Genomic DNA, 110,997 nt, shown 5'->3' with positions numbered 1-110,997 from the left:
AACCCGCTGCGCGACGCGATCTCAATCCTCTATCGCGCGATCTTCCGGATGGAAGTCAAGGGACTGGAAAATCTGGAAAAAGCCGGCGAAGCCCCGATCCTGGCGCTCAACCACGTCAGCTTGCTGGATGCCGGCCTGGCACTGACCCTGACCGAAAAGAAACCGTCCTTCGCGATCGACTATGACATCGCCCGGCGCTGGTGGGTAAAACCCTTCCTGCACCTTGCAAATGCGATACCTGTCAATCCGACAAAGCCCATGGCCGCCCGTGCGTTGATCAAGGTGGTGAACTCCGGTGAGCCCATGGTGATCTTCCCGGAAGGCCGGCTGACAGTGACCGGCAGTCTGATGAAGGTCTACGACGGTGCCGCCATGGTGGCCGACAAGACTGGCGCCATGATCGTCCCCATCCGTATCGACGGCCTTGAAAAAACGCCGTTTTCCTATCTGAACCCCAGTCAGATCCGCAAACGACTTTTCCCGAAGGTAAAGGTAACGATCATGGAACCGACCCGCCTGGACATCAATGACGACCTGCGAGGCCGTCAGCGGCGCGCGGCCGCCGGTGCCAAGCTCTATGGCGTCATGTCCGAGTTGATGTTTGAAACCAGCCTGATGGAAGACGTCACCATCCTGGAAAAAATCATCGCCACAGGCGCAGAACACGGCCACGGCAAACTGGCACTTGAAGATCCGGTGACTGGCAAGCTGAGTGTGGGCAAGTTGCTGACGGGCGTTTCCGTGCTTGGCCGCAAGCTGATACAGCACACCAAGGGGGAAGAGACCCTCGGGATCATGCTGCCCAATGCCAATGGCGCTGCCGTGACCGTTCTTGCGACCATGTCCGCCGGCAAGGTGCCCGCCATGATCAATTTCACGGCCGGCCAGGAGAACATTCTCGCTGCGTGCCGGGCTGCAGAGGTTCGAACGCTGTTGTCCTCTCGTGCCTTCGTCAAACAGGCCCGCCTGGAGCAACTGGCGTCAAACCTTGAAAACCACGTTCGCATCATCTGGATGGAAGACCTGCGGTCTGAAATCGGCTTTACAGACAAGATCCGCGGTCTACTGACCAAAAGCCGCCCCCTGGTGCGCCGACAGGCGGACGATACGGCCGTTATCCTGTTCACCTCGGGCTCGGAAGGAACACCGAAGGGCGTTGTTCTGACACACCGAAATATCCTGTCGAATGCCACACAGGCAGCCGCAAGGGTTGATTTCACGCCGAACGACAAGGTGTTCAACGTCCTGCCGATGTTCCATTCCTTCGGTCTGACGGCAGGAACCATTCTGCCGTTGATTTCAGGTGTACCGGTCTACCTTTATCCGTCGCCCCTGCACTACCGGATCGTTCCGGAGCTGATCTACACCTCCAATGCAACGATCCTGTTTGGCACCGACACCTTCCTGAACGGGTATGCCCGCGTCGCCCATGCCTATGACTTCCGCTCCCTGCGCTACTGTTTTGCTGGCGCGGAACCGGTGAAACCGTCGACCCGTCAGATCTATCAGGAACGGTTCGGCTTGCGGGTTCTGGAAGGCTATGGCGTGACCGAAACCGCGCCGGTCATCGCGCTCAACACGCCGATGTACAACCGCCCGGGCACGGTCGGCAAACTTATGCCCGGAATGAAGGCCCGCCTTGAACCTGTGCCAGGCGTGGAAGATGGCGGCAGACTGCATGTCTCTGGGCCAAACGTCATGGTCGGCTATCTGAAGGCGGACAATCCGGGTGTGGTCGAACCGCTGGTCGATGGCTGGCACGACACCGGCGACATCGTCGAGATCGATGCTGACGGCTACATCATCATCAAGGGCCGCGCCAAGCGCTTTGCCAAGATTGCCGGTGAGATGGTGTCTCTGTCCGCCGTGGAAGCGCTGGCAGGTCAGATCTGGCCGCAACACCTTTCAGCCGTTGCCGCCATCAAGGATCCGCGCAAGGGCGAGAAGCTGGTGCTCGTTACGGAAAATCCGGATGCGGATCGCACAACCTTCATTGAAGGCGCAAAAGCCCGCGGCGCACAGGACCTGATGATACCGGCAGAAGTTCGTGTGGTGTCGAAGGTTCCCGTTCTGGGCTCCGGCAAGCTGGATTTCGCGGCGGTTGCAAAACTGGTCAAGGACGGTTCTGAACTGGGGGAAGCTGCCTGACGCTTCACCCACGTCGAAGATCGTTTACACCATCGATCCGGCACTGTTGGCCACTTTTGGCCTGGTGCCGGCGAAGGCCGGAGCGAAATCTCCGGCCTTCGCCTTTGGAACACCGGCAATCACCGACGCGGTATCTAAGATCTGACGCGACCTCTTTAACGCGTCGGCAGAACCATCTGTAATCATTCTGAAGCCGGTCGCTCGTTCCATAGCCACTCAAACAGATTGTGTTTTCTCACAGCCCCGTCACAACATCACCTCAAGGCAACCGGCTTTCTCAGAGTCCACACCCAGGGTGTGAAATCCGGCAGCAATCGATTGAACCACCATTGATCGGTCTCACGTCTTGGGGCAACTTGCCTCGTGCCAACGCTTCGCGAAATTCTTTTGCCTATCAGACAGGAAATACCCCATGTCCGCACCCGCTTATGACGACCAGAATGTCTTCGCCAAGATCCTGCGCGGCGAACTGCCGAGCCACAAGGTTTACGAAGACGACAAGACACTGGTGATCATGGACATCATGCCACGCGGCGACGGTCATGTTCTGGTGGTCCCGAAGGCCCCTTCCCGCAACATTCTGGACATCGCCCAGGAGGATCTCAACGCAGTGATGGCAACGGCCCAGACGATGGCCAGAGCAGTGATCAAGGCCTTTGATGCAGACGGCACCACCATCCAGCAATTCTCCGAGCCTGCTGGCGGTCAAGTGGTGTTCCACACTCACGTCCATGTCATTCCGCGCTTCGAGGGCGTCTCACTGAAACCCCACACAGGCACGATGGCCGATAACGACCTTCTGGCGGAACACGCTGAAAAAATTCGCGCTGCGCTGTCCTGAACCGGGCTCGGCCCGACCGCCGACAGGAACGAACAAACAACGCCCGCCCGGCCCCAAGCCGAGCGGGCGTTTTTCGAAGTTTGGGAACACAAACGCAGCGTTTCTTGGAGAGTCCACGGCGGAGGTTTGCCTGTCAGGATCACCGTTAGTTTTCCGCCAACTGCCGACAGCGCAGCGCGTGACAGGGCAAATGTTGGCTGGAAAACCCCTAGGCGACACCGGCCTGAACAGCCGCGTCGTCCTGTTCCTTGGCCATGTTCTGATCTTCCTGAAGCACCTTCACCACAGAAGGCCGCTCGGAGAACCGCTCGACATATCTCGTGAATTCCTCGAATTCCGGCACGATGCCGAACATCATGCCCCACCGAAGCCCCACACCCCAAAGAACGTCAACGGCCGTCATCCGCTCTCCTAGAACAAACGGTCCCTTGGAAAGCTGGATACGCATGTTTTCCATCACGGTGTCGAAAGACCCATAGGCAGACATGGAAGGCGGCGGTTCTTCCCGATTCAGAGCGCGGTCAATCAGTGCGGGCTCAAAACAGGACGCCATGTGCACGAACCAGCGCAGGTATGGCCCGCGTAACGGATCGTCGAGCGCGGGAGTCAGTCCTTTTTCCGGAAAAAGATCGGCCAGATAGACATAGATCGCGACCTGTTCGGTAATGACCGCTTCGCCGACATGCAACGCCGGAACTTTTCCGGCAGGATTGACCGCAAGATAGCGGGGCGTCCGATTTTCACCCAGCTTCAGGTTGAGCACGTTCAACTTGTAAGGCGCTCCCAGTTCTTCCAGGAGAATGCGCACGCCTGTGGCCCGTGTTTGCGGTGCGTAAAAGAGTTCGACCTGGTCCGCCATTTTCCTCTCCTTGACCGAATGCAATCACCCCCTCTTCAACCTACCCCATCTATCCGGCAAGTGAACATGGCAAATCGCTACGTGTCAGGAGGCCATTCGGTCGAGGAGCAACCAGCCCGCGACAAGGAAAACTTCTGCCGCGAGCACGCCCACAAAAACCCGCTGGCGGGCCACAAAAAACGAGGCAAACCCGAAACCGGCGGCAGCCACACGCAGCCAGAGCGGTGTTTCCGCCAGCACGCCTTGCGGAAACAGGATCAGCTTTGAAATGACACCGGCGACCAGCGCGGTCGCGACACAGCGCACCCAGATCAGCAGTTCGCCATCTTCGCGCAGCTTGCCGCCTGCAAAAACACCCAGCCACCGCCAGACGTCGGTTGCAAACCAGCCGGCAACGAGGATCATCGCCAGGGGCCACCAGGTTTCGGAAATCAATCCGCCCGCAGTTGATCCGTCCATCACGACAGCCCCCTGCGCATGATCCGTGTCCCGAGATAGGCAATCGTACCGCCCACAAGACCGGTCCAAAGAAGATCCAGCCCAGGCAGATAGATGAAGAAGACCGGGCCGAGCACCAGCCCGGCAACCATCGCGGCTCGGTCCGCATTCAGCCGTGAAGCGCCCCAGAGCGAACACAGGAAATAGACCGGCGTCAGGAGAAACAAGGCCCCCGCTACCATGCCCGGCATGGTCTCCACCAGCAGATAGGAGACACCGGTCATGCAGAACACAAAACTGGTCACCGCCCCGCCGAAACCGAGGAAAAACGGCAGGCGTCCTTCCCTCGGCATATCCGGCAGGTGCTTCATCGCGAACACCCAGGCCGTCACCGCCACGAAATGGGAGGCGATCAGCAATTGCCAGGTGCGGGTCTTGCCGGGCACCTTGATCAAAGGCATCAACGCCATGGTCATCGGCATCAAGCGAACAGAGGCAAGAGCGACAGCAATACCCGCAGGAAGCATTCCCATACCGGAAGAAATCGCGCCGGTCAGAACCACGATGGACGGCAGCGCCCAGACGAAACCGGTCATCGCCAGCGTTTCGACAAGCGTCAGTCCGGACTCCCGGGCAAGCCCGGCATAGCCGACAAAAGCCGCAGTCAGAATAAACGCTGGAATAGACACCGCAGCCCTCGCCCCACGCGCCATCCAGACCCGGGCATGTTCTGGCGGATCTTGCGGGTTTGGTGCGTTTTCTGGCTGATCAGGAGCCGTCATAAAGCTGACTCACCTCTGGACAGTTGGTAAGGTAGCCTTACCTTTCTGGGAAATTTCTGTCTAGAGGACCAAAGGGGGAAAGCGTTCGGATCTTTTGATGCGGCAACTCCACCCATTCAGAGATCCTCACACCGACCGTGTCAGACCGCCGTCGATGCGGATGTTCTGCCCCGTGATATAGGCTGCCGCGTCGCTGGCAAGGTAGGAAACCAGGCTGGAAATCTCGTCGGCGCGGCCGTAGCGGCCCATGGGGATGCGGGCAAGGCGGTCTTCTTTTTCCGGCAGGCTGTCGATGAAGCCCGGCAGAATATTGTTCATGCGCACGTTCTCGGCCGCAAACTTGTCTGCAAACAGTTTTGTGAAGCTGGCAAGCCCTGCCCGGAACACACCGGATGTCGGAAACATCGGGTCCGGCTCGAAGGTGGCGAAGGTGGAGATGTTGATCACCGTTCCGCCGCCCTGTGCCGCCATGACCGGAGCGACGAGGCGCGCCGGGCGAATGACGTTCATCAGGTAATAATCCATGCCGAGGTGCCAGTCCTCGTCAGAGATTTCCAGAATATCACCTTTCGGGCCATGGCCGGACGAATTGACCAGAACATCAATGCTGCCAAAGGAGTCCAGAGTTTTTTTGACAAAGGCGGTCAGGTGGTCCGCAACAAGATTGGAGCCGGTGAACCCCACGCCGCCCAATTCCTCCGCAAGCGCCTCCCCCTTGCCGGATGACGACAGGATAGCAACCCGGAACCCGTCCGCAGCCAGCCGTCTTGCGGCGTCAGCGCCCATGCCGGAGCCACCTGCGGTAATCATGGCAACCTTGTTATCGCTCATATCCGTTCTCCCGAAAATATCTGCTTCTTAGCTAGGCGGGTGGCCGGACGTCTGCAAATGATTTTCCTGAATGGTTTCAATTCCAAACATGAATGAGAAATGGCACAGCCTGCTTCGTCGACGACACGCCCGAAGCATTGACCCAGCCCGACCCTGTCCTCTTCCAGCATCATCGTTTGTCTTTGCAGACTAAAACGAAAAAAGCCCCGGATCTCTCCGGTGCCTTTCCAGTCTTATAATGCAGTGCCTCAGTCGGCCAACGGCACCTTGGGCACAAGGCTTTTCTTGGACGGGCCGCTTTTGCCTGCAGGCGGCTTTTTGTCCTTGGTGGCTGCAGCCTTGGCGGCGGGCTTGCGCCGGCGCTTTGGCTTGGCCTTGGTTTCGGTCTTGGCCTTGGCTTTGGGCGGTGTTGCCCGCTCCTCGATGCTTTCCAGAAGCAGACCCTTGCCGTCTTCGGACACGGAGACCTTGACCATCCCGCCTTTCTTCAGCTTGCCGAACAGCACCTCGTCGGCCAGTGGCCGCTTGATGTGCTCCTGGATGATCCGGCCAAGCGGGCGAGCGCCCATCTGGCTGTCATAGCCCTTGTCGGCGAGCCATTTGACGGCATCCTCGGTCAGCTCGAAGGTCACGCCACGATCAGCCAGCTGGACTTCCAGCTGCATGACGAACTTCTCGACCACCTTGTAGACAACTTCCATCGGCAGATTGCCGAACGGAATGATCGCATCAAGACGGTTGCGGAATTCCGGCGTGAACAGCTTGTTGATCGCTTCCGCGTCGTCGCCTTCCCGCTTCATGCGGTTGAAGCCAACCGGCATCTTGGCCATATCCGCGGCACCGGCGTTGGTCGTCATGATCAGGATCACATTGCGGAAGTCGACCTGCTTGCCGTTGTGGTCGGTCAGCTTGCCGTGGTCCATCACCTGCAACAGGATGTTGAACAGGTCCGGATGGGCCTTTTCGATCTCGTCCAGCAGCAACACGCAGTGCGGATGCTGGTCAACACCATCGGTCAAGAGACCGCCCTGATCAAAGCCGACGTAGCCAGGAGGCGCACCGATCAGGCGCGACACGGTGTGCCGCTCCATGTATTCGGACATGTCGAAGCGGATCAGTTCGACACCCAGCGAAGACGCCAGCTGCCGGGCAACTTCCGTCTTGCCGACGCCTGTCGGGCCGGAGAACAGATAGCTGCCGATCGGCTTGTCCGGCTCACGCAGGCCGGCACGTGCCAGCTTGATGGCCGACGCCAGCGTTCCGATGGCCTCATCCTGACCGTAGACAACCCGCTTCAGATCCTTGCCAAGGTTTTCCAGAACCTCCGCATCATCCTTGGAAACGGACTTCGGCGGAATCCTTGCCATGGTGGCAATCGTATTCTCGATTTCCTTCACGCCGATGGTCTTGCGGCGACGGGTTTCGGGAACAAGCATCTGCGAAGCACCGGTTTCATCCAGCACGTCGATCGCCTTGTCCGGCAACTTGCGGTCTGAAATGTATTTCGCTGACAGTTCCACAGCCACCTTGATCGCGTCGTTGGTGTAACGAACCTTGTGGAAGTCCTCGAAATACGGCTTCAGCCCTTTCAGGATATCGATTGCATCCGGGATCGAAGGCTCATTGACATCGATCTTCTGGAAACGGCGGACAAGTGCCCGGTCCTTTTCGAAGAACTGGCGATATTCCTTGTAGGTGGTCGAACCGATGCAGCGGATCGCTCCGGAGGCAAGCGCCGGTTTCAGCAGGTTCGAGGCATCCATCGCCCCACCCGATGTTGCGCCGGCACCGATCACCGTGTGGATCTCATCGATGAACATCACGGCGCCCGGATAATCCTCGATTTCCTTGACCACCTGCTTCAGACGCTCTTCGAAATCGCCGCGGTAGCGGGTACCCGCCAGCAGCGAGCCCATATCGAGCGAAAAGATGGTGGCGTCCTTCAGAACGTCCGGCACATCGCCATTGACGATTCGATGCGCAAGGCCTTCCGCGATGGCGGTCTTGCCGACACCCGGGTCACCGACGAAGAGCGGATTGTTCTTCGACCTGCGGCACAGGATCTGGATGGTTCGCGAAATTTCGGTATCGCGTCCGATCAGCGGATCGATCTTGCCGTTGGTAGCCTTGGTGTTGAGATTGACACAGTAAGCTTCAAGAGCGTCCGTCTTCTGACTGGACTTCTTCTCGGTTTCAGCGCCTGGCATCACATCTTCTTCATCCGCCCCTTCGACAGGACGGGCCTCGGACATACCGGGACGTTTGGCTATGCCGTGCGAGATATAATTGACCGCGTCGTAACGGGTCATGTCCTGATCCTGCAGGAAGTAGGCCGCATGGCTTTCGCGCTCGGCGAAGATCGCAACGAGCACGTTGGCGCCGGTGACTTCTTCCCGCCCGGAGGACTGGACGTGGATAACCGCTCGCTGAATAACGCGCTGGAAGCCGGCGGTCGGCTTGGAATCCTCGTCACTGTCGGTGACAAGATTGTCCAGCTCGGTTTCGACATATTCAACCAGGTTGCGGCGGATCGTATCCAGATCGACGTTGCAAGCCCGCATGACTGCAGCCGCGTCCTGGTCGTCAAGCAAGGCCAGCAGAAGATGCTCTAGTGTCGCATACTCTTGCTGTCGCTCGTTGGCGAACGCCAGAGCCTGGTGGAGTGCTTTTTCTAGACTGCGTGAGAAGGAAGGCACGTGCGTTTGTCCTCACTTTTTTTCCATGACGCATTGCAACGGATGCTGATGCTTGCGCGCGAAATCCATCACCTGGGTGACTTTCGTCTCCGCGACTTCGTAGGAAAATATTCCACATTCCCCGACGCCGTGATGGTGAACATGCAGCATAATGCGGGTCGCTTCTTCGCGGTTTTTTTGGAAGAAGTTCTCCACAACGTGAATAACGAACTCCATCGGAGTGTAGTCATCGTTCAATAGCAGCACTCGATAGAGATTTGGCCGCTTGGTTACTGTTTTGGTCCGGGTGACAACAACCGTTCCGGCGTCGCCACCGTCATTGTCATAATCAGAGCCCGCCGACATTGCCGTTTCTTTTGCCTCTATCACTCCGGCCATCACCAAATTTCGAATCCTGAACTCACTGCCCTGCGCAGCTGGTCCAGAGCTTTCCGCAGCACGGACTGCGCCGCGAATACGCATTCTCAGTGGTAATCCTGCCGCGCAAGCCGCGCTCGCGCAATGGTCGATTTCATCAACATAAAGGTCAACAGCGCATTTGTGGTCCCAGCGCTGCCGGTCAAGAGGAATGTAGGTTGCCTGAAACTGAATAAAAGGAGGCAATAGAACGCATTTCAAAATGCGGCTGCAAATGGCAGGCCGCGCCGTAAAAAGCCAGTAAACCTGTGCATATACGAAAAAACCCGGCTCAAACGAACCGGGTTTCAGTCTTCGGGCCGTCTCGCGACGGCTAGAAGGAAAACTTATTTCGCAAGCTTGCCCATCACGCCTTCGTAAGGCTTGTAGGCATCCTTGGACATGTCGGTGACCATTTCACCGATTTTCGTCATTTCGCCAACAAAACCTTCGTAAGCGGTTTTGACGTAGTCCGCCTGTGCTTCGAATGCCTTGTCGAGGGACTTGGAAGAAACGAGCTTCTCAACAGCTGCGGAACCTTCCTCAAAGGACTTCTTCTGGTAGTCGGCCATTTCAGCTGCGATTGCCTGGAAGCCCTTGCTGACGGAGCCGAAAGACGCCATCGCCATGTCCATGTTGTCTTTGCTCATTTTCTGCAGATCGTCCAAATTGTTCATCATTTTTCTGCCCTTCTCCGGCGAACCGGTTTCCCATCCCAAGCATCGGCCTTATGGGGCGGCCCGGCGCGCATACAGCGTTACCTTACGAGACTTTGTAGATAATGCACTGCACAATAAGTGTCAAGGCGATTTTGCACTGCAAAACAACCTTTACGCGAAACTACCTATCGTTTCATCACGTAAACCGCCCCACCACTGCAAGAGAAACGACTCCCCCGGATGCGGGCTTGCGCCAGCAACTGCAAGTAGGAGGCAATCAACAAACATCAAGAGATCGGGCAAATGCTTGAATGTGATCAAATCTGAAACAAAAGATCACGAAGATAAACGAAACATTAACCCGATTATAAAATGAACTTATGTATTGAAATAATTTATTCTTTATAAGACGAATGATCACGACCTTAACTAAAGATTAACTCTACCAAAAAACTATTTTTTTAAGTGGTTTTTCGGTCATTCATTTACTCATTCGTAACCGTGATTCCATCAAATGACATGGAGAACGACGGGGCAGCCGTTCTGAATCGCTGGGGGTTAAGATCCAGAGCGCGCCGCTCCAGAGACAGACCACGTGACCCGGAATGGGATAGTAATTGTGTTTGGGAAGCGTATTTTTCGCAAAGGGCGAGCTCTCGCCCGCACCGCAAAGTTCTTGACCCTCGGCCTTGTGCTTCTGGGGTTGCCTGCAACGGCCATGGCAAACCCGAAATATTCGGGGATCGTTGTCGACGCCAAAACCGGCAAGACACTTTATTCCTCATCGGCTGATTCCTACAGGTACCCCGCCTCTCTCACCAAGATCATGACCCTTTATCTGGTGTTTGAGGAACTGGAAGCCGGACGGCTGTCGCTGAGCTCCAATCTGAGTGTTTCCAGCTACGCTTCCGCGCGCCCGCCCTCCAAGCTGGGCCTCAAGCCTGGTGGCACCATCAAGGTCAAGGACGCAATCCTTGCGCTGGTCACCAAGTCAGCCAACGACGTTGCCTCCGTCATTGCAGAGAACCTCGCCGGCTCCGAAACGAAATTCGCCGAACGCATGACACGCACCGCGCGTCAGATCGGCATGTCGAAAACCACTTTCCGCAACCCGCACGGTCTGCCGAACAGCAGGCAACGCACCACTGCACGGGATATGGCAACGCTTGGCCGCGCCATTCAGGAACGGTTTCCGCAGTATTACGGTTATTTCAAAACCCGGGCCTACAAGTACAAGGGCCGCACCTATGGCAACCACAACAAGCTGCTTGGCCGCGTGAAGGGTGTTGACGGGATCAAGACCGGTTATATCCGCGCCTCCGGCTTCAACCTTGTCACCTCGGTCAACCGGGATGGCAGGCACATTGTCGCCGTTGTCATGGGCGGCAGGACCGGCGCGTCGCGCAACGCCCAGATGACAAAGCTCATCAACACCTATTTGCCAAAGGCGAGCCGGGGCCCGAAAACAGCTCCGCTGATCGTCCAGAAGTCTTCTACACCGACGTTTGTTGCCGCCGCGCTCAAGAACCCGCCCTTGCCGAACATCAAACCCGGCAGCGAACCAGTGCCGGCTTCAGGCGATCCGATGGTGTTGGCGTTTACCGCACCGGCCAAGGCCGCAGCCATCCCGACACCGGCTCCCGCCCCTGTCCTGGTGACTGCGTCGAATGCGCCTGTCACGGCGTCTGTCGAGACACCCGCTCCGGTTCCCGGTTTCGGCAACGACGTACCTTTGCCGCCGAAACTCGTGAAGCAACGGTTTGACAGCACATTTGCGGTTGCGACCGCCCTGCCGCCGATCCCTCCTGCAAGCCCGGATGAGCCGCTGAACACCAATTCGATTTCCAGAGCTGCCCTGGCCGCTGCCGCGAAGTCCGAAGGTACGAAGGCAGGTAGCGGGCAGCGCTCCGTCGGTTCCGCGCAGCCTGTGAAAACGGTCTCCGTTCAGACCATCGCAATCAACAACACACCTGTTGAGACCCAGGCTGCACCGGAAACCGTAGCCAACGACAACAGCAGCGATGACGACAGTGTCACGGTTGCGACAAGTGATACCCGCGATGTCGAGCCAGGCTGGCAGGTCCAGATCGCCGCGACAGAATCCGAAGGCCAGGCCATCACAATGCTGAAGAATGCCAAGGCCAGGACCGGAGCCGCCCTTCGGGGACGGGTCCCCTACACCGAACCCGTCGACACCAACGGACAGACGCTCTACCGGGCCCGGTTCGTCGGCTTCGACACCAAAACAGCTGCGTGGAATGCCTGCAAAAGCTTGAAAAAGGCAAAATACGCTTGCTTCGCCATCTACCAGTAACCGCGTAACGGATGCCGTCAATGTCTTCTGAGAAGCGTGTCTTTAGCCTCGTTGATTTTCGCCGCGAGGAAACCGGAGCCTCCCTGGTCGGGATGGACTCGCATCATAAGCCTGCGGTGCGCGGCTCGAATTTCCGCGTCCCCGGCATCGGGCGAAAGCCCCAGGATCTGGTAGGCCTCCTCATCTGTCATGGGGCCCGAGCTCGCCGCGCTTCCCTGCCGATGTGCTCCATCCGCCTGGAAGTGTTCGCGCCATCCGGCAAGCCTGCGGTCGAGATAAGCTTCGACTAGTTTCTGGCTCTGACCGTCCTGGGCCGTTTCCTGCCAGAAGGCTTCAAGGTCCGGTTCGGTCAGATCATCCAGCTCGCGCCCCTGAAAGGCGCCTGCAAGCACGGTTCCGGTCATGGCACCGGTATCGTGATCAAGTTCCATCTCGACCATCGCGGTCCGCACACGCGAACGTTGTCCGGAGGTTTTCTGAGGCTTGTAGCCTGACGAAAGCCAATTGAGACCAGACAACCCCAGAACGGACAAGCCAAGGCCGAAGAGAGGGACGGCGAAGATGAACCGTCCCGTCAGCGCAAAGATCAGCGCCAGCACCATGAGCAAGCCGCCTGCGAACAGGCGCAGACCTTTCGCAAGATCCGCCGGATTGGCATTGACGAACTTGTTGCCGAGGGTCAGTAGGGCGGTCAGCAATATCAAGCCGATAATCAGATAAATCATATGGCGGTGGGGTCCCCGTTCGCCGGCCCAGGCCCGCTCCATTTGGATGCAGCGGCCCTATTCCACACGTGTTGAATCTTTCCGGTTATGTAAACCTGTGGCAGCGACCACAGCAAGGTTGTGCAACTCTTGTCCGTCAGGGCCTAGCGGGCACCTGGCAACTGCTGCAGCAAAAGCTTTGCTCCCTTGCCACCCTGCTTTTCCAGCTGCTGCAACGCCGACCGGCCGCCACTGGCAAAAACCGCAACCGCCTTCAAGAGATCCGCCAGTTGCTGAGCGGACCCGGAATCAAATCGGCAAAACACTCCGTTGGTAAGCCTGGCCATCTCGCGAAACGCACGCTCCGCAACCCCGTCATGCCCCTCCTGAAACAGGAACATGGGCACGCCGAGCAGGCCAAGCTGGCCAGCCTTGTCACATAGGGCGTCGACGTCTTCTTCCATGCAGTCGCCAACATAAACCAGGGCGGCGATCTTTTCGGAATTGGCGGCCTGGAGCGCGGCCGAAAGCACTTTGCGGATCTGTGTGCGCCCGCCCTGGCAAGAAATACGGCTCATGGCGTGAGCAAGCTCAGCCCCACTGGCAAACCAACGTGAGGCCCGGCACTCTCCAAATCCACGAAAATAGACAAGTTTGATACTGAGACCCGAAATTTTGCCCGCTTCCTGAAACATCTCGGCCTGAATCTGACAGGCCTGGTCCCAGGTCGGTTGACGGCTCATCGTGGCATCCAGGGCGAACACGAGGCGCCCTCCACTGCCGGGTTGCGGCACGATTTCCTCGGCCTTGCGAAGGAAGGCTGAGACCTCGGAAGCGGCTGAAGGCACTCCAGTTTCCTGACGGACCATCGGGTCTGCCGTGCCTTTGCCGGTCTTGACGTTCACGGCCGCCTCCTTCTGCCTGTTCATGACAGTCAAATTGGGACCGGGAAACCGTTTTGGCAAGTCTCAGCCGAGCGGATGCGACAGGATGCAATCGTTCGCGGCCTCAGGCGGTCGCGGAGGCCAACCGCGAGCGTTCGGGACGAACGAACTGAAGATACACTTCCATGACAATGGCATTCGGTACCCAGCACAGCCAGGCAATAAGCGGATAGGCAATTGCAAAGTCGAGACCGGCCGCCATGCTGCTTCCCAGATAGACCCTCAACGTGACAGCAGCAAAGGTAAGCGCGGCTGAACGCAGCATCCAGGCGCGGTGACGCTCGATTTGCCGCTGCAAGACAAATACAACCGCAATACCGGTTGTCAGCATCCACAAGACCGCCAGAAGCGCAAAGCCTGTTGCTGCGAAAGGTCCTGCTGTCGTGTGAAAGGCAAGCTGCAGTCCGGCAAGACCAGAAACCAGGATCGCGGCAACATAACACCTGCCCATCCAGCGGTGCAGTTTCGGCCTGCACGCTCGCAGCCGGGTCATGAACTGAAACGGCATCAAGGCAAGCGCCAACGGCGCAATCCCAATATGCATGTAAAGCATCAGCGCATTTCCACTGAGATTATGCGCCACGAAATCCATCGATGCGGATACCCCCAGCGCCAGAAACCTCAAGGACGCAATCGCGATCAAGGCGGCGCTAACCGCCATTGTCCAGAATGCCAAGCTTGCTGCAAACCTTGAAACCATCGTCATTCCGCCTCCTCACGCTAACTTGACACTGTCAAGGTAAAGCGTAACTTGACAGTGTCAAGCAGATCGTTGATGAAGATCCCATGACAGCTTCTCCCCCTTCCCGCCGCAAACGAGACGGCAGTCTGCGAATTGCTCTGGTTGATGCTGGTGTGGCGCTGTTGCGGGAACGCGGTCCGGACAAGCTTTCCTTGCGCGAGTGCGCCGCCAAGGCAGGCGTTTCACACGCTGCGCCGGGTTATCACTTCAAGAATATCACCGGCCTGTCGACAGCGATTGCAGCGCGCGGGTTTTCCCTGTTTTGCCAGGCAATGGAACAACGGCTGGCGACATCCGCTCCAGACGCTGCCGAAAGGCTGAGCGCCATTTGTCAGGGGTATCTGGATTTCGCGACGGGACACCCGGACCTGTTCCTGTTCATTTTTTCGGGACAGAAGTTCAGGGAAGACGATGAGGAATTTGCCCACTACGCCTCAAGATCCTATGCGATCCTGCGCGAGACATGTGCACTGCTGATCCCTGAGGGAACCGATCCGGAGGAAATCGAGATCCTCGTCTGGTCGCTGGTGCATGGCTATGCGCATCTTGCCATGACGCGCAAGAAGGAAAATCCGGGCCTTGGGCGTGGCTGGCCGGACTTCAGCACACTCATGGGGCATCTTCACAAGGCTTTGCAGGCCTCGGGCTGATGTCGGCCGATCAAAGCAGGCAGAGTTCCGTCAGATCGCGCCGCATATCCTCGGGCATGGCCTGCGCCGCTCCACCGGCCTTCAGATCTGCCGGAGCGTCCTCCACCTTCAGATACCGCCAGCCCTGAAATGGACGCTTTGGCTGGAACTGCGTCAGGATCAGCCTCGGCTCCATGACCAGATCGCAGCGTTTGACGCCCGCCTGGTCCGTGAACGGCCGGATATCGATAAGGTGCTGGCGCACCTGAATTTTGCCCTTGATCACCCAATACAGGGAGCCGCCGTCCAGCAGCTCCTCCTTGCGGGTTGGCACCATGCGCGTCGTATGGATCGTTTCCGCCGGAAGCCCGGTTTTGCGGGCATTGTCCATGCGAAAATCTATCCAGGCCTGAAGGGACTCGACGCTGTCCGCGCCGACGCACAGTTTTACCAGATGCAAGGTCATGCTTCTCACCTAGCAGGCTTCCGGCCAAGGTCAAGATTGTGGCAGAAAACGGCGGTGGATTGTCGCCCCTCCCTGTTAGCTTCAGCTTGCGCCGCCAGCGCGAAAAGGGTTCTCTTTGCCCATGGAAGTATTTGTAACGGGTGGAACCGGCGAGATCGGTTCTGCCGTCGTAAAACGGCTGGTTCAGGACGGTGCCAGGGTAATCGGTCTGGCCCGCTCTGATGCGTCTTCAGCCAAGTTGCGTGCATCTGGCGCAAGTGCGTATCCCGGTGATCTGCGCACGCCGGAAAGCTGGGTCTCCAGAGCAGCTTCATGTGATGCCGTCATCCATCTCGGTGCGACATTTTCTGAGGATATGGGGCGGGTCGACCGGCAGAGCATGCTTGCCCTGAAGCAGGCCGCCAAACACCGCAAACAGCCGCTCAAGATAATCTACACCGGAGGCATCTGGCTCTATCCAGCAACGACGGGAACGCACTTGCTGAGCGAGAAAACCCAGTTCGCTCCCCTGCCCGCGTTTCGCTTCATGACCGAGACGATCAGAACCCTGTCGCATGGCACGGATCTCAATCTGACGGTCATTCATCCGGCGCTCGCCTGCAGCCAGACAACCGGGCCAATTGCCCTGATGACAGCCGCGCTCAAGGAAGGCAGACCGTTTGAAACCCGAGCGACTGCCGAGACAAAGTGGCCTCTGGTGGAAATTCAGGACCTTGCCGCGCTCTATGCGCTCGCTCTCAAGAACGCCCGGTTCCGCATGTCCCTGATTGCGAGCTGCATTGAAGGCATTTCGGTCGGCCACCTGGCATCGCATATTTCGGCTCGCCACGGCTTGCCGCTTGAAATCGAGACGGTACCAGCCTCCCAAGGCGCCGAGCCACTCACCGACTGGTCCGCCGGCTACGCCCTGTCGCAATCGGTTGACGTCAGCCATGCTCAAAGAGCCACCGGCTGGCAACCGGAACATTCGACAATAGAAGACCTTGTGGTATCCCTGTCAAAATAGAATGTAACCTTGAGTTGTTGCAGATTTACAGCGCGAGTCCGGTATTGGACAAAGACTTTCTAAAGTTTTGAAGGTGTATGATCGGGTCATGTTTCAATACAGGGTCCGGGCGTGTTTCGAACACTCATCTCTTTGCTGCTCCTTCTCGCCTCCTTCGTGCCGCTTCAGGCCGAAGTTGAGGTTCCGCTTGGCATTTTCAAAGTAGTCAACACGGAAGGCTTCATCGAGACGAATGGTGAGCGCGTTGCCCTCGAAACGGATATGAATGAAGGCAGCGCACTGATCGAAAGAGATGCTGCGAACCGCTTGAGTGTCGAGATTAACGGCGCCCAGTTCAATCTGTTTCCTCTGGACCGCGGCCTGGCCGCGCTCACGTGGGATGCCACTGGCACCGCCCTGCTCCACGACATCGATGTCCGTGCGCTATTCGGAAAAGACAATCCGGCAGATGTTCCGGCCTGGGGCGCGGAGCTTGACTGGCCCGGCTCCGGCACTGTCCAACTTGTGCTCATGCCTCTGGGCGAGCGTGCCTATACCGCATTCCTCATCAGCCACCCCAGGGACATGACCGTGGTACGGCAAATGGAATTCAGGCAATCCTACGGACCGTCGAACAGACCCGGGATTTCATTTTCATCCAGCCTGTCGCCGCCAAATTAATACCGAACAGGCGTCGGCCAAGGGCTCTTTGGAACAATGCTTCGGTGCAACAAAAGAGCCTTCAAAACGACAAAAGGCGCAGCATCACGCTGCGCCTTTGTTTTCCTTGCGTCCCGCTGGCTTATTTAGCGGCGGCGACGGCTTGTTGTGCACTTTCAACATCGTTGAACAGAAGAACCATCGACAATGCCAAGCCAACTGCAGCGACAGTCCAGAGAGTGACGCTCCAACAAGATTTCTGCACGTTTTCGTCCATAAAAACCCTACATATTGTTGAGTGACACCAGGTCCCACCGACCTTTAAATATGGCGCCATTGAGGCGAGGAGGTAAACGATCCCTTACCATTTCGCAAGCGCAAAAAGAGAGCAGCTGATCCCGCATTTTTGCAGACCTTTCCCGGATGCTGGGAATTCAGTCACTTAGTGCCTTCAAGTCTGTCTGTCAGGCCTACAGAAAAGTCTGGTAAGACAGGGCATGGCCGGATTCGGCCGCAAGAGAATCAGAAGGGATCACGATGCACGCGCTCTCGACTCTGGACCTGGTAGCCGCGGCCTGGTTTCTGTTCGCCTGGCTCGGTTTTAATGTTCTGATCGACCTCAGCCCGCTACGTAAGAAAACCTTGTCCAGCGCAATGGAAAACTACCGGCGCAGATGGATGCAAGTCATGAGCCTGCGCGAGGTTCGTATCATGGACACCTCAATCATGTCCGGGCTGCAACAGGGCACGGCCTTCTTCGCCTCAACGTCCCTTCTGGCGATTGGAGGCGGCTTTGCGCTTCTGGATGCCACGGAACGCATCTTTCAGGTTGCCGGAGACCTTTCCATCCCCGTGGCCGACAGCCGCGCGCTCTGGGAGATCAAGGTGCTCGCCCTGATGGTGATCTTTGCCTATGGCTTCTTCAAGTTTGGCTGGGCGTACCGGCTGTTCAACTATGCCAGCATCGTCATGGGCGCGGTTCCCCACAGGGGGCAGGTACCAGACGAAGAGATCAACAAGATGGCCGCACAGGCAGGAGAACTGGGCGTTCTCGCTGGCCGCCACTTCAATCGCGGCCAGCGTGCTCTGTTTTTTTCAATCGGCTTTCTGGGCTGGTTCGCCGGGCCTTATGTCTTTGCGGCAACCACCCTGGCCGTTCTCCTGGTCCTGATCCGGCGTCAGTTCGTTTCCAAAGCCAGGGAGGCTGTGCTTTTGGGGCAATATCCCGATTGGGGATCGGCCGACAAATCGGGCGAATACACTGAAACGGGGTCATCGAACCCCTTCACCTGATAGCGGCCGAACAGACCCGACCGGCAGCCCATGATATCGGCCAACGCATCGGACACCAGAAGCTGGCGCTGCAGGTCCTTGGCAAGTTCGGCAATTCGGGCAGCCAGATTGACCGCGGGACCGACGACAGTGAAATCCAGACGGGTTTCACTGCCCACATTGCCGTAGAACACATCGCCCGCGTGCAGCGCTATTCCGACACTCATGTCAGGCGTGACGGGACATGTCCGGGCTGTGTTGATGGCCTCGATCCGCGTCAGCGTCTCACGGGCAGCCATCAGGGCACGCATGGCGGCATCCCTGGCCTGCTCTTCGGTCTCATATGGGAAGATCGCCATCACTTCGTCGCCGATGAATTTCAGCACTTCACCGCCGTGGGCTTCAACAGCCGCCGTCATCGCCCCGAAATACTTGTTGAGGAACATTACGATCCTGTCGGCGGGCAGCGTATTGGAAAGGCGGGTAAACCCGCGGATGTCGGCAAAGCTGACAACCGCCTTGATCCACTCGCCATCCCCGCGTCCGGTAGTCCCATCCAGAACCTTCAGCCCGGCGCGACGACCAACATAGGTTTCCAGCACCGTTTCGGCCGTACGGCGCAGCGTCTTCAATTCACACACGAGGGCGAGCGGCTGGATCAGCGATTCAAACACACCGATGTGCGAGCCCGAGAACCCACCCGGCGCCTTGGTTGCGAAACTGGCAACCTTGACCGTCCCGTCCGAAAACCGCATCGGCAGCGCGATATAGTCCGTATAGCCTTCCCGGGCCAGTTCGGCGGTAATCGGAAATTCGTCGGCAGCGCCTGGTGACTTGCTGATTTCGACACGAATCGGTGTCTGCTCTTCATGGACGTGTTTGATCGGGCTATTCTGGTATTCGTCCTGCGATGTGTTGTCCGCAGTATGAAGACGCAATTGCGGCGCCTCTCCGTTGATCCAGATCGAGCTTTCCGCGCGCACGTTCGGATGCACCACCCAGATGCCGGTGATGACACGGTCGACCGGAACTTTTCCAGCCCGCAGACGTTTAGCCATCTCAGTGACGACTTCCAGCGTCCCTTTCAGTTGGGGCGCATCGCTATACAGCCATTGTACGACGTCTGCCGCAACGATCGGCGCTTCGAGGACCATCAGCCCACGTCCTTTCGAATCTCTGAATTGCACCATTATATGGGAACACGCTTCATGCAGTAAAAGAGGTTTGATTTCAAAAGTCAGCGCCAACCGAAAGTGTTTTGCAGGCTCAGGGTCCAGGGAAGAATTCAGTGCTCCGCCCAAGCAGTTTGTAGACGGCGAGGCCAACCCACTCCCGGAAGGCGATATCGAAGCGCCTCAGGCCCTTGGAGGCCCCGTCAAAGCCCAGCATCCTGTCCTGCGGTCCCCGGGTACGGAAATCAACCGGATAAGCTGTCACGCCCGTCCAGCCGGCTTTTTCGAAAACGCCCATTGAACGCGGCATGTGATACGCCGACGTGACGAGCAACCAGCGCTGGCCGGGTTGCGGCTGCACGATCTTCTTGGCGTAGACCGCGTTCTGCCAAGTGTTCTGGGACTGATCTTCCAGAATGACTCGATCAGACGAAATGCCGAAGTCCCGAAACAGTCTTGCCGCGCCTTCCGCCTCCGTTGCCTGCGACGACACAATCATGCCCTGCCCTCCGGTATGGATGATTTTTGCTTCCGGCAGCGCTTTGGCAAGACGTGCGGCGATGGTAACCCTTTCCGCGGACATCGTCAGAGCTGTATCGCCCCTGACACCGGTGACGACAGTGTCCACTGCACCACCCAAGATGATGATGCCGTCATAGTTCTCCAGCGTGGCAGGCCGTTGAAAACGGTCCTCAAGCGGCACAATCAACCAGTTTGCCGCCGGCGAGAAAGCGCAGATCACAAGACCGGCAAACCCGGCAAAGGTCAAAAGCCGGCCTCCTCTGCGCCACTTGGCCGACAGACTGAGCAACAGACCGACAGCGATCAGAACAACAAGAAAGTTAGATGGCAGAATCAGAAAGCCGCCGATCTTGGAAAGGAAAACATACATTTGAAATACCCGAGTCGTTACGGCCCCTGCCCGTGACAAGCAATACAACCGTTCTGCCCACTACGGCCATGCCTTCTGCATCTCCCAGGTCGGTCTGTCCCCGCCAAGTGGATCAAAGATGCATATGCTCTTCGCCGTTTTGCAGAAATCCCGATGGGACCTCATAACTAAATCACTGTTTTTTATGAAGAAACCTGTTGCCCTCAGCCTCAGCCGGTCGGGAAATCGCATGGATCACTGCGAGTGACCACTGCGACTCACCGCAATATCCATCCGCTTTGAGCGCCTTATACGGAATCCGAGACCAATGCCCTATCGTCACTTGACCGTGACAAGGTGAGACAGCTCACTTTTCGGCCTGCGCCGGTGCTCCGAACGGTCCTTCTTGGCTCTCTGTCCAGCGAAAAGAGTGAATTTGCGGCGGACCTTGGCCATCGGAAGGCACTGGTTATTTTGACAAAGGTTTTATCCGTGATCAGAGTCACACGGCTGGCACGCCTAACGACTTACATTGTTGTCATCGTATCGAAGGCTCAAATGAGGGTTTACCAGATGACACTCTATATGAAACTCGGCGGTCGCGAAGCGATCATACAGGCAATGCCGCACCTGAAGGCACGACTGGAACAGGATCCCTGCTTCGACGTTGCCAGCTTTCTGCCGGAATTCGAACACTCGGACGATCTGACCGAGTTCCTGGTCTTTCTTGCAGGAGGTGCTCCCATCTACGACGGAAAGCCTGTCAGAGATCTGCTCGCACCGATCTGCACCTGCAACAACATCTATGAGCGATTCGTCGACCATTTGGTCGCAGTCATCTTCAACGGCGCTCCGGCTACCGAAGACGAGGCAGACCTGCGGGACCTCATGGATCGGCTTCGCCCGCATGTGCTCGCCCGCAAACCGGTTCCTCGGGCAAGGGTTTACGCCGTTCAAGCCGAAGCGGTCTGCATCTGACCGTTCTCAGAAAAAAAAACGCCGGCAAAGCCGGCGTTTCTGTTTCTTCGTGAAGACGCTTGGAGGTCAACCCAGTTCGTCGACGCTGGTGACGACCTTGCCAACCAGTCCGTAGTCGATCCCTTCTTCCGGGCTCATCCAGTAGTCGCGGTCGGTATCCTTTTCGATCCGCTCGATCGGTTGACCGGTCGCGTCTGAAAAAATCTTGTTCAGACGATCACGCATCTTGATGATTTCCTTGGCCTGGATTTCGATATCCGTCGCCATGCCACCAGCGCCACCGGACGGTTGGTGAAGCAGGAAGCGCGTGTTCGGCGTGCAGAAACGCTTGTCCTTCGGAACCGACACGTAAATCAACGCACCAGCGCTGGCGACCCAGCCCATTCCGAGGATACGGACCTCAGGAGCGACGAACTTGATGGTGTCGTGAATCATGTCGCCGGATTCGACATGACCGCCCGGGGACGAAACGATGACCGTGATCGGGTCGTTGGAAACCTGCGCCAGCGCCAGAAGCCGGGCGCAAACGTCGCGCGCCATGTCCTGTGTCACCGGACCGGTGATCAGAACTGTGCGCGCTTCGAACAGATGCTTGTCGACCTGGATCGACGGCTGGCTCTTGGGTTTGTCCTCGTCTTCATCGTCGAGGCGTGCAGGCACCGTGGTCGAATAGTTTTTCATGCGCAGGATTAAGCTCCCTTTGCTGTTGGGCCGGCCGGGCCGGCAGTTTCGATGGGCTGACGGAAGGTTCCATCGCCCTGCGTTGGTCCATGTGTAAGCGAAGTCAGTTGCACTCGCAAATCATCAGACCCTGATTAGCGTGAAAAGAGTTATCAGATCGGCAACAGGCACGGCCTCACGTCCTCAATCGCCCGTTCCTGTCGTCCCGCCAAGACGTTTTTCCTCACGGCCAATAACAAGTTGCCAGAACAGCATGACGACAAACGGCAACGAAGGCCAGATAAACCACAAGGTGGACAAGCCTGACGTCAGAACATTGAGCAGGAAAAAGAAGCTGATCATGAACAAGCAGCCGCGTACGCGTTTCGGCTGAGCCCTCAACCAGCGGCGCGCCTGTTCGAAACCCGAGGCGACTGCCTGGGTATCCCGTTCCCATTCGGGCCCTGAAACACCGTCCTGGTGCGCACCGGTGTGGGGCGTCTCCTGTCTGGCACTGGTTTCATCGGGCGAATTACGCCCCCCGATGCGCACCGAGTAGGTTTCAACAGGGTCGGTAACATTCTTGACGTGCTGTGGGCCAAGCGGATCGAAGCCCAGCGCCATTTTTGATTTCACCTGATCATAGACCGACTGAGACAACATGATGCCGCCCCGCGGCGCGATTTCCTGCAATCGGGCGGCAACATTCACGCCGTCGCCATAGATGTCATCGCCTTCGACCATGATGTCGCCGAGATTTATGCCGATGCGAAACTCCATGCGGGTCATGTCCGGCAGGTCCGCGTTGCGAACCGAAAGCTCGTTCTGGATATCAACAGCACATTGCACGGCTTCTGTCACCGATGCGAACTCGATGATGACTGCATCACCCCAGGTGTTCACGATGCGCCCGTTATGACGTTCTGTCAGCGCGGACATCACCAACCGGTAGGCTTTGAGCCGATCCAGAGTTCCGTCTTCATCCCGCTCCATGAGCTTGGAATATTGCGCAACGTCCGCGCACATAACTGCCGCCAGACGCCGCTTCACCCGTTGCATGCTCTTACCCCGCTTGCTCCCGTTTAGGAATGGGAAGGCAAACCGTAAATTGCAAGGGAGAATCCACCGAATTCACTATCTTCGCGAAAGTCCGGTCCAGCTGGACAACCGGGGATCAGCTGTCTCCGGCAAGTTTGCGCAGTGCTGCCAGAGCGTCCTCGGCGCGTTCTGCGGGTACAAAAACATGATCGTGAAAAAAGGCTGCAACCACATTTGCCGAAATTCCTTCGGCGGTCAGAGCAGCGGAAATCGATGCTGTCAGTCCGACGGCCGCCAGGGAGGAATGCACTGTCAGCGTTATACGCCGGAACCACTCCGCCTCTGCCAACCCCAGTTCACGCGCTCGCTCAACCGGCAGAATGGCCGTCAGGCCTTCGCTTTCCGCGAAAAGGCCAATAGGTTCGTACTCCGCGAGATCCGTCATCGATTTCGATGCGAATGTGCAGAACACATAAGGCTGCGGATCCAGCATCGGACGCATCTGCGATATCAAGGTGGCAAGGTCAGTTTCGCCGGTCATCTGGAAGTTCCGTTCATAGTGTCTTGCGCATGAGTGGCCGCTTGGGGCTCCGGCGGGCGACTTCGATGAAACCGGCGCGCTGGAAGACGTCTACAATGCCTACGAAGCCCTCGCCCCATTGAAGAGGTTTGTCCGTTTCCATGGGACAGGCATCCAGCTGACGAGCCCCTTGGGATCGCGCATGGGTAATCCCTGCCTCTAGCAAGAGGGACATCAAACCGGTTCCGCGGTGCCCTTTGCGGATATAGAAACAGGTGACCGCATATGTTGTCTCCATCGCCTCCTCGCCATCTTCCGCTAGTGGCTGGCTGTTTTTACCAAGCTGGAAGCGTTGATACTGTCCGCGCGGACCGAGAGCCATCCAACCGACAGCAAGACCGCCGCGATACGCCAGAAGCCCGGGAGCCGGACCAGCATCCACCTTCTGCTGAAACGCATCGCGCCGTTCCTCACGGGTCATCGCATTCCAGTCCTTCCCCCTCAGGAAAGGCCACATACACCAGCAACCACCAGACGCCCCCCGTTCCGGGCCGAAAAGATCCACCAGATCGGCCCAGCGCGCAGGTGTTGCAAGTTGAATGTGGACGGGATCGTTATTTGTCATATCCACTCCTTCCGATTTCAAGGTTGCACGGAAAGAACAGGGACAGCAATCCCGGTGAAAGGGTCCGTTACACGAAAGCAAAACGCCGCTCAATGTATGGCGTTTTGTCTTTTCAATCTTCGCTCAAGCTCTGTGTTGGCTAACGAACATCGGCTGGCACTCGCAAAGCGCCCAACATCGCCCCCTGACTTATGCCTACCAGGGAATGGGCTTGCCGCGCTGATCGAAAAATCCACCGGTATCGGCGGGCTTGAGACTGGTCAAAACGTCGACAAGACGCTCGGCTGCAACTACCGGCTCCTGAACGTCGAGCCCGGTCTTGGTAAAACTCTCGGTCAAGGGCGTTCTCACCGTACCGGGATGAAGCGCAACACAGATCGCTTCAGGATTTTTTCGTGCCACCTCAATCGACGCCGTACGGACCAATTGATTAAGCGCGGCTTTCGCGGCCCGGTAAGCATACCATCCGCCCAGTCCGTTATCCCCGATCGAACCGACCCGGGCCGAAAGGGTTGCAAAGACACTTCGCCCTTCTTTTGGCAGCAGCGGCAAAAAGTGTTTCATGAGCAGTGCCGGACCAATGGCATTGATTGCAAAAGACCTGGCAAGAACCTCTGGATCAAGTTCCCGCAGGCTTTTTTCAGGACGTGCTGTCCCGAGCGTGAGAGCACCGGTCGCATCAAAGAGCAAACGCAGCTCACCACCAGCCTTCCGAACCTCTTCGGCACACGCCTGGATCTTGCCCTCATCGAGCAAATCGAGAGGTGGTGTCGACTTGCGATGAAGCGCGAGGACCCTGTCATATCCGCCGTGGCTTTCGAGGTGCGTCCTCATGGCCGAACCAATTCCGCCACTGGCACCGAAGATCACTGCAACTGTCGTCATTCACTGCCCCTCTTTCGTAGTGAAAGCGATACGCAGGAAAAACCGGATCGGTTCGGCAATAGGATCGGTCTTAGCTTTCGCCCACCGTCGCCTTCCAGGGGCCATCGACAAATTCGGCTTCATCATCTCCCGGCCAGGGAGGCATGGAAATACAAATGAACTGGAGCACACTCTCACCGGTGTTTCGGTACTGGAAGGCCGTTCCGGACGGGATATCAATCGAGACCCCGGCCTCCAGATCGACAATGGCCTGGCTGGCATCGTCGGACCTCCAGATCTGTCCGCTGCCGGCTAGCACATGCCAGAATTCATGCACCGTCTTGTGCCGTGTTGCGCGGTTGGTCTGGCCGACAGGAACGGTCGAATGGATCATGTTTCCTGTCGGGCCATCCATGATGAAACGGATATCGGCTCCCGCTGGAGACTTCGCATCAGGTTTGTCGGGAAGCCGTGTCTGTTTCATTCCGTTCTCTGGGTTCGAGGCTCACGCCGTCTTGTTGAAGATCTCCCGGCCAATCAGCATCCGCCGGATCTCCGATGTGCCCGCGCCGATTTCATAAAGCTTTGCGTCACGCAGCAGGCGACCGGTCGGATATTCGTTGATATAGCCGTTGCCGCCAAGGAGCTGGATCGCATCAAGCGCCAGCTTGGTCGCGTTCTCAGCTGCATAGAGGATCGCACCCGCGGCGTCTTCACGGGTTGTCTCGCCCCTGTCGCAGGCCTTGGCAACCGCATAGACGTAAGACTTGGTGGCGTTCATGGCGACATACATGTCGGCGACCTTGCCCTGCACAAGCTGGAACGTGCCGATGGGCTGACCGAATTGCTCGCGCTCATGAACATATGGGATAACCACATCCATGGCCGCCTGCATGATGCCGACAGCCCCTGCCGCCAGCACGGCGCGCTCGTAGTCGAGACCCGACATCAGAACATTGACACCCTTGCCAACCTGACCAAGGACGTTTTCTTCCGGAACCTCACAATCCTGGAACACCAGCTCACCGGTTTCGGACCCGCGCATGCCGAGCTTGTCCAGCTTCTGCGCCACGGAAAATCCGGCAAAGCCCTTCTCGACCAGAAAGGCCGTGATGCCCTTCGGACCGGCTTCGGGATCGGTCTTGGCGTAGATGATCATCGTATCGGCGGACGGGCCGTTGGTGATCCACATCTTGGATCCGTTGAGGACGTAGCGGTCGCCCTTTTTCTCCGCCCTCAGCTTCATGGATACGACGTCAGACCCGGCGCCCGGTTCCGACATGGCCAATGCGCCAAGGTGTTCGCCGGTCACGAGCTTGTTCAGATAGCGTTTTTTCTGGTCGTCACTCCCCCAGCGACGCAACTGGTTGACGCAGAGATTCGAATGAGCGCCGTAACTGAGGCCGATGGAGGCAGAGGCCCGGCTGACCTCTTCCATGGCGATGCAGTGCTCCAGATAGCCAAGCCCCGAACCGCCCCACTCTTCTTCAACAGTGATCCCGTGAAGTCCAAGTTCCCCCATTTCGGGCCAGAGCTCGCGCGGGAACCAGTCTTCGCGGTCGATCTTTTCCGCCAATGGCGCGATACGGTCCTGGCTGTAGGAGCGAACGGTATCGCGCAGCATGTCTGCAGTTTCGCCGAGATCGAAATTGAAACCCGGAAAATCGTTACGGATCATTTTGAATACCTCCCAGAATTCTTAAGGCCTGTCGTATCGGACAAAATCGCTCAAGACGCCGATCCGGTCGTAAAGCTGCCGGGCGCGCGTATTGTGATCATGGGTGTGCCAGTAGACCGCGCCGCTGGCGGTCGGCTCATCAGTTGCGGCCTGATAGACTGCTTCGATCAACTTGCGGCCAGCTCCTCCGCCGCGCAGTTTTTCGCTTACAAACAGATCTTCCAGGTAGCAGGTCGACGACAGGGCCCAGGTACTTTCGTGAAACAGGTAATGAACCAGACCGACCAGCTCATCGCCCTGCAGCGCTACGAAAGCCCGGTGGCCCGTATCGGAAAGCAGACGCTCAAACAGCTTCTCGGTAACCTCCGGTGCCAGGTCCTGCTTGTAAAACGCAAGATAGGCGGCCCAAAGCTCGAGCCAGCCTTGCTTGTCTGACCGCTTGAGTGGCCGGGTGGTGATATCAGTCATTCGTCAGTCCTTAACGCCTGAGACGCTCATGAGCGTGAACAGGCCCGTTGCGACATGCACCTGCATGCCATCGTCCAGTCCGTAAACATCCGCCTTTGCGATTGTCAGTGTGCGGCCGGGTTTGACCACACGTCCCCTTGCCAGAAGCACAGGTTGCCTCGCCGGGTTCAGGAGGTTGATCTTGTACTCGCTCGTCAGCACGCCGAAGCCGGCGGCAAACAAGGTCAATGCCGCGTATCCCGCCGCGCTGTCCGCAATGGATGAGGTCGCGCCGGCATGAAAGAAACCGTGTTGCTGTGTCAGCTCCGGCCGCATCGTCAATTCCAGATCGACGGCACCAGGCGAAGCGTGAACCATCTGCGCGCCCAGATGGGTCATGAATTTCTGCGCAGCAAAACTCGCTCGCACGCGAGGTTCCCAATTGTCATCACGAGGAAAAAGATCCATCAGCCTTTCCTTGATGCCACATCGGCGTCGGACATGTTTTCCGAACCTGTGTCGAGCACGGCCATACGCGCTTTAGCGCCCGCCTCGACATCATCGAGTTCTCCAAGCGTCAATTCGATATCGCGCTGTTTTTCCAGAAGTTCTGCCCGGCGGGCAGCGATCCTGTCGAGGAGCAGCCGCAACTGGCCAGTCTCCCCTGGCGCACTGCCGTACATCTCGATCATTTCCTTGATTTCGTTCAGGGAAAACCCGAGGCGTTTGCCGCGCAGGATCAGCTTGATGCGGGTCCGGTCGCCAGGTGTGTAGAGGCGTTGGCGGCCACGGCGTGTGGGGGACACCAGACCCTGCGCTTCATAGAACCGCAGGGTTCTGGTCGTTATGTCGAACTCCTGCGTCAGCTGGGTAATGGTGAAATAACGCTGCATGCCCGCTCCTTGTTGGAGCGCACAGTTCCGCCTTTTTACGTTAAAGTCAACACACCAATTTTAAAGCTTATATTTCATAAGCTTGCGCGATCAGGACTTGAGTTTATCCAGGCTCTTCTCCGGATGCAGAACATTCAGATCCACATCCCCCGAAATGCCTTTGATCGTTCCCCTGTCGTGGTACTGCCAGAGCGTCCAGTCTGACACATAATTGGGCGAATGCCAGATGGACCGAGTCCAGAGCCGGCGGTTCAGGCCTTTGCCCTTCAGATAGTCCAGATAGAAGTCCTCCGGCACGTAGAGAATGACCTGTTTGCCACGCCCCTGCTCAACCAGTGCCGCAAAATCACTGATCTCCTGCAGCACTTCCTCGGCCGGTGGGCGGCGCGCGCAGTTTCCGGTGAATTCCAGATCCACCACCGGGGCGAGCATATCGCTGTCCTGCGGCAGGACGGACAGGAAGTTTTCAGCCTGCTCCCGGCCCGACTTGCACAGACTGAAGAAATGATACGCACCCCGTGCCAGACCGGCACCACCGGCTCCGGCCCAATTGCGGGCAAAGGCGCGATCCTTGAAGTCGCCGCCTTCAGTGGCTTTCATATAGACAAAGTCAACGTCGTCCGCTGCCACTTGAGCCCAGTCGACATCCCCCTGATGGTGCGAGATGTCGATGCCGCGTATGCTGTACTGGTTTCGGTCAGGCTCCCAGTTCATGAAGAAAAACGCAGCTCCGACAATCGAAATCACCCCGCCGACGACAACGTAGAACAATGTCCGCAGGACTGCTTGCAAGAAATTCATTGCACTACCCGATATGACCTTCAAACACTGTCATCCTGCAGCAAAACGCTCAAAGTTTAAGACTGATAATTTGGCCAAAGCGGCGCAGTTACCAGTTCGAGCACATTGCCGTCCGGATCATTAAGATACAGGCTTTGACCACCTGCTGGCCACGTGACCTCGCTGATAATCTCTATCTGCATCTCGTTCAGATAGTCCCTCCAGGGCGCAAGCTGATCCGGGCTGATGCGAAACGCGAAATGGCTGTGCCCCGTCGTATCGTGCCCCGGCACCACACCGCCTGCCGTTTTGACGTCTTCGCCGGTATGGCCGCGATGAAACACAAGGAGAGTCTGGGCTGGTCCGGCATCATACGCAGAGAGCCTTTCTCCTGCGACCATGCGCTTCAACCCCAAAATGTCGGCATAAAACGAGTGCGCCGCCTGCATGTCATCGACATAAACAGCGGTTTCCAGAATGCCATCAAGCTTCGGCCGCATAATATTTTTTTCTCCGTATGGAACCAGGCGCCCTTCTTATCACTCAACCGACAGGGATTGCAGGGCACGCGGCAAGGTTTCCTGTTGAGCATCCCTTCATGAGGGAGGTTTTCAAGACCGGTCAATGGCGGAAAAGAAATCTCGGAAGACTTAAGCCTCTGGCGCGGAGCTCACCGAGCCTGGCGATCTCGGCAGCTTCGGAAAGGTCAAAAAAAGGGAAACCCTCCGGAGTTTGAGCCTGGTGAAAAGAAGTCCGGTTCTGCCGTGGGCGACCGAACCGGACTTTCAGCATCAGGCAACCGACAGTTTGACGTCGATATTGTTTCGGGTTGCGTTGGAATAGGGGCAAACCTCGTGGGCCTTCGCAACAAGGTCTTCAGCCACGGTCTTGTCCACGCCCGGAATAGACACTTCCAGTGCAACTGCCAGACCAAAACCGCCCTCGGAACGCGGACCGATACCAACCGTCGAGGTGATTGACGTATCTGCCGGGATCGAGACTTTGTGCTGACCGCCCACCAATTTCAACGCACCGATAAAGCAGGCGGCATAGCCAATTGCGAACAGCTCTTCCGGATTGTTACCCTCACCGCCTGCGCCACCGAGCTCCTTGGGTGTCGTCAGATTGAGCTTGAGGGATCCATTCAGGGTTTCCGCCGTTCCATCGCGGCCACCGGTTGCCTTTGCACTGGTTTCATATTTCACGTCGACAGCCATTTAAAGGCTCCTTCTCTACCTGTAGGGTCAGTTTACATTCTCATATCGTACAAGCTTTTATCGTACACGATATAAATTACCCACATATACGCACACCGGCAGATCGTCAACATGTTGCGACCATATCGCGCGCGATTTATAAGGAGCAAATGAACGAGACCACTGACCAGATGTCCCTGCTGGACGCGATTGGATTTTCCTCGCAGGAAGCGAAGGAAAAACCAAAAAAGGACAAGCCGGCAAAAGCCGGAAAGTATGAGAAAAAACAGCGCAAAAAGGCCTCTGCCAAGCCCAAGACTGCGGCAGAGACAGCCTCCGGCGCTGAGGATGATGCTGCGCGCGAAGCAGAAATTGTTGCTGCTGTCGTTGAGATGCCGATTGCCCAAGGGGTGTCAGATACCAACGATAATCCGGACGATGTGCTGGAAGGCGTAGCTGCGGAAGACACCGGCACCGAGCAGCCTGCCTCCATCTCAGGGGAAAAAAGCCTGGATGACGACAGCCCGCACGCCCCGGAAGACGAACCGACGCTCGACCGCTTCCTGTGCTTTGCGCTTTATTCCGCCAACCATGCGATGCACGGCGTCTACAAGGCCTTGCTCAAGGACGTCGGCCTCACCTACCCGCAGTTCCTGGCCATGAGCGTGCTCTGGGAAACAAACAACATTCCGGTCGGTGCAATCACGTCCAAACTGCAGCTCGACACCAACACGCTGACACCGCTCCTGAAGCGGCTTGAGGCGATGGGGCTGGTCACGCGTACGCGCAATATCAAGGACGAACGCCAGGTAATCCTGAAACTGACCCGCAAGGGCCGCGCTCTTCAGAAGAAGACGGAGCATTTCGGCTCCTGCATTCTGTCGTCCACGGGCCTGCAGCTGGAAGAGGTTATGGATCTTCAGCAAAAGGTCATGCGCCTGCGCGACAATTTGCGTGGAGCAGGCCTAGAGTAGCGTCTGGAAGTATGTGCCGGGTGAGATGAGTTGCTACAAGACTGGATCCAGGATGTCGCTGTCTCCAGCAAATATCTCGAACCCGTCTCCTTTGGCTATGACCAGGAGATTTGCCTGATTTTCTGAATTGCACCCACGCGTGTTTTTCGGTCGGCGTTTGCAACACGGGCAGTTGCTCTATTTCTGTCCGGTGTTTGCATCCGGACAGGTTTCAAAAAGTGGCTCGCAGCTTGTGAACATTCGCTCAAAACGTATGGTCTACGGCAAACCGGATGGGAGCAAGACACGCTTCCTTCTTTGAAAAATCCGGTTGCCTCCGGGTCTGTGTCGACGGCACCGTTTCCCAAAAGAACACTGCCCCTTCCACGGCGCCGTGTTTGTCGAACTCGACGATAAAAATGTTCGATCGGAGGCAGCCTTGGTTCAGGAATGTCCTCATCCCAAGCTCGCCAGGCAAGAAGCGCTAGGGCGATAAGGTCGCGATTTCACAAGAGCGTTTAAAACGGCAGGCCGAACCAAAGCGCCGCGATGCCGAGAAAAGCGAAGAACCCGACCACATCAGTCACGGTCGTCACGAAGACGCTGGAGGCGATTGCCGGATCAACGTTCAACTTGTCGAGCGCGATTGGGATAAGCAGGCCGGAAAGCCCCGCGAACAGAAGATTGATCACGATTGCACCGCCAATCACCACGCCGAGCCCGGGATTGCCAAACCACAGCCAGGCGGTCACGCCGATGAGGATTGCCAGGGCTACGCCGTTGAAGACACTCACCATGATTTCGCGGTTGAGAATGCGCAAAAGGTTGCGTGCCCCCAGTTCCTGCGTCGCGATACCACGCACGGCCACTGTCATGGTCTGCGTGCCGGCATTGCCACCCATGGAAGCGACGATCGGCATCAACACCGCAAGCGCCACCATGGCCTCGATCGTGTCCTCGAAAAATGCAATCACTACAGAAGCAAGCACGGCGGTGAAAAGGTTGACCACCAGCCATGTCAGGCGCGAGCGGGCGATGGTCATGACGTTATCGGAGATCTCTTCGTCACCGACACCGGCAAGGGCGCGCAAGTCTTCTTCCGCTTCTTCCTGGATGACGTCAACGATGTCATCGACGGTCAGAACACCGACCAGACGGTCGTTCTCATCGACCACAGCGGACGAAACAAGGTTGTAGCGCTCGAACCGGCGGGCAACCTCTTCCTGATCTTCCGTTGCAAGCACCGCCTGTCGGGTCTCTTCCATGATGGAAGTGACCTTCTCGTCCCGCTTGGTCCGCAGGATCTTGTCCAGATGCACCGATCCCAGCAGCTTGAAGGTCGGATCGACCACATAGATTTCGTAAAAACTGTCGGGAAGGTCACGCGCCTCACGCATGTAGTCGATGGTCTGGCCTATGGTCCAGAAGGGGGCCACCGCGATAAACTCGGTCTGCATGCGCCGGCCGGCGCTTTCTTCCGGATAGTCCAGGGCCTTCTGCAGCTGCGCCCTGTCCGCGTACGGCAGTTCACCCAGAATGGCGGCCTGGTCGTCCTCATTGAGGTCTTCCAGAATGTAGACCGCATCATCCGAATCGAGGTCGCCCAGGCCTTCGGCGATAACCTCCATCGGCAGGTCTTCCAGAACCTGCAGACGCACCGCCTCATCGATCTCGGTCAGGGCGGTATAGTCGAAATCTTCGCCCAGAAGCCGAATGAAAGACGCCCGGTCCTCGGCTTGCAGTGTCTCGAGGAGGTCGCCCGTGTCCGCTTCGTGAAGATCGGCGGCAAGGTGCCTCAGGGCTTCCTGATCGCCAGCCTCGATCGCCGCTTCAACGGCCGCAATGAAATCGCGATTGAGATGCTCGTCCTCGTCGCGTACCGGAATCTCCGTAACGGGAGAGGTGGCAACATCAAGCTCAGATGCTTCACTCATCAAGCGCCTCCCCTCACAACGCGCAGAAACTGCCGGTAAAACGCACCGGACACTCATCACAAGATCTAGCGTTTGCCGTAGCAAAGCGCCACCGGAAAAACGAAACCGGTCCACAGACTTAACCTGGCAAGGCGAAATTGCTCAGTGTGTCAGCTCACGGGCCACAAAGTCCCTCAGCGCAGATTGGGGCCATCACAGCCCTTGTCTTTGGCGACGCTTCGCAAGTGGTCAAGATAATCACGCGTATCTTGCGGAAGTATCGCCTCGTCGTCGGAAATACACCGCTCCGCACGGCGGAAGGCCCGGCGGGCCCGCTCGCTGGCAAGGCACACCCGACCTGCTGCCAGCACTTCCTGTTCGACATACCAAAGCTGCTGGCATGTCATCGCGCCGAACCGTCCCGGATTAACCGCCGGATTGACCAAAAGCGACTGCGCCAGCGCGGCAGCCGGCAGGCAGGCAAGGGTCAGTGCAATGAGACCAGCCCGGCACAAGCGTGCCCGTGACCAGCAGCCGGTGCTTTGCCTCAGGGTCTTATGCATCGGCGGAACATTCCCTCGACAAAGGCGCGTCAAACAACGCGAACACAGAGGGCAACGTCAACGCGCCCCAAAAGCGTACCGACGAATGGTGACAGCAGGTCCCAACCATGGGCACTGAGCCCTTCGGCACAGGGGTAACGGTCATACCGTAACCTCCATTTTCTCCCACACCCGGAAACCGGCAGCCACAAGCCCCCCTCTAGACAAAGGCGAAACCGGCATCACGATCACGGTGGCTGCTGGCTCCCACCACGACGTCCGGATCATTCCACCTCGCACTCCGGCGGTTTTGTTTCCATCGTCCAGTCCTGGACCGGCATGGCCTTCAGAGACGTCTTGAAGGTCTTGTCATTCAGAACCCCCTTTCCCGTCAGAAGGTTGACGTCGCATTGCCCGTTGGCATCGGGGTCTATCGTATCGTAGTAGGAATAAGTGTAACCAGCGACCTGAAAGACACCTTTGCGATACGCGATGGTCAGGACCTGTTCCCACCGGTTGCGTCCGACAACCGAATTCTCCGAATAGATTTTCAGTGACCCGTGTTCTGTCGCCTCCATCCATGCTTCCTGACCATACATGGCACCGCGCCAAACCATGTCCTTTGCATGGGCAACTTGTTTCCAGCCCTCTCCGGCGTCGGCGAAGACGTAGAGATCCCCGCCCTCCTCCGTCTCGACGAGGACTGCACGGAAGCGATTGATGTCACCGTCGACGGGAGACGTCACCACTCCGGCAATCGCGCCAGCCGGGACCATTGCCTCCCCCTGCTGATCCTGTGCCTGGACCGAAACGGACAGGGCAATCGAAGACAGCAAGGCGGCACTGGCAAGGCTGAAAATGGAACGGAACTTGGACACGGCGGCTTCCTTCGATTTCGCGTGGATGTGCCAGCCATTTTTTTGCCGGCGGACCCCTGAGGCCTGTTTCGTGCAGAAAAGCACATCGCACCAAGCCCCAAAAGTCGATATCTGAATTTTCCCAGAGCAATCAGGTATTTTGCAGGCAAGGGCTCAAAAGCAAAAAGGCCGCCCTGAGGGGCAGCCTTTTGAGGAAGCATCGGTAGGAATGCTTCGAATATGGTGCGGTCGAGAAGACTCGAACTTCCACGGGTTTTACCCCACAGCGACCTCAACGCTGCGCGTCTACCAATTCCGCCACGACCGCATATTCGATTGTTCCCGGCGCCTGTCAGCGTCGAGGCGCTCCATGTAGCAAAAGGAATTTAGGGGCGCAAGAGGCCTTTTTGCAATAATTCACAGGCACGCGATTTTTCTTATGCAGAAATGCTTTAGCCGCTCAAAGAGGGCCATCGGTGCGCATGGGACGGATGTCCGGCGGACGCATCAGAACTTCCGTGATCGAAATGCCGATCCGTTCCCCCAGAAGAACCACCTGCCCTTTGGCGACAAGGGTGTTGTTGGCATAGATCTTTACGTCGTCGTCTTCAGACACATCCAGGTCGATCACGGCGCCACGGCCCATGCGCAGCAACTGGTGGACAGGCATCTCGTTTTCGCCGAGAACGACGGAAATATCGACTTTGATTTCATCGAAGGTAGTCATCGGACGCCTTGATCCTTAAATAGGGCTACTGACCCGCCAGCGCTTAACCATATCACGTCATGGCAAGCCAGCTCAAAAAACAATGAAGTGTCATCCACATGTCACCCGCTGATAGAGACGCCCTTTCCCTAAGTTTTCTGCCAGTTTCCGGCTCCCGGCCGGTCGAATGGCGGATTTCCGACGAACTGGTCGATTACGAAACCGCCCTGCGGGAAATGGATGAAAGGGTGCAGAGAATCATTGCCGGCGAAGCGGACGAACAGGTCTGGCTGCTGGAACACCCCCCGCTTTACACTGCAGGTACCAGCGCGAAGGACAGCGATTTGGTCGCTCCCGACCGGTTTCCGGTCCATCGGACCGGGCGCGGCGGACAACACACGTATCACGGCCCCGGCCAGCGGGTTGCCTATGTCATGCTTGACCTGAAGCGTCGTCAGCAGGATGTGCGTGCTTTTGTGTCTGCTCTTGAAGCCTGGCTCATCAGCACGCTCTGGCACTATCACATCCGCGGAGAACGCCGGGAAGACCGTGTCGGCGTCTGGGTGCGCCGGCCGGACCGCGGGGCAACGGTTGAGGACAAGATCGCCGCCATCGGCATTCGGCTGCGCAAATGGGTCACCTTCCACGGCATCAGCTTCAACGTGGAGCCGGAACTGGATCATTTTGACGGGATCGTTCCTTGCGGCATTACCGAACATGGCGTGACCAGCCTCGTCGATCTTGGCCTGCCTGTTACCATGGCCGAAAACGACAGCGTTCTCCGCGCAGAATTCGAGAAGATATTCGGCCCAACAGTGTCGGTCTGAGTCGCCCTGCCATAGCCACAGCCGCAGACGGCGCCTGACCAGCAGTCGCAGAGGGTCAGGTGACCGCTTCGCCCCGTCTTGCGAGCGAATGTACAAAGGCCTTCAACCTGTCCCGACCACCAGGTGCCCAGCCGAGCGCGCGCAGCCTGTCTGTCGTCATTTCGCCGGGCGTTGCCGCTGACGCCGCCGGACCGTCAAAGCTCAAGCCTGCTTCCGCTGCATAAAGCGCAAGCAACTCCTGCCGGTCGAGTAGGAGATCGGAGACATTATAGACCTGGAACGGCGTCCCCAAAACTCCCGTTTTCTCCAGAACAAGAGCGACGGCGGAAGCCAGGTCTTCGCCGTGAACTTCCGTCGCCTTGCGCGGTCCAATCGGAACACCCGCCGCAAAGTCCTGGAAGAGGCCAGACCATTTGTGGTCTGCGAGACCCGGGCTAAGGCCGTAAACACCGGTTGCCCGCAAGACGGTGCCTGTCATGTCCGGGCCACACAGCGCCTCAAGCGCCTTTTCCCCCGCCAGCTTCACTTCGCCGTATAGCGTATCGGGTGCCGGTACATCGGCTTCTGCCAACGTCTCACCACGACGATGATCGCCATAAACGGCCCGGGTGGACAGGAACACGATGGCGCGGCATCCGGCTTTCCCGGCGGCCTCAAAAAGACGCCGGGTTCCATCTACATTCAATTTGGTGAACAGCTCCGGGTCATCACCCTCACCGCCCCGGAACTTTCCCGGCGCATGGACAAGCGCACAATGAACAAGCGCGTCGGCGGGCGGAAACCGAGGATCCTCATCAGCCAGATCAAAAGCGCAAAAGCCTGTCCGAAAGCCCTCAACCGCGCGCCTTCCCAGAACCGTGACCCTGCATCCACCGTCAAGCAACCGCTTGAGCACGAACCTGCCGACCACTCCGCTGGCGCCTGTCAGAAGAACATGCATCAGGAGGCCTGCTTCGCAGCCCACTCCTGCGGACCGGGAAGGCCTGCAATATCGGCCGGTATGCCGTCACCGGTCGCAAAAGCCTGCCAGAGATCGATCAGCGGGCGCAGCCTTGCGGCCTTTTCATGGCCCGTCTGCCAGGGCTTTTCATACTGGTAGTGCAGCACATGGATCTGCTTCCAGTTCCATAGGTCCGGCAGGTTGAACCAGACATACTGGAGCGTGTTGAAAACCACCGGCAAGCCATGCCAATCGGGAAAATAATGTTCCAGAAATGTCTGGTCCGTGCGCCGCCAGAATGCGTCAGGCTCGTCAAGACGCGTCAGCATGGCCTCGAAGGTCCGGGTATCAGGGCGCGCGGTAAAGACACCGCTGTTCAACCGGTGAAAGTCCTGCAGGCTCTCGTAAACATTGGGCGCTGCACAGAATTCCGGATACCCGAACAGCTTGTCGCAGTTCTGAAGCACAAGGGCATCGGCATCGATGAAGACGACCCGTTCATAGTCCGCGAGTTGCCACAGCCGTAGCTTGACGAAATTGTCCAGCGGTGTGTGAAAGACCGGCTTGCCGCCTTTCGTGAACGGAGCCGCCTTGTGCAGGCGGCCGCGCTCATGGCGCTCGTTGAAAGCATCGCTTGTCGGCAGTCGTTCACACCGGCCGAGCCGGGGACCGAAAACCGCAAGCGCGGCTAGATCCTCCTCACGAACCCCGGGCGTATAGAGAACCACGAGATCGGCGTCGGTTCCCGAATGCCGGAGCGAGCGCAGCAGCGCTGTCGCCCCAAGCACATAGTCCGGGTTGGTCACTAGCGTTACATAGGCGCACGTACTGCCGGGCGCACGGTCGAACTGAGGAGCATCTTGCATCACTGGCCTCAGGAGACGGACTTCAACCGAGGATGTTCGGGGTCCCGTTCAATCCCGTCAGCAATTTCCCTGGTCCAAGCAGATACTGCCGGTACACGGCTTCGGTCGACCCGGTAGGCATAATTCTTGGCGACATCCACGACTTCGCTCAACAGCCCCTCTTCCAGCGTGATCGGGTTGAGGCCCAGTTCCAGGAATTGCGTGTTCTCGACTACCAGATCGTTTTCGGCTGCTTCCTTGCGCGGGTTCGGCAGATAGGCAACCTTTGCGCCGGTCAGTCGGGAAATAAGCTCCGCCAGATCCCGCACCCTGTGGGTCTCGGTCATCTGGTTGAACACTTTGACCCGATCACCTTTTTGGGGCGGGTTCTTCAGCGCCAGTTCAATGCAGCGGACCGAATCCTGAATGTGAATGAAGGCCCGTGTCTGCCCGCCAGTGCCATGCACCGTCAGCGGATAGCCGATGGCTGCCTGGATCAGGAAGCGGTTCAGGACGGTGCCATAGTCGCCGTCGTAATCGAATCGGTTGATGAGCTGTTTGTGGCGCAGGGTCTGTTCCGTGTGCGTCCCCCACACGATCCCCTGGTGCAGATCTGTGACCCGAAGCCCGTCGTTCTTGGCATAGAACTGGAACAGCAGTTGATCCAGGCACTTGGTCATATGGTAGATCGAACCGGGATTGGCCGGATACAGGATTTCCTGGGACGCCTTGGAGCCGCTGAGGGTTTCCACATCAACCGAAAGATAGCCTTCCGGAATGGCTGCGCCGACGCTCGAATAGCCATAGACGCCCATGGTGCCGAGGTGGACCAGATGCGCGTCAAGATCGAGTTCCACCATCGCGTTGAGCAAATGGTGCGTCGCATTGACGTTGTTATTGACCGTGTAATTCTTGTGCTGATCCGATTTCATCGAATACGGCGCGGCCCGCTGTTCGGCGAAATGGATGATCGCGTCCGGGCGGTTTTCGGCCAGCCAGGCTTTGAACACCTCGTAGTCACGGGCAATGTCGATCAGGTGGAAGCGAATGGTGTTACCGGTTTCCTGCTTCCAGATCCGCGTGCGCTCCTGGATCGAATCCATGGGCGTCAGCGATTGCACGCCAAGCTCGGCATCGATCCAGCGGCGGCTCAGATTGTCGATGATATGAACTTCATGGCCCTGATCCGAAAGATGCAAGGATGTGGGCCAGCCGACAAAACCATCACCACCAAGTATCGCAATCTTCACTGAAAATCTCCCCGTTTACACTTTTCGGACCATCTGCACGGCACCGATTGCTGCATCTGAAAAATCAGAACATTGCGATATTTCCGTGACAACTCAACTGCCAATGTGACGATTGATATATAAAAGACGATTGGCCACAGGTGTTTAAGCCGTGTCGCGCACTTCAAAGGTGCCTGAGCAGGGCTCTACCGGTTCCAGGTCTTTCACCAGGTTCACTCTTGCAAGCGACGGCCCCTGCCAAAGCGCATCAAGCATGTCGACCACAATATCGGAAGGGCCGGAAAACACGGCCTCAACTCCGCCAGACCCGAGATTGCGCACCCAACCGGCCAGCGCCCTGTCTTCAGCTTCGCCCGCACACCATGCCCGATAGCCAACACCCTGGACTCGGCCCTCAATCAGCACATGAACGGTCAATGGATCTGCGGTCATTCAGGTCTCCGAGGGTCGCGTGGCTAGAAAGCCTAGAGCAAATACGCCTGTTCGCAAATGCTTAGGCGCTTCAGGCTGTGGACACCTGCGTACCACGCTTCTGCTCGTCCAGCATCACCAGCAGCGACGCGCCGACAATCACCAGTGCACCCGGCCAGAAGGCTCCATTCGGGGCAAACCCGAAAGCGAAGAAACCGACGGCAATATTCAGCGGCAGCTTCAGATGATCAAATGGCTGGACAAAGGCGGCATCGGCTTTTTGATAGGCAAGCGTCAACAGATAATTCGCCAGCACCGTCAACACTCCCGCACCAACAAGCAGCCAAAGCGCTGGCCCGGTCGGCACGATGCCGCCCTCGCCCAGTGCCAGCAAAGCATTTACGGGCGTCAGAAGAAGTAGCAGATAAACGGTGATGGAATCGGCGTTTTCAGTTGCGGTCAGTTTCTTGGTGACCAGAGAAGTTCCGGCCCAGAAAGCTGCAGCCCCAACCGGCAGAAGCGCAGCCAGGCTGAAAGCCTCCGTCCAGGGTTCCAGGATCACCATGCCTCCGGAAAAACCCGCGAGTGTCGCAAGCCACCGAACCATCCCGACCCGTTCCCTGAAGAAGACCTTGGCACCGACGGTCACGAAAAACGGTGAGGTCATCACCAGAGCAATTGCCTGCCAGATCTCAACCCTTGCAAGGCCAGCAACCCACATCTGAATGCCGATGACAGCCAAACCGCCACGGATCAGATGCCAGCCAATCTGCCTCGTCTTCAATGCCGACAGACCGCGCCGCAGGACAAATGGCAGCGCCACCAGCAGGCCCAGCGCATATTGCCAGAAGGCAGCGGATGTCGAAGGCACTCCCAGCCGCATGGTGGAGGCCTGAAGAGCACCGTTCACAAGCGCAAAGCAGGCCCCTGCACCGACCATGGCAAGCGCGGCGAAAATGGGTTTCTTGAAGGTGGTTGGCATGGGCGTCCTATCCGCGATCCGTTCTGTCAACTTTCAGAACAGTCTCAAAAGACACACGCCCACCGGCCTTCATCTGAAGGCAGCGGTCAAGTTCTCTCTCATCCGGACTTTCAGGCGGCGTCGCCAGACACCACCTCAACCGTCGGCTCCGGCCTCTCACCGGATCTGCTGACCTTCGGACTGTCCGTCCGAAGCGCTCGCGGGCTCCGGGTTACCCCGATACCGCCGGTGGGGAATTTCACCCCGCCCCGAGAACTGCTCTCTAACAGTTTCAGTATCCCTGAAATGATCCGGATGCAACAAAGGAAGAAAGCCGCCCGCTACAGCGAAGGCTCATCAGGCCATGCAGACCCGGTTCCTGCCAGCCTGTTTGGCGCAGTAGAGCGCCCCATCGGCCCTTGCAATGGCCTGGTTGATTTTCTCACCATCAGCAACGCTTGCCCCCCCTATGCTGACACGCATCGGGATGAGCTGTTGTCCGTGCTTGTGGGGCGTCGTGTTCACGGCCTCGCGAATGCGCTCGGCAATGTTAAAGGCCTCATCGAGGCCGCACCCTTCCAGCAGGCAGTAAAATTCTTCGCCACCCGCTCTTGCAAAAATGTGAGGTGCTTGAAGAACGCTTTTCAGCAGCCCGACAATATGATTGAGCGCATCATCACCGCAGGCGTGCCCATACTGGTCATTGATCTGTTTGAAATGGTCGACGTCCAGGACGAGGATGGAGAGACTTGTCGACGTTTTCTTCGCCCTCTCCTCAGCCAATGCCGCCAGTTCAAAAAAACGCCGGCGATTATAGGCATCGGTCAGAGCATCGCGTTCAGCTGCCCGCTTAAGCTGATCTTCCAGACGCTTGCGCTCGGTAATATCGAGCATGGAACCGGCAAGTCCATTCACCTCGCCGGAAACCGAATCCAGCGTCACAGCCTTGTGGAAAGTCACCGTACGGTATTCGCCGTCCGCGTAACACACCTCAGCTTCGTAGATCTGAACGCCGCCCTGCTGCATCAACTCTTCGTCGGCGACTTCGTAGATTTTTGCCAATTCAGACGGTGCCACGTCGTGAACACTGGAACCGCGCACCTTGCTGGCCGGTAATCCGATAAATGCCTCGAAGGCCTTGTTGCAGCCCCTGTAGATGCCAGCCCGGTCTTTGAAAAAGATAGGCGACGGCAGGTTGTCGATCGCGGATTGAAGGTTATCCCTTTCAATTGCAAGGTCCCGGCACTTGCGGAACAAGGCCGTTTGCCGTGCAATCACGAGTTCGGCACGCCTGAGCGAAAGCAGCAAAAGGTCTGCATCACTGGTGTCAACCACCTCATCAACGCCGCTATCCAGCAAGTGCAGTTGATCGGCTACGGGGAGTTTCCGGTCTGCACAGGCAATGATGAACGTCGACTCGCGAATTCGGCGCAGGTCGCAGTCTGGTAATTCGCCCGTAGCACCGACATCCAGAAGGCAAATCTGGAACGGACAAGCAGTCAGAGGCCGGACCGTCACCTGATGCAGGGCATAGCCGGCCGGGACTGGTGGCGGGGGCCTGTTTGCAGGTGAGTAATACCCGACATCAACCACCGTTTCAGGCGGCACCGCCGTATCTTTGGTATCCGTTGCATGAATCCGTTTTGCCAAGGCCCGCTCCTCTTGAACCTAACTTACGGAAAATCGTTAAAATCCGTATTAATAAAGTATTTTTCTCAGCAACACGCCACTCGCGCTGCAACGTCTTGAACGCAAAGGCTTTATCAGGCGCCAAAATGCGCGGCTATGTCCCCCGGAACCTCGGCAATCAGTACCGGATGCTCGGCGGCCAGTTCTTCCCGGCTGCCATAGCCCCACAGGACACCAATTCCTGCCACGTCATTGGCATTAGCCCCGACAAGGTCATGCTTGCGGTCACCCACCATGACCGCTTCCGAAGATGCAATGTTTTCCTCGCGTAGAATGTGGGCAATCAGCTCAGCCTTCGCGGACCGGGTGCCGTCCAATTCAGAGCCATAGACCTTGCCGAAAAATTCGATGAGGCCAAAGTGCTCAACAATGCGGCGCGCGTAGCTGTGAGGTTTGGACGTGCAAACATGCAAGGCCATCCCGTTCTTGCGCAGTGTTGTCAGCAGTTCGGGGATACCCTCGATCAACGAATTTTCGAAGAGGCCTGAAACCGTATAGCGTTCCCGGTAATACGCCACCGCCCGGTCCAGCTCTGCCTTGTCCTCTGTCTCAAGCAGAACCTTGAAGCTGTCCCAGAGTGGCGGCCCGATACACCAGCGCAGGTCTGTCGTGTCCTGTGCCTGCCCACCCATCTTTTCAACCGCATACTGGATCGAACGCGTAATACCTTCGAAGGGATCCGTCAGGGTTCCGTCGAGGTCGAAAAGAATGGTGGAAATTGTCAAAATGCCTCGTAACCCATTGAAAAAGAAAGCGGCCCGGACCGGGAGGTCGCAGGCCGCTAAGTATCGGCAGCGTCAGATAACTGTCAATCAGACTTTGACAGAGATCAGGAAAACTCCATGATCACGGCATCTACGGCAAGACTATCGCCGGGGGTTGCCTTGATTGCAGTCACCATACAGTCGCGCTCCGCCCGCAGGACGTTTTCCATCTTCATGGCTTCGACGACGGCAAGCTGCTCGCCCGCCTTGACTTCCTGGCCTTCTGCCACCGCGATGGACACCACGAGACCCGGCATCGGACACAGCAACATCTTGGACGTATCCGGCGGCAGCTTTTCCGGCATCAAGGCATCCAGTTCGGCAATCCGCGGCGTCATCACCTTGGCGATCACCGAATAGCCCTGCCAGTCCAGACGGTACCCCCCGCGCAGAGTCCGCACCTGCACGGTCACCTCCTGGTCGCCAACCTTGCCTGACCAAAGCGGATCGCCCGGAGCCCAATCGGATTCCACGTTGACCACCGGACCATCGCCTATTGCGACGTCAATTTCGACGGGCGTGCCGGGATATCCGGCCACAAGGCGGATCGGAACGTAGGTCTTGTCGAGCTTGATCACCCAGTCTTCGCGGATAGCGCCGGAATGGGCCCGAAGTCGGTCGGGCAGATGATCCAGACGCTCACGCTGCAGTGCGCCCATCGACAGAGCAACGGCGGCGAGAATCGAATAGGCCCCGTCATCGGGAACCGCCGGTGCGAACCCATCGGGATACTCATCAGCGATAAAACTGGTCGACAACTCGCCGGAGCGCCAGCGCGGATGGTTCATGAGCGCGGTCAGGAACGGTACGTTGTGCTGGATCCCGTCGACGTAAAAAGCGTCCAGCGCCGAGCTCATCGCATCGATCGCTTCCGCACGGGTCGGCGCATGGGTGATCAGCTTCGCGATCATCGGATCGTAGAACATGGAGATTTCCGAGCCCTCGACGACACCGGTGTCGTTGCGAATGGTAATCCCGTTGCTGACCTCCTCCTGAGGCGGCCGGTAACGCACAAGCCGCCCTATGGACGGCAGGAAATTGCGGTAGGGATCTTCCGCATAAATACGGCTTTCGACTGCCCAGCCGTTCAGCTTTACGTCTTCCTGGGCGAGTTCCAGCTTCTCGCCGGCAGCAACGCGGATCATCTGCTCCACCAGATCGACACCGGTGATGAGTTCTGTCACCGGATGCTCCACCTGCAGACGGGTGTTCATCTCAAGGAAGAAGAAGCTCTTGTCCTGCCCGGCAACGAACTCAACCGTCCCGGCACTGTCGTAGTCGACGGCCTTGGCAAGCGCGACGGCCTGCTCACCCATCTTGCGGCGCGTTTCCTCGTCAAGCAAAGGCGATGGCGCTTCCTCGATGACCTTCTGGTTTCGCCGCTGGATCGAACATTCACGCTCGCCCAGATAAATCGCATTACCGTGTTTGTCGCCCAGCACCTGGATTTCGATATGGCGCGGATTTTCAATGAACTTCTCGATGAAAACCCGGTCATCCCCAAAGGAAGATGCGGCTTCGGATTTCGAGCGGGTGTAACCGTCCCGCACCTCGTCCGCATTCCAAGCGATGCGCATGCCCTTGCCGCCACCGCCGGCTGACGCCTTGATCATGACCGGATAGCCAATATCCTCGGCAATCTGAACAGCCTGCTCCGGGCTTTCGATGACGCCGAGATAGCCCGGAACCGTGCTGACCCTGGCGTCGTTGGCAAATTTCTTGGACTCGATCTTGTCGCCCATCGCCATGATGGCGCGCGGGTTCGGACCGATCCAGACAATGCCCTCTTTTGCCAGTGCCTCGGGAAAACTGGCCCGTTCGGACAGGAAGCCATAACCCGGATGCACGGCTTCGGCACCGGTCTGCTTGCAGGCCGCGATGATCTTGTCAGCAATCAGATAGGATTCCGATGCGGCTGCCGGTCCGATGTGAACCGCCTCGTCTGCCATTTCCACATGCAACGCATCACGATCGGCGTCGGAGTAAACCGCCACCGTCTTTATGCCCATGCGGCGGGCCGTCTTGATAACACGACAGGCGATCTCACCACGGTTAGCGACTAGTATTTTGGAGAACATGAATTTCCACCCAGCTGGACGATTTTCCATTTTGTAGGCTGCACCACAGTGGCACGCAACTTATCCAAAGGACGAGGCGTGATTTTGCGGATAGGTCACACCAGCAGTCATCACCGGCACTTTTATTACTTCTAGGCAGGAAATGCGCCCATTGAAGAACAAAAGCTTATCCGAATTTTAAGAAAATTATTGCAGAAAATACCTAGGCAATGGGGAAATAAATATATGCAACGCATCCTTTCGGCAGCAGTGATTGCAAGTGTTTTACTGCCAACCTCCGTGTTGGCGGACACTGCAGGAAAATGGAAGAGCGGCGAGATCAACGGTTTTATGCGTTACTGGACCACAAATAGCGATGGTGCGAATTTCGTCGTCTGGTGTCACCCGAAACGCAGCATCAACGGCACACTGCTTCATATAGACATCGACGGGAAAATGCCCCCTGCCCACACCAAGGTCAAAGTGATCCTGGATCGGGAAGTCATGGAACTGCCGATCAACGAGCAGGGATATGTCGAGACCAGCTGCGCCGCCTGTTCCGACAGTTTTGGCTATGTCTGGCACAGATTGCGATCTTCCCATTCCCTGGTGGTCAAATTCCAGGACGACCGCTACGCGGGTTTTTCCCTTCGCGGTGCCCAGAAGATCATCCCCGGCGATGTCTGCCCCACGGACTGGCAGAAACTGCACCCAAGGTGAAAACACAAGCTTCCGGGGTGACCCCACCCCGGCCAGCGAGACATTGAACGTATTCCCGACCAAACGGTTTTTTGACTGACACCTGTAATTTTCGTCGGTGACAAATTACGGAAACAGCTCGATGCGGATCGCCTTCCCGTTTTTCGTATTCCTGACCCTGGCCGCGCCTTTGCACGCAGTCGCCGCCGATCACGGCAAATGGCACACAGACACCGCCCACGGTTACGAGCGCTACTGGATCGAAAGTTCGACAGGAGCACGGTTCACGATCTGGTGTCCTCCCAGCCATGCCATTAAGAACACCCTCATCGACATCCGCATCAAAGGCCGCCGACCGGCCCCCGGCACCACGGTTCTGGTCGAGCTGGATCACAAACTTGTAAAGTTCAGAGCCGCAGACGACGGCTTCATCTACAACGACTGTCCCGCCTGTTCGGACAACATGACCTATTTCTGGCACCGGCTTCGTTCCGCGGTCAAATTTGCCGTCCAACTGGAAGACAGACGCTACTCAGGCTTCTCGCTGAACGGAGCCCGGGAAGCCTTGGCGGGGTCAGTCTGCTCCAGACAGATAGCCCAAAACCGCCGGTAAGCCCGGGCGAATGTGTCTCAGATGTGTTTTTTGTGCTCGCAATCACAATTGCTTCCCGCAGCATGATGCACACTGCTGCCATCACCCAACTTCCGGACGGTTCTGCTAAGCTGAGAACGCAAAGCGTCCCCTCCCGGAGGCGATGGCACGTCAGGAGACCCTCATGCGGAAACTGTTTCTTTGCGCTGCAGCGCTTGCCCTTCCCGGCCTGGTTATTTCGACCGCGGCCGAGGCTCGTCCGGATCTTCGCAAGATGACCTGTGCCCAGGCGCAGAACATGGTGCGTCAGCACGGTGCCGTGGTCTTCACCACGGGCCAGTACACCTATTCGATGTTTGTTTCGAACCTCAGTTACTGCGATCGCAATCAGGTGTTGTTCACGCAGTACGGCCCAACCCGGGACACGCCACGCTGCCCGGTGGCGTTCGAATGCAAGGAACCATTGTTTCCTCGCGGTCTGTCCCGCTGGGATTGACCCCGGAGACATGACACAGGCCGGAAAATCCGGCCTGTCGCATTCTCGCATATCATAGCCTCGACCCAGCATTCACCCATCCGGAACCAAAGCGAATGAATGCCAACCGGCTCTATTTGTCAGAGCGGAATATTGTCATGCTTTTTCCATGGCATATCCGCCTGCTTGGATCTGAGCAGCGCCAACGCCTTGGACACACGCCTGCGTGTGGAATGCGGACGAATGACATCGTCGATATACCCGCGCTCAGCGGCAACGAACGGATTGGCGAAGCGGTCTTCGTAGTCTTTGGTTCGCTTCGCGATCTTGTCCTTGTCGGCCAGCTCGGACCTGTAAAGGATTTCGACGGCCCCCTTGGCGCCCATGACCGCAATTTCCGCGGACGGCCAGGCGTAGTTGATGTCGCCGCGAATATGTTTCGAGCTCATCACGTCATACGCACCGCCATAGGCCTTGCGGGTGATCACGGTGATCTTCGGCACGGTTGCTTCCGCATAGGCAAACAGAAGCTTGGCCCCATGCTTGATCAGACCGCCGTATTCCTGCGACGTGCCAGGCAGAAACCCTGGAACATCGACAAAGGTCACGATCGGGATGCCGAAACAATCACAGAAGCGGACAAACCGTGCCGCCTTGCGGCTCGCATCGGAATCGAGCACGCCCGCCAGCACCATCGGCTGGTTGGCAACGATGCCGACAGTCCGGCCCTCGATCCGGCCAAAACCGGTAAGGATATTGCCGGCGAAGCTGCCCTGTATCTCGAAGAAGTCACCCTCGTCCAGCGTCTTCAGGACAAGCTCCTTCATGTCGTAGGGCTTGTTCGGATTGTCTGGAATAAGCGTATCGAGACTGGTGTCGATCCGGTCCGGATCGTCGTAGTTCGTCAGCTCCGGCAAGTCTGCGCGATTGTTCATCGGCAGGTAATCGATCAGCCTTCGCATTTCCTGCAGGGCTTCGACATCATTGTCGAACGCTCCGTCCGCAATGGAGGACTTGGTGGTGTGGATCGACGCCCCGCCCAGTTCCTCGGCCGTAACCGTTTCATTGGTCACCGTCTTCACAACGTCCGGTCCGGTCACGAACATGTACGAGGTGTCACGCACCATGAAAATGAAGTCCGTCATGGCAGGCGAATAAACGTCACCGCCCGCGCAAGGCCCCATGATCAGCGATATCTGCGGAATGACGCCCGACGCAAGAACATTGCGCTGAAACACTTCGCCATATCCACCAAGCGCCGCGACCCCTTCCTGAATTCGGGCACCGCCCGCATCGAACAGACCGATGATCGGTGCGCGGTTCTGCAGGGCCATGTCCTGAAGCTTGGTGATCTTTTCCGCATGCGTTTCCGAAAGAGACCCGCCGAAGACCGTGAAGTCCTTGGAGAACACGTAAACGGTCCGTCCATTGACCGTTCCCCAGCCGGTGATCACACCATCGCCGGGGATATGCTGTTCTTCCATGCCGAAGTCGGTGCAACGATGCTGCTTGAACATGTCGAACTCTTCGAAGGACCCTTCGTCCAGCAAAATTTCGATCCGTTCGCGTGCAGTGAGTTTGCCCTTGGCATGCTGTGCATCGATCCGGCGTTGTCCGCCGCCCAGCCTTGCCGTTTCGCGGCGTTGTTCCAATTCGGCCAGAACTTCTTTCATCCGGTCCTCCAAAAACTTGAGCTTGGATCACGCCGTAGCATGATCCCCCGACAGAGCCTAGTCAGCACATGGGCTTATGGGGAAACTACGCGCCGTAATCCTTCCCGGCAAATCGGGCTGGCAGACCAGAGGCTGTGTTTGGCAAGACGGGCGGTCAAGCCTTCCACAATCAGCTTTGCCCGCCGACCTCTTTCGCCAAAACTCACCTTACGGCAGTATAGACTTGTATCGCTACGGCGCATGCCTTATGCCGCCCCCCGGAATTCATCGACCCGATTTAACGTTTCAGTTTCAGAACACTTTTTATGATGGAGTTTATTGATGTCAGGAAATTTCGTTGTTGATCACCGTGATGGCGTCATCACGCTCGCCCGCCTGCAATATTTCGATGTCAGCCAGGCAAACCTCAAGGAAGAGCACAAGAACTGGCTGCGACGGAACGTTGTTCCGCTGCTGAAGGGCAACGGCAGCATCAGTATCGTTGGACTTTCCAGCCGAAGCGGCAAGGCGGCTTTCAACAAGGCCTTGTCGATGAAACGGGCCAACGCCGTAAGATCGTTCCTGGAAGAATGCCTCCTCTCCTGCTTCCCTTTCGACCTGGTCGACGGGCTTGGCGAATCCCTGGCGGAGGAAATGGGCCAGGAAGATGGTGTTGAGGACGGACAGTTCCGCGCTGTCATGATTTACGTGCACTCTCTGCCGACACCGCCCAACCCGAAGGTCATCAAAACGCCCAAGAAGATGAAGCCCAAACCAAAGAAGGCGTCCACCTTGTGGGTTGGCATCGGCGAAAGCCATTCGGGCGATCTGGTCGCCGTCGGACGATACAACTGGAATGGGCGCCTCTACCGTGCCAGCGCCGACGACAACGGCTATGTGGACTATGTCGACCTCATGGCCGATGGCTGGAAACTCGGCGGCGGACTGGGCGGCAGCGTCGGTGGCATCGTCATCGTGGCCCATGGCGTCAAAACGGCCAGCGAACTCAACAAGAAGGGCGAATGGTCCGATTGGGATCTCGACCTCGCGATTGCAGGCAAGCTCGGAGACGTTCTCAAAGGGATCAAAGGCATCGGCAAGATCATCAACACGATGGAGAAATACGAGGAATTGAGTCATGCCGCGATCGAACTCACCAAAAACAAGGGGTTCGTCAAGAAAGGTCTCTACACAATTCCCATGCTTGGTGTTGGCGCAGGCCTGCATGTCTGGACGGGACGAAAATACGGCGACGTTTCGGTGATGTCCGTTGGCCGAACCTTGATGCGGTAACGCTCGCTTCCCTGCCTCCCTATCGCTCCGTTGCCGCATAGCAAACCGGGCAGCCGCCGCGATGGGCCAAACTGCACACTGTCTGTGCGGGGCGGGCCGGGAAACACAACAAAGCGGGCCGGACTGAGCGAAATAGCTGCTCCGGCCTGCTTGATTGCCGGAGGCAGAACGGCTGCGAACCAGTGTCAAAAGCCACCTGAATTCGCAGGCCTTCACGACCTCAAACCGTGCATTTCAGCCTGTAATTTCGTAGAAGTGTGCTGTCGTGAACGCCCCGAAACACCTACGTTACTGTGCTTACAATTAGACAGAAAAAATATATTCTACTTGAGGGAACCCAAGGATATTTCGACGGATTTCAGCCTCTTGCCTAATTTGTAGGCAGTGACGCCGCGACATTGAACTTTGACACCTTTCAGAATTTTGCCATGATTGCCCAAGAACGAAGCACCGGTAAAAGGGGAGGCAATGTCGGACGAACGCACTTTCTTCAATGAAATGCTCGACGAGGCTAACACGCCGCGACAGCCATATGCCCGGCTCGCCAAATGGCTGGAAGACAAACCAGCCAACTTTCTGACAAAGAAGGGCCGCGACGCCGAAACCATTTTCCGCAGACTTGGCATCACATTCGCCGTCTATGGGACGGAAGAGGCAACCGAACGGCTGATACCGTTCGACCCTATCCCACGCATCATCTCTGCACCGGAATGGCGGCGCCTGTCCGCCGGCATCGACCAGCGCGTTCGCGCCCTGAATGCCTTCCTGCACGACATCTACCATCGTCAGGAAATCCTGCGCGCCGGCAGGATACCGGCTGACCTCGTGTTGCAGAACGAGGCGTTCCTGCCGGAGATGGCCGGGTTCACACCTGCCCGCAAGGTCTATGCCCATATCATCGGGACCGATCTGGTAAGGGTGTCGGAAAACGAATTCTACGTGCTGGAAGACAACACTCGTACCCCTTCAGGCGTCTCCTACATGATGGAGAACCGGGAGACGATGATGCGGCTCTTCCCCGACCTCTTCCAGAGTCACCGGGTCGCCGCCGTCGAACAGTACCCAGAGAATCTGTTGCAAACGCTGGAAAGCGTCGCTCCGGATCCCTCCAAGTCTTCCCAGACAATCGTGGTCCTGACACCCGGCATCTACAATTCCGCCTATTTCGAACATGCCTTCCTGGCCGATTCCATGGGCGTTGAACTGGTGGAAGGCCGGGATCTGTTCGTCGATGCCGGCCATGTGTTCATGCGTACCACGCGGGAGCCGAAGCAGGTCGACGTCATTTACCGGCGGATCGATGATGCCTTCCTGGATCCGCTCACCTTCAATCCTGGCAGCATGCTCGGGGTACCGGGCCTGTTCGACGCCTATCGCGCCGGCAATGTCACCATCTGCAACGCGCCGGGAACGGGTATTGCCGATGACAAGGCGATCTACGCCTATGTTCCGGACATCATCGAGTTCTATACAGGCCAGAAGCCGATATTGAACAACGTTCCCACCTGGAACTGCTCACGGCCGGATGACCTTGCCTATGTGCTGGACAATCTTGAGGAAATCGTCGTCAAGGAAGTCCACGGATCGGGCGGCTACGGCATGTTGATCGGACCAACCGCGTCCAAACGCGAGATAGCCGAATTCCGGAAAGTGCTGGAAACCAATCCTTCCAACTATATTGCCCAGCCGACCCTCGCGCTGTCTGCCTGTCCGACGCATGTCGCTTCGGGTGTTGCCCCGCGTCATGTCGATCTTCGCCCCTATGTGCTGATCGGTGACCAGGTCCGCATCACTCCCGGTGGTCTTACACGGGTTGCCCTCAAGAAAGGCTCGCTCGTCGTCAATTCCAGTCAGGGTGGCGGCACAAAAGACACCTGGGTACTTGAGGACTGAGAGAACCAGATGCTCGGAAGAACTGCCTCTTCGCTGTTTTGGATGTCGCGCTACCACGAGCGTGCCCAGAATGTTTCCCGTCTCCTGGAGGTCGCTTGTCGCGGCGCCATTATTTCCCATTCCGGTCAGGAGGACGGCACTCACTGGACCTTTGCCCTCGCCTGTTCGGACTGTGAAACCGGGTTCAAGCAGAAATACGAGGAATTGAACGCCCGCAATGTCGCGGCGCATATGATCTTCTCGAAGGAAAACACCTCCAGTATCCGCAGCAGTCTTGAGCTTGCCAGGAACAATGCGCGTGCCGTTCGCACCGGCATCACGGCGGAACTCTGGGAAGCCATCAATACGACGTGGATCGAATTCACGGATGTGAGCCCGCAATCCGTGACCTTGGAAAAACTGCCTGATTTTCTTTCCTGGGTGAATCAGCGCGCGCATCTGTTCCGTGGCGCATTGCTCAACACAATTCTCCGCGACGATGGCTATTTCTTCAGCCAGATGGGCAACTTCGTGGAGAGGTCGGACAACACGGCCCGCATCCTCGATACCTATTACTGGACCTTGCTGCCGGATAGCGACATCATCGATGATGGATCTCTGGAACACTATCAGTGGTCCGCGATGCTTCGGGCACTGTCAGGACGGCGAAGCTATCGGTTTGCCTATCCAAATGCGCGGCTGAAGGCTTTCAACATCGCTGAATTCCTGATCTTGAGAACGGAAATGCCCCGGTCCCTTGCCCATTGTTATGACTGGATAGCCGACACCGCGGAAGACCTGGCCCAGTTCTACGGCTCACGCGAACCGAGCCTGGACATGGCGGCTGAGATGGCAAGAGATCTGGCGGAAAAACAGATGCACGAGATCTATCAGCAGGGGCTACACGACTTCCTCTCTGACTTTATCAGCAAAAACAATCTTTTCGCTCATCAGCTTGGTGAAGACTATAATTTCGCCTGACCCTGGAACCCCGCAGAATCGGTGCAGCATGCGACTGACAGTCAGACACACGACCCGATACCGCTACGAGGCGCCGCTTGCCAATGCCATGCAGCAGCTGCGGCTGACGCCCGAGAATGGCCCGAGCCAAAGAGTTGTCGAATGGTCCATTGACGCGCCCGGCATCGAACGAGCGACGACCTACAAAGACGCTTTCGGCAATCAGGTTCACATGGTCTCGCGCAGCGAGCCGATCGAGGATGTCGAAATCACGGCCAGCGGCATTGTCGAGACGACCGACACCAACGGGATCCTCGGTCACGAACCCGATGCAGGCATCCCTCCGCGCATTTACACCCGGATTACTCCGCTCACCCAATCGAACCAGGCAATCCGCAGACTGGCAGCCCATGCCGAAGCGGATGACAAGATCGCTGGCTTTCACGCCCTCATGCATGCCATCCGGGACAAGGTCGACTACAAGGTCGGCGTCACCGAAACCCACGCGACGGCCACCTCGGTTCTGGCTGCGGGGGAAGGCGTCTGTCAGGATCACGCGCATATTTTCATCGCTGCCGCGCGCGCGATTGGCGTGCCTGCGCGATACGTTTCCGGCTATCTGCGGCTGGAAGACGAGCAGGAATCCGAAGCCCATCATGCCTGGGCGGAAGTGATGATTAACGGTCTCGGCTGGACCGGATTCGACATATCCAACGCAATGTGTCCGACTGATCGCTATATCCGCTTGACGGTGGGCCTGGATTCCCGTTCTGCTGCCCCTATCAGGGGGATCCGGTTTGGCGGCCTTGAGGAAAATCTGCATGTCGAGGTCGACGTGGCGCAGGCCGCGCTTCAGCAACAACAGCAGCAGTAACCGTCCTCTCCAGACGCCCGGACCGGCTCACCCAGGACGACGACGTTTAAGGGCACACTGCGGCCCGCCGATGGGTGTCTTCACCACGAAGGCGTCTGTGACAGGTCAAAGTGCAGTCTGAGGACTTGGGAATGACTTATTGCGTTGGGTTGAAACTGGATCGCGGACTGGTCTTTGCCGCGGACACACGCACCAATGCTGGTGTCGACAACATTTCCACCTTTAAAAAACTCCACGTGTGGGAAGAACCTGGCGAGCGGGTGATTACCTTGCTTTCTGCCGGCAACCTTGCCGTCACCCAGGCTGTGGTCTCCCTGCTGAGCGAACACATCACATCGGCGGAAAACGACCGGGCAACGCTGATGACAGCAAAGACCATGTTCCAGGTCGCCCGGCTGGTCGGCAGCGCGGTTCGCGAAGTCAAGGCGATCGATGGCGAGGCACTCGCAACCAGCGCGGAAAATTTCTTCGTCACCTTCATTCTGGGCGGCCAGATCAAGGGCGAAGCACCGCGCATGTTCCAGGTCTATGCAGCCGGCAACTTCATCGAGGTCGGCGAAGACACGCCCTATCTGCAAATCGGTGAGCACAAATACGGCAAACCGATCCTCGACCGGGTGACACGGGCAGACATGCGCCTCGGCGAAGCAGCCAAGCTGGTGCTTCTGTCTTTCGACAGCACCGTCAGATCGAACCTGTCCGTCGGCATGCCGATCGATATGCTGCTCTACAACACCGACACCTTTTCGACCGATCGCCAGGTGCGCATTGAGCAGGACGACGAGTATTTCCAGAAGCTGTCGCGGGGGTGGTCCGACAAGTTACGGCAGGCCTTTGCCGATATTGAGGAATTTGAGGTCTGAACCGGCAGTCAACTGTCAGGCTGACGTCACAAAACATCCGTAAAAGCGGTCCGGCCCTTTCCGGAAAGTGAGTATCCATGAGCAATTCCAGCGATGTCGCAGAGCTTGCCCCAACCGCATGGACCAGGGAGCCGGCCAACGAACCGCTGGAAGTCAACGACGATGCGCAGAAGGCCGTCCGCGAGATGATCAAGGCGGGGCAGCGCACGCAACTGGTTGAGCTGCTCAAACGCTGGGACCCGGTCGACGTCATGCAACTGCTGACGCGGATGCGGTTGAAACATGCCCGCAAACTGTTTCAATGGCTGCCGGCCAACCCATCCATCAAGGTGATTGCCGAGCTGCGCCCGGAATTCCGGTCCATCCTGATGGAAGAATCCACGCTGGAGCAGTTCCGCGACATTCTCGCCGGCCTCGACCCGGAAGACGCGACCGAAATTCTCAACGAATTTCCAGACGATGTCGCGGACGAACTGATCGCACGCCTGCCCGACGTGGAAGACATTGCCACGCGCGGTTCCTACGCAGACGACACGGCCGGCCGCGTCATGGCGCGCAAGTTCGTTGCCCTGCCCGAAACCTGCACCGCGGGCGAGGCTGTCACGCAGATGCGTGCGGAAGCCAGCCGTATCCGCAAGGTCTTTACCGTTTATGTGACCGATGCCGAAGGCAAGCTGACCGGCACCGTGGAAGTGGGCAAACTTCTGCTTGCCCCGGCAGATGCCCCCTTGTCGAGCTTCATGAACCGGGACGTGCTGGCGGTTTCCACCGACACCGATCAGGAAGAAGTGCTGCGGATCGCCCGAAAACGCGATATGCGCACGGTGCCGGTGGTCAGTGGCGAAGGCCACCTGATCGGCCGGATCACGCCGAAGCAACTGACCCGCATTGCCTCGGACGAGGCGAATGAGGACATGCTGCTGATGAGCGGCGTTTCGGCAGAATCCCGGTCGGATGACACGGTATTGCGCATCGTCCGCCGCCGCCTGCCGTGGCTGCTGGCCGGTCTTGGAGGCGCCAGCGTCGCAGCAACAGTGGTCGGTTCTTACGAGGATCAGCTCGCCGAAGCCGCCATTCTGGCCGCATTCATTCCCGTCACCATGTCCATGGCGGGAAATGCCGGCCTGCAGGCATCTGCTGTGGCTGTTCAAGGCATAGCGACCGGCGCCCTCTGGTCGGGCGACATCTTCTATCGCCTGCTGAAGGAACTCATGGCGGCTCTCTTCAACGGCGCAATCGCCGGCACCATCCTCGGCTGTCTTGTACTGGCGGCGTCTCTGGTCGTACCGCTGGAAGCCCCCCTTCATCTCGCGCTTGCCACTTCGCTGTCACTGCTCTGCGTCACCACCCTCGCCGCCATGGTCGGCGCTACCGTGCCCATCGTTCTCGACAAGATCGGCATCGACCCCGCCATGGCCATAGGCGTCTTTATCACCTCATCCAACGACGTCCTCGGCGTTCTCATCTTCTTCCTGATGGCAACAACGTTCTATCTGGGGTGAAGTCTCTTCCTTGGAAAAGCACACCGAATTGCATAGCTCAAGCGGCCTCCCAAGTCTCTGACCATGATGGTTACTGGGCCCCTGCCTCCGCAGGGGCGGCCACTTCGGGAAAATGTGGTTCTGAAAACAAGCTTAGGAAGCCCGATGAGGCAGAGGAACCCGTTTGCCGTATACATTCTCGCCAGCAAGACCGGTGGAACTCTGTACGTCGGCATGACCAACGACCTGCTCAGGAGGACTTGGGAACACCGAAACGGCCTCGGCAGCAGTTTCACCAAGGCATACACCGTCAACCGCTTGGTTTATTTCGAACTCTTCGAACGTCCAGAAGAAGCATATCAGCGGGAGCGCAATATCAAACGCTGGAAGCGGGCCTGGAAAATCAGGATGATCGAAGAAGCAAATCCTGACTGGATCGATCTCTTCCCCGGCCTAGCTGCAACCTGACCCGAGCCGCCCCTGCGAGGGCAGGGGCCTAGTAGCCACCGCGTTCAGTCGTACTTTCCGCACAAAGTATACGTTGCTTCCTTTTGCGAAAAGTCAGAACTCACCCTTCCCTAACGATCAGCACCGCCGCGTCGAATTCCTTGCGTTTGTACGCTCTGACGAGGGCAGCTTCCAAGTCTTCGCCCCAGCGTTCGATGTTGAAGTCTTCTTCCACATGCGCGGCTGTCCAGGCCGCATCAGCGTCGAGGTAGTCTTCCAGGAGGCTGAGCGCCAGAAGGGCTGATCCGGTCAAACTGGTGATCGTGTGGAGCGCGGCGAGGCGCATCGGGGTCAGGTTTGAAAGCCTGGCCCGGTAAGCGGCCAGCAACGGGTCAGGCTGGGCGGCGTGAATGACGCCTTCGATCAGAACGAAACGACCGCCAAGCAGCCCTCCTGCCCAATCCACCACAGGGTCCCACAAGCGCCTTTGGCTTTCGACCAGGCTCTGAGGATGGTCGGCCCGGTAACACAGCGCATCGTTACCGGCAAACCGGGTAATGTCGTCAGCCACTTCATCGAACCGGACACTCACTGCATCGAGCGCCGAATTGGAAATCCGCGTCAGCGGCATGCTGGCCGGGTTGATTTCCTTCTCCTGCGCCTGCCACTCGGCTGCGACAGCTTTCGCCAGAACTTCGCTCGGCAGCAGCAAGGCCGCCTTGCCCGGGGTCTTGACGGGTCTGCCGTCCAGGTGAATTGCAAATCCGCCGTCTGTGGCAACATGTGTTGCTTCCGTGTAGAAACGCTTCGGCAATTCACGGCGCGAAAGCTCGCGTGCCCGCAGTTCCGGATCCTTGGATTCATCTTCCTGCGAAGTTTCAAGAAAATCGCGCATCACATTGTTTCCTTGTCGAAATCCAGAAGTTCGCCAAGCGCATTATCCAGCTCGGCATAGGACTGAACGATCCTGTCCGCACCATCGGCCGTCAGCCGATCGTGGTCATGATAGCCCCAGGAGACACCCAGAGCATGCGTCCCGGCAGCCTTGGCCATCGCCATGTCAAACCCCGTATCACCAATCATGAGTGTGCGGGATTTGTCCGCCCCCGTCTCCGCCATCGCCCGCAGCACCATATCCGGATGCGGTTTGGAAGGTGATGTGTCCGCAGTCTGAATTGTCACGAAGCGACCATGCAGATCCTGGGTATCCATCATATGCTTGACGCCGCGCATCGCCTTGCCGGTGGCAATTCCAAGCAGGACGTCATCGCGCAGAGACAGTCTGTCGATAGCTTCGCGTGCGCCCGGATAAAGCGGATCAAGGTCCAGCCCTTCCCGCCTGCGAGACCACTTCGCCTGCCTGTATGCCTCTGACATGACCGGGATCTTGTCGCTGTGTTCAGGTCCGACGAGATCCAGAAAGGCTTCGTCCAGCGATCGTCCGACAATCGACAAAGCCGTTTCGCGGTCCGGCATGGGCAGACCCGCGGCTTCGAAGCCGACTTGCAGCCCCTGCAAAATGGTTTGCTGACTGTCGACCAGCGTGCCGTCGACGTCGAAGATGATCAGATACATGGGCATCCTGTGCCAAGGGAACGGAAGTCAGCCCGCATGTGCCGGGTTTTCACCCGTTGGTCAAGAGCACATTTGACACCGCCCCATCTTGCAAGATCTGGCGACATTTACGTTATTGATTGGTAATTTCAACAATAGGCAAAGACTTCCACACTCTGCGGCAAATTGACGTTCAATCTTTGGATATCGCTCATTTTGGAAAACTGCCCGAAAATTGCCTCTTTAAAGTGGTTAGCGATCTCATTGTCGTTTGCATATTCGTCGTAAAGGTCTTGGTTACCATGTTCGATGATACTGCTGCAGGCGGGTGGGCATGAACGTTTGGGGCAAATTTGTCACCAAAGGATACAGATTTGGAGCGCGGTTGAACACGACCGGCGCAAAAGAGTGGTTTTGTCTGAATGCTTCAGAAGAAACAAAAGTCCGGCCTGAAGGGTCACACAGCGCCCCGGAAGACCAACCGGACTTTTTACACGATCCTCGCAGGGGCAACTTTGGTGATATCCGGCCTGGTCGGAACCGCCACCTATCTGGGAACCTCAATCGCCCCGTCTCATCTCGTCGCGAACGGCACCGAGCCAGAGAATAAGCTGACGCTTACGCAGGTCCCCCCTGCTGCAGCTTCTCTGGGGCTGGCACCGACTGCGCTGATGCCGAAAAAGCAACAAGCTTCCGAAGCGCTGGCAATGGAAAAGGCCGCCACTGAGGCCGAGGAAATTGCCGCTAAAGCAGAGGCCGCTCTGGAGGCGGAAGCCGCAGGCCTTGAAGCCGAAGCCAAAAAGGCAGCGAAAGTCGCGCTTGCCGCCAAGCTCGCTCGGCTGAAACTCACCCAAACGCTTATGGCCCGCCAGGCAGCCGCCAAAACGACAAGCGTCGCGGCGCTTGGTGACGCAGCAACAGAGAGCGCTGCTCCCGATGTTGCAATGGCTGGTTTACAGGGCGCTGGCACTGGCGCCGAGGCAGAGACGAGTGTCGCCGCGACACCCGACCAGACAGCCGTGACCGTTGCCCTTGCAGCGGACGAGACAGCGAACCCCGGCGCTGTTCCGCCACCGACTCCGGGCATGAAACCCGAACCGCCGCGCCACAGCGCACCGGTGGTCGCGCAAAACCGTCCTGAAGGCAGGGAAAAGCCTGAACAAGCCTCGCCTGTTCTGGCCTACGCAACACCTGGAAATCCCGAAGACGATGAAAACGGCGTCTTCGGCGGCCTGGGCAAGCTTTTCGGCAGCACCAAGCCCGGCCTTCCCGGCAAAGGCAGCAAGGTCGCCGTATATGACATCAGCTCGGCAACCGTTCATATGCCGGACGGCACCAAGCTGGAGGCCCACTCCGGCATCGGTCACCGGATGGACAATCCGAAGTTTTCTCACGTGAAGATGCTCGGCCCGACACCGCCCAACGTCTATACCTTGAGAATGCGCGAGCGTCGTTTCCATGGTGTGGAGGCCATTCGCATGCTGCCGCAAGACCGTGCAGCCATGAAAGGCCGTGATGGCATGCTGACACACACGCGCCTGCTGCGCCGGTCAATCGGATCCCATGGCTGTGTGGCTTTCAAGAACTACGACAAGTTCCTGACTGCGTTCAAACGCGGTCACGTCAAGACGCTGATCGTCGTTCCGTCGATGGAAAAGCTGCCGACCTACATGGCAAAACTTCAGCGAAGCACCGGCGCCTGACCTTGCAGGCTTCCGCCGGATTGGCTATGCCCTTGAGACATTCCGTTTTCAGTCGAAAGCGGGATGTTTCAACGTTTTGGAGCCGCTGTCACAATCGTGTCTGACGGAGCCACTCAGGCACCTGCCGACCCTGCATAGCGCGCCCTGCCCGCCCGGAGCTTTTCTTGACCAAGATCATCCTGTTGCTGCTGTTACTGGTTGCCGCGATCCAGGTGATCAAACCGCTTGGCTGGCCCGGCCTCAAGAAGCGCAAGGACGCCTGGAAGCTGGTGGCGGGTGTCATATGCGTCACATTTGCCTCGGTGATCCTGAGCGCCCTGTTTCAGGGCGTTTGAAGGACGTCCTCAAGACAGCAAACATCTGACAGCGAGCTGATCTTCGAATGTTACCGCCTGACGCCGCCCCTACTCTGCACCTGTTTTGCGGCAAACCTGCCTCGGGCAAGTCTACGTTGGCAGACGGCTTTGCTGAACGTCCGGGCAGCATTCTCCTTCGCGAAGACGCCTGGCTGTCCGGCCTCTTCGGCGATCAGATGTCCACCCTCGCCGATTTTGTGCGCTGCTCTTCACTCTTGAGAAAAACGATAGCGCCGCATGCCGTCACCCTGCTTCAAAGCGGCCTGTCAGTCGTGCTGGACTTTCACGCCAACACAAAAGAAAGCCGACAATGGATGCTGACCATTGCCGAGACGGCGCAATGTGCGCACCAACTGCATTTTTTTGACGTGTCGGATGAGGTCTGCAAGGCAAGGCTGCGACAGCGCAATCTGTCCGGCAAGCACGAATTCTCGGTATCGGAGGCCGAGTTCGATCGCATCGCAAGCCATTTTCAGCCGCCCGCGGAAGATGAACTCCTCAATCTGAAGATCCATTCCGCAGGCCATTAGGCTTTAGCTAAAAAAAGACCGCTTTTAGCGCTTGTTGAGCGCGTCGTCCGGATCATCCACTTCCGGATCATAGTCCGTTGCGTCAAATCCAAGCAGGTTCCAGGTCTGCTGCATATGCGGCGGCAGCGGGGCCGACACATCAATCGTGCCATGGCCCGAGGGATGCGGGATCACGATCCGGCGTGCCAGCAGATGCAGGCGGTTCTGGATGCCGCCCGGCAATTCCCAGTTCTCGATGTTGAAATACTTGTCATCACCGATAATCGGATGGCCGATATGGGCCGCATGGGCACGCAGCTGATGCGTCCGGCCCGTAACCGGCTTCATCGTGACCCAGGAAAGCTTCTGGCCGGATTTTTCAAAAACCGAATAGAGCGAGACCGCGTGCTGGGCTTCGTCTTCACCCTGACGGACGACCTGCATCCGCTCTTCGCCTTCGTTCCGGGCAAGGAAGGTGGAAATACGGCCCTGGAACGGCTTCGGAACCCCCGCCAGGATTGCCCAGTAGATCTTGCGGGTATTGCGATGGCGGAATGCCTTGGTCAGCTCCTGCGCGGCCTGGCGCGTGCGTGCCACCAGAATGATACCGGAGGTCTCGCGGTCGAGACGATGCACCAGACGCGGCTTGTTGCCTTTCCTGTCGGTGTAAGCGTCCAGCATGCCGTCCAGATGACGCTTCAGCCCCGAACCACCCTGCACGGCAAGACCGGCCGGCTTGTTCAGCACCATCACCTGGCTGTCTTCAAACAGCAGCATGTCTTCGATGGCCTTGCGGTCGTCGGCAATCAGCTTGCTGGACTTCGGCTTTGCATTTTTCTTGTCGTCCGCCGGCAGCTCCACCCCGAGTGGCGGGATACGGATCATCTGCCCCTTGGCGATGCGGGTGTTGGTCTCGGCGCGTTTGCCATCGACACGGACCTGCCCGGTGCGCAGGAGTTTCTGCAGATGACCAAAGCCAAGCCCTGGGAAATGGGACTTGAACCAACGGTCGAGGCGCATGCCCGCCTCATCGGCGGTCACTTGTTTCTGTTCAATCGCGGACATGTTTTTCTCAAATTGGGCGTCGGGCCAGCCGCCGTGACGCGCATCCACCGCCCCTACATCGAGGCGTCGGGAAAATTCGTTCCGCTGCGTATAGGCGGAATCGGCAGCAAAGGGAAGGAATTCTTAGGTTGCAACCTGACGCATCAGCATCAGTCCGGCAAAAACCGCAAGAATGGACAAGGTGACAGAAACGAGCACGTATATCAGCGCCAGATGCGTATCGCCACGCTCCCACAGAACCGAGGTGTCCAGTGAAAACGCGGAGAACGTTGTAAAGCCGCCAAGAAACCCGGTAGCCACGAAATAGCGCAACGTCTGCAAGTTGCTGGTTTCATGATGCACCAGCCAGCCGACGAAAAGCCCCATGATCAGCGATCCAACGACGTTGACCGTCAGGGTGCCGATCGGAAAACCGAAACCAAACAGGCGGAGTGACAAGAGAGACACGAGATGCCGCCCCCCCGCGCCCAACCCGCCGCCGAGCATCACCAGAAATAGATGTTTCAATCCAAAGCCCCGTTACTCATTCCACCTTGGCATTTCAGCAGACACGGGACACCGGTTTAAACGGACAATCCTTGTTTTTGCTGAAACACCGCAAGCAATTGGTCCCGCGGTCAGATTGCAGTGCATCCGGCAGGACCTGAAAACCACCTTCTTCGCCTTACTCGCCAGGAGCTGCCGGCTTTGCAGCCGCTTTGTCATCCATCTGTTCGAACACCTTGACCTGGTCGTCATATTTCGGATCGATGGTGCCACACACCCGATCCCAAAACGAAAAGAAATTGGCAAAGTTGTAGCGGAAGCGCGAGTGGTGCTGATCGTGGAAGGTCACGCAGACCATTGGCGAGGGCATGCGAGACATGGGCGACGCCCAGAACTCGAACCCAGAGTGGCCGATGGTGCCGTTGAAATGGTCCCACAGCCTGTGAACGATGAGCACAGGGATCGGGATCGGCAGAATGATGACCGCCCAAAGGTAATAGCTCTGCATGACAAAGGCATCGACCAGATCATCGGAATAGGTGCTCCAGACGGTCGGCGCGACGGAGCGATGATGCTCCGCGTGAAAGCGGTACATCGCCTTCGTATGCATGAACCGGTGGCCCCAGTAGAACCAGGTATCAAAGGCCAGGATGGATACGACGAACATCAGGATCGCCGACCACCAGGTCAGTTCCAGCGGAGCGACCAGCGTCCAGCCCTTCATTGACAGGAAGATGCCACCGGCAAGACAGCCTGCGGTGACGGTCAGCGAATAGACGCTGGCGCGGATTTCCTTCCACATGCGCTTTTCGCCGCGACGGTTCTGCTGGATACGCCGTTCGGGATGACGGTCCTGTATTTTCACGAGCACCCAGCCGGTGGCAAAATACAGAAACACGTTCACAGCGTAGCACGCTGCATAAATTGGCAGAAATTCAAGCAATGTCGTCAGCGCCTGATCGAGCATATCTCTTCACACATCCAATTGGTCGGTTGGCTGACACACGTAAGAACGGTGCGGGCTTACCCGGTTGCCTTGACTTTGGTTTCTTCTGAATCCGGAATTTCCCCGGTCTCTTCCATGGAACGCACCAGAACATCGTACTTCGGATGCACGGTTCCGCAGATCCGGTCCCAGAACGAGAAGAAGTTACCGTAATTATAGTGAAACTGCGAATGATGCAGATCATGGAACGTCGTACAAATCAGCGGCGACGGGAATCGCGACGACTTCGAGGCGAAATATTCAAAGCCCGAGTGACCGACCATGCCTGAAATCTGGTCGAACAGCCGCAGCGCAAAAACGCTCAACGCAGGCACCGGCAGTACGAACCAGACCAGAAAATAGAAGAAATGCTCGATCAAGGTGTCAACGGTGGTCGAGCTGTCGTTGCTCCAGACGGTCGGTGCAATCGAGCGGTGATGCGGCACATGGAACTTGTAGAGCGAAGGCCAGTGCAGGATCCGGTGTCCCCAGTAGAACCAGGCATCGAACAGAACGAAGCAGACGGCGAACATCAGCGGAAACGACCACCAGCTCAACTCCAATGGCGCGACCAGGGTCCAGCCCTGGGTCTGTGCGAAATAGCCGGAAGACAGCAGCAGGGAGGATGTCGCCAGCGCCTTCATGGAGGCGCGGATTTCCTCCGCCTGGCGCTTCATGCCATCGCGGTGTTTCTGGATCCGCCGATCAGGATGGCGAGCATTGATCGCGATGACTGTGAAGCCGGTCGCGAAATAGACCGCCACCATGGCCGCATATGTCAGTGCCAGAACGATGAGGTAATCGACGAGAAGCCCCATCATGACTTTTCCTGCTTGCCGGTGCCCGCATAAATCGCCTCAAAGCCTTCCACCCGTTCGTCATAAGTCGGGTGAATGGTGCCGCAGAACCGGTCCCAGAACGAAAAGTAGTTGGCATAATTGTAGACGAAGTACTGGTGATGCTGGTCGTGGTAGAGCGTACACAGCAAAGGCCAGGGCTTGCGTGCACTCGGGCTCGCGAAATGCTCATAGCCGCAATGACCAATCGCCGCCGACACCTGATCGAACAGCCGGTGACCCAGGAATACCAACGGTGGAATGGGCACGAAAAACAGCACCAGTGCATAATAGGAATGGGCGAACAGCGTATCGACGCTGGAGCCTGCATCGTTGGACCAGACTGTCGGCGTCACCGTCATGTGATGCGGTTTGTGGAACCGGTAAAACATTTTGGTGTGCAGGATCCGGTGTCCCCAATAAAACCAGGTGTCGTGCAACGCGAGCGAGATCACGAAGAACAGCGGTACGGACCACCAGGACAAGGCCACAGGTTCGAACAGCGTCCAGCCACGCAACTGGCAGTAAAGGCCGATGGAAAGACAGCAGCTCGTTATCGCAAGCTGGCGCATGGAAGATTTGATATCGCGCAGGGCGTCATGCGTCGGCTGGCGTTTCTGGATCTTGCGGTCGGGATGGCGACTGTTCATCGCCGTCATGATCAGACCGGTCGTGAACAGCACGATCAAGCTGGCAGCATAAAGCACCAGAATGAACCCCAGAAAAACCTCTGGTCCGGTTCCAAATCGTTCGGCAACGAAAGTCATCAACTCAAAATTCCACGCGCATTTCCTCGGCCACTTTTGTGCGTAGCGAAAGAGCAGTCCTCACGTCAAGGAATCACTTGCCAAATAATGACCTTCAGCCGCTCAAACGCTCGCCACCACATGGGCGAAGTCGGGATAGATCGACCGGATCAGCTTGTCGATGCGCTCAATTTCCTCAGGTATTTCAGAAAGTTTGCCGCGCTCTTCTTCCAGAACCGCCAGAAAGATCCGCGCACGCGCCTGATTGATCTGAATCTGCGGCAAAGTGCCCTCACCCGCTGCAGACAACACGATACTGACCAGCCTGTCCGCCGCGTTGAGGCGTCCCCACAGATAGTCATGTTCCCGCCACCCCCGATTGAAGAAGGCGCCGAAGGTGTTCAGGGCTTTGCCCTTGAGGTCGAAGCCCTCCGTGTAAAGGCTGGCGGCGTCCGTAGGGCTGATCCGGTCAACCAGAATTTCGGTGACCTCTGAAAAGTCGTTCCGCTGCAACACCGGAAAGGTGATCAGATCGAAAAACCCGAACCCGATATAGGTGCCCATCAGGGAGGTGTGCCGCTTTTTGTCGAGCAGATTGCGGGCCGTATCGGCGAAAAGCTCGTCCTGCAAGCGGTCCAGGTCGGCAAGCCCCATCATCTGCGTCAGCGATGCAAGCATGGGCCCCACATGCTCGGCAACGTTCGAGCTGCCCGCCTCAACCGCACGCACGAAGGCCTCTGCCAACTCACGACTGCGGCCGCCGAAGAACCCGTCGGTCCAGCGCCACCCAAGGTGGTCGATCTGCTCGTAGAGCAGCCCCTTCATCTGATCGAGCGCCTCAAAATCGGGAGGCGGCAGGTCGGAGCCAGAGCGATAGCTGTAGAATCCGTTGAGCTTGCGGACTGCAAAGCGCAGCCGGCGTATCCGGTAATCGACATCAAGTCCACGCAGGAAGGCAACCACATGCGGATCGGTACGGCCCAGCACATCCTTGCTCTCGGTGGTCAAACGGCTGATGTGACGAGAATAGAGCCCCAAGATTGCCTCTTCCTGGTCCCGCACCTTTGGCAATCCGCTGAGCCGCGCCGTTAGACCGGCCAGTCGCTCTGCCAGGGAATACAGCTTCAGGGACTGATAATTGAGAAAGGCGAATCCTGCCTGCTCGAACGCCGCCACTGTCGCCCGCTTGCGGCAGTTTGACAGAATGTCCGGCGTTACGCGCCGCCGCTTGGGCAAAATGCCGGAGACGGCTTTTTCGACCATCGGGCCGGCGTCATCGATCAACTGCGACAGCCAGCGGCTGCGCCGGTTATTCTGTTCCAGCTCTTTCAGATCATCGCCGATGGGCTCGTTGCGTGGAATATGGGCGAGCGAAGCCAGGATCACCCGAAAGAAGCCCGGCAATTCGGAAATGGTGCTGTCCGTTTCCACCGGAACAACGGGCGACGGATCCACGTAGATGAGCCGCCGGGCCACTTCCCGCGCAGCCGGACGATCCTGAATAACGTCGATCACGGGAGCAAACGGCTTGTTCATCACCACACTGCCGTCGACAAAACAGTGGTGTCCGGCCGTCTCGGCTGTCAGATTCAGCCGTCTTGCGAGAAACAAATCACGGTTGCGCCACGTCAGATCATGATCGGCCAGCACCCGTTCCATTTCCGCAACCGTCGCAGGTGGAAACGCCCCCGGAAAAGACGACGTCGCGCGGGCAGCGAACACAATTTCGGGAATGCTGTCCGTGTCGAACTGGCTTTCGACATACCCCGGCATCCTGTGGGCGGCGTGGAACTTCAGGATGCGCCGATGATCCCACTCCTCGACATAGTCCGGATCATCAAGATGAATGCGCCGCTTGATGCCGTTGTAATCGGTGATGGTGACAAACAGATCCAATGTCTGCCCGCGTGGGATAAGGCTGCGACCCGGCACCGCGTCAGCCTCCATCTTCTTGCAGGCGTCCAGCATCCAGCTGATGAACCGTTCGCCGGAAAAGGGCGGCGTGAACCACCTCGCCTGCATGAACAGCCGCAGCTTTTCGCGCGTTTCCGCACTTTCGATCTGTTTCGTCAAACGGGTTGAAATGAGCTGATCCAGAACGGGCGAAATGGAGATCTTCAAATATCGGGACAGACCGGGCTGCGGCCGCGCCAGACGCGTGACGTCGGCATTTTTCAGCCACAGCTCGCTGTGGCTGTCGAGTGGCAGGTCATGAGTGATGGCCCGTGCCAGCATGATGCCGTTGACACCGCCCGCGGACGCCCCGGCAATTGCGTCGACCACCACACGAATATCGGCAACAGACGACAACAGATCGAGAAGATCCTTGTAGGCGCTTTGAACGGGTGGCAGATCCTGATCCGGCGCTTTCTGCGCAGCCCCGTTCGATTTGCGGTCAAGACGGCAGCTCGACGCCCGTACGAGATTGAGGATCTCCCGGCTGACGCCATGCATATAGATGGCAAGCGAAACCCCGCCATAAAACACCAGCGCCAATCTGAGTTCGATTTCCTTCATGAGGTCACCGCGGAGATCATGTTGAAAGTCCTAGCACAAAAGAGTGGCTACATTCTTTATCTGGCCGTGCTTTCCATACGCCAATCAAGACATGGCGGAACTATGCTCTCGCCCGTTCACTTCCGTGCAAACATAATTTGACAACAGAGCCTTCCGGGAAACCTGAGCCGGGCAACCGGGAGCACTTTTCCCCCGCCTGCCCTGTGTATTTCGCTAAGATGGTCCACAGTTCCAAGTGTGATTCTCAAAAGTTCAGCGCTATAACCCTCTGACTGTGACCCGACCTTTCGACGCGGAATAAAATGGCCAAAAGTGTAGATGAAGCTGCCCAGAGTTCAGATGAAACCGGGCAAGCTGACAAGACAAACTCCCTGCAATCCTTGCAGGAAGAAAACGACTATCTGCGCTCCGAGCTTGAAGATCTGAAACTGCTCTATGAGGCCACCATCGAGCATGGCGAAGCGGTCGAGGACCAGCTTGCGGACCAGTCCAACAAACTTGAGGCTCTGTCCCGTCAGCTCGCCAAATACCTGTCTCCACAGGTTTACAAGTCCATTTTCGAGGGTCGTCAAGAAGTCAAGATCGAGTCTTCCCGCAAAAAGCTGACGGTGTTCTTTTCCGATATTGCCGATTTCACTGAAACGGCGGACCGGCTTGAATCGGAAGAACTCACAGCGATCCTGAACCAGTATCTGACGGAGATGTCGAACATCGCCCTGCGCTACGGCGCAACCATCGACAAATACGTCGGCGACGCCATTCTGATCTTCTTTGGAGATCCGGAAACACGCGGCGTCACCGAAGATGCGCTCGCCTGTGTGCGTATGGCCATCGATATGCAGGAGCGCATGAAAGCGCTGCAAGGCGCCTGGCGGGAAGCGGGTATTTCGAAGCCGATGAAATGCCGGATGGGCATCCACACGGACTATTGCACCGTGGGCAATTTCGGCAGCGAGGACCGGCTTGACTACACCATCATCGGCCGTGGTGTGAACACCGCGTCCCGGCTGGAAAGCCTTGCCACTCCGGGCTCGGTCCTGATCTCCTTCGAAACCTATTCCCAGGTTAAGGAGCACATCAAATGCGCGGAAAATGGTGAGGTAAACGTCAAGGGTATCGCCTATCCGGTTACCACCTATGAAGTGATCGGGCTGAAAGACCCCGCACCGGTCAAGGATGAACTGGACCTGGTGTCACACCAGCTGGAGAAAATATCCGCGTCACTGCTTCCGGAGGACCGGGAGAAGCTGATCGCCACTCTCAAGAGTGCGCTCGACCGTCTGACGTCTACTAAAACCACCTGAGGCACCCGCAGCGGAAAGGTTCAGCTACGCTCCTTGCGCCGCTTGTCCCAGAATTCCAGGCGCTTTCTCAATTCCCGTTCGAAGCCTCTTTGCGGCGGATCGTAGTAGGTCTTGCGCCCCATCTGCTCCGGAAAATAATCCTGACCGGAAAAGCCATCGGGCGCGTCGTGATCGTACTGGTAGCCGTCGCCGTAACCTTCCTGCTTCATCAGTTTGGTGGGTGCATTGAGGATATGCTTGGGCGGCAGCAGTGAGCCGCTGGATTTTGCATCCCGCATCGCGGCCTTGTAGGCCACATAGGCGCCGTTCGATTTTGGCGCGGTTGCCAGATAGATCACCGACTGCGCAAGCGCCAGCTCCCCTTCCGGCGACCCGAGCATCTGATAGGCATCGCGTGCGGCATTGGCCTGCACGAGCGCATTGGGGTCGGCAAGCCCGATGTCCTCAACCGCCATGCGGATCAGGCGGCGCGCCAGATAGAGCGGATCTTCTCCGCCGTCCAGCATGCGGCAGAACCAGTAAAGCGCGGCATCAGGATCCGAACCGCGCACGGACTTGTGCAACGCGGAGATCAGATTGTAGTGCCCATCGGCACTCTTGTCGTAGATCGGCGCCCGTCTCTGGACAATTTCCTGAAGGCGTTCAGCATCGAACACTTCTTCCTCACCGGCGGCACGCCAGACATCCTCGGCCAGGGTCAAGGAAGACCGGCCGTCACCGTCGGCCATACGGATCAGCACTCTGCGCGCTTCTTCATCAAGCGGCAGTTTGCGCTCTTCCAACTCCTCGGCTCTGGCCAGAAGCTTCTCGATTGCCATCGCCGACAGGGAGTGAAATGTCATCACGTGCGATCGGGACAACAATGCCGCATTGAGCTCAAACGACGGATTTTCCGTGGTCGCACCGACCAGCGTGATTGTGCCGTCCTCCATCACGGGCAGAAAGCTGTCCTGCTGTGCCCGGTTGAATCGGTGGATCTCGTCGACGAACAGCAGTGTGGCCCGGCCGCTCAAACGCCGCGCCCGCGCCGCTTCAAACACCTTCTTCAGATCCGAAACGCCGGAAAAGATCGCGGAGATCTGCTCGAACGCGAGGTCCGTTTCGTTGGCCAGCAACCGGGCAATGGTTGTTTTACCGGTGCCGGGAGGCCCCCAGAAGATCAACGAGCCGAGCGTCCGGGTCTTGAGCATCCGCGACAGCGTGCCTTCCGGCCCGAGCAGATGATCCTGCCCGACAACATCGGTCAGCCTGGTCGGGCGCATCCGGTCCGCAAGTGGCCGCGGACCAGACTGGCTCAATCCGGAAGCTTCAAACAGATCGCTCACACCAGCCCCTAACCGCGCAGGATGATCTGCGAGACCTTGCCGTCCCGCTCGATATCGATCTGCCACAGACGTGGCGGCTTCTTCGTGACGTTTTCCAGCATCCGGGTGGTCTCAATCGCCTTCTGATTGATGCCCCGGATGATGTCACCAGGGCGAAGCCCCACCCGGTCCGCCGTGCTGCCACGCTTCACCTCGGCGATAGCGACACCGTCGAACAGCCCTTCAAGCCCGAGTTCTTCCGAAACAGCCGGCGAAAGGTTCATCACCGTCGCCCCTTCGAAGGGCGAATATTCGACAAGTTCCCGCGTGTCCCGCGGAACGGTTTCCGGCGCGGGTTTCAGGGCGACCGTCAGATGCTGCTCCTTACCACTCCGAAGGACCACGAAGTCGGTTTCTTCACCGATCATCTTTGTCGCAAATCGATACCCGAAGGAATTGGGATCGGTCACTTCCTTGCCGTCGACGGCAATCACCAGATCGCTGACGCGAAGCCCTGCTTCAAGGGCCGGCGAACCTTCGAAAACCGCTGTCACCAGAACACCTTGCGGCCTGTCAAGAGAGAGCGCTTCGGCAATTTCCGCATTCACCAATTGCACCGTCGCCCCCAGCCAGGGCCGCTGAACCTTGCCGCCATGATCGGCGGCCTCTGCGACAAACCGGGCCATATGCGCCGGAATGGCAAAGCCGATGCCGTTGGACCCGCCGGAGCGTGAATAGATGGCCGAGTTGATGCCGACCAGCTTGCCGGTCATGTCGACGAGCGCGCCACCGGAGTTACCCGGGTTGATCGCCGCGTCTGTCTGGATGAAGAACTGAAAGTCCGTGACGCCGACCTGGGTTCGGGCCGTAGCGGAGACGATGCCCTGTGTCACCGTCTGGCCGACACCGAACGGGTTGCCAATGGCAAGCACGATGTCGCCAACTTCCAGACTATCGGAATCCGCAAAATCGATGCTTTCGAACGGGCCCTCGCCGCGGATCTTCAGAACTGCTAGGTCTGTGCGCTCATCCATGAGGACGATGTCCGCATCGAATTCCCTCCGGTCGTTCAAGGCGACACGCACTTCGTCCGCGTCCTTGATCACATGGTGATTGGTGATCACCGTACCGTCAGAGGAAATGATGACACCGGACCCGAGGGAGGATTCCACCCGCTGGCGCGGCCTGTCGTTTCCGCCGGGCTGACCGAAGAACCTGCGGAAGAACGGATCGTCCATGAAAGGAGACACCTGCCGACGCTGAACCACCTTCCGGCTGGCGTAAACGTTGACCACTGCCGGCGCGACCTTCTTCACAATGGGCGCAAAAGACAGTTTGATCTGCGCGTCGCTCTGCGGCACCAGGCGCAGATCGGCCGGAGACGGCTGCACGGACTGGGCAAACGCGGCAGACACCCCAATCACGCCAGCCAGGGCGGCAACGACTAGGGGACGCATAATGCTGGTCAGAACCAGGCGCATGGCGGGAGCCTCTTTCTCGAATCTTCTCATACCCATCGCGATACATGGCAGATAGGGAGGAAAAGAGGCAAATACAAAAGGGCCGCCGGTTTTCCGGCGGCCCTTTTTTCAGTCAGTGAATGCGTCTTTAAGCCGAACGAACCTGCGCAAGGAAGCTGCGGACTTCGTGATCGAGTTCTTCCGCCTTCGTCGCCATGTCCGCGGCTTCTTCGGAGAAGTTCTGCGCGGCCATGTTGGTGTCGTTGGACAGTGAGGAAACGTTGCGGATGTCCTCGGTCACCTTGGAGGTGCCACCGGCCGCCCGCTGGGTGTTTTCCGCAATGCCCTGTGTCGCATAGCTCTGCTCGGTGACAGCAGCGGCGACTTCGCTCACCGAATTGGTGATTTCATCGATCGTCTTCTGAATGTCACCGATCGCATCGACTGCATCGTCGGTGGCGCCACGGATGGCATCGATCTGCTGCTGGATTTCACCGGTTGCCTTGCCTGTCTGGGCCGCAAGGTCCTTGACCTCGGAGGCAACCACCGCAAAGCCCTTGCCCGCCTCACCCGCACGTGCGGCTTCGATCGTGGCATTGAGCGCCAGAAGGTTGGTCTGATCGGCAATATCGGAAATCAACGTTATGACTTCTCCAATCCTGTTGGCGGCTTCCGCAAGCGAGCGAACAGTTTCGTTGGTCGTCTCTGCGCGCTTGGTGGCTTCCGCAGCAACGCTGGAGGACCGTTCGATCAGGGTCGAGATTTCCTGGATCGAACTGGAGAGCTGATCGGAGGCTGCTGCGATCGATTCCACTTCCGCTAGGGTTTCTTCGGACATGGTTGCCGCATTGGCGGAGGTTTCTCCGGCAATGTCAGTCATGCTCCGCATCTTGTTGGCCGACTCGCGAAGGCTTGCAGCAGTATGCGCAACCTTGTCCACAACAGTCCCCACGGTCGCCTCGAAGTCACCCGCGAGACTTGCCAGCATCTGCTGACGCTGTTCGGCCTGACGCCTGGCATCGTCGGCTTCCTCTGCAGCCCGGCGCTCGTTGTCCTCCGCCGCATTCTGACGGATCTGAAGGACAGCCCTGCCAATGTCGCCAATTTCGTCCTTCCGCTTTGCAGCCTTGATCTCCGCATCGAGATTACCCGAAGCAATCTCGGAGAGGGCTCCAACCAGCGTGGTCAGGGGACGGGTGATCGACTGGGAGAAGAACAGCGCGATGACGGCAGCCACGGCAATGGCTGCCAGTGACCAAAGGAACATCTGGTCACGCATGCGGGTGACGGCAGAAAGAGTTTCTTCAACGCTCTTTTCGGCAACAATCGCCCAGTTCTGCCCTTGGAAGGAAAGCGGACGGGCAACAACCAGATCGTCAACGCCATCAGCCCCCTGAACGATACCGGCAGATTCGGTGCCGGCGGCAGCTTCAAGCGCCGGTTCGGCCGCAACAGTGGCATTCAGCGCTGTCGGCGCACCGGCCAAGGGCATATCGCTCAGCACGACGCCATCCTGGTTGATCACATAGACCTGCCCGGTTTCACCCAGATCGTCGCGGTTCGCCACGACGTCGCTCAGAAAATCGGAATCGATCCGCATGACAGCCACACCGCTGAGGCTGATTGTTCCGAAGGAATTGGAAAACACGGGCGATGCCATAAACAGGGACCCATCGCCGCCTGCTGGCGCGTAGGGAGAAAACATGCTGGCAGCGATCTCGCCCTCGCCCAGTTCCTTGGCGGCATTGAAAACCGTCTCCAGACCAGTGCCTTCGGCAACACTGCCTTCGCCGAACTTGGACAGGAACTCATCACCCTTGGTCACGGAATAGAGCACGAGACCTTCGGTATCAATCAGATAGAGATCGGCAAAGCCGCCGTTCTTCCAGACGTTGTAGAAAGCCGGGTGCGCCTCGGTGTGGCGCCAGGCGTACATTGTCTTTTGTTCCTTGCCTGTCACCTCGGCGCGTTCTTCTGGTGTCAGCGGCGCCTGGAACAGCGCAAGAATTTCTTCCTTTTCCTTGGCAAGGTTCATGGTCGCATTGCCAAGATTGCTCAAGGGATCGGACACGCTGGACGCCAGATTGACAATCTGGGATTCAGCGGAATGCAAGCGGGATTGCAGCAGCGCGTTGCGCGCTGTGATGACCATGCCGAGCTCGGCTTCCGCCGCTTGCTGCAAGCCGTCACGACCGCTCATGTAGCCGATGACGCCCACAGCCGCACAAGCTGCAACCGTAATCACGATCATCAAAGCGGGAATAACAAAAGAAAGCCTAAGAGAAGGCGACCTTTTCCTAGAAACGGAATTCGTTTTCGCTGTCACGGTAATTCTCCCCCAACCACCTCCAATGGTCAGGAGGCACGGGCGCAACCTAAGCAGTTTTCCTTAAATCATTGATAATCGGGGTCTCAATATTCGAAACGGAATCGTCAATTTTGACAGTCGCTTGAACAACAAAAAAGGCGGGCAATTCTGCCCGCCTCTTTGATTTGCCAAGAAGGCAAATTGTTACGCTGCGTTTTCAGCTGCTTCTTCAGCTTCTACGCGGGCGCGATCTTCAGCACCGCGTGCTTCCGGGTCACGGTCGACCAGCTCGATGACAGCCATCGGAGCATTGTCGCCATAGCGGAAACCGGCTTTCAGCACGCGGGAATAACCGCCGCTGCGGTCCTTGTAACGCTCACCGAGCGTTTCGAACAGCTTGGCAACCATAGCCGCATCGCGAATCTGCGAAATGGCCTGACGGCGTGCATGCAGGTCACCGCGTTTGCCCAGTGTGATGAGCTTGTCGATGATCGGCTTCATTTCTTTAGCCTTCGGCAGTGTCGTTACGATCTGTTCGTGCTTGATCAGCGACGCTGCCATGTTCGCGAACATAGCCTTACGGTGGCTAGAGGTCCGGTTGAGCTTGCGGCCGGATTTACCGTGGCGCATGGCCCTCTCCTTTTTCTTTCAGGCAGTCAGTTCTTCTGGTTGAACTCTTGCCCGGTTGATCCTCACAGGACGCGTACGCCCTTAGTACTGATGGTCTTCGTAGCGCTTCGCGAGATCATCGATGTTCTCAGGCGGCCAGTTGGCGACTTCCATGCCGAGATGGAGACCCATCTGAGCGAGAACTTCCTTGATTTCGTTCAGCGACTTGCGGCCGAAATTCGGGGTCCGCAGCATTTCCGCTTCGGTCTTCTGAATGAGATCGCCAATATACACGATATTGTCGTTCTTCAGGCAGTTTGCAGACCGCACAGACAGTTCCAGCTCGTCGACCTTCTTCAGAAGCGCAGGGTTGAAAGCCAGTTCCGGGACGCTGTCCTCGGCGACTTCACGCTGCGGCTCTTCGAAGTTGACGAAGATGGAGAGCTGATCCTGCAGAATGCGTGCCGCGAATGCCACGGCGTCTTCCGGCTTGACGGAACCATCGGTTTCGACAGTCAGGGTCAGCTTATCATAGTCAAGAACCTGGCCTTCACGGGTGTTTTCCACCTTGTAGGAGACCTTCTTGACCGGAGAGTAGAGGCTGTCGACCGGGATCAGGCCAATCGGCGCATCTTCCGGACGGTTCCGGTCCGAAGAATGATAGCCCTTGCCAGTGTTGACGGTGAATTCCATGCGGATTTCAGCGCCTTCATCCAGCGTGCAGAGCACCAGTTCCGGATTGAGAACCTCAACATCGCCAACAGTCTGGATATCGCCGGCGGTGACAACACCAGGTCCCTGTTTGCGCACGACCATGCGCTTGGGGCCTTCGCCTTCCATACGGATAGCGATTTCCTTGATATTCAGTACGATGTCGGTGACATCTTCCCGGACACCCGGGATCGACGAGAACTCATGCAGAACGCCATCGATCTGAACGGCAGTCACGGCGGCGCCCTGCAGCGAAGACAGCAGAATACGGCGCAGCGCGTTGCCAAGGGTCAGACCGTAGCCACGCTCAAGAGGCTCGGCAACGACAGTTGCCAAGAAGCGCGGATCTTCGCCCGGCTTGATCTCGAGTTTGGTCGGCTTGATCAGTTCTTGCCAGTTTTTTTGAATGGTCACGTTTTCGTCCCTTCGGCTATCCCGCCCAGCGGTTCAACGCCAGGCCATTCTTTGCCATTTGGAGAAACAAGTACCTAAAGCTGGGAAGCCTTAGACGCGGCGACGCTTACGCGGACGGCAGCCGTTGTGCGGAATCGGCGTCACGTCACGGATGGACGTGATCAGGAAACCGGCAGCCTGCAGGGCGCGCAAAGCAGATTCACGACCCGAACCCGGACCGCGTACTTCCACTTCAAGGGTGCGCATGCCGTGCTCGGCAGCTTTTTTCGCAGCATCTTCCGCAGCAACCTGGGCAGCGTACGGAGTGGACTTACGGGAACCTTTGAAACCGAGTGCACCGGCGGACGACCAAGAAATCGCATTTCCCTGTGCGTCGGTGATCGTGATCATGGTGTTGTTGAACGTGGAGTTCACATGCGCAACGCCAGAAGAAATGTTCTTGCGCTCGCGGCGACGCACGCGCGTCGTGTCTTTAGCCATTCTCTTATCCTTGTTTTGATCTCTTCACTGCCGTAATGCCGGCAGCTCCACCACCAATCCAGGCAGGGTAATTATTTCTTCTTACCTGCGATCGGTTTAGCCGGACCCTTGCGGGTACGTGCGTTCGTATGCGTCCGCTGACCGCGAACCGGCAGGCCGCGGCGGTGACGCAGGCCGCGGTAGCAGCCAAGGTCCATCAGACGTTTGATGTTCATTGCGGTCTCACGACGCAGGTCACCTTCAACGAGGTAATCGCGGTCGATGGTTTCGCGGATGGACAGGACTTCTGCGTCAGAAAGCTCGTTCACGCGGCGGGCAGCATCGATGTTGTTCTTCTCGATGATTTCCTGGGCGAATTTCGCGCCAATGCCGTGAATATACTGAAGCGCAATGATTACGCGTTTGTTCGTCGGGATGTTAACGCCAGCAATACGTGCCACGTTCGTCTCCATGATTACGCGGCCAGACATGGTCTTGCCGCAGGTTATAATGCCCGCGTCCGGTGGAGTCCGGCCCTTGCGGGTACGAAAATGCCGGGGTACCCCCGGCACAGAGAATGCCGGCCCCACATACATGGAACCGGCTTAACTGTAAGGTAGAGCGGGTCCTTTACCGGCTCTAAACCTTTTCGTCAAGTCCTTGAAGAACGGAATCTATTGAGGCCGTAACTTCATCGATAGACTGCATGCCGTCGATGACGGAAAGATGACCTGTCTTCTCGTAATACGGCACAACAACTGCGGTATCGCGGTTATAGGCTTCAAGACGCTGCTTGAAGACTTCCGGGTCATCGTCCTTGCGCACCGGCTGCCCCGCAGCCTGTGCATCAGCGGCACGTTTGATGATCCGGTCGACCAGCTTGGACTGGTCTACGCGCAGTTCCAGGACGGCGTTCAGTTTCAGGCTGTTTGCTTCCAGCATCTCGTCAAGCGCTTCGGCCTGTGCAAGCGTGCGCGGGAAGCCATCGAGAATGAAACCGTTCTTGGCATCTTCTTCGGCGATCCGGTCGCGGATGATACCGACGACGATCTCATCCGAAACAAGTCCGCCCGCGTCCATTACTTCCTTGGCTTTGAGGCCTACCGGGGTCCGGGACGCGACAGCAGCTCGCAACATGTCTCCGGTAGAGAGTTGCGGAATGCCGTATTTCGCAACGAGATGCGCTGCCTGTGTTCCCTTCCCCGCTCCTGGCGGTCCAACCAGAATAAGCCTCATCTACGCCTCCCACTCAATTTCGCTTTTTTCACCAGACCCTCATATTGATGCGCAAGCAAGTGGCCCTGGATCTGTGACACGGTATCCATCGTCACGCTTACGACAATCAACAAAGAGGTGCCACCGAAATAGAACGGAACGCCCGTCGCCGAAATAAGGAATTCGGGTAATAGACAAACGACGGTGATGTAAATGGCACCGACCACCGTAATGCGCGTCAGAACGTAGTCGATATATTGGGCGGTACGCTCACCGGGGCGAATGCCCGGAATGAACCCACCGTGTTTCTTCAGGTTGTCAGCCGTATCGCTCGGATTGAAAACGATGGCCGTGTAGAAGAAACAGAAAAACACGATCATTGCGGCATAGGCCACCATGAACAGCGGCTGACCATGCCCAAGCGCAGCCGTGATATACGTCAGCCACTCGTTGCCGGAGCCCTGGCTGAAACCGCCGATGGTGGCCGGAACAAGCAGAAGCGACGACGCAAAGATCGGCGGAATGACACCTGCGGTGTTCAACTTCAGCGGCAGGAACGAGGTGTTGCCCTCGAACATGCGGTTGCCCATCTGGCGCTTGGGATACTGGATCAGAAGCCGGCGCTGAGCCCGCTCCATGAACACGATCAGCGCAATCACAACCACGGCCAGAATCAGCACACCGAGAATCAACAGGGTCGACAGAGACCCCTGACGGCCGAGTTCAAGCACATTGACCAGTGCCACCGGCAGACCGGCAACGATGCCGGCAAAGATGATCAGCGAAATACCGTTACCAATGCCACGCGACGTGATCTGCTCGCCAAGCCACATCAGGAACATGGTTCCGCCGACGAGCGTCAGCACCGTGGATCCGCGGAAGAACCAGCCAGGATCGGTCACAACGCTGGCAGCCCCTTCCAAACCCACCGCAATACCGTAAGCCTGGAACGCTGCCAGGATAACAGTGCCGTAGCGCGTATACTGGTTGATGACCTTCCGGCCCTGCTCGCCGTCCTTTTTCAGCTGCTCAAGGGACGGCACAACGGTCGTCATGAGCTGCATGATGATGGAAGCGGAAATATACGGCATGATGCCGAGAGCGAAGATCGCCATGCGCTGAACGGCACCGCCGGAGAACATGTTGAACATGCCGATGATGCCGGACTGGGCCTGATTGAAGGCCTGCGCAAAGGCGTCCGGATTGATGCCGGGCAAGGGAATGTAAGTGCCCAGTCGATAAACCAAAAGCGCCCCCAGTGTGAACCAGATGCGCTTTTTGAGTTCTTCAGCCTTGGCGAAAGCTGAGAAATTGAGATTTGACGCCAGTTGCTCGGCGGCCGATGCCATGCCCTACTCCGGAATGCTTGCCCAGGAAATGGGTGAAGCCCAGGCTGTTAAGCCTGAGCTCCCTGTACGGCAACCTTGCCGCCTGCTTTTTCAATCGCTGCGACAGCGCCCTTGGAGGCACCGGCAACTTCAAAGGTCACTGCAACGGTGAGTTCACCGTTGGCAACGATGCGCACACCGTCACGGACCCGCTTGACAACACCAGCTGCCTTCAGCGCTTCGACGGTAACCGTCTCGGACGCATTCAGCTTGCCTGCATCAATCGCCTTCTGAACACGGCCAATGGACACGGTATTGTAGTCCTTGGCAAAAATGTTCGTGAAGCCGCGCTTCGGCAGACGGCGGTGAAGCGGCATCTGACCGCCTTCAAAACCTTTGATGGCAACGCCGGAACGGGATTTCTGACCTTTGACACCACGGCCACCGGTCTTGCCCTTGCCGGACCCGATGCCACGACCGACGCGCATGCGATCCGGTGTGGCACCTTCGTTGTCACGAAGTTCGTTGAGCTTCATGTTCTATCTCCTCACCCCGTTCTTACGCGTTGTCTTCGACGACGCGAACGAGATGCTGGACCTTATTGATCATGCCGCGCACCTCAGGAGTGTCCTTCAGTGTGGAACGGCGGTGCATCTTGTTCAGTCCGAGACCGACGAGCGTCGCGCGCTGGTCCTTAGGACGGCGCAGCGGGCTGCCGATCTGTTCGACCGTAACAGTGTTTTCGGTGTTCGCCATGGAACGTACCCTCTCTCAGCTGGGGACCGGAGCCGCTAAGGTCAAGCCTCAGCGGCAGCCGAAGCCGCCTCATCGTTGTTGTCACGACGGCGGGACTGCAGCACGGAGACCTTGAGGCCACGGCGGGCAGCGACGGAACGCGGGCTGTCTTCCTTGGTCAGCGCAGCGAAAGTTGCACGAACCATGTTGTAGGGGTTGGAAGTCCCCAGAGACTTGGCCACAACGTCCTGGACGCCGAGCGTTTCGAAAACGGCACGCATCGGGCCGCCTGCGATGATACCGGTACCGGCCGGAGCTGCACGCAGCAAAACCTTGCCAGCGCCATGACGGCCTTCCACATCGTGGTGGAGCGTCCGGCCTTCGCGAAGCGGTACACGGATCATCGTGCGCTTTGCTGCTTCAGTTGCCTTACGGATGGCTTCCGGCACTTCACGTGCCTTGCCATGACCGAAGCCGACACGGCCCTTCTGGTCACCAACCACAACAAGTGCTGCGAAGCCGAAACGACGGCCACCCTTGACCACTTTCGCAACGCGGTTGATGTGAACGAGCTTGTCGACGAATTCGCTGTCTCGCTCGTCGCGATCGCGATTTTCATGTCTCGCCATATTATACGTCTTCCGTTCTTAAGAGCGCCAACGGGCGCTGGTCAGAATTCAAGTCCACCGTCGCGGGCTGCATCAGCAAGCGCTTTTACGCGCCCATGAAACTGATATCCGCCACGGTCGAACACGACCTGCTTTACGCCAGCGGCAGCAGCACGCTCGGCGACAAGCTTGCCAACGGCTGCGGCTGCAGCGACGTCGGCGCCCGTTTTCAGGCTGCCCTTGAGATCTGTTTCGATCGTTGAAGCAGAGACAATCGTATGTCCCTTCGCATCGTCGATGATCTGGGCGTAGATCTGCTTCGACGAGCGGAAGACAGAAAGGCGCGGACGACCGTTCGCGGCTTTCTGAATCGAACGGCGCACGCGATCGCGGCGGCGCTCGAAAGCTTGTTTGCTGTTCGCCATGATCTGGGTCCGTTACTTCTTCTTGCCTTCTTTGCGGACGATGAACTCGCCTGCATAACGAACGCCTTTGCCCTTGTAGGGCTCCGGCGGGCGGAAATCGCGGATCTCAGCAGCTACCTGACCGACGCGTTGTTTGTCGGTACCGGTGATGCTGATTTCCGTTGGTTTCGGGCACACAATATCGATGCCATCCGGAATCGGATAGACGACGTCATGAGAGAAACCGAGCGCCAGCTGAAGGTTTTTACCCTGGACCTGAGCGCGATAACCAACACCGGTAATAGCGAGGTCTTTCTTGAAGCCCTCGGTTACACCGGTGATCAGGTTCGCGACCATGGTGCGGCTCATACCCCACATGGAGCGAGCCGGCTTGGTGCCGTTGCACGGATCGATTTTGATCCCATCATCCGTCATTTCGGCCAGAACCAGATCGTTGAGCATGAAAGACTTTTCGCCTTTCGGGCCCTTGATCGTAACCGTCTGACCGTCGATCGATGCCGTTACCCCGCTTGGCACGGGGACTGGCTTTTTGCCAATACGAGACATATGACCAACCTTGTCGTTGTTTTAAAAGTGAGGATGCCGCATCAGAAGACGCGGCACAGTACCTCACCACCTACGTTTTCGTCCCGCGCCTGATGGTCGCTCATGACGCCACGCGGGGTCGAAATGATCGACACGCCCAGGCCATTGGAGACATGCGGGATGTTTTTCACCGACGAGTACACGCGGCGGCCCGGCTTGGACACACGTTCAATCGTGCGAATAACCGGTTCACCGTCGAAATACTTCAATTCGATTTCCAACTCGGACTTACCGCCCTCGTATTCAACCGTGGTGTAGCCACGGATGTACCCCTCTTTTGCAAGCACATCAAGTACATGTGCACGCAATTTGGAATTTGGTGAGCTGACCTTGTTCTTGCGACGCATTTGCGCGTTGCGAATGCGGGTCAGCATATCCCCCAACGGATCAGAAATTGCCATCGGAGTTTCTCCTTACCAGCTCGACTTGACCAGGCCCGGGATCTTGCCCAGGGAACCCAGTTCACGAAGCGCAATACGCGACATCTTCAGCTTGCGATAAAAACCGCGCGGACGGCCGGACACTTCGCAACGGTTGCGAACGCGGTTCGGCGCGGAATTCCGCGGCAGTTTCGCCAGCTTCAGGCGTGCGTTGTACCGCTCTTCCAGGGACAGGCTTTCATCTTTAGCCAGTGCCTTCAGGGCAGCGCGCTTCTCAGCGTATTTCTTGACAAGCTTCTCGCGGCGCTTGTTTTTTTCGATTGCGCTTTTCTTCGCCATCGTCGATCCCTTCCTTGCCCGTTACTTCGTGAACGGGAAGTTGAACGCGCGCAGAAGCTCGCGTGCTTCGTCGTCATTCGGCGCCGTGGTGCAGATGATCACGTCCATGCCCCAGATCTGGTCGACCTTGTCGTACTCGATTTCCGGGAACACGATGTGTTCTTTGATGCCCATGGCGTAGTTGCCGCGACCGTCGAAGCTCTTCGGATTCAGGCCGCGGAAGTCACGTACGCGCGGCAGCGCGATGGTGATCAGGCGATCCATGAATTCGAACATCTGCTGGCGGCGCAGGGTAACCTTTGCGCCAAGCGGCATGCCTTCGCGGACCTTGAAGGTCGCGATGGATTTTTTCGCTTTGGTAATAACCGGCTTCTGACCGGCAATCAGTGCCAGATCGTCTGCAGCAATGCGAGCCTTCTTGGAATCGCTGACCGCTTCGCCGACACCGACGTTGAGCACGATCTTTTCCAGCTGCGGAACCTGCATGACGTTCTTGTACTGGAACTTTTCCATAAGCTGCTTGCGCACAACTTCGTCATAGTGCGTCTTCAGACGCGGCACGTTAGTGGTCTCAGCCATCGATCAGGTCTCCCGAACGCTTGGCCACACGGACCTTGGTGCCATCGTCCTGCACTTTGAAGCCGACTCGCGTTGCCTTGCCGTCCTTCGGATCGGCCAGCGCGACGTTGGAAAGATGAATCGGAGCTTCCTTAGCCACGATGCCAGCTTCCTGCGTCTGGGTCTGCTTCTGGTGGCGGCGAACCATGTTGATGCCGCGGACCAGGGCTTTGTTGTCAGCCGGCAGCATCTGAATGACTTCGCCGGACTTACCCTTGTCACGGCCGGTCAGCACGACCACCGTGTCGCCTTTTTTAATTTTCGCAGCCATCAGAGCACCTCCGGCGCGAGCGAAATGATTTTCATATGGTTCTTTGCACGGAGTTCACGCGGTACCGGTCCGAAGATACGGGTGCCGATCGGCTCCTTGTTATTGTTGACCAGCACGGCCGCATTGCGGTCGAACCGGATCACGCTGCCATCGGGACGGCGGATATCCTTAGCCGTGCGCACGACGACAGCCTTCATCACGTCGCCCTTTTTGACGCGGCCCCGCGGAATTGCCTCTTTCACGGAGACGACGATGATGTCGCCTACATGGGCATATTTACGCTTGGAGCCGCCGAGCACTTTGATGCACATGACACGACGAGCGCCGGAATTATCGGCGACGTCGAGGTTTGTTTGCATCTGAATCATGACTGGCTGCCTTGTTCTTCTGATGGCGCTCGGGTTACGGGCGCCTGATGCTCACTAATGGAGAGCGGTCACTGAGCGACCACGGTCCAACGTTTGTTTTTCGAAATCGGCGCGCATTCTTCGATCTGAACAATGTCGCCAACCTTGTATTGGTTGCTCTCGTCGTGTGCGCGGTACTTCTTGGTCCGGCGCACAGTCTTCTTAAGCAGCGGGTGCGTGAAGCGGCGCTCCACATTCACCGTCACCGTCTTGTCATTGGCGTCGCTGACAACGGTGCCCTGCAGGATACGCTTCGGCATGGCCGTCTCCTTACGCGTTCGCCGACACGCGCTTTTCGCGCATGATCGTCTGGATACGTGCGATGTCGCGGCGGATCTGCCGGACACGCGCGGTGTTTTCAAGCTGACCCGTAGCCCGCTGGAAGCGCAGGTTGAACTGCTCTTTCTTCAGGCCTTCAAGCTCACTACGGAGCTCGTCGAGGGTCTTAGCCCGTACATCGGTAGCCTTCATGGCTCTAACTCCTCGCCTGCCCTACTCGCCGATACGCTGAACGAAACGGCATTTGATCGGCAGTTTGGCTGCAGCAAGACGCATAGCTTCACGCGCAATGTCTTCCGGCACACCATCGATTTCGAACATGATCCGGCCCGGCTTGACACGGCAAGCCCAGTAATCCGGAGAACCCTTACCTTTACCCATGCGGACTTCAGCAGGTTTCGAGGAAACCGGGAGGTCCGGGAAGATGCGGATCCAAACACGACCCGCACGCTTCATGTGGCGGGTCATAGCACGGCGGGCCGCTTCGATCTGACGTGCCGTAACACGCTCCGGCTCCATAGCCTTCAGACCGAATGCGCCGAAGTTGAGGTCAGTGCCTCCCTTCGACAAGCCGTGGATGCGGCCCTTGTGCTGCTTGCGGAACTTTGTGCGCTTCGGTTGCAGCATCGTTCTTCTCTCGTCTTTCTTAAGTTACGAGCGGCAGGCAGCTTGAATTAAGCTGCGCGCTCGCGGCCCCGATCCCGGCGTCCGCCGCGATCACCCTGGTTGCCTTCAGAAGCAGCGGTCGCACGGCGTTCAGACGCCATCGGATCGTGTTCCAGAATTTCACCCTTGAAGATCCAGACCTTCACACCGCACACGCCGTAAGCCGTGTGAGCGCTAGCAACACCGTAGTCGATGTCGGCACGCAGAGTGTGAAGCGGGACGCGGCCTTCGCGGTACCATTCGATACGCGCAATTTCCGCACCGCCGAGACGGCCACCGCAGTTGATACGGATGCCCTGGGCACCGAGACGCATGGCGGACTGAACGGCCCGTTTCATGGCGCGACGGAAAGCAACACGGCGTTCCAGCTGCTGGGCAATCGACTGTGCGACCAGGGTCGCGTCGATTTCCGGCTTGCGCACTTCAACGATGTTGAGGTGCACTTCGGAATTGGTGATGTCGGCGATCTTCTTGCGAAGACGCTCGATATCGGCGCCCTTTTTACCGATGACCACACCCGGACGACCCGAGTGAATGGACACGCGGCACTTCTTGTGCGGGCGTTCGATAACAACCTTGGAAACTGCAGCCTGCTTAAGTTCTTTCAGCAGGAACTCACGGATGCGGAAATCTTCGTGCAGAAGATCACCATATTCGTTCTTGTTCGCGAACCAGCGGCTATCCCAGGTGCGGTTGATCCCGAGGCGCATGCCGATCGGGTTTGTCTTATGTCCCATCAGGCAGTCTCCTCAACTTCGCGCACGACGATGGTCAGGTTCGAGAACGGCTTCTCGATCCGGCCAACACGGCCACGTGCACGGGCCTGGAACCGCTTGATCACAAATGCCTTGCCGACATGTGCTTCAGCAACCACCAGGTTGTCGATGTCCAGGTCATGGTTGTTTTCCGCGTTGGCAATCGCGGACATCAAGGTCTTCTTGACGTCCTGCGCAATGCGCTTGCGGGAGAATGTCAGATCCGCAATCGCGGACCCGACTTTTTTACCACGGATCGAAGCCGCAACGAGGTTCAGCTTGCGCGGAGAAACGCGCAGCATGCGGGTCATTGCCCGGGCCTCATTGTCAGCGAGCGTCCGCTCACGCTTCGGCTTGCCCATCGTTACTTCCTCTTCGCCTTCTTGTCGGCGCCGTGTCCATAATAGGTCCGGCTCGGCGAGAACTCGCCAAACTTGTGACCGATCATTTCTTCAGACACCAGCACCGGAACGTGCTTTTGACCGTTGTAGACGCCGAAGGTCAAACCGACGAACTGCGGCAGGATGGTAGAGCGGCGGCTCCAGGTCTTGATGACCTCGCTCCGGCCGGACTCACGGACCTTGTCCGCTTTCTTCAGCAGATACCCGTCGACAAACGGACCTTTCCAGATCGAACGTGCCACGATCCTTGCCCTTTACTTCTTCGCGTGACGGCTGCGGACGATAAACTTATCAGTCTGCTTATTGCGCCGCGTACGCTTACCTTTGGTCGGTTTACCCCAAGGAGTAACCGGATGACGACCGCCGGAGGTCCTGCCTTCACCACCACCATGAGGGTGATCGATCGGGTTCATGGCAACACCGCGAGTGTGCGGACGAATGCCAAGCCAGCGGGAACGGCCTGCTTTACCCAGGTTAACGTTGGCGTGGTCCGGGTTGGACACAGCGCCAATGGAAGCCATGCAGGTTCCGAGCACACGGCGCTGCTCGCCAGACATCAGGCGCAGCGTGGTGTAGCCCTGGTCGCGGCCGACGATCTGTACGAACGCGCCTGCCGAACGAGCGATCTGGGCGCCTTTGCCCGGCTTCAGCTCGACATTGTGCACGATCGTGCCAACCGGAATGCGAGCCAGAGGCGCAGCATTGCCCGGTTTCACGTCGACGTTTTCACCGGCAACAACGGTGTCGCCAGCAGCCAGGCGCTGAGGCGCCAGGATGTAGCTCAGTTCACCGTCTTCGTAACGGATGAGAGCAATGAATGCGGTCCGGTTCGGATCGTATTCAAGGCGCTCGACCGTAGCCGGAACGTCCCATTTACGCCGCTTGAAGTCGACAAGACGGTAAGACCGCTTGTGACCGCCACCGCGGTTCGGAGACGTCAGGCGGCCGGTATTGTTGCGGCCACCGGACTTGGACAGGCCTTCGGTCAGGGTCTTGACCGGCTTGCCTTTCCACAGACCAGAGCGATCAACTTGAACCAGCTGACGGCGGCCTGGGGACGTCGGGTTGAATGTCTTAAGTGCCATTTTTCTTAAGTCCCCGTCTTAGAGCCCGGTGGTCACGTCGATACCGTGACCTTCCTGCAGCGTTACGACGGCCTTCTTGTAGTCGGACTGCCGGCCGATGCGACCCCGGAAGCGCTTCACCTTGCCCTTGCGGACCAGGGTGTTCACTGCCGTGACCTTCACACCGAACAGTGCTTCCACTGCGGCCTTGATTTCCGGCTTCGTTGCATCATTGGCAACTTTGAAGACAACCTTGTTCTCTTCGGAAGCCATCGTCGACTTTTCGGTGATCACCGGGCCAACGATTTTGTCGTAGTGAGGAAGTTTGCTCATTTAAAGCGCTCCTCAAGTGCGGACACCGCAGCCTTCGTCAACACCAGGGTGTTGGCACGCAGGATGTCGTAAACGTTGATGCCCTGAACCGGCAGCACATCCAGATGCGGAATGTTGCGGGACGCCAGAGCGAAGTTTGCATCGACTTCAGCACCATCAATGATCAGAGCGCTGGTCAGGCCGAGCTTGGAGAGCTGTGCCTTGAGCGCCTTGGTCTTTGCTTCGGCAGCCTTCGCGTCTTCAACAACAACGATGCTGTCTGTCTTGGCTTTCGCCGACAGGGCATGCTTCAGGCCGAGGGCGCGAACCTTCTTCGGCAGCTCATGGCTGTGGTCGCGAACGACCGGGCCAAATGCTCTGCCGCCACCGCGAAACTGCGGGGCCTTCTTGTTGCCGTGACGTGCGCCGCCGGAGCCTTTCTGGCGGACGAATTTCTTCGTCGTGCCGGAAACTTCCGAACGGCCCAGAGTCTTGTGGGTGCCTGCCTGGCGCTTGGCCAACTGCCAACGCACCACACGGTGGATCAAATCGGTGCGCGGCTCGAGACCGAAGATCTCGTCAGACACCGTGATCGAACCGGCCGCCCCACCTTCGAGGGTCTTGACCTGGAGTTCCATCACTCACTCTCCTTCCCGGCAGCCGCAGTCGCTTCGGTTGCTTTGAAAGCACCCGGAACCGGAACGTTTTCCGGCAGCGCCTTTTTGATCGCGTCGCGGACCAGGATCCAGCCGCCCTTGGCGCCCGGAACAGAGCCCTCGACCATGATCAGGCCACGCTCAACATCAGTGCGCACAACCTTCAGGTTCTGCGTGGTCACGCGGGCATCACCCATGTGACCGGCCATTTTCTTGCCCTTGAACACGCGGCCCGGGTCCTGACACTGACCGGTAGAACCGTGCGAACGGTGCGAGATCGAGTTACCGTGCGTTGCACGGCCACCACCGAAGTTGTGACGCTTCATGGCACCGGCAAAACCCTTACCGATAGAAGTGCCGGTCACGTCGACAAACTGGCCTTCGACGTAGTGGTCAGCAGTCAATTCCGCACCAACGTCGATGAGGTTTTCCGCGGAAACGCGGAATTCGGCCACGGTCCGCTTCGGCTCGACCTTTGCAACAGCAAAGTGGCCGCGCAGTGCCTTCGGCGTATTCTTTACTTTACGGCTACCTGCACCGAGCTGCAGCGCAGTGTAACCATTTTTTTCGTCAGTCCGGTGGGCTACCACCTGGCAATTTTCCAGCCGCAGAACGGTGACCGGAACATGCTCGCCTGCATCGTTATAGATGCGGGTCATGCCCACTTTCTGAGCGATCACTCCAGAACGCATGGATGTGTCCCCTTCGACCCGGCTTAGAGCTTGATCTCGACGTCGACACCAGCGGCGAGGTCGAGCTTCATCAGCGCGTCCACGGTCTGCGGTGTCGGATCAACGATATCGAGAAGACGCTTATGCGTACGCATCTCGAACTGATCGCGGCTTTTCTTATCAATATGCGGTCCGCGAAGCACGGTGTACTTCTCAATCCGCGTCGGCAGCGGCACGGGACCCCGTACCTGAGCACCGGTCCGCTTGGCCGTATTGACGATCTCCTTGGTGGAGGCGTCGAGAATACGGTGGTCAAACGCCTTGAGGCGGATCCGGATATTCTGACCGTTCATTGTTGTTGTTCCCAATAAGACTGCGGGCCTGCCCGCGTTTCACTTCAAAATCACCGGCAGGCCCGGCTGTCGATTATTCGATGATGGATGCGACGACGCCGGCACCGACGGTACGGCCACCTTCGCGGATAGCGAAGCGCAGGCCTTCTTCCATCGCGATCGGCACGATCAGCTCAACGTCAACGGAGACGTTGTCGCCCGGCATCACCATTTCCGTGCCTTCCGGCAGGGACACCACACCAGTCACGTCCGTCGTACGGAAGTAGAACTGCGGGCGGTAGTTGGTGAAGAACGGGGTGTGACGGCCACCTTCTTCTTTCGTGAGGATGTAAGCCTCAGCCTTGAACTTCGTGTGCGGGGTAACAGTACCCGGCTTGCAAAGAACCTGGCCACGCTCAACGTCTTCACGACCGATACCACGGATCAGGGCGCCGATGTTGTCGCCTGCTTCACCGCTGTCCAGCAGCTTGCGGAACATTTCAACGCCGGTAACCGTCGTCTTCTTGGTATCCTTGATGCCGACGATTTCAACTTCTTCGCCGACCTTGATGATGCCGCGCTCAACACGACCGGTCACAACCGTACCACGGCCAGAGATCGAGAAGACGTCTTCGATCGGCATCAGGAACGGAAGGTCCTTCGGACGTTCCGGGGTCGGGATGTATTCGTCGACCTGAGCCATCAGCTCACGGATCGCATCGCGGCCGATGGCCGGATCGCGGTTCTCAACGGCTGCCAGCGCAGAACCCTTGACGATCGGAATGTCGTCGCCCGGGAATTCGTAGGAAGACAGCAGTTCACGGATTTCCATTTCGACGAGCTCGAGAAGCTCTTCGTCGTCGACCTGGTCAACCTTGTTCATGAACACGACCAGAGCCGGAACACCAACCTGGCGAGCCAGGAGGATGTGTTCGCGGGTCTGCGGCATCGGGCCGTCAGCGGCAGAACACACCAGGATCGCGCCGTCCATCTGCGCAGCACCGGTGATCATGTTCTTGACGTAGTCGGCGTGACCAGGGCAGTCCACGTGAGCGTAGTGACGGTTTTCCGTCTCATACTCAACGTGTGCCGTGGAGATGGTGATGCCGCGGGCCTTTTCTTCAGGCGCGCCGTCGATTTCGTCGTAAGCTTTTGCAGTCGCACCGCCGGTTTCAGCCAGCGTCATGGTGATTGCTGCGGTCAGCGTCGTCTTGCCGTGGTCAACGTGGCCAATCGTGCCAATGTTAACGTGCGGCTTATTGCGCTCAAATTTTTCTTTCGCCATCGGATTACTCCGTTTCTCTAGTTCTTCTTGACGTTAAGAGGATGGGCTCAGGCGTACTTCGCCTGAACCTCTTCGGCGACAGCCTGCGGCACCTGCTCGTAGTGATCGAACACCATCGAGTACTGTGCGCGGCCTTGAGACATGGAACGCAGGTTGTTCACGTAACCAAACATGTTGGCCAGCGGGACCATTGCGGTGATGACGGTTACGATGCCCCGGTTCTCCGTGCCGGCGATCTGGCCGCGGCGGGAGTTCAAGTCACCAATAACGTCACCCATGTAGTCTTCCGGAGTGACAACCTCGACCTTCATGATCGGCTCGAGCAGTTTCGGGCCGGCCTTGGCAATCCCTTCGCGGAAACCGGCACGGCCGGCGATTTCGAAGGCGAGAACCGAGGAGTCAACGTCGTGGTAGGCACCATCGATCAGGGTTGCCTTGATATCGAGCATCGGGAATCCTGCCAGCGGACCGGAGGACATGACACTTTCGATACCTTTGGTAACGCCCGGGATGTATTCCTTCGGAACGGAACCACCGACGATCTTGCTTTCGAAGACGTAGCCTTCATTCGGCTCAGCCGGCTCGATGACCAGCTTGATGCGAGCGAACTGACCGGAACCACCAGACTGCTTCTTGTGGGTGTAATCCACTTCAGCAACCTTGGTGATGGTTTCACGGTAAGCCACCTGCGGCGCACCGATGTTGGCTTCGACCTTGAATTCGCGCTTCATGCGATCGACGATGATGTCCAGGTGCAGCTCGCCCATGCCGGCGATGATGGTCTGACCGGATTCTTCGTCGCTCTTGACGCGGAAGGACGGATCTTCTGCAGCCAGGCGGTTGAGCGCGAGGCCCATCTTTTCCTGGTCGCCCTTGGTCTTCGGCTCGACAGCGATCTCGATAACCGGCTCCGGGAATTCCATGCGCTCCAGGATCACCGGCTTCAGCGGATCACACAGGGTGTCGCCGGTCGTGGTGTCCTTGAGACCTGCGATAGCAACGATATCGCCTGCATAGGCTACATCGATATCTTCGCGGGAGTTGGAGTGCATCTGCATCATCCGCCCAACGCGCTCACGCTTTTCTTTAACGGTGTTCAGCAGGGACACGCCCTTGTTCAGAACACCGGAATAGATGCGGCAGAACGTCAGAGAACCGACAAACGGGTCGTTGGCGATCTTGAACGCCAGCAGACCAAGCGGCTCTTCGTCCGAAGACTTGCGAATGATTTCTTCTTCGGTCTTCGGGTCGATGCCTTTGATGTCCGGCACTTCGACCGGGCTCGGCAGGTAATCGACAACAGCGTCGAGAAGCGGCTGAACGCCCTTGTTCTTGAACGCGGAACCGCAGAATACCGGAACGAACTCGGTGCTGATCGTGCCCTTGCGGATAAGCTTCTTGAGCGTCTCGATGGAGGGCTCTTCGCCTTCCAGATAAGCTTCCATGACAGCTTCATCAACTTCAACGACAGTCTCGATCAGAGCATCGCGAGCTTCCTGAGCGCGATCTACGAGATCAGCCGGGATGTCAACGATGTCCCAGGCAGCGCCGAGGTTTTCAGACTGCCAGATCAGAGCCTTCATTTCCAGAAGGTCGATACAACCGGCGAAGTCGCTTTCTGCGCCAACAGGAAGCTGCATGACCAGCGGAGTTGCGCCGAGGCGTTCCTTGATCATCGTGACGCAACGATCGAAGTCAGCGCCCAGCTTGTCCATCTTGTTGACGAAGATCATCCGCGGAACGTGGTACTTGTCGGCCTGACGCCAGACAGTTTCCGTCTGCGGCTCAACGCCGGCGTTTGCGTCCAGAAGGGCGACGGCACCGTCGAGCACACGCAGGGACCGTTCAACTTCAATGGTGAAGTCAACGTGGCCCGGGGTGTCGATGATGTTCAGGCGCTTTTCTTTCCAGAAAGCGGTGGTTGCAGCAGAGGTGATCGTGATGCCACGCTCCTGCTCCTGCTCCATCCAGTCCATGGTGGCTGCGCCGTCATGAACTTCGCCGATCTTGTGGCTCTTACCAGTGTAGAAGAGGATCCGCTCGGTCGTGGTGGTCTTTCCAGCATCGATATGAGCCATGATGCCGAAGTTGCGGTAGTCCTCGATTTTATGCGTGCGCGCCATAGCGTCAGCCCTTCGAAGTCACAAATTACCAGCGATAGTGCGAGAATGCGCGGTTGGCGTCTGCCATCCGGTGCGTGTCTTCGCGCTTCTTGACTGCGGTGCCACGGTTGTTGGCCGCATCGAGCAGTTCGCCGGAAAGACGGTCAACCATCGTGGTTTCGTTACGATTGCGAGCCGCAGTGATCAGCCAGCGAATTGCCAGGGCCTGACGGCGGTCGGTACGAACCTCGACCGGAACCTGGTAGGTCGCACCACCAACACGGCGGGAGCGAACTTCCACTTGCGGCATGACGTTCTCAAGAGCTGCGTGGAACACTTCGATCGGGTTCTCGCGGGTCTTGTTCTCGACGACGTCGAATGCACCGTACACGATGCGCTCAGCAGTCGACTTCTTACCGTCGTACATGATGGAGTTCATGAACTTGGTTACGACGATATCCCCGAACTTCGGATCCGGGTTAATTTCGCGTTTTTCAGCGCGGTGACGACGGGACATCTATGTGCTCCTTACTTCGGCCGCTTCGCGCCGTATTTCGAACGACGCTGCTTACGATCCTTGACGCCCTGGGTATCGAGCACACCACGGATGATGTGGTAGCGCACACCCGGCAAATCCTTTACGCGGCCGCCGCGGATCATCACCACCGAGTGTTCCTGAAGGTTGTGACCTTCACCCGGGATGTAGCCAATGACTTCGAAGCCGTTGGTCAGGCGGATCTTGGCCACCTTACGAAGAGCCGAGTTCGGCTTCTTCGGCGTCGTCGTGTAAACGCGGGTGCAAACACCACGCTTCTGGGGGCAGGCCTCCATGGCCGGCACCTTGTTCCGCTTAGGCGGATCTTTCCGCGGCTTGCGGATCAACTGGTTGATGGTCGGCATTCTTTGCCCTTTACCTTGTCCATCCAAAAATTCGTATGCAACTGCAGTCCCCCGCTGATTTTGACCTCTCTCCGGTTTGACCCGTAAAGACATGCAAAATCGCGCCCGCGCGCTCAATGAAGAGCGGCAGGCGCTGCGAAAAACCAGAGGACCACGAGTTGCCCCGCGGTCATGCAATCGACGCGTATTCGCCTATATAGCCCGGCAGCGTTTAAGAGGACTGGGTCCTGCGCCTTGGTTAGCGCTGGACGGGTTCACTCTTACCGCCTGCCCTTGGGATGCGCGGAAACTACTCATATGCACCCATTGCGTCAAGTGCTTTGTCGAAAAAACAGCGTTTGTGCGGGTTACAGCTTGGTCATCTGAATTTCCGAAACGAATCCCATCACTTAGCAGCTTCATTCCATACCTTTACGGCGCTTTTTTGAAACTTTATTACGCGACGCGATTCCGCAAACCAGAGGAATCCTGAATCAAGTCTGACCGGAATGAGTCAAAACGGGGCACTTGATTGCGAAGACTCGTTTGTCCGGCCCTGCAGCACGTTGATTCACGTGGTGATTCCTGACAAGTCTGGCCGGAAGGCAACCTGGATTCGCAAGCCGCCTCCCCCCCTCGCCTCTGCTATGCGCCAAACGCACAACAGGTATATTGCACACAGAGCGAATATTGGAGACCTTTTCGCAGGTCAGGCCGTGAACGTCACGATGGCAACGTTGCCGGCAAGGGCATCCTGATAGGCGCCTTCGTAAACCGGGTCATCCGGTTCGCCATCCATAACCCCGATCTGGTCGAGTTCAGCTTCCGCAAACCCCTGGGCTGAAAGCGCCTCAAGCGTCTTGCGCACTGCATCGTCATCATCAGGCGCCCTCAGCAGCGCGTGAATGGTTATGGCATCATCTGGCGACGCCTCTTCGTTTTCCCACACCCTGCCAATCACGATGTAGACCACCGGATCCAGTTCAACTTCATTGTCGTTCATATGATCAGGCCTCTTTTGCCTCATTATACAAGAAAGGCCGCCCGAGGGCGGCCTTTCGATAGCTAGACGGCAGACCGATTATTCGGCTGCGCCGGTCATGTCTTCCAGAAGCCCTTCCGCTGCGCTGTCCGAAGACTGCTGACGCTGAGCTTCCTGGATCAGGTCGTCGCGATGGCTCGCGATCTTGCGGATCCGCTTCATCACCCCACCGGTACCGGCCGGGATCAGACGGCCAACGATGACGTTCTCCTTGAGGCCGACCAGCGGGTCGGTCTTGCCGTTGACCGCTGCGTCGGTAAGAACGCGGGTCGTCTCCTGGAAGGAGGCGGCGGAGAAGAACGACCGCGTCTGCAGCGACGCCTTGGTGATACCGAGCAGAACCGGCACTCCCTTGGCAGGATCGCGTGCATTGTCGATCGCCCGGCTGTTGGCTTCCTCGAAGTCGATCTTGTCGATCTGTTCGCCTGCGAAGAACTCCGTGTCACCCGGATCGGTGATTTCGACCTTCTGCAACATCTGGCGGACAATCACTTCAATGTGCTTGTCGTTGATGGTCACGCCCTGCAGACGGTAGACTTCCTGGATTTCGTTGACGAGGTAAGCCGCCAGGGCCTCCACGCCTTTAACGGCCAGGATGTCGTGCGGAGCCGGGTTACCGTCGAGAATGTACTCACCCTTTTCAATGGCGTCGCCTTCCTGAAGATGGAAGTGCTTGCCTTTCGGGATGAGGTATTCGACGGGCTCGACACCTTCTTCCGCTGGCTCGATGATGACGCGGCGCTTGTTCTTGTAGTCGCGACCGAAGCGGATCGTACCATCGATTTCGGCGATGATCGCATGATCCTTCGGACGGCGAGCCTCGAACAGTTCCGCAACACGCGGCAGACCACCGGTGATGTCCTTGGTCTTTGCACTTTCCAGCGGGATACGAGCCAGAACGTCACCAGCCTTGACCGAAGACCCAGGCTGAACGGACAGGATCGCGTCCACGGAAAGTATCAGACGAGCGTCGGAGCCGCGGTCGGTTTTGAAAATGGTGCCTTTTTCGTCCTTGATGACGATTGCCGGCTTCAAATCCTGACCACGCTGCGAAGAGCGCCAGTCGATGACGACACGCTTGGTGATACCGGTCGCCTCATCGGCCGTTTCCTGAACGGACGCACCATCGACCAGATCCTCGAAGTCCACGATACCGTCGACTTCTGCAAGCATTGGCCGGGTATACGGATCCCATTCGGCAATCCGCTGGCCGCGCTTGACCGCATCGCCTTCATCGACATGCAGCTTGGAACCATAGGCCACCCGGTGCACGGCGCGCTCGTTACCGTCGCTGTCGATAACAACGATGGACATGTTGCGGACCATGGCAATCAGATTGCCGTCGCTGTCGCGATTGACCGAACGGTTCCGGATCTTGATCGTACCATCGACGTTGGACTCGATGAACGAGCTGTCGACCACCTGTGCGGTACCACCGATGTGGAAGGTACGCATGGTCAGCTGCGTGCCCGGCTCACCGATGGACTGTGCGGCGATAACGCCGACAGCTTCACCCATGTTCACAGGTGTACCACGTGCAAGGTCACGACCGTAGCAGGTCGCGCAGACGCCGGTTTCGGTTTCACAGGTCAGAACCGAACGGATCTTGATCTGCTGAACCTTGGCGGCCTCGATGGCATCAACGTCCTTCTCGTCGATCAGCGTGCCCTTGGCGACAAGCAGTTCTCCGGTCTGGTTATTGTAGACATCTTCCGCAGTCGTACGGCCCAGAACGCGCATGCCGAGCGAGGCGATGACGTTACCGGCATCGACGATCGGAGCAACGGTGATGCCGCGCGTGGATCCGCAATCCGGTTCCAGGATAATGGAATCCTGGGCGACGTCCACCAGACGGCGGGTCAGGTAACCGGAGTTAGCGGTCTTCAGTGCGGTATCGGCCAGACCCTTACGGGCACCGTGCGTGGAGTTGAAGTACTCCAGAACCGACAGACCTTCCTTGAAGTTCGAGATGATCGGGTTCTCGATGATGGACCCATCCGGCTTGGCCATAAGGCCACGCATGCCGGCCAGCTGCTTCATCTGCTGGGGCGAACCACGGGCACCGGAGTGAGACATCATGTAAACCGAGTTCATCGGCTTCTGACGTCCGCTCTCTTCATCGATCTGGACCGCCTTAATGCGGGCCATCATCTCGTCAGCAATCTTGTCGGTACATTTCGCCCAGGCGTCGACAACCTTGTTGTACTTCTCGCCCTGGGTGATCAGACCGTCGTTGTACTGCTGCTCGTATTCGGTTGCGAGCGACGACGTTTCCGCCACCAGATTGTGCTTGGTGTCCGGGATGACCATGTCGTCCATGCCGAAAGAGATGCCGGCGTTACAGGCGTTCTTGAAACCAAGCTGCATGATCCGGTCACAGAAGATAACCGTCTCCTTCTGACCGCAGGCACGGTAAACCGTGTCGATCATCTTGGAGATGTCCTTCTTGGTCATCAGCTTGTTGCAGACCTCGAACGGCACTTCGTGGTGCTTCGGCAGAAGCTCCGCAATAAGCATGCGGCCCGGAGTGGTTTCGTTGATCTCGGAGGTCTCGTTTCCATCGGCATCGATGGAGCGGAACCGGCCCTTGATCTTGGTGTGCAGCGTGATGACCTTGTTGGCCAGCGCGTGGTGGATCTCACCGGTGTTGCCGAAGACCATGCCTTCGCCCGGTTCCTTTTCCGCCATGATCGACAGATAGTAGAGACCCAGAACGATATCCTGCGACGGAACGATGATCGGGCCACCGTTTGCCGGGTGCAGAATGTTGTTGGTCGACATCATCAGCGTACGCGCTTCGAGCTGGGCTTCCAGCGACAGCGGTACGTGAACAGCCATCTGGTCACCGTCGAAGTCGGCGTTGAAGGCCGAGCAGACGAGCGGGTGCAGTTGGATAGCCTTGCCTTCGATCAGCGTCGGTTCGAATGCCTGGATACCAAGACGGTGCAGCGTCGGCGCGCGGTTCAGGAGAACCGGGTGCTCACGGATGACTTCGTCGAGGATGTCCCAAACTTCCGGACGTTCCTTTTCCACCAGCTTCTTGGCCTGCTTCACGGTCGAAGAGAAGCCTTTGGCGTCAAGCCGCGAATAGATGAACGGCTTGAACAGCTCAAGCGCCATCTTCTTCGGCAAGCCGCACTGGTGCAGCTTGAGTTCCGGACCCACGGTGATAACCGAACGGCCGGAATAATCGACGCGCTTGCCGAGCAGGTTCTGACGGAACCGGCCCTGCTTGCCCTTCAACATGTCGGACAGCGACTTCAGCGGACGCTTGTTGGCACCGGTGATGACGCGGCCGCGGCGGCCGTTGTCGAACAGGGCGTCAACGGACTCCTGCAGCATGCGCTTTTCGTTCCGGATGATGATATCCGGAGCACGCAGTTCCATCAGGCGGCGCAGACGGTTGTTACGGTTGATCACGCGGCGGTAGAGATCGTTCAGATCGGACGTCGCGAACCGGCCGCCGTCAAGCGGAACCAGCGGACGAAGATCCGGCGGGATCACCGGAACGACGGTCATGATCATCCATTCCGGGCGGTTGCCCGATTCCATGAATGCTTCGATGACCTTCAGACGCTTGGCAAGCTTCTTCGGCTTCAGTTCGGTGGTCGCCTCGGCGATCTCCTGACGCAGCTTCTCGCTTTCGCGCTCCAGATCCATGCTCATCAGGATCTCGCGGATCGCTTCAGCACCGATCATTGCGGTGAAGGCATCTTCGCCATACTCGTCCTGAGCGGCGACGAAGTCTTCTTCAGACAGAAGCTGGTGCTGCTTGAGCGGGGTCAGGCCCGGCTCGAGAACCACGTAGTTCTCGAAATACAGAACCCGTTCCAGATCCTTCAGCGTCATGTCGAGCAGAAGGCCGATACGGCTCGGCAGGGACTTCAGGAACCAGATGTGCGCAACAGGCGCGGCCAGTTCGATGTGGCCCATGCGTTCACGGCGGACCCGCGAAAGGGTGACTTCAACGCCACACTTTTCGCAGATAACGCCTTTGTATTTCATGCGCTTGTACTTGCCGCACAGGCACTCGTAGTCCTTGATCGGACCAAAGATACGCGCGCAGAACAGACCGTCACGTTCAGGCTTGAACGTACGGTAGTTGATGGTTTCCGGCTTTTTGATTTCGCCGAAAGACCAGGACAAGATCTTTTCCGGGCTCGCAAGCGAAATCCGGATATTGTCGAAGGTCTGTGTGGGAGCCTGTTGATTGAACAGGTTCATGACCTCATGATTCATGATCCATCTCCTTCGATGCGCGGCGGGGGAGCGAGCTCTTGCGCCCCTCCCCGCAACCGGCATTCCAAGTCATTTGTGGTCCGTAGGCGGGGTTATTCTGCGGCGTCCGCAGTTTCTTCCTCGCCGATCACTGGGACATCGGTTCGTTGCAGTTCAACGTTGAGACCCAGGGACCGCATTTCCTTCACAAGCACGTTGAAGCTTTCCGGAATGCCCGCCTCGAAGGTGTCGTCGCCACGCACGATGGCCTCATAGACCTTCGTACGGCCGGCAACGTCATCCGACTTGACGGTGAGCATTTCCTGCAGCGTGTAGGCTGCACCGTATGCTTCAAGCGCCCAGACCTCCATTTCCCCGAAGCGCTGGCCACCGAACTGTGCCTTACCACCGAGCGGCTGCTGGGTGACGAGCGAGTACGGGCCAATCGAACGGGCATGGATCTTGTCGTCGACCAGGTGGTGGAGCTTCAACATGTAGATGTAGCCCACGGTCACCTTGCGGTCGAACTCTTCACCGGTTCGGCCATCATACAGAACGGACTGGCCGCTCGGATCATAGCCAGCGATGTTGAGCGCCTCGACGACATCGGGTTCACGCGCACCGTCGAAGACCGGCGTTGCAATGCTGACGCCCTTCTTCAGCTGCTCCGCCAGGCGGACGACGCCTTCGTCGTCGTATCCCTTGACGTTGTCGCCCTTCATGTTGTCGCCATAGATCTCTACGATCTTGCCGCGCAACTCGTCGATCTCGCCCGACTTCCTGTACTCTTCGTACAATTCGCCGATCCGGTTACCCATGCCGCGGCAGGCCCAACCCAGGTGGGTTTCAAGGATCTGACCGACGTTCATGCGCGACGGAACGCCGAGCGGGTTCAACACGATATCGACATGCGTGCCGTCTTCCAGGAACGGCATGTCTTCGCACGGGTTGATCTTGGAGACCACGCCCTTGTTGCCGTGACGGCCAGCCATCTTGTCGCCCGGCTGAAGCTTGCGCTTCACGGCAACGAAGACCTTGACCATCTTCATGACACCCGGCGGCAGTTCGTCACCGCGCTGCAGTTTCTCGACCTTGTCGATGAAACGCTGCTCGAGACGCTTGCGGCTGTCGTCATACTGACCACGCAGAGCTTCGATCTCGGACATGAACTTCTCGTCGTCAGTGGCAAACTGCCACCACTGCGAGCGCGGGAAGTCGTTGAGAACGTCACCGGTGAGCACGGTGTCCTTCTTGGAGCCCTTCGGGCCGGCAACGGCTGTCTTGTCCATCAGCATCTCGGCCAGACGGCCATAGACGTTGCGGTCGAGGATCGCCTGTTCGTCGTCGCGGTCTTTTGCGAGACGCTCGATTTCCTCACGCTCGATAGCCATCGCGCGTTCGTCTTTTTCAACGCCGTGGCGATTGAAGACGCGCACTTCGACAACAGTACCCGAAACCCCCGGCGGAAGACGCAGGGAAGTGTCGCGAACGTCGGACGCCTTTTCACCGAAGATGGCACGCAGAAGCTTTTCTTCCGGTGTCATCGGGCTTTCACCCTTCGGCGTGATCTTGCCGACCAGGATATCACCCGGGTTCAGTTCGGCGCCGATGTAGACGATGCCGGCTTCGTCGAGGTTCTTCAGCGCTTCTTCCGAAACGTTCGGAATGTCACGCGTGATTTCTTCCGGTCCAAGCTTGGTGTCACGGGCCATCACTTCGAATTCCTCGAGGTGAATGGAGGTGAACACGTCGTCAGAGACGATCCGTTCGGACAGGAGGATGGAATCCTCGAAGTTGTAGCCGTTCCAGGGCATGAACGCGACGAGCACGTTCCGGCCGAGCGCCAGATCGCCAAGATCGGTCGACGGACCGTCGGCGATGATATCGCCCTTGTTGATCCGGTCACCGACACGCACCAGCGGACGCTGGTTGATGCAGGTGTTCTGGTTGGACCGCTGGAACTTCTGCAGACGGTAGATATCGACACCGGACTTGCCCGGATCGAGGTCCTCGGTCGCGCGGATAACGATACGCGTCGCATCCACCTGATCGACAACACCCGCACGGCGTGCACCAATGGCGGCCCCGGAATCGCGGGCCACGATCGGCTCCATGCCGGTACCCACGAACGGTGCCTCGGCACGGACCAGCGGAACGGCCTGACGCTGCATGTTCGAGCCCATCAGTGCGCGGTTGGCGTCATCGTTCTCGAGGAACGGGATGAGCGCGGCCGCGACGGACACGAGCTGCTTCGGCGACACGTCCATGAGGTCGACCTTGTCGGACGGAACCATCATGTTTTCGCCGGCGTGACGGCAGGTGATCAGCTCTTCCGTGAACCGGCCTTCGTCGTCGTAGACGGCGTTGGACTGGGCCACGTAGTGCTTGGCTTCTTCCATGGCGGAAAGATAGACGACTTCGTTGGTAACGGCGCCGTCTTTCACTTTCCGGTACGGGCTTTCGATGAAGCCGTACTTGTTCACACGCGCGAAGGTTGCCAGCGAGTTGATCAGACCGATGTTCGGGCCTTCCGGCGTTTCAATCGGGCAAATACGACCATAGTGCGTCGGGTGAACGTCACGGACTTCGAAGCCTGCGCGTTCGCGGGTCAGACCACCCGGTCCAAGAGCCGACAGGCGGCGCTTGTGGGTGACTTCCGACAGCGGGTTGGTCTGGTCCATGAACTGCGACAGCTGCGAAGAGCCGAAGAATTCACGAACGGCAGCGGCAGCCGGCTTCGCGTTGATCAGATCCTGCGGCATGACCGTGTCGATTTCGACCGAGCTCATGCGCTCCTTGATCGCACGTTCCATACGCAACAGACCGACGCGGTACTGATTTTCCATCAGCTCGCCGACAGAACGAACACGGCGGTTGCCGAGGTTGTCGATGTCGTCGATTTCGCCCTTGCCGTCACGCAGTTCCAGAAGAACCCGGATGACTTCAAGGATGTCGGCCTTGCGCAGTGTGCGGACAGTGTCGGCGCACTCCACGTCAAGACGCATGTTCATCTTCACGCGGCCAACCGCGGACAGATCGTAGCGCTCTTCATCGAAGAACAGCGACTGGAACATCGCCTCGGCAGTGTCGATGGTGGGCGGCTCGCCCGGGCGCATCACGCGGTAGATGTCGAACAGCGCATCCTCGCGGGATTCGTTCTTGTCGACCGACAGCGTGTTGCGGATGTAGGGACCTGTGTTGACATGGTCGATGTCGAGCATCGGCAGGTCGTGGTAACCACGGTCCACCAGTTCTTCCAGCAGCTTGCCGGTAATCTCGTCACCGGCTTCGGCATAGATCTCGCCGCTCTTCATGTCGACGATGTCTTCCGCCAGATACTGGCCATGAAGGTCTTCGTCGGTCACTTTAAGAGCGGTGACGCCCTTTTCCTCGAGCTGCTTGATGGTGCGCTGGGTGATCTTGCGACCACCTTCGATCACCACTTCGCCGCTGTCGGCGTCGATCAGGTCGTAGGACGCCTTGGTGCCCTTCAGCCGAGCGCCATCAAACGGCATCCGCCAGGAGCCATCCTTCTGCCGGGTGTAATCGATGCGCTTGTAGAACGTGTTGAGGATTTCTTCGCCATCGAGGCCAAGCGCCATCAGCAGGGAGGTAACCGGGATCTTGCGGCGGCGGTCGATACGCGCATGCACGATGTCCTTGGCGTCGAACTCGATGTCGAGCCAGGAACCGCGATACGGGATCACGCGCGCTGCGAACAGCAGCTTGCCGGAAGAATGGGTCTTGCCCTTGTCATGGTCAAAGAACACACCGGGAGAACGGTGCATCTGGGAGACGATGACCCGCTCGGTACCATTGACGATGAAGGTGCCGTTGTCGGTCATGAACGGCATGTCGCCCATGTAGACATCCTGTTCCTTGATGTCTTTGACGGACTTGGCACCGGTGTCTTCATCGACGTCGAATACGATCAGGCGCAGAGTAACCTTCAGCGGTGCTGCAAAGGTCATGTCGCGCTGGCGGCACTCGTCGACGTCGTATTTTGGAGCTTCAAATTCGAAGGAAACGAATTCCAGAAGGGAAGTGCCCGCAAAATCCGAGATCGGAAATACGGACTGGAAGACCGCTTCAAGGCCTTCATTCTTGCGGCCACCGCCCGGCATCTCATCGACCTGTAGAAACTGGTCGTAGGATGCTTTTTGAACCTCGATGAGATTAGGCATAGCCGCGACATCGCGGATCGATCCGAAATATTTACGGACCTTTTTGCGACCGTTGAACGTTTGGGTCATTGTCGCTCCTCGTATCGGCCGGGTAACGGCTTCCCGAAACGCCCCTTTTCCAATCGGGCGAGCGCCCGGGCGCTTCGGAAAACCGTCCCCCCTGGATCAACCTGCTTCAGGTGCCCTCACCTGAAACCAGACAAGTTGACCGGACTTAGGGGCCCAGAACATCTTGGTCTGCCGTCTTGCGAAAGCAGGATGCTCTAGTGGTACGTATGCCCCGGAAACGGGAAAATCCCGCCGGGGCGAATAACGGTCCCGGTTACCCGGGACCGTTCAAAAGGCCAAAAGGCCTCTATTATTTCAGCTCGACAGATGCGCCAGCTTCTTCGAGCTTCTTCTTCAGCTCTTCTGCTTCGTCTTTGCCAACGCCTTCCTTGACCGGCTTCGGAGCGCCTTCGACGAGCTCCTTAGCTTCTTTCAGGCCAAGACCGGTGATAGCGCGGACTTCCTTGATGACGTTGATTTTCTTGTCGCCAGCAGCGGTCAGGACAACGTCAAATTCGGTCTTTTCTTCAGCAGCAGCGGCATCGCCACCACCAGCAGCAGCAGCAGCAACTGCGACCGGAGCAGCAGCAGAAACGCCCCACTTTTCTTCCAGAAGCTTGCTGAGTTCAGCAGCTTCCATAACGGTCAGTGCGGACAGTTCGTCAACGAGCTTTTCAAGATCAGCCATTTTTCAGTACCTTAAGTTCGAACCAGTTTTGGTTACGTGAGACAGTGTGTTTGGACGCCTTATGCGGCCTCGTCCTTCTTGGCGTAAGCGCCGAAGACGCGGGCAAGCTGCCCGGCCGGAGCGTTGACAACCTGTGCAATCCGGGAAGCCGGGGTCTGGATCATGCCAACCAGTTTCGCACGCAGCTCATCGAGCGACGGCATGGTTGCCAGAGACTTGACCCCATCCGGGTTCAGGTTGGTCGAGCCAAGAGCACCACCAAGGATCGCAAACTTTTCGTTTGCCTTGGCGAAATCGACGGCTGCTTTCGGAGCGGCTACCGGATCGTCGGAGTGGACGATAACGGTCGGGCCCTGAAACAGGTCGGAGATGTGCTCAAGGTCGGTGCCTTGAAGGGCGAGTTTGACAAGGCGGTTTTTTGCGACTTTTACAGTGCCGCCGGCTTCGCGCACGGATGCCCGCAATGCGGTCATCTGAGCTACCGAAAGGCCTGCATAGTGCGCGACGACGACAACACCGGTGTTACCCAGCTCGGCGTTGAGGGCCGACACGAACTCGTGCTTTTCCGCTCTTTCCACTTGCCTTCTCCATTTGGCGGCTGTGATGCCGCCGGTTTACCTTGCCGCCTGGCAGATGGTCCCGAACCCGGAACCACCCATCCTGGCGACGCTCAGGGTCCTGTCCCCTCACCTTCGCGCCCTTGGGCGCCCGGCAAGGTCTGGTTCGAACCGGGTCGGTCCACCGGATCGGTGGCGAAATCGGTTCTCACCCATCTATGCAGGCCTTGTTCGGCTTAAGCCGGTTTCCCGGCACCTGCAGTCTCGGACAGGGCAACCTGGCGGCTAGCCGCCAGGTCTATTCGGCCATTTGGCCGAAATCTTGTATAAATCCGGAAAGTCCGGATTATTCGCCAGCAACAGTGGCGAGGTCGACCTTCACGCCCGGGCCCATCGTAGAGGACACGGCGATGCGCTTCAGGTATGTGCCTTTTGCGCCAGTCGGCTTGGCTTTCTGAACAGCGTCCAGCAGGGCCTTGACGTTCTCGGTGATCGCTTCTTCGGAGAAGGACACCTTGCCAACGCCGGCATGAACGATACCGGCCTTTTCGACGCGGAACTGAACGGCGCCGCCCTTGGCGTCGTTGACAGCGGACTTGACGTCCGGAGTCACAGTGCCGACTTTCGGGTTCGGCATCAGGCCACGCGGGCCGAGAACCTTACCAAGACGACCGACGAGCGGCATCATGTCCGGAGTTGCAATGCAGCGATCGAAATCGATCTTGCCGCCCTGAACTTCCTGAACCAGCTCTTCTGCACCAACGATATCGGCGCCGGCTGCCTTGGCTTCCTCAGCCTTGTCGCCACGTGCGAACACGGCAACACGAACGGTCTTGCCGGTGCCGTTCGGCAGGATGCACACGCCGCGGACCATCTGGTCTGCATGGCGGGGATCAACACCGAGATTAATCGCAACTTCAACGGTTTCGTCGAACTTGGTCTTGGAACGATCCTTCACGAGGCCAACAGCTTCGTTCAGGGAATACAGCTTGTTGCGGTCGAGACCTTCACGCGCTGTCTTGATACGCTTACCAACCTTCGCCATGATCTTACTCCGTTACCTCAAGGCCCATGGAGCGGGCGGAGCCTTCGACCATCAGCATTGCTGCATCGACGTCGTTGGCGTTCAGGTCCTTCATCTTGGCTTCGGCGATTTCCTTCACCTGAGCCTTGGTCACAGAACCTACCGTGCCACGGCCCGGGGTCTGGGAACCCTTCTGCAGCTTCGCAGCTTTCTTCAGGAAGAAGCTGACCGGAGCCGTCTTCACTTCGAACGTGAAGGACTTGTCGGAGTAGTAAGTGATCACGGTCGGGCACGGAGCGCCCTTTTCAGCATCCTGCGTGGCAGCGTTAAACGCCTTGCAGAATTCCATGATGTTCAGACCACGCTGACCGAGCGCCGGACCAATGGGCGGCGACGGAGTAGCGGAACCTGCCGGCACCTGAAGCTTCAGGAAACCTTCAATTTTTTTCGCCATGTTTCTCTCCAGTCATATACAGCTGAATGGCTCTTCAACTGCTTGGGAGTTGGTGGTCCGGCCCTTTTCGGAACCCGGCGAAGAGCTCCAGAACCTTCCACCCTTTCATCCCGGAAACTGTATCCCGCTGGACACTGCAACCGGGCTCTCAAGCCACCCCTCAGGGCAGCAAACGGTCAGAGCTTGTCGACCTGACCGAATTCCAGTTCCACCGGCGTTGCGCGGCCAAAGATGGACACTGCCACCTTGAGACGTGCGCGCTCGTCGTCGACTTCCTCGACAAGACCGGAGAAGGATGCGAACGGACCATCGGAAACACGCACCTGCTCGCCAACCTCGAAGGTGACGGAAGGCTTCGGCCGGTCAACACCTTCCTGCACCTGGTTGATGATGCGCATAGCTTCTTTTTCCGGGATCGGCATCGGCTTTTGATCCGCCCCCAGAAACCCGGTCACCTTCGGTGTATCCTTGATCAGGTGAAACGCCTCGTTGGTCATTTCCATCTTCACCAGGACGTAGCCCGGGAAGAATTTGCGCTCAGCATCAACCTTGCGGCCACGGCGCACTTCAACGACCTTTTCCATCGGAACGAGAATTTCCTCGAACAGATCGGACACACCCTTCTGCTCAGCCTTTTCGCGGATGGACTCGGCGACCTTCTTCTCGAAATTGGAGTAGGCGTGCACAATGTACCAGCGCTTGGCCATGGATCTCAGTTCCGTTTCTTGTTCTTTGTCTTCAAACCGGACAATCGCCCGGGCGGCTGCAGTAAATTAGCCGCCGACACCCAGAAGATAGCCGATCCCGAAGCCCATCAACTGATCTGCCACGAGAAAAAAGATTGCAGCGATCACAACCATGATGAAAACCATCACGGTGGTTATCGCCGTCTCCTTGCGCGTCGGCCAAGTGACCTTGGACGTTTCCGCACGTACTTCCTGGATAAATTTAAAGGGATTGGTCTTCGCCATTCCGATTCCGGTCTGTTAAATACGAGTGGGCGCGCGAAAAACTTCGCGCGCCTCACTCGAGGAAACTCTTAAGCCCTCGAGGCAGATTAATCAAGAGCAAATTGGCAGGGGCAGCAGGGTTCGAACCCGCGACCTACGGTTTTGGAGACCGTCGCTCTACCAGCTGAGCTATACCCCTTCAGAAGTCCGCCTGAACGAACTTGCTCCTGATACCCTCTGAAGCCGCACATCGCAAGACTTAAGAGGTAGGCCTGCCGGGCACAAGGCCCGGCAGGCCGAATTCATCTTATTCGATGATGGATGCGACGACGCCGGCACCGACGGTACGGCCACCTTCGCGGATAGCGAAGCGCAGGCCTTCTTCCATCGCGATCGGCACGATCAGCTCAACGTCAACGGAGACGTTGTCGCCCGGCATCACCATTTCCGTGCCTTCCGGCAGGGACACCACACCAGTCACGTCCGTCGTACGGAAGTAGAACTGCGGGCGGTAGTTGGTGAAGAACGGGGTGTGACGGCCACCTTCTTCTTTCGTGAGGATGTAAGCCTCAGCCTTGAACTTCGTGTGCGGGGTAACAGTACCCGGCTTGCAAAGAACCTGGCCACGCTCAACGTCTTCACGACCGATACCACGGATCAGGGCGCCGATGTTGTCGCCTGCTTCACCGCTGTCCAGCAGCTTGCGGAACATTTCAACGCCGGTAACCGTCGTCTTCTTGGTATCCTTGATGCCGACGATTTCAACTTCTTCGCCGACCTTGATGATGCCGCGCTCAACACGACCGGTCACAACCGTACCACGGCCAGAGATCGAGAAGACGTCTTCGATCGGCATCAGGAACGGAAGGTCCTTCGGACGTTCCGGGGTCGGGATGTATTCGTCGACCTGAGCCATCAGCTCACGGATCGCATCGCGGCCGATGGCCGGATCGCGGTTCTCAACGGCTGCCAGCGCAGAACCCTTGACGATCGGAATGTCGTCGCCCGGGAATTCGTAGGAAGACAGCAGTTCACGGATTTCCATTTCGACGAGCTCGAGAAGCTCTTCGTCGTCGACCTGGTCAACCTTGTTCATGAACACGACCAGAGCCGGAACACCAACCTGGCGAGCCAGGAGGATGTGTTCGCGGGTCTGCGGCATCGGGCCGTCAGCGGCAGAACACACCAGGATCGCGCCGTCCATCTGCGCAGCACCGGTGATCATGTTCTTGACGTAGTCGGCGTGACCAGGGCAGTCCACGTGAGCGTAGTGACGGTTTTCCGTCTCATACTCAACGTGTGCCGTGGAGATGGTGATGCCGCGGGCCTTTTCTTCAGGCGCGCCGTCGATTTCGTCGTAAGCTTTTGCAGTCGCACCGCCGGTTTCAGCCAGCGTCATGGTGATTGCTGCGGTCAGCGTCGTCTTGCCGTGGTCAACGTGGCCAATCGTGCCAATGTTAACGTGCGGCTTGTTGCGCTCAAATTTTTCCTTCGCCATCGGCGTCGCTCTCTGTCCAATACTCGGTTCGGTCGAATTAGGTCGAGGCGGGACGCTTTCCGGCGCCATGGACAGATCCGCGAGCGACGAATTGCTTCCCGTTGAACTTCTTGTCAGGATTTCCGGGCGAAAGAGCCTTCCGTTCCGGACACTCCGATCAGCACCCATGATGGAGCGGGTGAAGGGAATCGAACCCTCGTCGTCAGCTTGGAAGGCTGCTGCTCTACCATTGAGCTACACCCGCACAACGAGAGAACCAGGAACGATGGTGGAGGAGGTTGGATTCGAACCAACGTAGGCATAGCCAACGGATTTACAGTCCGTCCCCTTTAGCCACTCGGGCACTCCTCCATCTCGTCCTGCTTCACGCCGAAGCGATCAGGATGGCTTACCGAAGAGCCCGCCCGGAAGGGGCGAGCAATCCCGTGGCGCGTGTTATGCAGATAGGGCCCCGCCCTGTCAACGCCGATTTTACAAAGAAATGAACAAAATCAGCAGGACGCGCGAAACTGATGCTTCGAACGTGAGCGATTGCCAAGGCTGACAGCTTTCCCAGATTGCAGCAGCATGGCTGTGATGTCACGGTTCCCCTGCGTTTTGCCCAAATTCCGCGATAAGAGCTCGTCTGCCTGTGGACAACTTTCACCAGCGGGCAAGATCCGTCCGAGCCCTCTTTCGCAATGCCCACTGCGCCCGGCAGCTCCCTGAAAACCTGCGCGACGCACGCCATAGCTTGAGCAGATTCTCAATTTGTTGTATCTACAACAAATGTCCTCTTCGCTCCAAGATATCGATTTTCAGCATATGGGTCGAACCTGCCTCGGTCACGCAGCCCGGCGCACCGCCAATCTTCTGACCCGTCATTATAACAGGCACCTGGCAGCGCTCGGTCTGGAACTCACACAGGCACAGCTTCTGGCGGCCATCGCGGACGGATCAGCAGCTTCGGCAGCTGAGATCGCACGCTTTCTCGGCATCGACCGGTCGACACTGGCACGCAACCTCAAACCGCTCGAAGCCGCCGGCCTGATAGGCCGGCAGGAAACAGGCGGTAAGAAGGTGCTTCCGGTTCTGACACCGCTCGGCGAAGCAAAGGTGATCGAAATTCACGGCACCTGGCTCAAGGCTCAAAAAGAGCTCAGCGACCTGCTGGGCCCGGACGGGGCCGATGCCGTGCGTGCGCAGATGTCCACATTGCGTAAAGCGGTCCACATTCTCGAAAGTCAGGACAAGGCAGCGCCTGACACCGTCCCCTCATCTAAACCCGGCTAAACCTCCTACTCAGGACACTCTCATGAGCGACACCTCCACGCTGACCGAAAACGGCAAGTCCCACACTCCTGGCGCTTTGCCCAAAGCGGCCTTTGCCACCATGTCCGGCTTGGACATCTTCGAACGCATGATGGCAGGTGACTTGCCCGCGCCGCCGATCATGAGTCACTCCAATATAAGAATGAAGGAATTTTCCGAAGGCCGGGCGGTCTTCACCGGCCTGCCCGCACGCGAGTTCCTGAACCCGCTCGGGACTGTACATGGTGGCTGGATATCGACACTGATCGACACGGCGCTGAGCTGCGCGGTCCATACCACTCTGCAACCGGGCGAATATTACACCACCACAACACTCAACGTGAACATGGTTCGCCCGCTGCTTGAGACGAGTGGCGAAGTGATCTGCGAAGGTCGGATCGTTCATCGCGGCTCCCGTCTGGCGACCTCCGAAGGCGATCTGCGGGACGCTAACGGCAAACTGATCGCCCATGGCACCGTCAGCTGCATGATCCTGAAGCCTTCATGAGAGAAGGCTGAAGGAACGACCGTACTGCGTTTCCCTCTTTTCCTTAAAAGGAAATCCAGCTAGAGCTGCGCCATGAGTGACGACAAGAAACCATTCCGCGTCGGCGGCAAGCCGGGCTTTCGCGGCGACAAGAAATCCGGCGGCAAACCGGCGCCACGCCGTCCGGGTCTGCCGCCGGAAGGCCCTGTGCTGCTTTATGGCCTGCATACGGTGGAAGCTGCCTTTGCCAACAAGGATCGCAAACGCCTGAAGCTGTTTGCAACGGACAACGCCATTCGCCGCCTCGAAGAGCGCGGTGTGAAGATCGATGTGCCCGTTGAATCCATGATGCCGCGCGCTCTGGACCGGATGGTGACCAAGGATGCGGTTCATCAGGGCATGATTCTGGAAGCCGATCCCCTGCCCGCCTATGGCGCGGAACATCTGAAGGGTGCCCGGCTGGTGCTGGCGCTTGACCAGGTGACCGACCCGCACAATGTCGGGGCAATCCTGCGTTCCGCCGTCGCGCTGGATGCCGATGCTGTGGTGACCACAGAACGCCATGCACCGGAGGAAGGCTCCGTTCTGGCGAAATCCGCTTCCGGGGCGCTCGACATGATCAAACATGTCCGGGTGAAAAACATGGCCCGCTTCGTCGCCGAGATGAAAGAAGAGGGATTTTCCTGCATTGCCCTCGACAGCGACGGCCCGGCAAGTCTTGAAGAAACGCCGTTCGGCGACAGAACCGTTCTGGTGCTCGGCTCGGAAGGCAAAGGCGTGCGACAGGGTGTGCGCGAAGCCTGCGGCCTGACGGCCCGCCTCGACATGCCAGGCGAGATTCGCTCGCTCAATGTTTCCAATGCTGCTGTTCTGTCACTCTATGTAGCGCGGATGAAGATGGGGCTGTAAGTCCCCCTTCTCTTTCTAGAGGTCTTTCGGTTGAGGTTACCCCGCACAGCGTTCGCATGGCACTTGGCTGTCTTGCTCGCAAGCCTTGCCTCGAACCGGATCAGGCCTGTCACCAGACCAAGGCGGTTCCATCCACGCTCGCATGGTGAATCAACACACCTCTCGCAAGACCGCTGTCTCTGCCACCGGCAACGGCAATTTGCCTGCCTGTCCCCGGTTCGCTGGCAAAATTATATGTTCAGCTCCTAAAGTGCAGCACCAGCGCTTTCCCCGAACCTCCAGAAAAGACTCCAGCCTTCACGATTCTCGACCAATGCCGCCCCGACGGAGGCCAAGCGTGTTCTTTTGCATCTCGGCTTCTGGAAAAAGCAGAATGTTTTGTGGAATCGGGCCTTCGCAGTGCCATTGCAGCATAAGGCAAATCACGGACAAGAGCCACTCTATCCACAGCGACTACCGGGTTTTCGAAATAATTTGAGGGGTTTAGGGGATTTTCTGGAATCAGAATCGAAAAATGCAGATCAGGGCATGGACAAGCGCGCCCAATCTGGTAGAAGCCATTCCCGGCGCCGGTATAGCTCAGCTGGTAGAGCACGTGATTTGTAATCTCGGGGTCGCGGGTTCGAATCCTGCTGCCGGCACCATTTTTCCCCCCAAGGCTCATTCTTGTCACATGGCTTTCTCTAGCCTCGGGCTTGCCGTTTGCTTCAGGCAAACCACGCATGTTTTCTGTCCGCGCGTGCCCCCCGCCCAGTTCCGCTCCAATTGCCGAATACTCTACGCTCAGCGACTGGGGACCAGAATTTTGGGCATGACGCGACCACAGAGGCCCGAGCAGTGATCGAACTGCCCAGGCCATAGTTGGCGAGCGCAACGCCTGGTGCCATTTTATCAAGTATCGACCGAGATCGCCTCGCGGCTACTTCACGTCCAGACGACGCTGTCCTGATCAAGGGTCAACAGATCAGCGGAACAATCGGCTGGACAGCGCACGTCATTCCACATCGCCGATGTATTTTGCCTGGTCGATAAGCTCCTGGCATTTGGCCTCATTGCCCGCCTGCCGTTCCTTGTTTGCTTCTTCGAGCAGTGCGCGCATCTTCTCGGCAACTGTGATGTCGATACCCTCGCGCTCGGAGTGGACAACGGCGTTTTCGACCTTGTCGATGTCGGCCTGGCAGTCAGCCGATGCGCTAGACGAGCCCGTCAGCAGGATCCCGGCGGCAAGAAAGCTTCCAGCCAATAAGGAGCGATTGCCTGTCATGTCACTCTTTTTCCAGTCTGATGGGGGCCACCAGCCCCTGGGCTGGCGGCTACACCTTTGACATTCACTGCATCCGGTGATGGAGGTCCATCATGATCCAGAGGCTGCCGCCCACCATGATGAAGATGAGAACTGCAGCAAAGACCAGGAAAAACAGGTTTTCAACCGGGGTCGATTTCAAATCGATATGCAGGAAAAACACCAGATGCACGATCACCTGCAGCACCGCAGCAACGGCGATGACCGCGTAAACCGCAGGGCCGACAAGCAGTCCACCCCAGACAAGAGCGAAGGGAATGGCGGTCAACAGGACAGCAAGAACAAAACCGGTCAGATAAGTAGACTGGCTGCGATCAGCGGAATGGTTCATGAGTGCCCCCTATAGAACGCCCGGCAGATAGACCACCGAAAAGATTCCGATCCAGACGATGTCGAGAAAATGCCAGAAGAGCCCGAGCCGCGTAAGCCGGGAGCGCACCGGCGCCGTCAATCCCTTGGTCAGCACCTGAGCGATCATCACCACGATGCCGAGTGAGCCAAGGGCAACATGCAGGCCGTGGGTTCCGACCAGCGTAAAGAAGGCGGACAGAAAGCCGCTGACCTCCGGTCCGGCACCCTTGTCGATCATGCCCGAAAATTCGCTCAGCTCCATCCCCAGAAAGGCAAGACCGAGCAGCAAGGTGACGATAAGCCACCGGACCACACGGCCCTTCTGATCGTGCATCAGGGCAATG

Annotated in this window: 120 protein-coding genes, 5 tRNA genes, 1 pseudogene and 1 riboswitch (2 of these 127 running past the window's edge); of the genes and pseudogenes, 28 read left to right on the top strand and 98 right to left on the bottom strand. The window is 57.8% G+C overall.

All coding sequences use genetic code 11. The annotated features are described in order from the left end of the window. Both FMN63_RS24290 and FMN63_RS24285 read left to right on the top strand, forming a co-directional pair. Nucleotides 1–2,148, top strand: partial view of an acyl-[ACP]--phospholipid O-acyltransferase gene (locus FMN63_RS24290; RefSeq protein ID WP_148586682.1) — the 3' portion only. It extends 1,272 nt beyond the left edge of the window; only the last 2,148 of its 3,420 coding nucleotides appear in the window; its start codon lies off the left edge, out of view; its stop codon occupies nucleotides 2,146–2,148. Nucleotides 2,149–2,560: 412 nt separating this feature from the next. Beyond that, nucleotides 2,561–2,989: an HIT family protein gene (locus FMN63_RS24285; RefSeq protein ID WP_148586681.1), complete on the top strand. Its 429-nt coding sequence runs from the start codon at nucleotides 2,561–2,563 to the stop codon at nucleotides 2,987–2,989. Between the two features lie 208 nt (nucleotides 2,990–3,197). Here FMN63_RS24285 and FMN63_RS24280 read toward each other — a convergent pair whose 3' ends face one another. The 7 genes from FMN63_RS24280 to FMN63_RS24250 all read right to left on the bottom strand — a co-directional run bounded on the left by FMN63_RS24280 (nucleotide 3,198) and on the right by FMN63_RS24250 (nucleotide 9,671). After that, entirely contained in the window at nucleotides 3,198–3,848 is a 651-nt protein-coding gene (locus tag FMN63_RS24280; protein ID WP_148586680.1) for a glutathione S-transferase family protein, read from the bottom strand. A gap of 84 nt (nucleotides 3,849–3,932) precedes the next feature. Then, nucleotides 3,933–4,307, bottom strand: coding sequence for an AzlD domain-containing protein (locus tag FMN63_RS24275; protein ID WP_148586679.1), 375 nt, complete (start codon nucleotides 4,305–4,307; stop codon nucleotides 3,933–3,935). Beyond that, the gene (locus FMN63_RS24270) at nucleotides 4,307–5,068 is read right to left on the bottom strand and encodes an AzlC family ABC transporter permease (RefSeq protein WP_148586678.1); all 762 of its coding nucleotides are present in this window, start codon (nucleotides 5,066–5,068) and stop codon (nucleotides 4,307–4,309) included. Before FMN63_RS24270 ends, FMN63_RS24275 begins: the two co-directional genes overlap by 1 nt. Nucleotides 5,069–5,194: 126 nt before the next feature. Further along, nucleotides 5,195–5,899 carry an SDR family oxidoreductase gene (locus tag FMN63_RS24265; RefSeq protein WP_148586677.1) on the bottom strand — a complete coding sequence of 235 codons (705 nt, stop codon included), beginning with the start codon at nucleotides 5,897–5,899 and terminating at the stop codon, nucleotides 5,195–5,197. A 248-nt stretch (nucleotides 5,900–6,147) separates the two neighbouring features. Beyond that, complete coding sequence (clpA, locus tag FMN63_RS24260) at nucleotides 6,148–8,595, bottom strand: ATP-dependent Clp protease ATP-binding subunit ClpA (RefSeq protein WP_148586676.1); 2,448 nt, start codon at nucleotides 8,593–8,595, stop codon at nucleotides 6,148–6,150. Nucleotides 8,596–8,607: 12 nt separating this feature from the next. Then, nucleotides 8,608–8,940: an ATP-dependent Clp protease adapter ClpS gene (gene clpS / locus FMN63_RS24255; protein ID WP_148587335.1), complete on the bottom strand. Its 333-nt coding sequence runs from the start codon at nucleotides 8,938–8,940 to the stop codon at nucleotides 8,608–8,610. 398 nt (nucleotides 8,941–9,338) lie between these two features. Continuing rightward, nucleotides 9,339–9,671 carry a phasin family protein gene (locus FMN63_RS24250; protein WP_148586675.1) on the bottom strand — a complete coding sequence of 111 codons (333 nt, stop codon included), beginning with the start codon at nucleotides 9,669–9,671 and terminating at the stop codon, nucleotides 9,339–9,341. Between the two features lie 655 nt (nucleotides 9,672–10,326). Between FMN63_RS24250 and FMN63_RS24245 the strand changes: the two genes are divergently transcribed. Continuing rightward, on the top strand, nucleotides 10,327–11,964 hold the full coding sequence (locus FMN63_RS24245; protein WP_209001295.1) for a D-alanyl-D-alanine carboxypeptidase: 1,638 nt from the start codon (nucleotides 10,327–10,329) through the stop codon (nucleotides 11,962–11,964). A 17-nt stretch (nucleotides 11,965–11,981) separates the two neighbouring features. Here the strand turns inward: FMN63_RS24245 and FMN63_RS24240 are convergent, their stop codons facing one another. The 3 genes from FMN63_RS24240 to FMN63_RS24230 all read right to left on the bottom strand — a co-directional run bounded on the left by FMN63_RS24240 (nucleotide 11,982) and on the right by FMN63_RS24230 (nucleotide 14,318). Beyond that, nucleotides 11,982–12,689: a DnaJ domain-containing protein gene (locus FMN63_RS24240; protein ID WP_148586673.1), complete on the bottom strand. Its 708-nt coding sequence runs from the start codon at nucleotides 12,687–12,689 to the stop codon at nucleotides 11,982–11,984. Between the two features lie 143 nt (nucleotides 12,690–12,832). Then, a complete protein-coding gene (locus FMN63_RS24235; RefSeq protein ID WP_286192752.1) occupies nucleotides 12,833–13,573 on the bottom strand; it encodes a vWA domain-containing protein in 741 nt (246 codons plus the stop codon). A gap of 103 nt (nucleotides 13,574–13,676) precedes the next feature. Further along, the gene (locus tag FMN63_RS24230; RefSeq protein ID WP_209001294.1) at nucleotides 13,677–14,318 is read right to left on the bottom strand and encodes a DUF2306 domain-containing protein; all 642 of its coding nucleotides are present in this window, start codon (nucleotides 14,316–14,318) and stop codon (nucleotides 13,677–13,679) included. 80 nt (nucleotides 14,319–14,398) lie between these two features. On the opposite strand from FMN63_RS24230, the gene FMN63_RS24225 reads away from it, so the two are divergent. After that, nucleotides 14,399–15,004 (top strand): TetR/AcrR family transcriptional regulator, encoded by a 606-nt coding sequence (locus FMN63_RS24225; RefSeq protein WP_148586672.1) that lies wholly within the window; start codon nucleotides 14,399–14,401, stop codon nucleotides 15,002–15,004. A 10-nt stretch (nucleotides 15,005–15,014) separates the two neighbouring features. On the opposite strand, the gene FMN63_RS24220 is transcribed toward FMN63_RS24225, so the two are convergent. After that, nucleotides 15,015–15,449, bottom strand: a complete 435-nt coding sequence (locus FMN63_RS24220; RefSeq protein WP_148586671.1) for a DUF1489 family protein — start codon at nucleotides 15,447–15,449, stop codon at nucleotides 15,015–15,017. A 121-nt stretch (nucleotides 15,450–15,570) separates the two neighbouring features. Here FMN63_RS24220 and FMN63_RS24215 point away from each other — a divergent pair, with 121 nt between their 5' ends. From FMN63_RS24215 to FMN63_RS24205, 3 genes are all read left to right on the top strand, one after another. Next, nucleotides 15,571–16,455, top strand: a complete 885-nt coding sequence (locus FMN63_RS24215) for an SDR family oxidoreductase (RefSeq protein WP_148586670.1) — start codon at nucleotides 15,571–15,573, stop codon at nucleotides 16,453–16,455. A gap of 111 nt (nucleotides 16,456–16,566) precedes the next feature. After that, nucleotides 16,567–17,115, top strand: a complete 549-nt coding sequence (locus tag FMN63_RS24210) for a hypothetical protein (RefSeq protein WP_148586669.1) — start codon at nucleotides 16,567–16,569, stop codon at nucleotides 17,113–17,115. A 516-nt stretch (nucleotides 17,116–17,631) separates the two neighbouring features. Further along, the gene (locus tag FMN63_RS24205) at nucleotides 17,632–18,387 is read left to right on the top strand and encodes a DUF599 domain-containing protein (RefSeq protein WP_148586668.1); all 756 of its coding nucleotides are present in this window, start codon (nucleotides 17,632–17,634) and stop codon (nucleotides 18,385–18,387) included. On the opposite strand, the gene FMN63_RS24200 is transcribed toward FMN63_RS24205, so the two are convergent. Continuing rightward, nucleotides 18,273–19,520 (bottom strand): adenylate/guanylate cyclase domain-containing protein, encoded by a 1,248-nt coding sequence (locus tag FMN63_RS24200; RefSeq protein ID WP_209001293.1) that lies wholly within the window; start codon nucleotides 19,518–19,520, stop codon nucleotides 18,273–18,275. The genes FMN63_RS24205 and FMN63_RS24200 overlap by 115 nt on opposite strands. A 112-nt stretch (nucleotides 19,521–19,632) precedes the next feature. After that, nucleotides 19,633–20,430, bottom strand: a complete 798-nt coding sequence (locus tag FMN63_RS24195; RefSeq protein WP_148586666.1) for a YdcF family protein — start codon at nucleotides 20,428–20,430, stop codon at nucleotides 19,633–19,635. A gap of 552 nt (nucleotides 20,431–20,982) precedes the next feature. Between FMN63_RS24195 and FMN63_RS24190 the strand changes: the two genes are divergently transcribed. Further along, nucleotides 20,983–21,387: a globin domain-containing protein gene (locus tag FMN63_RS24190; RefSeq protein WP_148586665.1), complete on the top strand. Its 405-nt coding sequence runs from the start codon at nucleotides 20,983–20,985 to the stop codon at nucleotides 21,385–21,387. Between the two features lie 66 nt (nucleotides 21,388–21,453). On the opposite strand, the gene FMN63_RS24185 is transcribed toward FMN63_RS24190, so the two are convergent. The 13 genes from FMN63_RS24185 to FMN63_RS24125 all read right to left on the bottom strand — a co-directional run bounded on the left by FMN63_RS24185 (nucleotide 21,454) and on the right by FMN63_RS24125 (nucleotide 30,109). Continuing rightward, nucleotides 21,454–22,068 (bottom strand): ATP-dependent Clp protease proteolytic subunit, encoded by a 615-nt coding sequence (locus FMN63_RS24185; RefSeq protein ID WP_148586664.1) that lies wholly within the window; start codon nucleotides 22,066–22,068, stop codon nucleotides 21,454–21,456. 183 nt (nucleotides 22,069–22,251) lie between these two features. Continuing rightward, entirely contained in the window at nucleotides 22,252–23,073 is an 822-nt protein-coding gene (locus FMN63_RS24180) for an adenylate/guanylate cyclase domain-containing protein (RefSeq protein ID WP_286192751.1), read from the bottom strand. Nucleotides 23,074–23,221: 148 nt separating this feature from the next. Next, nucleotides 23,222–23,626 (bottom strand): ACT domain-containing protein, encoded by a 405-nt coding sequence (locus tag FMN63_RS24175; protein WP_148586662.1) that lies wholly within the window; start codon nucleotides 23,624–23,626, stop codon nucleotides 23,222–23,224. A 13-nt stretch (nucleotides 23,627–23,639) separates the two neighbouring features. Beyond that, a complete protein-coding gene (locus FMN63_RS24170) occupies nucleotides 23,640–24,230 on the bottom strand; it encodes a GNAT family N-acetyltransferase (protein WP_148586661.1) in 591 nt (196 codons plus the stop codon). A 195-nt stretch (nucleotides 24,231–24,425) separates the two neighbouring features. Next, the gene (locus tag FMN63_RS24165) at nucleotides 24,426–25,100 is read right to left on the bottom strand and encodes an SDR family oxidoreductase (protein ID WP_353619238.1); all 675 of its coding nucleotides are present in this window, start codon (nucleotides 25,098–25,100) and stop codon (nucleotides 24,426–24,428) included. 85 nt (nucleotides 25,101–25,185) lie between these two features. Continuing rightward, nucleotides 25,186–25,578, bottom strand: coding sequence for a cupin domain-containing protein (locus FMN63_RS24160; RefSeq protein WP_148586659.1), 393 nt, complete (start codon nucleotides 25,576–25,578; stop codon nucleotides 25,186–25,188). A 21-nt stretch (nucleotides 25,579–25,599) separates the two neighbouring features. After that, nucleotides 25,600–26,772 carry an isovaleryl-CoA dehydrogenase gene (locus FMN63_RS24155; protein ID WP_148586658.1) on the bottom strand — a complete coding sequence of 391 codons (1,173 nt, stop codon included), beginning with the start codon at nucleotides 26,770–26,772 and terminating at the stop codon, nucleotides 25,600–25,602. Nucleotides 26,773–26,793: 21 nt separating this feature from the next. Continuing rightward, entirely contained in the window at nucleotides 26,794–27,240 is a 447-nt protein-coding gene (locus FMN63_RS24150) for a GNAT family N-acetyltransferase (RefSeq protein WP_148586657.1), read from the bottom strand. Nucleotides 27,241–27,243: 3 nt separating this feature from the next. After that, the gene (locus tag FMN63_RS24145) at nucleotides 27,244–27,687 is read right to left on the bottom strand and encodes a PaaI family thioesterase (protein WP_148586656.1); all 444 of its coding nucleotides are present in this window, start codon (nucleotides 27,685–27,687) and stop codon (nucleotides 27,244–27,246) included. After that, the gene (locus tag FMN63_RS24140) at nucleotides 27,687–28,112 is read right to left on the bottom strand and encodes a MerR family transcriptional regulator (RefSeq protein ID WP_148586655.1); all 426 of its coding nucleotides are present in this window, start codon (nucleotides 28,110–28,112) and stop codon (nucleotides 27,687–27,689) included. Before FMN63_RS24140 ends, FMN63_RS24145 begins: the two co-directional genes overlap by 1 nt. A gap of 90 nt (nucleotides 28,113–28,202) precedes the next feature. Beyond that, nucleotides 28,203–28,913 (bottom strand): glycoside hydrolase family 25 protein, encoded by a 711-nt coding sequence (locus tag FMN63_RS24135; protein WP_148586654.1) that lies wholly within the window; start codon nucleotides 28,911–28,913, stop codon nucleotides 28,203–28,205. 56 nt (nucleotides 28,914–28,969) lie between these two features. Further along, nucleotides 28,970–29,392 (bottom strand): VOC family protein, encoded by a 423-nt coding sequence (locus FMN63_RS24130; RefSeq protein ID WP_205514270.1) that lies wholly within the window; start codon nucleotides 29,390–29,392, stop codon nucleotides 28,970–28,972. A gap of 291 nt (nucleotides 29,393–29,683) precedes the next feature. Beyond that, complete coding sequence (locus tag FMN63_RS24125) at nucleotides 29,684–30,109, bottom strand: organic hydroperoxide resistance protein (RefSeq protein WP_148586652.1); 426 nt, start codon at nucleotides 30,107–30,109, stop codon at nucleotides 29,684–29,686. Nucleotides 30,110–30,258: 149 nt separating this feature from the next. On the opposite strand from FMN63_RS24125, the gene FMN63_RS24120 reads away from it, so the two are divergent. Beyond that, nucleotides 30,259–31,062, top strand: coding sequence for a MarR family winged helix-turn-helix transcriptional regulator (locus FMN63_RS24120; protein WP_148586651.1), 804 nt, complete (start codon nucleotides 30,259–30,261; stop codon nucleotides 31,060–31,062). A 497-nt stretch (nucleotides 31,063–31,559) separates the two neighbouring features. Here the strand turns inward: FMN63_RS24120 and mgtE (FMN63_RS24115) are convergent, their stop codons facing one another. From mgtE (FMN63_RS24115) to FMN63_RS24095, 5 genes are all read right to left on the bottom strand, one after another. Beyond that, a complete protein-coding gene (gene mgtE, locus FMN63_RS24115; protein WP_148586650.1) occupies nucleotides 31,560–32,975 on the bottom strand; it encodes a magnesium transporter in 1,416 nt (471 codons plus the stop codon). A gap of 173 nt (nucleotides 32,976–33,148) precedes the next feature. Continuing rightward, nucleotides 33,149–33,517: a hypothetical protein gene (locus tag FMN63_RS24110; protein WP_148586649.1), complete on the bottom strand. Its 369-nt coding sequence runs from the start codon at nucleotides 33,515–33,517 to the stop codon at nucleotides 33,149–33,151. Between the two features lie 263 nt (nucleotides 33,518–33,780). Continuing rightward, nucleotides 33,781–34,374 (bottom strand): hypothetical protein, encoded by a 594-nt coding sequence (locus tag FMN63_RS24105; protein WP_148586648.1) that lies wholly within the window; start codon nucleotides 34,372–34,374, stop codon nucleotides 33,781–33,783. A 220-nt stretch (nucleotides 34,375–34,594) separates the two neighbouring features. Then, a tRNA-Leu gene (locus FMN63_RS24100) sits at nucleotides 34,595–34,681 on the bottom strand. 132 nt (nucleotides 34,682–34,813) lie between these two features. Continuing rightward, the gene (locus FMN63_RS24095; RefSeq protein WP_148586647.1) at nucleotides 34,814–35,080 is read right to left on the bottom strand and encodes a FliM/FliN family flagellar motor switch protein; all 267 of its coding nucleotides are present in this window, start codon (nucleotides 35,078–35,080) and stop codon (nucleotides 34,814–34,816) included. Between the two features lie 98 nt (nucleotides 35,081–35,178). On the opposite strand from FMN63_RS24095, the gene lipB reads away from it, so the two are divergent. Further along, entirely contained in the window at nucleotides 35,179–35,886 is a 708-nt protein-coding gene (gene lipB / locus FMN63_RS24090; RefSeq protein WP_148586646.1) for a lipoyl(octanoyl) transferase LipB, read from the top strand. Nucleotides 35,887–35,941: 55 nt separating this feature from the next. Here lipB and FMN63_RS24085 read toward each other — a convergent pair whose 3' ends face one another. The 8 genes from FMN63_RS24085 to FMN63_RS24050 form a co-directional block, all read right to left on the bottom strand. Then, on the bottom strand, nucleotides 35,942–36,826 hold the full coding sequence (locus tag FMN63_RS24085; protein ID WP_209001292.1) for an NAD-dependent epimerase/dehydratase family protein: 885 nt from the start codon (nucleotides 36,824–36,826) through the stop codon (nucleotides 35,942–35,944). Next, entirely contained in the window at nucleotides 36,826–37,692 is an 867-nt protein-coding gene (locus FMN63_RS24080; protein ID WP_148586644.1) for a glycosyltransferase, read from the bottom strand. Before FMN63_RS24080 ends, FMN63_RS24085 begins: the two co-directional genes overlap by 1 nt. An 8-nt stretch (nucleotides 37,693–37,700) precedes the next feature. Continuing rightward, complete coding sequence (locus FMN63_RS24075) at nucleotides 37,701–38,921, bottom strand: NAD-dependent epimerase/dehydratase family protein (RefSeq protein ID WP_148586643.1); 1,221 nt, start codon at nucleotides 38,919–38,921, stop codon at nucleotides 37,701–37,703. Nucleotides 38,922–39,065: 144 nt separating this feature from the next. Then, nucleotides 39,066–39,353, bottom strand: a complete 288-nt coding sequence (locus FMN63_RS24070) for an acylphosphatase (protein WP_148586642.1) — start codon at nucleotides 39,351–39,353, stop codon at nucleotides 39,066–39,068. Nucleotides 39,354–39,423: 70 nt separating this feature from the next. Then, nucleotides 39,424–40,314 (bottom strand): DMT family transporter, encoded by an 891-nt coding sequence (locus tag FMN63_RS24065; protein ID WP_148586641.1) that lies wholly within the window; start codon nucleotides 40,312–40,314, stop codon nucleotides 39,424–39,426. 86 nt (nucleotides 40,315–40,400) lie between these two features. Beyond that, a riboswitch (FMN riboswitch) is annotated at nucleotides 40,401–40,574 on the bottom strand. Between the two features lie 76 nt (nucleotides 40,575–40,650). Continuing rightward, complete coding sequence (locus FMN63_RS24060) at nucleotides 40,651–41,943, bottom strand: sensor domain-containing diguanylate cyclase (protein WP_209001291.1); 1,293 nt, start codon at nucleotides 41,941–41,943, stop codon at nucleotides 40,651–40,653. Nucleotides 41,944–42,056: 113 nt separating this feature from the next. Further along, nucleotides 42,057–42,707: an HAD family hydrolase gene (locus FMN63_RS24055; protein WP_148586640.1), complete on the bottom strand. Its 651-nt coding sequence runs from the start codon at nucleotides 42,705–42,707 to the stop codon at nucleotides 42,057–42,059. Nucleotides 42,708–42,811: 104 nt separating this feature from the next. Next, nucleotides 42,812–44,824 (bottom strand): acetyl-CoA carboxylase biotin carboxylase subunit, encoded by a 2,013-nt coding sequence (locus FMN63_RS24050; RefSeq protein ID WP_148586639.1) that lies wholly within the window; start codon nucleotides 44,822–44,824, stop codon nucleotides 42,812–42,814. A 225-nt stretch (nucleotides 44,825–45,049) separates the two neighbouring features. On the opposite strand from FMN63_RS24050, the gene FMN63_RS24045 reads away from it, so the two are divergent. The 3 genes from FMN63_RS24045 (at nucleotide 45,050) to FMN63_RS24035 (ending at nucleotide 46,590) form a co-directional block, all read left to right on the top strand. Beyond that, entirely contained in the window at nucleotides 45,050–45,523 is a 474-nt protein-coding gene (locus FMN63_RS24045; RefSeq protein WP_148586638.1) for a YfjT/YkfB family phage-associated protein, read from the top strand. 121 nt (nucleotides 45,524–45,644) lie between these two features. Then, nucleotides 45,645–46,115, top strand: a complete 471-nt coding sequence (locus tag FMN63_RS24040; protein ID WP_148586637.1) for a YfjT/YkfB family phage-associated protein — start codon at nucleotides 45,645–45,647, stop codon at nucleotides 46,113–46,115. Nucleotides 46,116–46,278: 163 nt separating this feature from the next. Further along, a complete protein-coding gene (locus FMN63_RS24035; protein ID WP_209001290.1) occupies nucleotides 46,279–46,590 on the top strand; it encodes a hypothetical protein in 312 nt (103 codons plus the stop codon). A 119-nt stretch (nucleotides 46,591–46,709) separates the two neighbouring features. On the opposite strand, the gene FMN63_RS24030 is transcribed toward FMN63_RS24035, so the two are convergent. Continuing rightward, nucleotides 46,710–48,242, bottom strand: coding sequence for an acyl-CoA carboxylase subunit beta (locus tag FMN63_RS24030; RefSeq protein WP_148586635.1), 1,533 nt, complete (start codon nucleotides 48,240–48,242; stop codon nucleotides 46,710–46,712). 321 nt (nucleotides 48,243–48,563) lie between these two features. Between FMN63_RS24030 and FMN63_RS24025 the strand changes: the two genes are divergently transcribed. The 7 genes from FMN63_RS24025 to FMN63_RS23995 all read left to right on the top strand — a co-directional run bounded on the left by FMN63_RS24025 (nucleotide 48,564) and on the right by FMN63_RS23995 (nucleotide 56,032). After that, a complete protein-coding gene (locus FMN63_RS24025; protein ID WP_148586634.1) occupies nucleotides 48,564–49,514 on the top strand; it encodes an OmpA family protein in 951 nt (316 codons plus the stop codon). A gap of 468 nt (nucleotides 49,515–49,982) precedes the next feature. Further along, on the top strand, nucleotides 49,983–51,407 hold the full coding sequence (locus tag FMN63_RS24020) for a circularly permuted type 2 ATP-grasp protein (RefSeq protein WP_148586633.1): 1,425 nt from the start codon (nucleotides 49,983–49,985) through the stop codon (nucleotides 51,405–51,407). Between the two features lie 9 nt (nucleotides 51,408–51,416). Beyond that, nucleotides 51,417–52,367 (top strand): alpha-E domain-containing protein, encoded by a 951-nt coding sequence (locus FMN63_RS24015; RefSeq protein WP_148586632.1) that lies wholly within the window; start codon nucleotides 51,417–51,419, stop codon nucleotides 52,365–52,367. Between the two features lie 28 nt (nucleotides 52,368–52,395). After that, nucleotides 52,396–53,220: a transglutaminase family protein gene (locus tag FMN63_RS24010; protein ID WP_148586631.1), complete on the top strand. Its 825-nt coding sequence runs from the start codon at nucleotides 52,396–52,398 to the stop codon at nucleotides 53,218–53,220. Between the two features lie 131 nt (nucleotides 53,221–53,351). Next, nucleotides 53,352–54,083 (top strand): proteasome-type protease, encoded by a 732-nt coding sequence (locus FMN63_RS24005; protein ID WP_148586630.1) that lies wholly within the window; start codon nucleotides 53,352–53,354, stop codon nucleotides 54,081–54,083. Nucleotides 54,084–54,160: 77 nt separating this feature from the next. Then, a complete protein-coding gene (gene mgtE / locus FMN63_RS24000) occupies nucleotides 54,161–55,585 on the top strand; it encodes a magnesium transporter (RefSeq protein ID WP_148586629.1) in 1,425 nt (474 codons plus the stop codon). 144 nt (nucleotides 55,586–55,729) lie between these two features. After that, nucleotides 55,730–56,032 carry a GIY-YIG nuclease family protein gene (locus tag FMN63_RS23995; RefSeq protein ID WP_148586628.1) on the top strand — a complete coding sequence of 101 codons (303 nt, stop codon included), beginning with the start codon at nucleotides 55,730–55,732 and terminating at the stop codon, nucleotides 56,030–56,032. 100 nt (nucleotides 56,033–56,132) lie between these two features. On the opposite strand, the gene FMN63_RS23990 is transcribed toward FMN63_RS23995, so the two are convergent. Together FMN63_RS23990 and FMN63_RS23985 are read right to left on the bottom strand one after the other, a co-directional pair. After that, nucleotides 56,133–56,906: an ATP12 family chaperone protein gene (locus tag FMN63_RS23990; RefSeq protein ID WP_148586627.1), complete on the bottom strand. Its 774-nt coding sequence runs from the start codon at nucleotides 56,904–56,906 to the stop codon at nucleotides 56,133–56,135. After that, on the bottom strand, nucleotides 56,906–57,586 hold the full coding sequence (locus tag FMN63_RS23985) for an HAD-IA family hydrolase (protein WP_148586626.1): 681 nt from the start codon (nucleotides 57,584–57,586) through the stop codon (nucleotides 56,906–56,908). Before FMN63_RS23985 ends, FMN63_RS23990 begins: the two co-directional genes overlap by 1 nt. A gap of 401 nt (nucleotides 57,587–57,987) precedes the next feature. Here FMN63_RS23985 and FMN63_RS23980 point away from each other — a divergent pair, with 401 nt between their 5' ends. The 3 genes from FMN63_RS23980 (at nucleotide 57,988) to FMN63_RS23975 (ending at nucleotide 60,154) form a co-directional block, all read left to right on the top strand. Beyond that, nucleotides 57,988–59,268 carry a DUF2778 domain-containing protein gene (locus FMN63_RS23980; RefSeq protein ID WP_148586625.1) on the top strand — a complete coding sequence of 427 codons (1,281 nt, stop codon included), beginning with the start codon at nucleotides 57,988–57,990 and terminating at the stop codon, nucleotides 59,266–59,268. A gap of 164 nt (nucleotides 59,269–59,432) precedes the next feature. Next, complete coding sequence (locus FMN63_RS29595; RefSeq protein ID WP_162855086.1) at nucleotides 59,433–59,603, top strand: hypothetical protein; 171 nt, start codon at nucleotides 59,433–59,435, stop codon at nucleotides 59,601–59,603. Nucleotides 59,604–59,650: 47 nt separating this feature from the next. Then, nucleotides 59,651–60,154, top strand: coding sequence for a P-loop nucleotide/nucleoside kinase family protein (locus FMN63_RS23975; RefSeq protein WP_162855085.1), 504 nt, complete (start codon nucleotides 59,651–59,653; stop codon nucleotides 60,152–60,154). 24 nt (nucleotides 60,155–60,178) lie between these two features. Here the strand turns inward: FMN63_RS23975 and FMN63_RS23970 are convergent, their stop codons facing one another. The 6 genes from FMN63_RS23970 to FMN63_RS23945 form a co-directional block, all read right to left on the bottom strand. Continuing rightward, nucleotides 60,179–61,198, bottom strand: coding sequence for an RluA family pseudouridine synthase (locus FMN63_RS23970; protein ID WP_148586624.1), 1,020 nt, complete (start codon nucleotides 61,196–61,198; stop codon nucleotides 60,179–60,181). A gap of 123 nt (nucleotides 61,199–61,321) precedes the next feature. Further along, nucleotides 61,322–61,705 (bottom strand): fluoride efflux transporter CrcB, encoded by a 384-nt coding sequence (crcB, locus tag FMN63_RS23965; RefSeq protein ID WP_148586623.1) that lies wholly within the window; start codon nucleotides 61,703–61,705, stop codon nucleotides 61,322–61,324. A 157-nt stretch (nucleotides 61,706–61,862) separates the two neighbouring features. After that, nucleotides 61,863–62,651, bottom strand: a complete 789-nt coding sequence (locus tag FMN63_RS23960) for a sterol desaturase family protein (RefSeq protein WP_148586622.1) — start codon at nucleotides 62,649–62,651, stop codon at nucleotides 61,863–61,865. Nucleotides 62,652–62,707: 56 nt separating this feature from the next. Beyond that, entirely contained in the window at nucleotides 62,708–63,490 is a 783-nt protein-coding gene (locus FMN63_RS23955) for a sterol desaturase family protein (protein WP_209001289.1), read from the bottom strand. Continuing rightward, the gene (locus tag FMN63_RS23950) at nucleotides 63,487–64,272 is read right to left on the bottom strand and encodes a sterol desaturase family protein (RefSeq protein ID WP_148586621.1); all 786 of its coding nucleotides are present in this window, start codon (nucleotides 64,270–64,272) and stop codon (nucleotides 63,487–63,489) included. Before FMN63_RS23950 ends, FMN63_RS23955 begins: the two co-directional genes overlap by 4 nt. A 102-nt stretch (nucleotides 64,273–64,374) precedes the next feature. Next, nucleotides 64,375–66,768 carry a patatin-like protein gene (locus FMN63_RS23945; protein WP_148586620.1) on the bottom strand — a complete coding sequence of 798 codons (2,394 nt, stop codon included), beginning with the start codon at nucleotides 66,766–66,768 and terminating at the stop codon, nucleotides 64,375–64,377. 467 nt (nucleotides 66,769–67,235) lie between these two features. Between FMN63_RS23945 and FMN63_RS23940 the strand changes: the two are divergent. After that, nucleotides 67,236–68,072: pseudogene (locus FMN63_RS23940) on the top strand (adenylate/guanylate cyclase domain-containing protein); the annotation flags it as partial. A gap of 20 nt (nucleotides 68,073–68,092) precedes the next feature. On the opposite strand, the gene FMN63_RS23935 reads toward FMN63_RS23940, so the two are convergent. The 47 genes from FMN63_RS23935 to FMN63_RS23705 all read right to left on the bottom strand — a co-directional run bounded on the left by FMN63_RS23935 (nucleotide 68,093) and on the right by FMN63_RS23705 (nucleotide 106,664). After that, complete coding sequence (locus tag FMN63_RS23935) at nucleotides 68,093–69,397, bottom strand: replication-associated recombination protein A (protein WP_148586618.1); 1,305 nt, start codon at nucleotides 69,395–69,397, stop codon at nucleotides 68,093–68,095. An 8-nt stretch (nucleotides 69,398–69,405) separates the two neighbouring features. After that, entirely contained in the window at nucleotides 69,406–70,857 is a 1,452-nt protein-coding gene (locus tag FMN63_RS23930; protein ID WP_286192750.1) for a DegQ family serine endoprotease, read from the bottom strand. Between the two features lie 127 nt (nucleotides 70,858–70,984). After that, nucleotides 70,985–73,087 carry a methyl-accepting chemotaxis protein gene (locus FMN63_RS23925; protein WP_148586617.1) on the bottom strand — a complete coding sequence of 701 codons (2,103 nt, stop codon included), beginning with the start codon at nucleotides 73,085–73,087 and terminating at the stop codon, nucleotides 70,985–70,987. A 261-nt stretch (nucleotides 73,088–73,348) separates the two neighbouring features. Continuing rightward, nucleotides 73,349–73,774 carry a 50S ribosomal protein L17 gene (gene rplQ, locus FMN63_RS23920; RefSeq protein WP_055654713.1) on the bottom strand — a complete coding sequence of 142 codons (426 nt, stop codon included), beginning with the start codon at nucleotides 73,772–73,774 and terminating at the stop codon, nucleotides 73,349–73,351. A gap of 81 nt (nucleotides 73,775–73,855) precedes the next feature. Next, complete coding sequence (locus tag FMN63_RS23915; RefSeq protein WP_006936426.1) at nucleotides 73,856–74,878, bottom strand: DNA-directed RNA polymerase subunit alpha; 1,023 nt, start codon at nucleotides 74,876–74,878, stop codon at nucleotides 73,856–73,858. Nucleotides 74,879–74,968: 90 nt separating this feature from the next. Continuing rightward, nucleotides 74,969–75,358, bottom strand: a complete 390-nt coding sequence (rpsK, locus tag FMN63_RS23910; RefSeq protein WP_006936427.1) for a 30S ribosomal protein S11 — start codon at nucleotides 75,356–75,358, stop codon at nucleotides 74,969–74,971. Nucleotides 75,359–75,429: 71 nt separating this feature from the next. Then, the gene (rpsM, locus tag FMN63_RS23905) at nucleotides 75,430–75,798 is read right to left on the bottom strand and encodes a 30S ribosomal protein S13 (protein WP_148587328.1); all 369 of its coding nucleotides are present in this window, start codon (nucleotides 75,796–75,798) and stop codon (nucleotides 75,430–75,432) included. A gap of 178 nt (nucleotides 75,799–75,976) precedes the next feature. Next, nucleotides 75,977–76,573 (bottom strand): adenylate kinase, encoded by a 597-nt coding sequence (locus tag FMN63_RS23900; RefSeq protein WP_148586616.1) that lies wholly within the window; start codon nucleotides 76,571–76,573, stop codon nucleotides 75,977–75,979. Beyond that, nucleotides 76,570–77,901 carry a preprotein translocase subunit SecY gene (secY, locus tag FMN63_RS23895; RefSeq protein WP_148586615.1) on the bottom strand — a complete coding sequence of 444 codons (1,332 nt, stop codon included), beginning with the start codon at nucleotides 77,899–77,901 and terminating at the stop codon, nucleotides 76,570–76,572. The genes FMN63_RS23900 and secY overlap by 4 nt, the downstream gene beginning before the upstream one ends. Before the next feature lie 47 nt (nucleotides 77,902–77,948). Continuing rightward, nucleotides 77,949–78,416, bottom strand: coding sequence for a 50S ribosomal protein L15 (gene rplO / locus FMN63_RS23890; protein ID WP_148586614.1), 468 nt, complete (start codon nucleotides 78,414–78,416; stop codon nucleotides 77,949–77,951). 22 nt (nucleotides 78,417–78,438) lie between these two features. Then, entirely contained in the window at nucleotides 78,439–78,636 is a 198-nt protein-coding gene (rpmD, locus tag FMN63_RS23885; protein ID WP_148586613.1) for a 50S ribosomal protein L30, read from the bottom strand. A 41-nt stretch (nucleotides 78,637–78,677) separates the two neighbouring features. Next, nucleotides 78,678–79,244, bottom strand: a complete 567-nt coding sequence (rpsE, locus tag FMN63_RS23880) for a 30S ribosomal protein S5 (RefSeq protein WP_148586612.1) — start codon at nucleotides 79,242–79,244, stop codon at nucleotides 78,678–78,680. Between the two features lie 41 nt (nucleotides 79,245–79,285). Continuing rightward, nucleotides 79,286–79,648, bottom strand: coding sequence for a 50S ribosomal protein L18 (gene rplR, locus FMN63_RS23875; protein WP_148586611.1), 363 nt, complete (start codon nucleotides 79,646–79,648; stop codon nucleotides 79,286–79,288). A gap of 12 nt (nucleotides 79,649–79,660) precedes the next feature. Further along, nucleotides 79,661–80,194 (bottom strand): 50S ribosomal protein L6, encoded by a 534-nt coding sequence (gene rplF / locus FMN63_RS23870; RefSeq protein ID WP_148586610.1) that lies wholly within the window; start codon nucleotides 80,192–80,194, stop codon nucleotides 79,661–79,663. Between the two features lie 41 nt (nucleotides 80,195–80,235). Continuing rightward, nucleotides 80,236–80,634 (bottom strand): 30S ribosomal protein S8, encoded by a 399-nt coding sequence (gene rpsH / locus FMN63_RS23865; protein ID WP_006936438.1) that lies wholly within the window; start codon nucleotides 80,632–80,634, stop codon nucleotides 80,236–80,238. A 12-nt stretch (nucleotides 80,635–80,646) separates the two neighbouring features. Next, nucleotides 80,647–80,952, bottom strand: a complete 306-nt coding sequence (gene rpsN / locus FMN63_RS23860) for a 30S ribosomal protein S14 (RefSeq protein WP_006936439.1) — start codon at nucleotides 80,950–80,952, stop codon at nucleotides 80,647–80,649. 21 nt (nucleotides 80,953–80,973) lie between these two features. Beyond that, on the bottom strand, nucleotides 80,974–81,531 hold the full coding sequence (rplE, locus tag FMN63_RS23855) for a 50S ribosomal protein L5 (protein WP_148586609.1): 558 nt from the start codon (nucleotides 81,529–81,531) through the stop codon (nucleotides 80,974–80,976). Beyond that, nucleotides 81,524–81,841, bottom strand: coding sequence for a 50S ribosomal protein L24 (gene rplX, locus FMN63_RS23850; RefSeq protein ID WP_006936441.1), 318 nt, complete (start codon nucleotides 81,839–81,841; stop codon nucleotides 81,524–81,526). The genes rplE and rplX overlap by 8 nt, the downstream gene beginning before the upstream one ends. Further along, nucleotides 81,841–82,209, bottom strand: coding sequence for a 50S ribosomal protein L14 (rplN, locus tag FMN63_RS23845; RefSeq protein WP_148586608.1), 369 nt, complete (start codon nucleotides 82,207–82,209; stop codon nucleotides 81,841–81,843). Before rplN ends, rplX begins: the two co-directional genes overlap by 1 nt. 68 nt (nucleotides 82,210–82,277) lie before the next feature. After that, a complete protein-coding gene (gene rpsQ / locus FMN63_RS23840; protein WP_148586607.1) occupies nucleotides 82,278–82,508 on the bottom strand; it encodes a 30S ribosomal protein S17 in 231 nt (76 codons plus the stop codon). 10 nt (nucleotides 82,509–82,518) lie between these two features. Then, nucleotides 82,519–82,719, bottom strand: coding sequence for a 50S ribosomal protein L29 (rpmC, locus tag FMN63_RS23835; protein ID WP_006936445.1), 201 nt, complete (start codon nucleotides 82,717–82,719; stop codon nucleotides 82,519–82,521). A gap of 21 nt (nucleotides 82,720–82,740) precedes the next feature. After that, the gene (gene rplP / locus FMN63_RS23830) at nucleotides 82,741–83,154 is read right to left on the bottom strand and encodes a 50S ribosomal protein L16 (RefSeq protein ID WP_148586606.1); all 414 of its coding nucleotides are present in this window, start codon (nucleotides 83,152–83,154) and stop codon (nucleotides 82,741–82,743) included. A 47-nt stretch (nucleotides 83,155–83,201) separates the two neighbouring features. Further along, entirely contained in the window at nucleotides 83,202–83,930 is a 729-nt protein-coding gene (gene rpsC / locus FMN63_RS23825) for a 30S ribosomal protein S3 (RefSeq protein WP_148586605.1), read from the bottom strand. Further along, nucleotides 83,930–84,310 (bottom strand): 50S ribosomal protein L22, encoded by a 381-nt coding sequence (gene rplV / locus FMN63_RS23820; protein WP_006936449.1) that lies wholly within the window; start codon nucleotides 84,308–84,310, stop codon nucleotides 83,930–83,932. The genes rpsC and rplV overlap by 1 nt, the downstream gene beginning before the upstream one ends. 2 nt (nucleotides 84,311–84,312) lie before the next feature. Next, nucleotides 84,313–84,591: a 30S ribosomal protein S19 gene (gene rpsS, locus FMN63_RS23815; RefSeq protein WP_006936450.1), complete on the bottom strand. Its 279-nt coding sequence runs from the start codon at nucleotides 84,589–84,591 to the stop codon at nucleotides 84,313–84,315. A gap of 12 nt (nucleotides 84,592–84,603) precedes the next feature. Beyond that, nucleotides 84,604–85,434 carry a 50S ribosomal protein L2 gene (rplB, locus tag FMN63_RS23810; RefSeq protein WP_148586604.1) on the bottom strand — a complete coding sequence of 277 codons (831 nt, stop codon included), beginning with the start codon at nucleotides 85,432–85,434 and terminating at the stop codon, nucleotides 84,604–84,606. 18 nt (nucleotides 85,435–85,452) lie between these two features. After that, nucleotides 85,453–85,746, bottom strand: a complete 294-nt coding sequence (locus FMN63_RS23805; RefSeq protein ID WP_148586603.1) for a 50S ribosomal protein L23 — start codon at nucleotides 85,744–85,746, stop codon at nucleotides 85,453–85,455. Then, a complete protein-coding gene (gene rplD, locus FMN63_RS23800) occupies nucleotides 85,743–86,363 on the bottom strand; it encodes a 50S ribosomal protein L4 (protein ID WP_148586602.1) in 621 nt (206 codons plus the stop codon). Before rplD ends, FMN63_RS23805 begins: the two co-directional genes overlap by 4 nt. After that, a complete protein-coding gene (gene rplC / locus FMN63_RS23795) occupies nucleotides 86,363–87,073 on the bottom strand; it encodes a 50S ribosomal protein L3 (RefSeq protein WP_148586601.1) in 711 nt (236 codons plus the stop codon). The genes rplD and rplC overlap by 1 nt, the downstream gene beginning before the upstream one ends. 23 nt (nucleotides 87,074–87,096) lie before the next feature. Further along, the gene (gene rpsJ, locus FMN63_RS23790) at nucleotides 87,097–87,405 is read right to left on the bottom strand and encodes a 30S ribosomal protein S10 (RefSeq protein WP_006936455.1); all 309 of its coding nucleotides are present in this window, start codon (nucleotides 87,403–87,405) and stop codon (nucleotides 87,097–87,099) included. Nucleotides 87,406–87,478: 73 nt separating this feature from the next. Continuing rightward, nucleotides 87,479–88,669, bottom strand: a complete 1,191-nt coding sequence (gene tuf, locus FMN63_RS23785) for an elongation factor Tu (RefSeq protein ID WP_148586591.1) — start codon at nucleotides 88,667–88,669, stop codon at nucleotides 87,479–87,481. Between the two features lie 47 nt (nucleotides 88,670–88,716). After that, entirely contained in the window at nucleotides 88,717–90,792 is a 2,076-nt protein-coding gene (gene fusA, locus FMN63_RS23780; RefSeq protein WP_148586600.1) for an elongation factor G, read from the bottom strand. Between the two features lie 25 nt (nucleotides 90,793–90,817). Continuing rightward, complete coding sequence (gene rpsG, locus FMN63_RS23775) at nucleotides 90,818–91,288, bottom strand: 30S ribosomal protein S7 (RefSeq protein ID WP_023001588.1); 471 nt, start codon at nucleotides 91,286–91,288, stop codon at nucleotides 90,818–90,820. Between the two features lie 11 nt (nucleotides 91,289–91,299). Further along, the gene (gene rpsL, locus FMN63_RS23770; protein WP_006936459.1) at nucleotides 91,300–91,671 is read right to left on the bottom strand and encodes a 30S ribosomal protein S12; all 372 of its coding nucleotides are present in this window, start codon (nucleotides 91,669–91,671) and stop codon (nucleotides 91,300–91,302) included. A 688-nt stretch (nucleotides 91,672–92,359) separates the two neighbouring features. Then, on the bottom strand, nucleotides 92,360–92,653 hold the full coding sequence (locus tag FMN63_RS23765; protein WP_148586599.1) for a regulator: 294 nt from the start codon (nucleotides 92,651–92,653) through the stop codon (nucleotides 92,360–92,362). Between the two features lie 78 nt (nucleotides 92,654–92,731). Then, on the bottom strand, nucleotides 92,732–96,931 hold the full coding sequence (gene rpoC, locus FMN63_RS23760) for a DNA-directed RNA polymerase subunit beta' (protein WP_148586598.1): 4,200 nt from the start codon (nucleotides 96,929–96,931) through the stop codon (nucleotides 92,732–92,734). Nucleotides 96,932–97,023: 92 nt separating this feature from the next. Next, nucleotides 97,024–101,163, bottom strand: a complete 4,140-nt coding sequence (rpoB, locus tag FMN63_RS23755) for a DNA-directed RNA polymerase subunit beta (RefSeq protein WP_148586597.1) — start codon at nucleotides 101,161–101,163, stop codon at nucleotides 97,024–97,026. A gap of 289 nt (nucleotides 101,164–101,452) precedes the next feature. After that, nucleotides 101,453–101,830 (bottom strand): 50S ribosomal protein L7/L12, encoded by a 378-nt coding sequence (gene rplL, locus FMN63_RS23750; protein ID WP_148586596.1) that lies wholly within the window; start codon nucleotides 101,828–101,830, stop codon nucleotides 101,453–101,455. 59 nt (nucleotides 101,831–101,889) lie between these two features. Next, a complete protein-coding gene (gene rplJ / locus FMN63_RS23745) occupies nucleotides 101,890–102,408 on the bottom strand; it encodes a 50S ribosomal protein L10 (protein ID WP_023001583.1) in 519 nt (172 codons plus the stop codon). 325 nt (nucleotides 102,409–102,733) lie between these two features. Further along, complete coding sequence (gene rplA / locus FMN63_RS23740) at nucleotides 102,734–103,432, bottom strand: 50S ribosomal protein L1 (RefSeq protein WP_148586595.1); 699 nt, start codon at nucleotides 103,430–103,432, stop codon at nucleotides 102,734–102,736. A 4-nt stretch (nucleotides 103,433–103,436) separates the two neighbouring features. Next, nucleotides 103,437–103,865: a 50S ribosomal protein L11 gene (rplK, locus tag FMN63_RS23735; RefSeq protein WP_148586594.1), complete on the bottom strand. Its 429-nt coding sequence runs from the start codon at nucleotides 103,863–103,865 to the stop codon at nucleotides 103,437–103,439. Between the two features lie 176 nt (nucleotides 103,866–104,041). Beyond that, nucleotides 104,042–104,572: a transcription termination/antitermination protein NusG gene (gene nusG, locus FMN63_RS23730; protein ID WP_148586593.1), complete on the bottom strand. Its 531-nt coding sequence runs from the start codon at nucleotides 104,570–104,572 to the stop codon at nucleotides 104,042–104,044. Between the two features lie 66 nt (nucleotides 104,573–104,638). Continuing rightward, a complete protein-coding gene (gene secE / locus FMN63_RS23725; protein ID WP_148586592.1) occupies nucleotides 104,639–104,836 on the bottom strand; it encodes a preprotein translocase subunit SecE in 198 nt (65 codons plus the stop codon). Between the two features lie 102 nt (nucleotides 104,837–104,938). Then, nucleotides 104,939–105,014 (bottom strand) — tRNA-Trp (locus FMN63_RS23720). Between the two features lie 108 nt (nucleotides 105,015–105,122). Beyond that, entirely contained in the window at nucleotides 105,123–106,313 is a 1,191-nt protein-coding gene (tuf, locus tag FMN63_RS23715) for an elongation factor Tu (RefSeq protein WP_148586591.1), read from the bottom strand. A 170-nt stretch (nucleotides 106,314–106,483) separates the two neighbouring features. Further along, nucleotides 106,484–106,557: transfer RNA gene (locus tag FMN63_RS23710), tRNA-Gly, on the bottom strand. Nucleotides 106,558–106,579: 22 nt separating this feature from the next. After that, a tRNA-Tyr gene (locus tag FMN63_RS23705) sits at nucleotides 106,580–106,664 on the bottom strand. 453 nt (nucleotides 106,665–107,117) lie between these two features. Between FMN63_RS23705 and FMN63_RS23700 the strand changes: the two genes are divergently transcribed. The 4 genes from FMN63_RS23700 to FMN63_RS23685 all read left to right on the top strand — a co-directional run bounded on the left by FMN63_RS23700 (nucleotide 107,118) and on the right by FMN63_RS23685 (nucleotide 109,643). Next, entirely contained in the window at nucleotides 107,118–107,585 is a 468-nt protein-coding gene (locus tag FMN63_RS23700; protein ID WP_209001288.1) for a MarR family winged helix-turn-helix transcriptional regulator, read from the top strand. A gap of 22 nt (nucleotides 107,586–107,607) precedes the next feature. After that, entirely contained in the window at nucleotides 107,608–108,111 is a 504-nt protein-coding gene (locus FMN63_RS23695; protein ID WP_148586590.1) for a PaaI family thioesterase, read from the top strand. A 72-nt stretch (nucleotides 108,112–108,183) separates the two neighbouring features. Further along, the gene (locus FMN63_RS23690; protein ID WP_148586589.1) at nucleotides 108,184–108,999 is read left to right on the top strand and encodes a TrmH family RNA methyltransferase; all 816 of its coding nucleotides are present in this window, start codon (nucleotides 108,184–108,186) and stop codon (nucleotides 108,997–108,999) included. Nucleotides 109,000–109,567: 568 nt separating this feature from the next. Further along, nucleotides 109,568–109,643 (top strand) — tRNA-Thr (locus FMN63_RS23685). Between the two features lie 350 nt (nucleotides 109,644–109,993). Here FMN63_RS23685 and FMN63_RS23680 read toward each other — a convergent pair. The 3 genes from FMN63_RS23680 to cyoC all read right to left on the bottom strand — a co-directional run. Continuing rightward, entirely contained in the window at nucleotides 109,994–110,263 is a 270-nt protein-coding gene (locus FMN63_RS23680; RefSeq protein WP_148586588.1) for a hypothetical protein, read from the bottom strand. A gap of 64 nt (nucleotides 110,264–110,327) precedes the next feature. Then, nucleotides 110,328–110,633, bottom strand: coding sequence for a cytochrome o ubiquinol oxidase subunit IV (gene cyoD / locus FMN63_RS23675; protein WP_148586587.1), 306 nt, complete (start codon nucleotides 110,631–110,633; stop codon nucleotides 110,328–110,330). 9 nt (nucleotides 110,634–110,642) lie between these two features. Continuing rightward, nucleotides 110,643–110,997, bottom strand: partial view of a cytochrome o ubiquinol oxidase subunit III gene (gene cyoC, locus FMN63_RS23670; RefSeq protein ID WP_148586586.1) — the 3' portion only. 239 nt of this gene lie beyond the right edge of the window; the window shows 355 of its 594 coding nt (coding positions 240–594); the start codon falls outside the window, past its right edge; the stop codon is at nucleotides 110,643–110,645.

This window comes from Stappia sp. BW2, from assembly GCF_008107695.1.
Classification (GTDB): Bacteria; Pseudomonadota; Alphaproteobacteria; order Rhizobiales; family Stappiaceae; genus Roseibium.
The sequence above is the reverse complement of the archived record's forward strand: the minus strand, read 5'-3'. Positions and strand labels throughout refer to the sequence as shown.

Excerpts from the sequence above, each read along its gene's own strand:
- rplC (WP_148586601.1), bottom strand. The coding sequence starts at position 87,073 with ATGCGTTCTGGAGTGATCGCTCAGAAAGTGGGCATGACCCGCATCTAT.
- FMN63_RS24005 (WP_148586630.1), top strand. The coding sequence starts at position 53,352 with ATGACTTATTGCGTTGGGTTGAAACTGGATCGCGGACTGGTCTTTGCC.
- FMN63_RS24220 (WP_148586671.1), bottom strand. The coding sequence starts at position 15,449 with ATGACCTTGCATCTGGTAAAACTGTGCGTCGGCGCGGACAGCGTCGAG.
- FMN63_RS24015 (WP_148586632.1), top strand. The coding sequence starts at position 51,417 with ATGCTCGGAAGAACTGCCTCTTCGCTGTTTTGGATGTCGCGCTACCAC.
- FMN63_RS23700 (WP_209001288.1), top strand. The coding sequence starts at position 107,118 with ATGGGTCGAACCTGCCTCGGTCACGCAGCCCGGCGCACCGCCAATCTT.
- tuf (WP_148586591.1), bottom strand. The coding sequence starts at position 88,669 with ATGGCGAAAGAAAAATTTGAGCGCAATAAGCCGCACGTTAACATTGGC.
- FMN63_RS24040 (WP_148586637.1), top strand. The coding sequence starts at position 45,645 with ATGCGGATCGCCTTCCCGTTTTTCGTATTCCTGACCCTGGCCGCGCCT.
- FMN63_RS24250 (WP_148586675.1), bottom strand. The coding sequence starts at position 9,671 with ATGATGAACAATTTGGACGATCTGCAGAAAATGAGCAAAGACAACATG.
- FMN63_RS24025 (WP_148586634.1), top strand. The coding sequence starts at position 48,564 with ATGTCAGGAAATTTCGTTGTTGATCACCGTGATGGCGTCATCACGCTC.
- rplE (WP_148586609.1), bottom strand. The coding sequence starts at position 81,531 with ATGGCTGAGACCACTAACGTGCCGCGTCTGAAGACGCACTATGACGAA.
- FMN63_RS23990 (WP_148586627.1), bottom strand. The coding sequence starts at position 56,906 with ATGCGCGATTTTCTTGAAACTTCGCAGGAAGATGAATCCAAGGATCCG.
- FMN63_RS24215 (WP_148586670.1), top strand. The coding sequence starts at position 15,571 with ATGGAAGTATTTGTAACGGGTGGAACCGGCGAGATCGGTTCTGCCGTC.
- FMN63_RS23765 (WP_148586599.1), bottom strand. The coding sequence starts at position 92,653 with ATGAACGACAATGAAGTTGAACTGGATCCGGTGGTCTACATCGTGATT.
- FMN63_RS24175 (WP_148586662.1), bottom strand. The coding sequence starts at position 23,626 with ATGACCGGCGAAACTGACCTTGCCACCTTGATATCGCAGATGCGTCCG.
- nusG (WP_148586593.1), bottom strand. The coding sequence starts at position 104,572 with ATGGCCAAGCGCTGGTACATTGTGCACGCCTACTCCAATTTCGAGAAG.
- rplF (WP_148586610.1), bottom strand. The coding sequence starts at position 80,194 with ATGTCTCGTATTGGCAAAAAGCCAGTCCCCGTGCCAAGCGGGGTAACG.
- FMN63_RS24160 (WP_148586659.1), bottom strand. The coding sequence starts at position 25,578 with ATGAAACAGACACGGCTTCCCGACAAACCTGATGCGAAGTCTCCAGCG.
- rplL (WP_148586596.1), bottom strand. The coding sequence starts at position 101,830 with ATGGCTGATCTTGAAAAGCTCGTTGACGAACTGTCCGCACTGACCGTT.
- FMN63_RS23930 (WP_286192750.1), bottom strand. The coding sequence starts at position 70,857 with ATGCGCCTGGTTCTGACCAGCATTATGCGTCCCCTAGTCGTTGCCGCC.
- FMN63_RS24280 (WP_148586680.1), bottom strand. The coding sequence starts at position 3,848 with ATGGCGGACCAGGTCGAACTCTTTTACGCACCGCAAACACGGGCCACA.
- rpsK (WP_006936427.1), bottom strand. The coding sequence starts at position 75,358 with ATGGCTAAAGACACGACGCGCGTGCGTCGCCGCGAGCGCAAGAACATT.
- rpsG (WP_023001588.1), bottom strand. The coding sequence starts at position 91,288 with ATGTCCCGTCGTCACCGCGCTGAAAAACGCGAAATTAACCCGGATCCG.
- FMN63_RS24135 (WP_148586654.1), bottom strand. The coding sequence starts at position 28,913 with ATGAATTTCTTGCAAGCAGTCCTGCGGACATTGTTCTACGTTGTCGTC.
- rplO (WP_148586614.1), bottom strand. The coding sequence starts at position 78,416 with ATGAAGCTCAACGAACTTCGTGACAACGAAGGTGCCACACCGGATCGC.
- rpsC (WP_148586605.1), bottom strand. The coding sequence starts at position 83,930 with ATGGGACATAAGACAAACCCGATCGGCATGCGCCTCGGGATCAACCGC.
- FMN63_RS24140 (WP_148586655.1), bottom strand. The coding sequence starts at position 28,112 with ATGCAGCGTTATTTCACCATTACCCAGCTGACGCAGGAGTTCGACATA.
- FMN63_RS24050 (WP_148586639.1), bottom strand. The coding sequence starts at position 44,824 with ATGTTCTCCAAAATACTAGTCGCTAACCGTGGTGAGATCGCCTGTCGT.
- FMN63_RS24010 (WP_148586631.1), top strand. The coding sequence starts at position 52,396 with ATGCGACTGACAGTCAGACACACGACCCGATACCGCTACGAGGCGCCG.
- rpmC (WP_006936445.1), bottom strand. The coding sequence starts at position 82,719 with ATGAAGGCTACCGATGTACGGGCTAAGACCCTCGACGAGCTCCGTAGT.
- FMN63_RS24185 (WP_148586664.1), bottom strand. The coding sequence starts at position 22,068 with ATGAAAAACTATTCGACCACGGTGCCTGCACGCCTCGACGATGAAGAC.
- FMN63_RS23970 (WP_148586624.1), bottom strand. The coding sequence starts at position 61,198 with ATGTCCGCGATTGAACAGAAACAAGTGACCGCCGATGAGGCGGGCATG.
- FMN63_RS24285 (WP_148586681.1), top strand. The coding sequence starts at position 2,561 with ATGTCCGCACCCGCTTATGACGACCAGAATGTCTTCGCCAAGATCCTG.
- FMN63_RS23805 (WP_148586603.1), bottom strand. The coding sequence starts at position 85,746 with ATGAGCAAACTTCCTCACTACGACAAAATCGTTGGCCCGGTGATCACC.
- FMN63_RS24225 (WP_148586672.1), top strand. The coding sequence starts at position 14,399 with ATGACAGCTTCTCCCCCTTCCCGCCGCAAACGAGACGGCAGTCTGCGA.
- FMN63_RS24020 (WP_148586633.1), top strand. The coding sequence starts at position 49,983 with ATGTCGGACGAACGCACTTTCTTCAATGAAATGCTCGACGAGGCTAAC.
- FMN63_RS24230 (WP_209001294.1), bottom strand. The coding sequence starts at position 14,318 with ATGACGATGGTTTCAAGGTTTGCAGCAAGCTTGGCATTCTGGACAATG.
- FMN63_RS23680 (WP_148586588.1), bottom strand. The coding sequence starts at position 110,263 with ATGACAGGCAATCGCTCCTTATTGGCTGGAAGCTTTCTTGCCGCCGGG.
- rpsE (WP_148586612.1), bottom strand. The coding sequence starts at position 79,244 with ATGGCGAGACATGAAAATCGCGATCGCGACGAGCGAGACAGCGAATTC.
- FMN63_RS24130 (WP_205514270.1), bottom strand. The coding sequence starts at position 29,392 with ATGCGGCCGAAGCTTGATGGCATTCTGGAAACCGCTGTTTATGTCGAT.
- FMN63_RS24085 (WP_209001292.1), bottom strand. The coding sequence starts at position 36,826 with ATGCATGTTCTTCTGACAGGCGCCAGCGGAGTGGTCGGCAGGTTCGTG.
- FMN63_RS23955 (WP_209001289.1), bottom strand. The coding sequence starts at position 63,490 with ATGATGGGGCTTCTCGTCGATTACCTCATCGTTCTGGCACTGACATAT.
- cyoD (WP_148586587.1), bottom strand. The coding sequence starts at position 110,633 with ATGAACCATTCCGCTGATCGCAGCCAGTCTACTTATCTGACCGGTTTT.
- FMN63_RS24120 (WP_148586651.1), top strand. The coding sequence starts at position 30,259 with ATGAACGAGACCACTGACCAGATGTCCCTGCTGGACGCGATTGGATTT.
- rpmD (WP_148586613.1), bottom strand. The coding sequence starts at position 78,636 with ATGGCGAACACCGAAAACACTGTTACGGTCGAACAGATCGGCAGCCCG.
- rpoC (WP_148586598.1), bottom strand. The coding sequence starts at position 96,931 with ATGAATCATGAGGTCATGAACCTGTTCAATCAACAGGCTCCCACACAG.
- FMN63_RS24270 (WP_148586678.1), bottom strand. The coding sequence starts at position 5,068 with ATGACGGCTCCTGATCAGCCAGAAAACGCACCAAACCCGCAAGATCCG.
- rpoB (WP_148586597.1), bottom strand. The coding sequence starts at position 101,163 with ATGACCCAAACGTTCAACGGTCGCAAAAAGGTCCGTAAATATTTCGGA.
- rplV (WP_006936449.1), bottom strand. The coding sequence starts at position 84,310 with ATGGGCAAGCCGAAGCGTGAGCGGACGCTCGCTGACAATGAGGCCCGG.
- FMN63_RS23950 (WP_148586621.1), bottom strand. The coding sequence starts at position 64,272 with ATGACTTTCGTTGCCGAACGATTTGGAACCGGACCAGAGGTTTTTCTG.
- FMN63_RS23945 (WP_148586620.1), bottom strand. The coding sequence starts at position 66,768 with ATGAAGGAAATCGAACTCAGATTGGCGCTGGTGTTTTATGGCGGGGTT.
- FMN63_RS24170 (WP_148586661.1), bottom strand. The coding sequence starts at position 24,230 with ATGACAAATAACGATCCCGTCCACATTCAACTTGCAACACCTGCGCGC.
- secE (WP_148586592.1), bottom strand. The coding sequence starts at position 104,836 with ATGGCGAAGACCAATCCCTTTAAATTTATCCAGGAAGTACGTGCGGAA.
- rpsJ (WP_006936455.1), bottom strand. The coding sequence starts at position 87,405 with ATGAACGGTCAGAATATCCGGATCCGCCTCAAGGCGTTTGACCACCGT.
- FMN63_RS24195 (WP_148586666.1), bottom strand. The coding sequence starts at position 20,430 with ATGTATGTTTTCCTTTCCAAGATCGGCGGCTTTCTGATTCTGCCATCT.
- FMN63_RS24045 (WP_148586638.1), top strand. The coding sequence starts at position 45,050 with ATGCAACGCATCCTTTCGGCAGCAGTGATTGCAAGTGTTTTACTGCCA.
- FMN63_RS24150 (WP_148586657.1), bottom strand. The coding sequence starts at position 27,240 with ATGACTGATATCACCACCCGGCCACTCAAGCGGTCAGACAAGCAAGGC.
- FMN63_RS24205 (WP_148586668.1), top strand. The coding sequence starts at position 17,632 with ATGCACGCGCTCTCGACTCTGGACCTGGTAGCCGCGGCCTGGTTTCTG.
- rplN (WP_148586608.1), bottom strand. The coding sequence starts at position 82,209 with ATGATTCAGATGCAAACAAACCTCGACGTCGCCGATAATTCCGGCGCT.
- rplX (WP_006936441.1), bottom strand. The coding sequence starts at position 81,841 with ATGGCTGCGAAAATTAAAAAAGGCGACACGGTGGTCGTGCTGACCGGC.
- rpsQ (WP_148586607.1), bottom strand. The coding sequence starts at position 82,508 with ATGCCGAAGCGTATCCTGCAGGGCACCGTTGTCAGCGACGCCAATGAC.
- FMN63_RS24240 (WP_148586673.1), bottom strand. The coding sequence starts at position 12,689 with ATGATTTATCTGATTATCGGCTTGATATTGCTGACCGCCCTACTGACC.
- FMN63_RS24275 (WP_148586679.1), bottom strand. The coding sequence starts at position 4,307 with ATGGACGGATCAACTGCGGGCGGATTGATTTCCGAAACCTGGTGGCCC.
- FMN63_RS24190 (WP_148586665.1), top strand. The coding sequence starts at position 20,983 with ATGACACTCTATATGAAACTCGGCGGTCGCGAAGCGATCATACAGGCA.
- FMN63_RS23985 (WP_148586626.1), bottom strand. The coding sequence starts at position 57,586 with ATGTATCTGATCATCTTCGACGTCGACGGCACGCTGGTCGACAGTCAG.
- FMN63_RS23900 (WP_148586616.1), bottom strand. The coding sequence starts at position 76,573 with ATGAGGCTTATTCTGGTTGGACCGCCAGGAGCGGGGAAGGGAACACAG.
- FMN63_RS24095 (WP_148586647.1), bottom strand. The coding sequence starts at position 35,080 with ATGACTACCTTCGATGAAATCAAAGTCGATATTTCCGTCGTTCTCGGC.
- FMN63_RS23995 (WP_148586628.1), top strand. The coding sequence starts at position 55,730 with ATGAGGCAGAGGAACCCGTTTGCCGTATACATTCTCGCCAGCAAGACC.
- FMN63_RS24035 (WP_209001290.1), top strand. The coding sequence starts at position 46,279 with ATGCGGAAACTGTTTCTTTGCGCTGCAGCGCTTGCCCTTCCCGGCCTG.
- rplD (WP_148586602.1), bottom strand. The coding sequence starts at position 86,363 with ATGGAACTCCAGGTCAAGACCCTCGAAGGTGGGGCGGCCGGTTCGATC.
- rplK (WP_148586594.1), bottom strand. The coding sequence starts at position 103,865 with ATGGCGAAAAAAATTGAAGGTTTCCTGAAGCTTCAGGTGCCGGCAGGT.
- FMN63_RS23690 (WP_148586589.1), top strand. The coding sequence starts at position 108,184 with ATGAGTGACGACAAGAAACCATTCCGCGTCGGCGGCAAGCCGGGCTTT.
- FMN63_RS24145 (WP_148586656.1), bottom strand. The coding sequence starts at position 27,687 with ATGGATCTTTTTCCTCGTGATGACAATTGGGAACCTCGCGTGCGAGCG.
- clpS (WP_148587335.1), bottom strand. The coding sequence starts at position 8,940 with ATGTCGGCGGGCTCTGATTATGACAATGACGGTGGCGACGCCGGAACG.
- rplQ (WP_055654713.1), bottom strand. The coding sequence starts at position 73,774 with ATGCGCCACGGTAAATCCGGCCGCAAGCTCAACCGGACCTCTAGCCAC.
- mgtE (WP_148586650.1), bottom strand. The coding sequence starts at position 32,975 with ATGAGTGAAGCATCTGAGCTTGATGTTGCCACCTCTCCCGTTACGGAG.
- FMN63_RS24125 (WP_148586652.1), bottom strand. The coding sequence starts at position 30,109 with ATGGCTGTCGACGTGAAATATGAAACCAGTGCAAAGGCAACCGGTGGC.
- tuf (WP_148586591.1), bottom strand. The coding sequence starts at position 106,313 with ATGGCGAAGGAAAAATTTGAGCGCAACAAGCCGCACGTTAACATTGGC.
- FMN63_RS24065 (WP_148586641.1), bottom strand. The coding sequence starts at position 40,314 with ATGCCAACCACCTTCAAGAAACCCATTTTCGCCGCGCTTGCCATGGTC.
- rpsN (WP_006936439.1), bottom strand. The coding sequence starts at position 80,952 with ATGGCGAAGAAAAGCGCAATCGAAAAAAACAAGCGCCGCGAGAAGCTT.
- FMN63_RS24200 (WP_209001293.1), bottom strand. The coding sequence starts at position 19,520 with ATGGTCCTCGAAGCGCCGATCGTTGCGGCAGACGTCGTACAATGGCTG.
- FMN63_RS24110 (WP_148586649.1), bottom strand. The coding sequence starts at position 33,517 with ATGCATAAGACCCTGAGGCAAAGCACCGGCTGCTGGTCACGGGCACGC.
- rplB (WP_148586604.1), bottom strand. The coding sequence starts at position 85,434 with ATGGCACTTAAGACATTCAACCCGACGTCCCCAGGCCGCCGTCAGCTG.
- FMN63_RS24155 (WP_148586658.1), bottom strand. The coding sequence starts at position 26,772 with ATGATCCGTAACGATTTTCCGGGTTTCAATTTCGATCTCGGCGAAACT.
- secY (WP_148586615.1), bottom strand. The coding sequence starts at position 77,901 with ATGGCATCGGCCGCCGAGCAACTGGCGTCAAATCTCAATTTCTCAGCT.
- rplA (WP_148586595.1), bottom strand. The coding sequence starts at position 103,432 with ATGGCGAAGGTTGGTAAGCGTATCAAGACAGCGCGTGAAGGTCTCGAC.
- FMN63_RS24180 (WP_286192751.1), bottom strand. The coding sequence starts at position 23,073 with ATGTGCGCGGACGTTGCGCAATATTCCAAGCTCATGGAGCGGGATGAA.
- FMN63_RS23980 (WP_148586625.1), top strand. The coding sequence starts at position 57,988 with ATGCTTCAGAAGAAACAAAAGTCCGGCCTGAAGGGTCACACAGCGCCC.
- rpsH (WP_006936438.1), bottom strand. The coding sequence starts at position 80,634 with ATGGCAATTTCTGATCCGTTGGGGGATATGCTGACCCGCATTCGCAAC.
- fusA (WP_148586600.1), bottom strand. The coding sequence starts at position 90,792 with ATGGCGCGCACGCATAAAATCGAGGACTACCGCAACTTCGGCATCATG.
- FMN63_RS23975 (WP_162855085.1), top strand. The coding sequence starts at position 59,651 with ATGTTACCGCCTGACGCCGCCCCTACTCTGCACCTGTTTTGCGGCAAA.
- FMN63_RS23925 (WP_148586617.1), bottom strand. The coding sequence starts at position 73,087 with ATGATCGTGATTACGGTTGCAGCTTGTGCGGCTGTGGGCGTCATCGGC.
- FMN63_RS23960 (WP_148586622.1), bottom strand. The coding sequence starts at position 62,651 with ATGCTCGATCAGGCGCTGACGACATTGCTTGAATTTCTGCCAATTTAT.
- FMN63_RS24030 (WP_148586635.1), bottom strand. The coding sequence starts at position 48,242 with ATGAAAGAAGTTCTGGCCGAATTGGAACAACGCCGCGAAACGGCAAGG.
- rplP (WP_148586606.1), bottom strand. The coding sequence starts at position 83,154 with ATGCTGCAACCGAAGCGCACAAAGTTCCGCAAGCAGCACAAGGGCCGC.
- FMN63_RS24070 (WP_148586642.1), bottom strand. The coding sequence starts at position 39,353 with ATGACCGCAGATCCATTGACCGTTCATGTGCTGATTGAGGGCCGAGTC.
- rplR (WP_148586611.1), bottom strand. The coding sequence starts at position 79,648 with ATGGCGAACAGCAAACAAGCTTTCGAGCGCCGCCGCGATCGCGTGCGC.
- FMN63_RS23695 (WP_148586590.1), top strand. The coding sequence starts at position 107,608 with ATGAGCGACACCTCCACGCTGACCGAAAACGGCAAGTCCCACACTCCT.
- mgtE (WP_148586629.1), top strand. The coding sequence starts at position 54,161 with ATGAGCAATTCCAGCGATGTCGCAGAGCTTGCCCCAACCGCATGGACC.
- rpsL (WP_006936459.1), bottom strand. The coding sequence starts at position 91,671 with ATGCCGACCATCAACCAGTTGATCCGCAAGCCGCGGAAAGATCCGCCT.
- FMN63_RS24265 (WP_148586677.1), bottom strand. The coding sequence starts at position 5,899 with ATGAGCGATAACAAGGTTGCCATGATTACCGCAGGTGGCTCCGGCATG.
- lipB (WP_148586646.1), top strand. The coding sequence starts at position 35,179 with ATGTCACCCGCTGATAGAGACGCCCTTTCCCTAAGTTTTCTGCCAGTT.
- FMN63_RS24080 (WP_148586644.1), bottom strand. The coding sequence starts at position 37,692 with ATGCAAGATGCTCCTCAGTTCGACCGTGCGCCCGGCAGTACGTGCGCC.